Annotated in this window: 92 protein-coding genes and 2 riboswitches (2 of these 94 cut by a window edge); of the genes, 4 read left to right on the forward strand and 88 right to left on the reverse strand. The window is 45.8% G+C overall.

What is annotated here, in order from left to right; translation table 11 throughout:
- From AC0THY_RS17350 to AC0THY_RS17515, 34 genes are all read right to left on the reverse strand, one after another.
- Nucleotides 1–150, reverse strand: the 5' portion of a protein-coding gene (locus tag AC0THY_RS17350) for a BMC domain-containing protein (protein ID WP_489991850.1). The gene continues 150 nt to the left of window position 1, outside the view; 150 of the gene's 300 nt are visible here — the first part of the coding sequence; it begins with the start codon at nucleotides 148–150; the stop codon falls past the left edge of the window.
- Nucleotides 151–217: 67 nt separating this feature from the next.
- Nucleotides 218–493, reverse strand: a complete 276-nt coding sequence (locus tag AC0THY_RS17355) for a BMC domain-containing protein (protein WP_489991851.1) — start codon at nucleotides 491–493, stop codon at nucleotides 218–220.
- Nucleotides 494–569: 76 nt separating this feature from the next.
- Complete coding sequence (locus AC0THY_RS17360; RefSeq protein ID WP_489991852.1) at nucleotides 570–875, reverse strand: BMC domain-containing protein; 306 nt, start codon at nucleotides 873–875, stop codon at nucleotides 570–572.
- Between the two features lie 20 nt (nucleotides 876–895).
- Entirely contained in the window at nucleotides 896–2107 is a 1212-nt protein-coding gene (locus tag AC0THY_RS17365; protein WP_489994215.1) for a zinc-binding dehydrogenase, read from the reverse strand.
- Nucleotides 2108–2124: 17 nt separating this feature from the next.
- Nucleotides 2125–3540, reverse strand: coding sequence for an aldehyde dehydrogenase family protein (locus tag AC0THY_RS17370; protein WP_489991853.1), 1416 nt, complete (start codon nucleotides 3538–3540; stop codon nucleotides 2125–2127).
- Between the two features lie 15 nt (nucleotides 3541–3555).
- The gene (locus tag AC0THY_RS17375; RefSeq protein ID WP_489991854.1) at nucleotides 3556–4365 is read right to left on the reverse strand and encodes a class II aldolase/adducin family protein; all 810 of its coding nucleotides are present in this window, start codon (nucleotides 4363–4365) and stop codon (nucleotides 3556–3558) included.
- Between the two features lie 240 nt (nucleotides 4366–4605).
- The gene (locus AC0THY_RS17380) at nucleotides 4606–5097 is read right to left on the reverse strand and encodes a flavin reductase family protein (protein ID WP_489991855.1); all 492 of its coding nucleotides are present in this window, start codon (nucleotides 5095–5097) and stop codon (nucleotides 4606–4608) included.
- An 88-nt stretch (nucleotides 5098–5185) separates the two neighbouring features.
- Nucleotides 5186–5866 carry a hypothetical protein gene (locus tag AC0THY_RS17385; RefSeq protein WP_489991856.1) on the reverse strand — a complete coding sequence of 227 codons (681 nt, stop codon included), beginning with the start codon at nucleotides 5864–5866 and terminating at the stop codon, nucleotides 5186–5188.
- A 21-nt stretch (nucleotides 5867–5887) separates the two neighbouring features.
- Nucleotides 5888–7063: a sugar ABC transporter substrate-binding protein gene (locus AC0THY_RS17390; protein ID WP_489991857.1), complete on the reverse strand. Its 1176-nt coding sequence runs from the start codon at nucleotides 7061–7063 to the stop codon at nucleotides 5888–5890.
- Nucleotides 7064–7130: 67 nt separating this feature from the next.
- Nucleotides 7131–7853: a PIG-L deacetylase family protein gene (locus AC0THY_RS17395; RefSeq protein WP_489991858.1), complete on the reverse strand. Its 723-nt coding sequence runs from the start codon at nucleotides 7851–7853 to the stop codon at nucleotides 7131–7133.
- 15 nt (nucleotides 7854–7868) lie between these two features.
- Entirely contained in the window at nucleotides 7869–9170 is a 1302-nt protein-coding gene (locus tag AC0THY_RS17400; protein WP_489991859.1) for a sugar ABC transporter substrate-binding protein, read from the reverse strand.
- Nucleotides 9171–9193: 23 nt separating this feature from the next.
- The gene (locus AC0THY_RS17405; protein ID WP_489991860.1) at nucleotides 9194–10204 is read right to left on the reverse strand and encodes an ABC transporter permease; all 1011 of its coding nucleotides are present in this window, start codon (nucleotides 10202–10204) and stop codon (nucleotides 9194–9196) included.
- 12 nt (nucleotides 10205–10216) lie between these two features.
- Entirely contained in the window at nucleotides 10217–11713 is a 1497-nt protein-coding gene (locus AC0THY_RS17410) for a sugar ABC transporter ATP-binding protein (RefSeq protein ID WP_489991861.1), read from the reverse strand.
- Between the two features lie 13 nt (nucleotides 11714–11726).
- Nucleotides 11727–13241: an FGGY-family carbohydrate kinase gene (locus AC0THY_RS17415; RefSeq protein ID WP_489991862.1), complete on the reverse strand. Its 1515-nt coding sequence runs from the start codon at nucleotides 13239–13241 to the stop codon at nucleotides 11727–11729.
- Nucleotides 13242–13271: 30 nt separating this feature from the next.
- The gene (locus AC0THY_RS17420) at nucleotides 13272–14258 is read right to left on the reverse strand and encodes a class II fructose-bisphosphate aldolase (RefSeq protein ID WP_489991863.1); all 987 of its coding nucleotides are present in this window, start codon (nucleotides 14256–14258) and stop codon (nucleotides 13272–13274) included.
- 5 nt (nucleotides 14259–14263) lie between these two features.
- Nucleotides 14264–15307 (reverse strand): NAD(P)-dependent oxidoreductase, encoded by a 1044-nt coding sequence (locus AC0THY_RS17425; protein WP_489991864.1) that lies wholly within the window; start codon nucleotides 15305–15307, stop codon nucleotides 14264–14266.
- 19 nt (nucleotides 15308–15326) lie between these two features.
- Nucleotides 15327–16388 carry an alcohol dehydrogenase catalytic domain-containing protein gene (locus AC0THY_RS17430; RefSeq protein WP_489991865.1) on the reverse strand — a complete coding sequence of 354 codons (1062 nt, stop codon included), beginning with the start codon at nucleotides 16386–16388 and terminating at the stop codon, nucleotides 15327–15329.
- 4 nt (nucleotides 16389–16392) lie between these two features.
- The gene (locus AC0THY_RS17435; protein ID WP_489991866.1) at nucleotides 16393–17103 is read right to left on the reverse strand and encodes a GntR family transcriptional regulator; all 711 of its coding nucleotides are present in this window, start codon (nucleotides 17101–17103) and stop codon (nucleotides 16393–16395) included.
- A gap of 33 nt (nucleotides 17104–17136) precedes the next feature.
- The gene (locus AC0THY_RS17440) at nucleotides 17137–17829 is read right to left on the reverse strand and encodes a hypothetical protein (RefSeq protein ID WP_489991867.1); all 693 of its coding nucleotides are present in this window, start codon (nucleotides 17827–17829) and stop codon (nucleotides 17137–17139) included.
- A gap of 53 nt (nucleotides 17830–17882) precedes the next feature.
- Complete coding sequence (locus AC0THY_RS17445; RefSeq protein ID WP_489991868.1) at nucleotides 17883–18146, reverse strand: EutN/CcmL family microcompartment protein; 264 nt, start codon at nucleotides 18144–18146, stop codon at nucleotides 17883–17885.
- A 34-nt stretch (nucleotides 18147–18180) separates the two neighbouring features.
- Nucleotides 18181–18474 carry a EutN/CcmL family microcompartment protein gene (locus AC0THY_RS17450; protein ID WP_489991869.1) on the reverse strand — a complete coding sequence of 98 codons (294 nt, stop codon included), beginning with the start codon at nucleotides 18472–18474 and terminating at the stop codon, nucleotides 18181–18183.
- A gap of 3 nt (nucleotides 18475–18477) precedes the next feature.
- Nucleotides 18478–18786 (reverse strand): EutN/CcmL family microcompartment protein, encoded by a 309-nt coding sequence (locus tag AC0THY_RS17455; protein WP_489991870.1) that lies wholly within the window; start codon nucleotides 18784–18786, stop codon nucleotides 18478–18480.
- 242 nt (nucleotides 18787–19028) lie between these two features.
- Nucleotides 19029–19742, reverse strand: coding sequence for a GntR family transcriptional regulator (locus AC0THY_RS17460; protein WP_489991871.1), 714 nt, complete (start codon nucleotides 19740–19742; stop codon nucleotides 19029–19031).
- Between the two features lie 89 nt (nucleotides 19743–19831).
- Nucleotides 19832–20626, reverse strand: coding sequence for a tryptophan synthase subunit alpha (trpA, locus tag AC0THY_RS17465; RefSeq protein ID WP_489991872.1), 795 nt, complete (start codon nucleotides 20624–20626; stop codon nucleotides 19832–19834).
- Between the two features lie 20 nt (nucleotides 20627–20646).
- Nucleotides 20647–21828: a tryptophan synthase subunit beta gene (gene trpB / locus AC0THY_RS17470; RefSeq protein WP_489991873.1), complete on the reverse strand. Its 1182-nt coding sequence runs from the start codon at nucleotides 21826–21828 to the stop codon at nucleotides 20647–20649.
- Nucleotides 21821–22426 (reverse strand): phosphoribosylanthranilate isomerase, encoded by a 606-nt coding sequence (locus AC0THY_RS17475; RefSeq protein WP_489991874.1) that lies wholly within the window; start codon nucleotides 22424–22426, stop codon nucleotides 21821–21823. The genes trpB and AC0THY_RS17475 overlap by 8 nt, the downstream gene beginning before the upstream one ends.
- Nucleotides 22423–23217, reverse strand: a complete 795-nt coding sequence (gene trpC, locus AC0THY_RS17480) for an indole-3-glycerol phosphate synthase TrpC (RefSeq protein ID WP_489991875.1) — start codon at nucleotides 23215–23217, stop codon at nucleotides 22423–22425. The genes AC0THY_RS17475 and trpC overlap by 4 nt, the downstream gene beginning before the upstream one ends.
- A gap of 144 nt (nucleotides 23218–23361) precedes the next feature.
- Nucleotides 23362–23931, reverse strand: a complete 570-nt coding sequence (locus tag AC0THY_RS17485; RefSeq protein ID WP_489991876.1) for an anthranilate synthase component II — start codon at nucleotides 23929–23931, stop codon at nucleotides 23362–23364.
- Nucleotides 23928–25337 carry an anthranilate synthase component I gene (gene trpE, locus AC0THY_RS17490; RefSeq protein WP_489991877.1) on the reverse strand — a complete coding sequence of 470 codons (1410 nt, stop codon included), beginning with the start codon at nucleotides 25335–25337 and terminating at the stop codon, nucleotides 23928–23930. Before trpE ends, AC0THY_RS17485 begins: the two co-directional genes overlap by 4 nt.
- A gap of 785 nt (nucleotides 25338–26122) precedes the next feature.
- Nucleotides 26123–27673 carry a tyrosine-protein kinase domain-containing protein gene (locus tag AC0THY_RS17495; protein ID WP_489991878.1) on the reverse strand — a complete coding sequence of 517 codons (1551 nt, stop codon included), beginning with the start codon at nucleotides 27671–27673 and terminating at the stop codon, nucleotides 26123–26125.
- Nucleotides 27663–29096 (reverse strand): polysaccharide biosynthesis tyrosine autokinase, encoded by a 1434-nt coding sequence (locus tag AC0THY_RS17500; protein WP_489991879.1) that lies wholly within the window; start codon nucleotides 29094–29096, stop codon nucleotides 27663–27665. Before AC0THY_RS17500 ends, AC0THY_RS17495 begins: the two co-directional genes overlap by 11 nt.
- The gene (locus tag AC0THY_RS17505; protein WP_489991880.1) at nucleotides 29083–30003 is read right to left on the reverse strand and encodes an immunoglobulin-like domain-containing protein; all 921 of its coding nucleotides are present in this window, start codon (nucleotides 30001–30003) and stop codon (nucleotides 29083–29085) included. Before AC0THY_RS17505 ends, AC0THY_RS17500 begins: the two co-directional genes overlap by 14 nt.
- A 12-nt stretch (nucleotides 30004–30015) precedes the next feature.
- Nucleotides 30016–30792, reverse strand: a complete 777-nt coding sequence (locus AC0THY_RS17510; RefSeq protein ID WP_489991881.1) for a tyrosine-protein phosphatase — start codon at nucleotides 30790–30792, stop codon at nucleotides 30016–30018.
- A 14-nt stretch (nucleotides 30793–30806) separates the two neighbouring features.
- Nucleotides 30807–32558, reverse strand: coding sequence for an ABC transporter ATP-binding protein (locus tag AC0THY_RS17515; protein ID WP_489991882.1), 1752 nt, complete (start codon nucleotides 32556–32558; stop codon nucleotides 30807–30809).
- Nucleotides 32559–32747: 189 nt separating this feature from the next.
- On the opposite strand from AC0THY_RS17515, the gene AC0THY_RS17520 reads away from it, so the two are divergent.
- The gene (locus tag AC0THY_RS17520; protein ID WP_489991883.1) at nucleotides 32748–33527 is read left to right on the forward strand and encodes an immunoglobulin-like domain-containing protein; all 780 of its coding nucleotides are present in this window, start codon (nucleotides 32748–32750) and stop codon (nucleotides 33525–33527) included.
- Nucleotides 33528–33530: 3 nt separating this feature from the next.
- Here the strand turns inward: AC0THY_RS17520 and AC0THY_RS17525 are convergent, their stop codons facing one another.
- The 35 genes from AC0THY_RS17525 to AC0THY_RS17695 form a co-directional block, all read right to left on the reverse strand.
- Nucleotides 33531–34745: a nucleotidyltransferase domain-containing protein gene (locus AC0THY_RS17525; protein ID WP_489991884.1), complete on the reverse strand. Its 1215-nt coding sequence runs from the start codon at nucleotides 34743–34745 to the stop codon at nucleotides 33531–33533.
- Nucleotides 34746–34804: 59 nt separating this feature from the next.
- Nucleotides 34805–35191 carry a hypothetical protein gene (locus tag AC0THY_RS17530; RefSeq protein WP_489991885.1) on the reverse strand — a complete coding sequence of 129 codons (387 nt, stop codon included), beginning with the start codon at nucleotides 35189–35191 and terminating at the stop codon, nucleotides 34805–34807.
- 33 nt (nucleotides 35192–35224) lie between these two features.
- Nucleotides 35225–36445 carry an LCP family protein gene (locus AC0THY_RS17535; RefSeq protein ID WP_489991886.1) on the reverse strand — a complete coding sequence of 407 codons (1221 nt, stop codon included), beginning with the start codon at nucleotides 36443–36445 and terminating at the stop codon, nucleotides 35225–35227.
- Nucleotides 36429–37295: a class B sortase gene (srtB, locus tag AC0THY_RS17540; RefSeq protein WP_489991887.1), complete on the reverse strand. Its 867-nt coding sequence runs from the start codon at nucleotides 37293–37295 to the stop codon at nucleotides 36429–36431. The genes AC0THY_RS17535 and srtB overlap by 17 nt, the downstream gene beginning before the upstream one ends.
- A 120-nt stretch (nucleotides 37296–37415) precedes the next feature.
- Complete coding sequence (locus AC0THY_RS17545; protein ID WP_489991888.1) at nucleotides 37416–37880, reverse strand: S24/S26 family peptidase; 465 nt, start codon at nucleotides 37878–37880, stop codon at nucleotides 37416–37418.
- A complete protein-coding gene (locus AC0THY_RS17550) occupies nucleotides 37877–38140 on the reverse strand; it encodes a PqqD family protein (RefSeq protein ID WP_489991889.1) in 264 nt (87 codons plus the stop codon). Before AC0THY_RS17550 ends, AC0THY_RS17545 begins: the two co-directional genes overlap by 4 nt.
- Nucleotides 38130–39287 (reverse strand): radical SAM protein, encoded by a 1158-nt coding sequence (locus AC0THY_RS17555; RefSeq protein WP_489991890.1) that lies wholly within the window; start codon nucleotides 39285–39287, stop codon nucleotides 38130–38132. The genes AC0THY_RS17550 and AC0THY_RS17555 overlap by 11 nt, the downstream gene beginning before the upstream one ends.
- Complete coding sequence (locus AC0THY_RS17560) at nucleotides 39287–40087, reverse strand: hypothetical protein (protein WP_489991891.1); 801 nt, start codon at nucleotides 40085–40087, stop codon at nucleotides 39287–39289. The genes AC0THY_RS17555 and AC0THY_RS17560 overlap by 1 nt, the downstream gene beginning before the upstream one ends.
- A gap of 152 nt (nucleotides 40088–40239) precedes the next feature.
- Nucleotides 40240–40488 (reverse strand): hypothetical protein, encoded by a 249-nt coding sequence (locus tag AC0THY_RS17565; RefSeq protein ID WP_489991892.1) that lies wholly within the window; start codon nucleotides 40486–40488, stop codon nucleotides 40240–40242.
- Between the two features lie 21 nt (nucleotides 40489–40509).
- Complete coding sequence (locus AC0THY_RS17570; protein WP_489991893.1) at nucleotides 40510–45861, reverse strand: InlB B-repeat-containing protein; 5352 nt, start codon at nucleotides 45859–45861, stop codon at nucleotides 40510–40512.
- Nucleotides 45862–45926: 65 nt separating this feature from the next.
- Nucleotides 45927–46856 (reverse strand): hypothetical protein, encoded by a 930-nt coding sequence (locus tag AC0THY_RS17575; RefSeq protein ID WP_489991894.1) that lies wholly within the window; start codon nucleotides 46854–46856, stop codon nucleotides 45927–45929.
- Between the two features lie 176 nt (nucleotides 46857–47032).
- Nucleotides 47033–47959 carry a metallophosphoesterase gene (locus AC0THY_RS17580; RefSeq protein ID WP_489991895.1) on the reverse strand — a complete coding sequence of 309 codons (927 nt, stop codon included), beginning with the start codon at nucleotides 47957–47959 and terminating at the stop codon, nucleotides 47033–47035.
- A gap of 5 nt (nucleotides 47960–47964) precedes the next feature.
- Nucleotides 47965–49164: a phosphodiester glycosidase family protein gene (locus AC0THY_RS17585; protein WP_489991896.1), complete on the reverse strand. Its 1200-nt coding sequence runs from the start codon at nucleotides 49162–49164 to the stop codon at nucleotides 47965–47967.
- A gap of 214 nt (nucleotides 49165–49378) precedes the next feature.
- Nucleotides 49379–50911, reverse strand: a complete 1533-nt coding sequence (locus AC0THY_RS17590; protein ID WP_489991897.1) for a lipopolysaccharide biosynthesis protein — start codon at nucleotides 50909–50911, stop codon at nucleotides 49379–49381.
- Between the two features lie 5 nt (nucleotides 50912–50916).
- Nucleotides 50917–52044 (reverse strand): glycoside hydrolase family 88 protein, encoded by a 1128-nt coding sequence (locus tag AC0THY_RS17595; protein WP_489991898.1) that lies wholly within the window; start codon nucleotides 52042–52044, stop codon nucleotides 50917–50919.
- A gap of 7 nt (nucleotides 52045–52051) precedes the next feature.
- Nucleotides 52052–53209, reverse strand: a complete 1158-nt coding sequence (locus AC0THY_RS17600) for a polysaccharide pyruvyl transferase family protein (RefSeq protein ID WP_489991899.1) — start codon at nucleotides 53207–53209, stop codon at nucleotides 52052–52054.
- 24 nt (nucleotides 53210–53233) lie between these two features.
- A complete protein-coding gene (locus AC0THY_RS17605) occupies nucleotides 53234–53437 on the reverse strand; it encodes a hypothetical protein (RefSeq protein WP_489991900.1) in 204 nt (67 codons plus the stop codon).
- Nucleotides 53427–54422: a glycosyltransferase family 2 protein gene (locus tag AC0THY_RS17610; RefSeq protein WP_489994216.1), complete on the reverse strand. Its 996-nt coding sequence runs from the start codon at nucleotides 54420–54422 to the stop codon at nucleotides 53427–53429. The genes AC0THY_RS17605 and AC0THY_RS17610 overlap by 11 nt, the downstream gene beginning before the upstream one ends.
- Nucleotides 54415–55566, reverse strand: a complete 1152-nt coding sequence (locus AC0THY_RS17615) for a glycosyltransferase (protein WP_489991901.1) — start codon at nucleotides 55564–55566, stop codon at nucleotides 54415–54417. The genes AC0THY_RS17610 and AC0THY_RS17615 overlap by 8 nt, the downstream gene beginning before the upstream one ends.
- Entirely contained in the window at nucleotides 55559–56698 is a 1140-nt protein-coding gene (locus tag AC0THY_RS17620; RefSeq protein WP_489991902.1) for a glycosyltransferase, read from the reverse strand. The genes AC0THY_RS17615 and AC0THY_RS17620 overlap by 8 nt, the downstream gene beginning before the upstream one ends.
- Nucleotides 56695–57429 carry a glycosyltransferase family 32 protein gene (locus AC0THY_RS17625; protein WP_489991903.1) on the reverse strand — a complete coding sequence of 245 codons (735 nt, stop codon included), beginning with the start codon at nucleotides 57427–57429 and terminating at the stop codon, nucleotides 56695–56697. Before AC0THY_RS17625 ends, AC0THY_RS17620 begins: the two co-directional genes overlap by 4 nt.
- Before the next feature lies 1 nt (nucleotide 57430).
- A complete protein-coding gene (locus tag AC0THY_RS17630; protein ID WP_489991904.1) occupies nucleotides 57431–58627 on the reverse strand; it encodes a glycosyltransferase in 1197 nt (398 codons plus the stop codon).
- A gap of 9 nt (nucleotides 58628–58636) precedes the next feature.
- Nucleotides 58637–59746 carry an EpsG family protein gene (locus tag AC0THY_RS17635; protein ID WP_489991905.1) on the reverse strand — a complete coding sequence of 370 codons (1110 nt, stop codon included), beginning with the start codon at nucleotides 59744–59746 and terminating at the stop codon, nucleotides 58637–58639.
- A gap of 14 nt (nucleotides 59747–59760) precedes the next feature.
- Entirely contained in the window at nucleotides 59761–60663 is a 903-nt protein-coding gene (locus AC0THY_RS17640) for a glycosyltransferase family 2 protein (protein ID WP_489991906.1), read from the reverse strand.
- Nucleotides 60647–61753: a glycosyltransferase family 1 protein gene (locus AC0THY_RS17645; protein WP_489994217.1), complete on the reverse strand. Its 1107-nt coding sequence runs from the start codon at nucleotides 61751–61753 to the stop codon at nucleotides 60647–60649. The genes AC0THY_RS17640 and AC0THY_RS17645 overlap by 17 nt, the downstream gene beginning before the upstream one ends.
- 66 nt (nucleotides 61754–61819) lie before the next feature.
- On the reverse strand, nucleotides 61820–62806 hold the full coding sequence (locus AC0THY_RS17650; RefSeq protein ID WP_489991907.1) for a glycosyltransferase family 2 protein: 987 nt from the start codon (nucleotides 62804–62806) through the stop codon (nucleotides 61820–61822).
- A 46-nt stretch (nucleotides 62807–62852) separates the two neighbouring features.
- A complete protein-coding gene (locus tag AC0THY_RS17655) occupies nucleotides 62853–63899 on the reverse strand; it encodes a glycosyltransferase family 2 protein (protein ID WP_489991908.1) in 1047 nt (348 codons plus the stop codon).
- Between the two features lie 22 nt (nucleotides 63900–63921).
- Nucleotides 63922–65052 (reverse strand): glycosyltransferase, encoded by a 1131-nt coding sequence (locus AC0THY_RS17660; RefSeq protein WP_489991909.1) that lies wholly within the window; start codon nucleotides 65050–65052, stop codon nucleotides 63922–63924.
- Nucleotides 65053–65073: 21 nt separating this feature from the next.
- The gene (locus AC0THY_RS17665; protein ID WP_489991910.1) at nucleotides 65074–66042 is read right to left on the reverse strand and encodes a glycosyltransferase family 2 protein; all 969 of its coding nucleotides are present in this window, start codon (nucleotides 66040–66042) and stop codon (nucleotides 65074–65076) included.
- A gap of 59 nt (nucleotides 66043–66101) precedes the next feature.
- Entirely contained in the window at nucleotides 66102–67196 is a 1095-nt protein-coding gene (locus AC0THY_RS17670) for a glycosyltransferase family 4 protein (protein WP_489991911.1), read from the reverse strand.
- A 63-nt stretch (nucleotides 67197–67259) separates the two neighbouring features.
- A complete protein-coding gene (locus AC0THY_RS17675) occupies nucleotides 67260–67883 on the reverse strand; it encodes an acetyltransferase (protein ID WP_489991912.1) in 624 nt (207 codons plus the stop codon).
- Nucleotides 67873–70119, reverse strand: coding sequence for a sugar transferase (locus AC0THY_RS17680; RefSeq protein WP_489991913.1), 2247 nt, complete (start codon nucleotides 70117–70119; stop codon nucleotides 67873–67875). Before AC0THY_RS17680 ends, AC0THY_RS17675 begins: the two co-directional genes overlap by 11 nt.
- A gap of 38 nt (nucleotides 70120–70157) precedes the next feature.
- Nucleotides 70158–71294 (reverse strand): DegT/DnrJ/EryC1/StrS family aminotransferase, encoded by a 1137-nt coding sequence (locus tag AC0THY_RS17685; RefSeq protein WP_489991914.1) that lies wholly within the window; start codon nucleotides 71292–71294, stop codon nucleotides 70158–70160.
- Nucleotides 71295–71313: 19 nt separating this feature from the next.
- Nucleotides 71314–73176 (reverse strand): polysaccharide biosynthesis protein, encoded by a 1863-nt coding sequence (locus tag AC0THY_RS17690; RefSeq protein WP_489991915.1) that lies wholly within the window; start codon nucleotides 73174–73176, stop codon nucleotides 71314–71316.
- Between the two features lie 166 nt (nucleotides 73177–73342).
- On the reverse strand, nucleotides 73343–74209 hold the full coding sequence (locus AC0THY_RS17695) for an anthrax toxin lethal factor-related metalloendopeptidase (protein ID WP_489991916.1): 867 nt from the start codon (nucleotides 74207–74209) through the stop codon (nucleotides 73343–73345).
- Between the two features lie 149 nt (nucleotides 74210–74358).
- Nucleotides 74359–74443: riboswitch (cyclic di-GMP riboswitch) on the reverse strand.
- Between the two features lie 178 nt (nucleotides 74444–74621).
- Nucleotides 74622–74705, reverse strand: a riboswitch (cyclic di-GMP riboswitch).
- 706 nt (nucleotides 74706–75411) lie between these two features.
- On the opposite strand from AC0THY_RS17695, the gene AC0THY_RS17700 reads away from it, so the two are divergent.
- Nucleotides 75412–77049 (forward strand): ABC-F family ATP-binding cassette domain-containing protein, encoded by a 1638-nt coding sequence (locus AC0THY_RS17700; protein WP_489991917.1) that lies wholly within the window; start codon nucleotides 75412–75414, stop codon nucleotides 77047–77049.
- Between the two features lie 260 nt (nucleotides 77050–77309).
- On the opposite strand, the gene AC0THY_RS17705 is transcribed toward AC0THY_RS17700, so the two are convergent.
- The 7 genes from AC0THY_RS17705 to AC0THY_RS17735 all read right to left on the reverse strand — a co-directional run bounded on the left by AC0THY_RS17705 (nucleotide 77310) and on the right by AC0THY_RS17735 (nucleotide 84475).
- Entirely contained in the window at nucleotides 77310–77924 is a 615-nt protein-coding gene (locus AC0THY_RS17705; protein WP_489991918.1) for a hypothetical protein, read from the reverse strand.
- Between the two features lie 114 nt (nucleotides 77925–78038).
- Nucleotides 78039–79055: a UDP-glucose 4-epimerase GalE gene (galE, locus tag AC0THY_RS17710; protein WP_489991919.1), complete on the reverse strand. Its 1017-nt coding sequence runs from the start codon at nucleotides 79053–79055 to the stop codon at nucleotides 78039–78041.
- A 67-nt stretch (nucleotides 79056–79122) separates the two neighbouring features.
- The gene (locus AC0THY_RS17715; RefSeq protein WP_489991920.1) at nucleotides 79123–80238 is read right to left on the reverse strand and encodes a phosphotransferase enzyme family protein; all 1116 of its coding nucleotides are present in this window, start codon (nucleotides 80236–80238) and stop codon (nucleotides 79123–79125) included.
- On the reverse strand, nucleotides 80238–81164 hold the full coding sequence (locus AC0THY_RS17720) for a nucleotidyltransferase family protein (protein ID WP_489994218.1): 927 nt from the start codon (nucleotides 81162–81164) through the stop codon (nucleotides 80238–80240). Before AC0THY_RS17720 ends, AC0THY_RS17715 begins: the two co-directional genes overlap by 1 nt.
- Before the next feature lie 13 nt (nucleotides 81165–81177).
- Nucleotides 81178–82062 carry a carbohydrate ABC transporter permease gene (locus AC0THY_RS17725; RefSeq protein ID WP_489991921.1) on the reverse strand — a complete coding sequence of 295 codons (885 nt, stop codon included), beginning with the start codon at nucleotides 82060–82062 and terminating at the stop codon, nucleotides 81178–81180.
- A 15-nt stretch (nucleotides 82063–82077) separates the two neighbouring features.
- Nucleotides 82078–82980, reverse strand: a complete 903-nt coding sequence (locus tag AC0THY_RS17730) for a carbohydrate ABC transporter permease (protein ID WP_489991922.1) — start codon at nucleotides 82978–82980, stop codon at nucleotides 82078–82080.
- Between the two features lie 115 nt (nucleotides 82981–83095).
- Nucleotides 83096–84475 carry an ABC transporter substrate-binding protein gene (locus AC0THY_RS17735; RefSeq protein ID WP_489991923.1) on the reverse strand — a complete coding sequence of 460 codons (1380 nt, stop codon included), beginning with the start codon at nucleotides 84473–84475 and terminating at the stop codon, nucleotides 83096–83098.
- 330 nt (nucleotides 84476–84805) lie between these two features.
- Here AC0THY_RS17735 and AC0THY_RS17740 point away from each other — a divergent pair, with 330 nt between their 5' ends.
- Nucleotides 84806–85729, forward strand: coding sequence for an AraC family transcriptional regulator (locus AC0THY_RS17740; RefSeq protein ID WP_489991924.1), 924 nt, complete (start codon nucleotides 84806–84808; stop codon nucleotides 85727–85729).
- Here the strand turns inward: AC0THY_RS17740 and AC0THY_RS17745 are convergent.
- The 5 genes from AC0THY_RS17745 to AC0THY_RS17765 all read right to left on the reverse strand — a co-directional run bounded on the left by AC0THY_RS17745 (nucleotide 85726) and on the right by AC0THY_RS17765 (nucleotide 105783).
- On the reverse strand, nucleotides 85726–87624 hold the full coding sequence (locus AC0THY_RS17745) for a beta-N-acetylhexosaminidase (RefSeq protein WP_489991925.1): 1899 nt from the start codon (nucleotides 87622–87624) through the stop codon (nucleotides 85726–85728). The genes AC0THY_RS17740 and AC0THY_RS17745 overlap by 4 nt on opposite strands.
- Before the next feature lie 2 nt (nucleotides 87625–87626).
- Nucleotides 87627–89789 carry a 1,3-beta-galactosyl-N-acetylhexosamine phosphorylase gene (gnpA, locus tag AC0THY_RS17750; RefSeq protein WP_489991926.1) on the reverse strand — a complete coding sequence of 721 codons (2163 nt, stop codon included), beginning with the start codon at nucleotides 89787–89789 and terminating at the stop codon, nucleotides 87627–87629.
- 125 nt (nucleotides 89790–89914) lie between these two features.
- The gene (locus AC0THY_RS17755; protein WP_489991927.1) at nucleotides 89915–94960 is read right to left on the reverse strand and encodes a beta-N-acetylglucosaminidase domain-containing protein; all 5046 of its coding nucleotides are present in this window, start codon (nucleotides 94958–94960) and stop codon (nucleotides 89915–89917) included.
- Nucleotides 94961–95454: 494 nt separating this feature from the next.
- Nucleotides 95455–96624, reverse strand: a complete 1170-nt coding sequence (gene ftsZ, locus AC0THY_RS17760) for a cell division protein FtsZ (RefSeq protein WP_489991928.1) — start codon at nucleotides 96622–96624, stop codon at nucleotides 95455–95457.
- Nucleotides 96625–96819: 195 nt separating this feature from the next.
- Nucleotides 96820–105783 carry a glycosyl hydrolase family 95 catalytic domain-containing protein gene (locus tag AC0THY_RS17765; protein WP_489991929.1) on the reverse strand — a complete coding sequence of 2988 codons (8964 nt, stop codon included), beginning with the start codon at nucleotides 105781–105783 and terminating at the stop codon, nucleotides 96820–96822.
- A gap of 278 nt (nucleotides 105784–106061) precedes the next feature.
- Here AC0THY_RS17765 and AC0THY_RS17770 point away from each other — a divergent pair, with 278 nt between their 5' ends.
- Nucleotides 106062–106931, forward strand: a complete 870-nt coding sequence (locus tag AC0THY_RS17770) for a helix-turn-helix transcriptional regulator (RefSeq protein ID WP_489991930.1) — start codon at nucleotides 106062–106064, stop codon at nucleotides 106929–106931.
- A gap of 47 nt (nucleotides 106932–106978) precedes the next feature.
- Here the strand turns inward: AC0THY_RS17770 and AC0THY_RS17775 are convergent, their stop codons facing one another.
- The 7 genes from AC0THY_RS17775 to AC0THY_RS17805 form a co-directional block, all read right to left on the reverse strand.
- On the reverse strand, nucleotides 106979–108052 hold the full coding sequence (locus AC0THY_RS17775) for a uroporphyrinogen decarboxylase family protein (RefSeq protein WP_489991931.1): 1074 nt from the start codon (nucleotides 108050–108052) through the stop codon (nucleotides 106979–106981).
- 161 nt (nucleotides 108053–108213) lie between these two features.
- The gene (locus AC0THY_RS17780) at nucleotides 108214–109257 is read right to left on the reverse strand and encodes a cell division protein FtsQ/DivIB (protein WP_489991932.1); all 1044 of its coding nucleotides are present in this window, start codon (nucleotides 109255–109257) and stop codon (nucleotides 108214–108216) included.
- Between the two features lie 42 nt (nucleotides 109258–109299).
- Nucleotides 109300–110553, reverse strand: coding sequence for a UDP-N-acetylglucosamine 1-carboxyvinyltransferase (gene murA, locus AC0THY_RS17785; RefSeq protein ID WP_489991933.1), 1254 nt, complete (start codon nucleotides 110551–110553; stop codon nucleotides 109300–109302).
- Between the two features lie 50 nt (nucleotides 110554–110603).
- Entirely contained in the window at nucleotides 110604–111686 is a 1083-nt protein-coding gene (locus tag AC0THY_RS17790; protein ID WP_489991934.1) for an FtsW/RodA/SpoVE family cell cycle protein, read from the reverse strand.
- Nucleotides 111687–111707: 21 nt separating this feature from the next.
- Nucleotides 111708–113063, reverse strand: coding sequence for a UDP-N-acetylmuramoyl-L-alanine--D-glutamate ligase (murD, locus tag AC0THY_RS17795; RefSeq protein WP_489991935.1), 1356 nt, complete (start codon nucleotides 113061–113063; stop codon nucleotides 111708–111710).
- Nucleotides 113064–113089: 26 nt separating this feature from the next.
- Nucleotides 113090–114055, reverse strand: a complete 966-nt coding sequence (gene mraY / locus AC0THY_RS17800; RefSeq protein ID WP_489991936.1) for a phospho-N-acetylmuramoyl-pentapeptide-transferase — start codon at nucleotides 114053–114055, stop codon at nucleotides 113090–113092.
- A gap of 70 nt (nucleotides 114056–114125) precedes the next feature.
- Nucleotides 114126–115343, reverse strand: partial view of a peptidoglycan D,D-transpeptidase FtsI family protein gene (locus AC0THY_RS17805; RefSeq protein WP_489991937.1) — the 3' portion only. The gene runs 531 nt beyond the window's last position; 1218 of the gene's 1749 nt are visible here — the last part of the coding sequence; the start codon falls outside the window, past its right edge; its stop codon occupies nucleotides 114126–114128.

Below are 115343 nucleotides of genomic sequence, written 5' to 3' on the forward strand. Positions count from 1 at the left end.
AGTACCCTGAACGATTATTGTCACCAATCTTCCGCCCAACTTCTTCTCCCACGTCAGGAACTTTACATCTGCTGTCTTCAGCATCACATCCAGCGCCTGGATAGCATCTGTGCAGTTAGGCAATTCAATTAATCCTAATGATGTTCCCATATTCTTTTCCTTTTAATAATAAATTAAATAGATGTTGGGGTCAAAAAGTATTTTGACCCTGGCATCATTAGATGGTGGGTAAGATCTTCTCTACATCGTTGTGCGGTCTTGGGATAACATGAACAGCTACCAGCTCGCCCAGTCTGCCTGCTGCTGCTCCGCCAACCTCTGTGGCTGCTTTGACAGCTCCAACATCTCCGCGTACCATAACGGTTACCAGTCCGGAACCGATCTTCTCTGTTCCGATTAATGTAACGTCAGCTGCTTTTACCATCTGATCAGATGCCTCGATTGCTGCAACTAAACCTCTTGTCTCTACCATTCCTAATGCTTCCTGTGTCATTATAGATATCCTCCTTAAAATTCCTCAACAATTTAACTAATTTTATCATGGTTCGCGCTATTTGTACAGTTTTTCACTAGATAGCGCTTATTCTTAACATTTTTTCGCAATCCTCTGATGGTGCCGGTATGATATGCCTTGTGATAACACCGGTAATCCCTTCCGCTGCCTGTGCGGCCGCGTCCATGGCCGCCTCGACGGCTGCCACGCTTCCCCTGATTTTCAAACAGGTGATAAGGGGTACTGGCAACGCATCCGCATTGGCAGGCTTATTCTTATCGATTGCTTCGATCCGGACATCCGCTGCCTTGGCCGCTGCATCCGCTGCCACAAAAGCCGCCACACACCCGAACACTTCTAAAATCCCTGCTGCTTCATGCATCGCTCTTTACTCCTTCCGAATTATTCGTTGATGATGGCAATCTTCAGACCTGTCATTGCCAGGTTCTTCTGGTGTGCTTCATTGATCTGCTCCAGAGGATACTTGTCTGTGATCAGATCTTTCATAGGAAGTCCAATTGCCTGTGCTCTCTTCAGGAAATCAAAAGTGGTCACATAATCTCTCAGTGTGTATACCCAGGAACCAACCAGGTTGATTTCCTTGGAGCACAGATCAAAGTGAGGATTAATCTGTGCATCTCCGCCGTTGATAAAGAATCCCAGCTCACAAAGTCCGCCGCCATTGCGGATGAACTTGTAGATGTTGGAGTGTGCCTTTGGATTTCCTGTACACTGGAATGCAAAATCTGCCAGATGTCCGTCAAATGCTTCCTTCACACCCTCTGCTAAGGCTTCTACGCCTTTGTAGTTCATGAAGTTTACAGATTTCTCTGCGCCCATCTTCTTTGCAAACTCAAGTCTCTGCTCATTTCCGTCAACCGCTACGATATTTTCAATACCCATGGTGCGCAGCACTGCGATACAGATCAGGCCGATCGGTCCGCATCCCTGTACAGCAACACGGCTGTTGAAACGGAGGATACCTGTTGATTTTGCTCGCTCTACTGCATGAATCAGAACTGCACACGGCTCGATCAGGATACGGGACTCCAGATCCAGATCACTTACATTGAAGAAAGTAGCTCCAAAGCTGCCGCCTCTGATGAAGATGTAGTCTGAGAACCATCCGTTCAGATGAATGTCATCATCCGGGAGCAGTCCGTACACATCCGCGCCGCCCACGTTTTTCTTGTTCAGGTCAAACATGGTGATTTCAGGATCATCCTTGAAAATCATGCAGGTAACAACCTTATCGCCAACCTTAACCGGTTTGCCGGCTGTGTCAACCTTTACGTTTTTGCCCATAGCCACAATTTCACCGGTACCTTCATGTCCCAGAGCTACCGGAATCAGGCTGAACGGATCTCTCTTAAACTCATGTGCATCCGTGCCGCAGATACCACAGCCTTCCACCTTGACCAGAATATCGTCATCTCCCAGAGGGGGAATCGGAAACTCTTTAATGTCATAGTTTTCCAGAGCTGTCAGCATAGCAACCTTCGCTGTTTTCGGAATAGCTCCGGCCGGTTTCGCAGACGCAGGTGCCACGGCCGGTGCGGCTGGCTTTCCCTGCATTTCTGAAAGCACCTGTTTTACGATTTCTTCTATATTCATATCCACGTCTATCACTCCTATCTGATGCAAAGTGCATCGCCCATGACACATCTTCTGCTCTTTGTAAAGCTCTTCGTCGAAGTCAGGCCCTCACCGGTACGGCTGCAGATGGTAAAGGTTGGATATCCTTCTCCTCCGAATCCCAATGCCGCATAGGATGGAGCATTCTTCACAAAGATCGCTGTGTCGATTGCTTTTCCAAACTTGGTCAGATTGTTTACATTGGTTGAATGCATATGAGCAGAATGTCTGTTTCCGTGCTCCAGCTCCACTGCAACCTCAATTCCCTCGTCCACATTCTTTACACGCACAACGCCCAGAATCGGCATCATCAGTTCTTCCCAGATCAGCGGATTTGTCTTTTCGCCTTCAAAGATAATGCAGCGGATCTCATCGCCCACCGTGACACCTATCTTGCCCAAAAGCACTTTCGCGCTTCTTCCCACGCACTGTCTGTTCAGGGTTCTCTTACCGTTCTTTGTAATAAATACGGTATCGATCAGCTTCTGTACTTCTTCAGCGTTGGCATGGTAGCATCCCGCCTGCTCCATGTGGTAGATCAGCTCGTCCACAATCATGTCCACAGCCACCACTTCTTTTTCTGCAATACATGGCAGGTTGTTGTCAAATGTACATCCGTTGATGATGTCCTCTGCCGCCTTGGGGATATTCGCTGTCTCGTCAACCAGTACAGGCGGATTTCCTGCACCGGCTCCCATTGCTCTCTTTCCTGAGGAAAGCACGCTGGTTACCACTCCCGGGCCCCCTGTCGCTACCAACAGGCCGACATCTTTATGTTTAAATACAATATTGCTGACTTCCATGGTGGGCTCTTTCACCGCAACTACGATGTTCTCAGGGCCTCCCACTTCCACGCTGGCTCTGTTTACCATGTCAATGGCCAGATTGGAAACTTTTTTAGCTGACGGATGAGGCATAAACACTACGGTGTTTCCTGCCGCGATCATTCCGATGCTGTTGCAGATAACCGTTTCCGTAGGATTGGTGGAGGGGCAAACCGCTCCGATCACACCCCAGGGACCCTGCTCGATCAGCGTCAGTCCTCTGTCACCCGACCATGCAACTGTGGAGAGGTCTTCCGTTCCCGGGGTCTTCTCCGCAACCAGCTGATGTTTCAGGATCTTGTGTCCCACATTTCCCATTCCGGTCTCTTCTACTCCAAGTTCAGCAAACATCTTGGCGTTTTCCAGTGTTTTTTTACGGATATTTGCAATAATCTTCTCGCGGAACTCCAAAGGCATCGGCTGAATCTCTTTCTGTGCCGCCTTGGCTGCTGCGATTGCATCCTCAATATCCTCAAAGACACCCAAAAGCTTTTTGTCAGCCTGAGCAGGTTTCTCCGCTTCCGCTGTCCCCATGCCTTTTAAAACGCTTCGAACAATGTTTTGAATTTCTTGTTCGTTCATAGCCATTATATTGGTGCCTCCTTATTTCATCTGAGCAAGGATCTTTTTGGTCACTTCTGCCACAATTGCTTCTACATCGGTATCATTTTTGGAAGCCCCGCCGCAGCTGCAAGCGCCATCGCATGAATGACATCCTTTGCCTGCACCATTTAACTCAGCACAGATATTAGCCGGATGTTTTCCTGGCAGTCCCATCTGTCTTCTGATCTCGTACAGTTTTGCGATCTGATCTTTGTCAAATTCCTTAGGTCCGCCCAGCATTTTGGATTTGTAAAGCAGCTCAGCGTAGAACTCAACAGATTCCATCTTCATATAAGCTGCGTTCAGATCTGTGCTCCAGGTAAGTGCTCCGTGGCTCTCTAACAGAACTGCATCATAATATGGAAGATATTTTTCCAGGTTGTCCGGAATTTCCATAGTGGAAGGTGTGCCGTACTCAGCGATGGGCACGCATCCCAGAGCGATAACAGCTTCCGGCATGATCGGCTGTGTAAGAGGAATGCCGGCAATGGCGAAAGAAGTAGCGAAATTCGGATGAGCATGTACAACAGATCCAACATCCGGTCTCTTCTCATACACTCTCATGTGCATCTTGATCTCAGATGACGGTCTGAAGTTGCCGTTTGCCTGGATGCAGTTACCCTTTGCATCTACTTTACATATGTACTCCGGGGTCATGAAGCCCTTGGAAACACCAGTCGGTGTGCACAGGAACTCATTGTCATTCAGTTTTACGGAAATGTTGCCATCATTAGCGGCAACCATGTTTCTGTCGTAGATTCTCTTGCCGATCTCACAGATTTGTTTTTTGATTTCATACTCGTTAGCCATGAAAAAATATCCTCCTTGTATGTTTGTTTGTGTTGTTTTATTTTTGGTTTAATTTATTTTATCACGTATTCCAATAAAAATCAACATCTTTCTCAAGTTTTTTCAAAGCAAGGAAACCCCTTGAATTTGCGGGCTTTTCAGTATTTCCGCCACTTTTTCCCCCGGGCTTTCCAGGACCCAACACAAAACCAACAAAACCCAATTTTGTCGGATATGGCCTGCTGACCACTCTATTTTCGCTTACGCAGGCCCCAACGTGGCATATCCGTCAAGGGCATACAGGTGACGGTATTCCGGCTTCATACGTACAGCCGCTACCTGTGCGACAAATAGAATATGGTCCCCTGCCTCCATCTCCTCAACCACTCTGCACTCCATGGCCGCCTCACTTTCTGCCACCAGGTCAGCGGATATCTCCTCCGCCTTTTCCATCCGTATTCCATAGGATGCTGCCTTATCCAGTTCCCTGCCGGATATCCTCCCGCATTTCACCGCCTCCGCCGCCAGGGATACATCGGGCAGGCACAGTCCAAATTCACCGCTTCTGCGGATCAGGTCTTTTGTGTACCCTCTGCCGCTTAAGCAAACTGCAACCGTAGCGGGATGGTTTGACACGTAAGTCCACCAGGACAGCGCCATAATGTTTGTACTTCCGTCTTCCTTTTGGCTGGTAATCAGGCAAAAGGGGTTGGGTGAAGTAAGCCTTTGAATTTTTGTGATTTCTATGCTCATTCTATATTCCTCCATTTTTTATTCTACCACAGAACGCGAACTGCGCCCACAGGAAAAATCTTCTCCTTGCCGGCGCAGTCCTGCCTCATCATGATCGGCTCATATAATCTATTACTGTCTTAATCTGCCCGCCAAAGGAGGTGTCCCCGAATTTCTTCTCAAAAAATGCTCCTCCGATGGTAAATGCCCAGGCTTTCGTTTTTCTCACCTCATCCAAGCGTTCAAAACTGGCTATACTTCCGGCCAGGCATACGTCCCCCCGAACCTGCCTGACAAATTCCGCATTCAGTTTTGCGGCATCACCGGTGTATCGGTACCCCAGAAGATCGATACCGGCAACCCCTCTTTGTTCAATGAGCTGGTTGGCCTCGTCAATCATTTCCTTCGCGGTGCCCTCCAGCACGCTGGGACGGCCGTTTATCTTTCCCACAAAAGGCATATAGCGCATTCCCGCACTCTCGGCCTCCCTCTGGACAGACTCAAAATACAGTGTCCCCATCAGCACGTCAAATCCGCATCTGGCGCCGATTTTGGCCCCCTCCAGGCACTCATCCTCCGTATAGGCCACCACCTCCAGGAAGGTTGTCTTGCCTGCCTCTTTCATTTTCTTTACCAGCAGCTTCATCTCCTCCTCCGGCAGTCCGACTTCCTTAAATCCCCAATACCTGGCAGGTGCGTCCTTTGCCTCTTCAAACACCTGAATGGCATTTTCCACAGTCCGGTCGTGGTGCGTGAGCATCACAATCAATTCCGGTGCGCGTTCTCCCATAATAATACCTTCTCCTTTGCTTTATTTTCCGGCCATAAAATCAGCCAGTGTTGCCCCATTGTAATACTCTTCAAACATCTGCCCCACATTTTCATCCGTAACCATGGTGTTCGTCTGATACACAATCCCCGGCACATTTACCCCGTCCAGCAGATTGATCATCTGCATCATTCCCAGTCTGGACCCCTCGATGGCGCTGTAACATGCGGACCCCAGTACCTCACCGTTGTAAATCCCTTCCAGAATCACCCGGTCATTGTCAATTGAGGTCAGCAATATCTCTTTTCCGGATGCCTTGATTGCATTCATCATGCCGTAGGTGGCGGAGGAGTACAGCCCCCATGCCCCCAACATATCCGGGTCTGCCTGCAGCGCCCCTTCAAATGCCGTATAGTGCTCCTCCGGCGACTCTCCTGTCAGAGCCTTAATCGTAATTTTGTCATATTTTTGAAAAACCTCTTTAAATCCCAGTTCCCGGGTCACTGCATTGGGATGAATAAAGGGCAGCGTGCCATAATAGATAACCCCTTCCATCTTGCTGCCTTTATCCAGAAGGGCCTTTTCCAGCAGTTCACCCGCCATTCTGCCCTGCTCCACACAGTCATACATAATGGCAGAATCAATATTTCCGGCATTTGGAGGCGCATCGATGGTCACCACCGGTATGTGCGCCTGTTCCAGCGAGTCCAGTGCATCCTGCACCCCGTAGAAATCGCAGGGTGTCAAAATCACACCGTCCACACCCTGGAGTATCCACTGTTCGATTGCCTGATTCTGGGCATCCTGGTCGTAGTCCGCATCATTAACCAGGAGTTCTATCCCTGCCTCCTTTGCAGCCTCTTTCATCCCTTCCAGATACATGGCGCCTACCTCATCCACTGTGTAGTACACCGAAAAGCCTATGGTATAAGGCTCTGACGGAACCGGCAGGCTGACCTTTGCTCCACTCCATTTCACATCACCGCCTGTGCTGCGTATGTTCACATTGCACTCCACGCCCAGATCATTGTAATACTGGTTGATGTCGGATGTGGTCCCCTCCGGATGGATGTACTCAAAATCCGCTTTGTTAGAATGCGCTGCATTTGTTTTTTCCCCGTCTGTCTTCTCTGTCTTGGCGTTCCCCCCGGAACATGCGGTCATGCATGTGATGACCGCGATACACAGAATGATACATAATACGCTTCTCCTACTCAATGTTTCTTCCCCCTGCCTTTCGGCAAATCTCCGCTTACACAAGCGGTGGACTTTTTCCTGCAAAATCCTACGGCAACAGCTTGTGCGCGCCTGCAATAATGGGCCATTTCTCACAGATGCAAAATGCTTCCACATACTCCACCCCTGGTGTTCCGCACATGGATGCCCAGTATTTATTCTCATTTTCCAGAATGTCAATGTACGCTACCCCAAAAGCGTCTCTGCACCAATCCCCCTGCTGTGAGTCATGGCACATGAACATATCCACCTTCCCGGAAAAAGTCTCCGTGATATCCACAAAATATTGGGGATGGTATGTGTCCGAGTATCCCATAGGTGTACAGTAAAACATGGGCGGAACACGGTCCATCACCGTATGCTCTGTCTCGATAGCCTTTACAGAAGCCAGCACCCTTGCCTCAAACGCCAGGTACCCTGTGATGTCGTGATCCTGGTTATAGTCCTTAAATGGCGGCGGTGCCAATATCACATCCGGCCTGGCCACCCGCACCGCTTCGATAAATTTCAGGCGTGTTTTTTCATTGTCAAAAAGGAACTCATCCTCCTCGTTCAGCCATAAAAGCTGCGCGCCCAGATAGTCAGCCGAAGCCTGTGCCTCCTTCCTTCGCATGGCAGCGGTCTCTTCCTTGGTGTGCTGATAGGAGCCGATATTTCCATTGGTTGCCACGCACATAAATACTTCATCCCCCCGCTGTTTCATTTTCAGCAGGGTGCCTGCCATCCGAAATTCAATGTCATCCGGGTGAGCTCCAAAAGCCAGTACTCTCATAGGTGAACCTCCTCTCTACTGGATCTCTCCAGCCATGTAATCTTTCAGTTTCTTGCCCCCATAGTAATGTTCAAACATTTCCTCCACATTTTCCTTTGTCACCAGCTGATTCTCATAAAAATATGCGCTGGGGATATCCACCCCATTGAGCAGGTTGATCATACCGCTCATAGCCCAAAATGCAGGAGCTGTAGAACTATAGCAGGCAGATCCCAGAATATTTCCCTCATAAATTCCCTGGAGAATGGGTTTGTCATTGTCAATGGATGTGATGGGTATCCCGCTGCCATTGGCTGCTTTTGCGTTCAGCATACCCACCGTAGCTGCCGAATACAGGCCAAAGGCCCCAATCATATCCGGATAAGCCATCAAAGCGCTCTCAAAGGCTGCATAGTGCTCCTCTATGGAGGTTCCTGTCAGTTCCACGATATCCAGATCCGGACAGTCTGCAAACACGCTCTTAAAGCCGTCCGAACGGGTCGCCGCGTTGGGATGGACAAACGGAAGGCTTTGGTATACAATGGTCCCTTTCAGCTCCGTGCCGTTATCCTCCAGGTACTTGCGCAGCAGTTCACCTGCCATTACACCCTGCTCCTTACACTCTGACATAACCACGGAATCTGCCTCGGACACCAGCGCCGGGTTAAAGGTAATCACCGGAATTCCCGCTTTCTTTAAAGAGTCCAGGGATTCCTTTACTCCGGTGAAATCGCAGGGCGCCAGGATCACACCGTCCACATCCTGGAGAATCCACTGCTCAATCGCCTGATTCTGGGCATCCTGATCATAGTCCGCATCGTTCACCAAAAGCTCAATTCCCGCTTCCTCGGCACATGCCTTCATGGTATCCAGAATCATGGCCCCCACTTCGTCCACTGTATAGTACACGGAAAATCCCACGCTATACTTCTCCTTGGGTACTGGAAGCTCTGTGGTATAGTTATCCGGAACGTTTACCACACCTCCGGTTGATCTGAGCTTAAAGGAGCAGTCCACCCCCAGTTCGTTGTAATAGGAAGCGATGTCAAAGCGCTCCCCTGCGGGCTGTACATATTCATAGTCTGCCGTATTGGGGTCCTCCCCACTGTTCCCCGTACGGCCTGTCTGATCTGCCTGCTCAGTCTCTGCTGCCTCCGTGTCCTTTGTCCCTGAATCCTCCGTTTCCTGATTCCTCTGAGCACTTTCGGTCTGCTGCCCGCCCCCTGTCTGTTTTTCTGTTTCCGGGGCATTCGTGCCCTCTTTTCCCGGGGAGCATCCGGATACGGATACCGCCAGAACCGCGCACATGACCGCTGCAATTGCTTTTTTCCTCTTCATGTTTTCCTCCTTTGCTGTGACGTTTACGGTTGCCTTTCTTTTGCTGTCTGTGCATTACTGCCTGATTCATCCTGTTTTACCGTGGTCTTCGACTTCAACACATTGTCCATAAACACCGCTATAATAATGACACAGCCCTTTACCAGCATTTGGTGCTGGGACTGTGCTCCCAGCAGGGAGAGTCCTCCGTTTAGGATTGCCATGATCATACAGCCTCCCACTGTCCCCCACATGCTGCCGATTCCTCCCGAGATGGCTGTGCCGCCCAGCACCGCCGCTGAGATGGCATCCATGGATAAGTCCGTGCCCAAGTCTGACATGCCGGCATTCATGAGAGCCGCCAGGATCAAACCGGAAATACCTGCCAAAAAGCCGCTGAATGTGTACGTCCAGATCTTGACAGCTCTCACATTAATCCCTGCAACCTTGGCGGCTTCTGTGTTTCCCCCAATGCATTTTACATAGAATCCAAATTTTGTTTTTCGGTACAGGAAAAGACAGAGTATAAAAAACAGGACCATAATGATAATGGGTGTGGGCAGGATTCCCGCCACTGTCCCATTTCCGAATGTATACGCAAAGCCGGATGCCTTAATCGGGATCGTTCTCCCGTTTGAGAGCGTCATTGCAATCCCCCTGAAAATATTCATGGTGGCAAGTGTCACCAGGAAGGGTTCGATCTTTCCATACACGCTGATTACGGCATTAAAAAGCCCTAAGGCTGTTGCCAGCAAAACAACGGCAAGCAGGGATATTCCCAGAGGGATTCCTCTGTTTAAGAGCAGCCCCAGGGCAACGCCCACCAGCGCTGCAACAGATCCACCTGACAAGTCCAGAGCCCCCAATGTGAGGATAAAGGTCATTCCGAAAGCTACCACTGCCGTGTAACTCATCCGCTTCATCATATTCAAGAGATTCATTCCGTGCATAAACACAGGCTTCATGGAAGTAAAAACCACTGCTAATACAATCAAAATCAAGATCGTACGGTATTTAATGCAAAACTGTCCCACCCGGGATCTTTTTGTATCCATTCCCTTTCCTCCTTACTGTGCTGATTTCTGTGCCGCCAGCCCCATTACCTTCTCCTGGGTCACCTCGTCTCTACCCAAAATCCCCTTCATCCTGCCTTCCTGCATAATGAGGATATGGTCAGCCACACTGATCAGTTCCGGCAGTTCTGAAGAAACCATTATTATAGAAGCGCCTCTCTTTACCAGCCTGCCCATAATTTTATAGATTTCTGACTTTGCTCCAATGTCAATTCCTCTGGTGGGTTCATCAAAAAGTATGATCTGTGGGTCCATATCCAGCCATTTTCCCAGCGCAGCCTTCTGCTGGTTTCCCCCTGAAAGGGTCTGTACAGGCAGATTGATGTTCGAGACCCTGATGTTGAGGGACTCTTTGTACTTCCTGGCAATGTCCCTCAGCTTTTTCCAATCCAGCCATCCGGTCCTTCCGTTCCGCTGCGCATTGAGCATGTTCAAGTTTTCCATCACTGACATACACAGGACCAGTCCGGTCTTTTTCCGGTCCTCAGTGACAAAAGCCATTCCCTCTTTTATGGCCCGCCTTGGTCCGGCCGGAGTATATTCCTTTCCCCTGATCCAAATCCGGCCTCCGGTAATTGGCCTGAGGCCGAAGAGGGTTTCCAGGACATCCGTCCTCTTGGAGCCTACAAGTCCTCCGAAGCCAAAGATTTCACCCCTGTGTACCTCAAAGGACAGGTCAGAAAACGTGTTCCCGGATAGGTGCTCTGCCTTTAGAATCACTTCGCCCAGTTTTACCTCTTCCTTGGCATATACATCCTGTATTTCCCGTCCTACCATCATGCTGATCAGGTCCTGTTCCCGGACCTGCCGGTTCTCAACGGTATCCACATAGCTCCCATCCCTCAGGATGGTGATCCGGTCCGCAATCTGCTCAATCTCCTGAAGTCTGTGAGAGATATAGACTATGGTAACTCCCTCACGGCTTAAAGCTTTCACGATCTCAAGAAGCTTTTGAGAATCTTTTTGTGAGATAGAAGAGGTCGGCTCATCCATGAGAATCACCTTGGCATTGGCGCTGATGGCTTTCGCAATCTCTACAATCTGCTGCTCCGCTATGGAAAGGTTTCTGACCAGCATATTGGGAGACAGCTGTGATCCCAGACGCTTCAGCACCTCTGCAGCTGTCCGCTGAAATTCCTTTTCCCGCAGCAGAATCCCTCTGTATTTGTCCTGCTTATCCATTACTATATTTTCCGCTACCGTCATATCCCTGCACAGAGTCAGTTCCTGATAGATGGTATGTATGCCTGCCTCCTTTGGCTGTTTCGGGTTTCTGAACTCCGCCTGTCTTCCATCCACCCAGATCTCTCCACCCCTGTCCGGAAGGTGATAGCCGCTGATAATTTTTATCAGAGTGGACTTTCCCGCGCCGTTCTCTCCCAGCAGCACATGCACTTCGCCTTTCTTTAGCTGAAGATTGATTCCCCGCAGTACATTGACACCTGAAAATGTCTTTCCAATATTTTTTAGTTCCAGAATACAGTTCTCCAAGCCTCTCCCTCCTTTACTGTGCAGGTTCCTGCTGCTCCAGCAGATGAATGGCATAGGACAGTCTCCGGTAAGTCCCATACGCCTTCGCAAATCTCTTCTCACTGTCCTTTTCCGGGAAAAATATCTTCTCCTCCTGTCTTATGTATTCCTGTGCCTGTGCGGGATGCCCCAAGGCCCCGGCAGCTATGGCCGCATACACTGCAGCTCCCATGGCAGATGCCTCTGTCACGCTGCATTTCACAATGATTTTTCCCGTGACATTGGCTTTCAGCTGAAGCTGCCGGTCAATAGAGGAACCTCCTCCCACTGCTCTGAGCACACGAATCTGTATCCCTGCCTTTTCATAAGCCTCCAGCTGCATCCTCAGCTCATAGGCCAGTCCTTCTACGACTGCCCTTCCCAGATCTACTCTGTCCGTTTCCAGAGTGAGTCCGTAGACTGCCCCTTTTGCTTTTGCGTCGAAAAATGGATTGCCGCTGCCGGAAAAATGCGGAATCAGATATACGCTGCCCGGCCTGCCCACATCCACCCCTCTCTGCATAAATTCATAGAAGTTCCCGCCATTTTCCCTGCAAGACCTGTACTCGTCCGCTGCCAGCTCATCCCGGTACCAGCGGACCACACACCCTGCGGTAAGGTTTACAGCGAAAGTGACATAACCTCTCAATCCCACGTAGCACGGGAAAAAGCGTCTGCACATCTCCATGGAAGTGTTAGGCTTTGCCAGAGGAACCACGATTCCCTCTATGGTTCCCGCAATATCCACCGCTGTGCCTGGTTCCCGCTCATCGATCCCCGCCCCCACTGCAGCGCAAACCATATCATGTCCCCCCGCTGCCGCAAGCACTTCACCTGAAAAGCCCAGCTGATCTCTTATATATCCCGGTACCGTTCCAACCAAGGTTCCGGATTCCGCAGCAGAGGGAAGCCTTCCCCGTTTTAGCCCTGCTGCCTTCAGGATCTGTGCAGACCAGTCACGATTTCGGATATCAAACAGCATGGTTCTGGATGCCTCCGAATAGCTGGCCACAGGTGGCAGCCCCATTTTCTGCAGTATAAAATCTTCAAAGGTGGCCCACCTGGCTGTCTTCTCAAAGAGGCAGGGTTCTTGTTTCTGAATCCAGAGGATCTTAGCCAGACTCCCCAGATAGACGGGAGGCATACCCGTAATTTGATAAAATCTCTCCAGTCCGAACTGCTCTGTAAACTCCTTTATCTCCTCCTCTCCGCGGAAGTCAAAGTCTACAATGGCATTGCGCAGACTGTTTCCATTTTGGTCCACCGGAATAATGATATCTCCCACCGCGGATATGGCAAGCGCGGTGACGGGTTCATCTGTCACTTCATTCGCCCGCCTAATGACCCGGGCAATCTTTTCCCACACCAGCTCCCCGTCCAGTTCCAGCATATTTTCCCCGGGCATATACATCCCGTACTCCTCGTATGCCTGGCAGACCACCCCCCATTTTTCATCAAAGACCACAGCCTTGCACCCGGAAGTCCCCATGTCTATTCCCATAAAACGCATACTGCCAACTCCTTCCCCATCCGGCTGGTTTTAAAGATTTTGATCCCAATAAACGCCATTCCCCTGAAATCCGGGATTTTCAGCCGGAAGTGAGGGGTACTCTGGCCCGGCCTCCAGGTTTGGAGGCGTCTTTTCTCCGGTGCTGCTCCCTAACCCTCCCGCTCTTTTTCCGGTGCTCATAAACATCTTTGCACAGTCCTCAAGGGAATTGGCGTACCCCTCCATCATGGCTGCGAGCATATCCGGAATGTCCAGGTTTCCCGTGTACCGGGGATGAGCGTTCAGATAGGACTGTATCCCTTTCTTCCCCTCATGGCACATCTCCGTGTAAATACAGATTTTCACAATTCCCAGCTGAATGCTTCTGCGGATGTGATCCCCCGGAATTCCGGTTCCCCCGTGCAGTGTCAGGTAACATCCATAAGGCATCAGCGCGCGCCTTATCTCTCCCAGCCTCTCAAAGTCCAGCTGAGGCGTGCCCTTATAAAATCCATGGGCATTTCCAATGGATACCGCCAAAATATCCACACCGGTTCTCATCACAAAGTCCCTGGCCAGTTCAGGGTCAGTCATACTCTCCCGAATGTCCGCAAAGCTGGAACCCAGGGCGCCTAACTCCCCTTCCACCGCACATCCAAACCGGTGCCCCATCTCCACTGCTATCCTTGTGGTCTTCACATTCTCCTCATAGGACAGCTTTGAGCCGTCGTACATTACGGACGTGAACCCTGCCCTGCACGCACGCTCTGTCTGCTCCAGATCAAGACCATGGCTTAAATGGATTCCCACCGGGACACTGGCTTTTTTGGCAGCCCTGGCAGTCACCAGCGCGAAATCTTCAAAGTCCACATAGGGCTCCATCACGCCAGGCTCCACAATCAGCACCGGCGAGCCCAGTTTTTCTGCCCGTTTGATCAGATACCCTGGCTGGTCAAGGCCGTTAATATTGAACGCTCCCACCGCGTAGCCTTCCCGTTCACATTTGCTGAGTATATCCAGCGTTTTACAAAGCGGCATGTTTGTTACCTCCTTATTTTCTGAAATACTTCCGGGTTCGCCACTGGTTTTGGTATACCTCCCGCAAAGTACAGCATCAAGTCATTTACCAGCATCACAGACTGCAGGTAGATCACGTCTCGTCCTGCCCCTGCAATATGGGGTGTGAGCACTACATTGGGATACTGAAAATACTCGTCATCCCTCTTGATGGGTTCCTGGTGAAATACATCCAGAGCCAGACCTCCCAGCTTCCCTCTGCGCAAAGCCTCCCTGAGCGCCTCCTCCTGGATCAAACCTGCCCTGGCATTGTTTACCAGATAGACTCCATCTTTCATCCTTTGAAACTCTTCTCTGCCAATCATTCCCCGGTTCTGGTCCGTCACCTTTGCATGAAAGGTAATGATATCAGAGGCCTCTAAAAGCCCTGTCAACTCCACCTTTGTACACCCGGCTTTTAGAATCATCTCTTCCTTTTGATAGGGATCATAGACAATGACATGCATCCCAAACCCCTGGGCTCTCCTGGCTACCTGCTGCCCCACAGTTCCAAATCCCACCAAACCGATGGTTTTCCCCTCCAGCTCAATACCTTTCCGGGACTGCCAGGGTCCCTCCGCATTCATATCCCAGATCACGTCCCTGTCGCTGCCAAACTCCCCTGCCGGGGCCGTGAACACGCCTCTGTGCAGCTCAGCATCCGCCCTCACAATCTTCCTGGTGATCGCCAGAATCTGCCCCATTGTAAAGTCCGCCACCGGCAGCGCTTCTCTTCCAAATGTAAAGAATACGGGGATCCCTCTCCTGGTGGCATAGTCCACGTCAATATTGGCCTTTGGGCCTCCCCTTATGGAAGAAATCACCTGCAGGTGCGTGCTGTCTATCACCCTTTTGTTCACCTCTTCATATCCCACAACCAGTACCTGTGCACTGCCAATCTCCCGGATCAACTCTTCCTCCTCCAGGATCTTCCCGGTAAACCCCCAGCCTCCGGTCCGCACCGTGTGCCCAGCGGCCCGCAGGGTTTCTATCCCATCCTGGGAAAAATCCGCGCATATATAGATTTCCAAGCTTTTCGCCTCCTTGTACTTATTCCTCCGGATACAGTATAATTTTAATGCTTTCCTTTCTCCGCACCATGTCAAAGGCCTCCCGGAACTGGGAGATTTGCATCCTGTGTGAGATCATTCCCTCCATGTCCCATTTCCCCGCCTCAACCAAATTCATCACATTCCTCCACGAGAGCCAGTTGTAGCCAAAGTGGCCTTTCAGGGAGATTGCCTTGTCTATAATAGGGTCCAGAGAGGTGTTATAGGGATTGCGGTCATAACCAATCTTTACAATCGTCCCGGCCGGCCTGGTGATCTCAATGGCCTGGCGCACAACCAAAGCTGCCCCGGCACAGTCCGCGGTCACTGCAACACCCTCGTTTTTTGTGATTCTCATCACTGCTTTTAAGCAGTCCTCCTCATCACTGCGTATCACATGTGTGGCGCCGTTTTTCACGGCTAAATCAAACCGTTTATCATCCGCTTTCAGACCTATGGCCAGTATCTTTGCAGCGCCTGCCGCTCTCGCCGCCTGTATGCAGAACTGCCCTAAGGCGCCTACGCCAAAAACCGCAATGTACTCCCCTGGCATCAGTTTCGCTTCCTGCACCACTGCCATATAGGCATTGCAGGCAGGGTCCAGTATGGCAGCCTCCTCAAAACTCATACATTCCGGAATTTTCATAAGGCTGTTAGGAAATACTGCCAGGGTCTTTCCCAGGATCTTCACATATTTGGTAAAGCCGCCGTCCATCCCATACCCAATGCCCAGCCGTTCCGTGCAGGACAGGTAATCCGCTGTACTGCATGCATAGCAGGTCCCGCAGGCCGTACCTGTGTTGTCGGATACCACCCTGTCTCCCACCTTCCACGCAGTCACATTCTTTCCTACCTTTGCCACCACTCCGGCAAATTCATGCCCCAGCACAACAGGAGGCCTTAAAATGTTTTCATGTTCCCCGTTGTCAAAAGCAATGTCTGAACCGCAGACACCTGCCGCTTTTACCTCTATAAGCAGGTCATCCTCTCCGATCAGGGGTATGGGAACTTCCCGCAGTTCTGTTTCATGTCTTCCGAATCCGTATTTTACTACTGCCTTCATCTCCTTATCTCCTCCTGTTTATAATAAATTTAAACTTGTCCGCCCTCAGATACTCCACCGCGTAGATAATCGGCTGACCGTAAAGATCCTTGACAGACACAATAAACTTCAGCAGCGGTGTCCCCTGCGCCACGGTCAGCTTTTTCGCCAGCTCCCCCTCAGCCGTTACGGGAACAATCTCCGTAATACATTGTCCGATTCCAATCCCACAGGTTTTTTCAATAAAGTTGTACAGAGAAATATTTTCGTCCGTAACCCCCAGAAAATCGCTTGCAAGCTTTGGTGCTAAGAAGTCGATTGAAAACACCACCGGAATCCCGTCCGCCAGACGAATGCGCTCACACATCAGCACGTCTGTATTCTCACAGACCCCCAGTTCTTTTGCCGCTGCACCGTCCGCCTTTACAATCTTCTTCTCAAACAGAGAGGTTGTACAGGTACAACCGCTGGCTTCGATCATCTCCGTAATGCTGTCATTCATATTTAAAGAATCCGCGATATAGTCGTAACTGCATGAGACAAAGGTTCCCTTTCCCTGGATGGAATAGATCATCCCCTCCTGCTTGAGCACATTCATTGCTTCCCTGAGTGTCAGCCGGCTGATGTTAAGAATCTGTGCCAGCTCTGTCTCCGTGGGCAGCCTGTCCCCCTGTTTCAGCTTTTTTTCTTCAATATATTGCAGTACCCTCTTACTCGCATTCATATATGCCGGCATCTCATTCTCCTCCGTCCCTATGCGGAGATCGGGCTAACGGTATACGGCTGTCACCCAGTCGGCTCCCGCCTGGCAAAATTCCTCCAGCCGCCCCGGCTGGGAGGTACCTCCATATACGCCAACACGTATCCCCCTCTCCTTTAATTTTCTCACTGAATCCAACCTCACGCTGCCGCCTGTCACACAGGAAAGCATTACAAGATCCGCTCCCCCGCCAATGCACGCCTCAGCCATTTCCTCAATTCTGCCCATGCTCAGATCTTTAACCTCCAGGAGAGCCGCTGTGCTTGCCTTTCCCTTTGCGGCTGTCAGACACTGCGCCAGATCCTTTCTGGCCTCCGGTACCATTCCCCGTGTGCAAAACTCCATATTCACAGGGACAAACACGGCTTTTGCCCCTTCTTTTACCGCCTGTTTGATCTCAGCGTACTTGGCTGGTGTGGACGTCCCGCCTCCCGGCAATCCCACCACGGTTGCTGTCATCAGGTTTGTCCCCTCAAGCTCTTCTTTTGCCTTGCCCACAAACCATTGGGGAAGGCATACCCCATACTTTTTCTGTCTCTTTGCAATTGCGCAGAGGCGCTCAACTTCCTGCACACGCATATCTGGATTCATATTTACCATGAAAATGCAGCCCTGATGCAGCGTGGGATCAGATTCCCCCTGTTCCTGCAGTTGCCGGTACACCTCCCTGGTAATTGCCTCAATCAGCACTTCCCTGTTCATAGTTCTTCACCCGCTTTCTGTTTATCGTTTCATTGTTCCTTTCCTTTCTGTCATCATCTATCTATCACGCCGACGATCACCCCGTCCAACACGCACACGGAGCCTTCCAGCGCAAAGACCATGCCTGCCGCTCCCCCGTCCTCACATACCAGGACCAGATCCCCGATTCCAGCCTGTGCCGCATCCGCGAACACGGCCTCGGCGTCTTCCTCCTGCCCTTCTGCATTCACAAAACGAACCGTCAGGAACTTGTACCCCTCATGGGAGGGATCATGGATCACGGACGTCATATTACCAGTCACGCGCCCTATGCGCATATTGTTCACCTGATTTCATTCTGAAACCCTTCTTTCAAATTAGATTGCTCTGCTGCCCGGCCTGACTGTGATTGCCGTAATGTTCTACCAACCCCACCACCGACAGGTCCACCGGCACCTTTCCCCTGCGCATGGCATCTGCCGCCTCACTTCCGTCAATCAGGTATACCAGAGCTCCCTCCGACGCAGCCTGTACTGCATCCGCCGCAACGACGATCCTGCTATTTTCTCCTTCTGGTGGGATCTGCACCAGACAAAGCCTCAATCCCCCCATAGACTCCTGCTTCACAGTACACACTGTCTTTCCCACAATCCTGCCAATGTCCACCTCTCATTCCTCCCCCTTTGTATACTTGCAGTAACAAGTCTCTTCACCCAGGTCTACCTGGTCTACAATTCCTACTACTGCCAGATCCACGGGTTTGCCTTCTGTCCTGCAGGTTTGTCTGGCAGAGCTCCCTGAGACACAAAGGACCAATTCCTCAATACCGGCACCCACGGTATCGACAGCTACCTTCACAAGAGAACCTGGTTTACCTGTCTTCACATCCCACTCCTGCACCACCAGAAGTTTACTTCCCTTAAGCCTCTCTGTTTTATTGGTGCTTACAACCGTTCCCCGGACAAACGCTAAAATCATATCCCCCTCCTTATCATCATATCTATTTTCATATCGTTATATATTATTCACTAAGTCATCTGATGACTTGATTATATCATATTACAACTAACTTTCAACTACAATTTTTATTTTCAGGAATACTACTCAAAACACACTCGGATTTTCATAAAAAGTGCACAAAATAGAATCCCGCGAGCAGGATTTCCATATCCTATGACACAAAAAAAGACTGCTCTCTCAAGCAGTCTCCGTCTTTCACACTATTTCCGTTTACGCATTACCACAAATTTAAATTTATCTGTCCGAAAAAACTCCACGGCATAGATCAATGGCTCTCCATAGATATCTTTCAGACACACCCTAAATCCCATGAGCAGGGTTCCCTCCGGAACTTCCAGTGCGTCCGCCACTTCCGCGTCCGCACTGACCGGAATCATTTCCGTACGGCAGGTTCCAATAGACAGCCCGCAATCTTTTTCGATAAAATCATACAGGGAAACATTCTCATCCATGCTTCCTAAAAATTTCTGTGCAATTTTTGCAGACATGTGATCCTTGGTCAATGCCACCGGTACGTCATCTGCCAGACGCACTCTTGAGCACATCAGGACATCAATCCCTTCCGGCACCCCAAGGCCATCCGCTATGGATTTATCGGCCCGGACCAGTCTTTTGCTGAACTTGCCCACCCCGGGCTGAAATCCATTGGCCCGGATCATCTCCGTAACTCCCAGATTGTTATTCAGAAGATTCTCGATATTTTCCGTCTCCCAGGAGACAAAGGTGCCTTTGCCCTGAATGGCATAAATCTTTCCCTCACTTTTCAGTGAATTCATCGCCTCACGCAGCGTAAGCCGGCTGACTCCCAGCACCTTTGACAATTCTGTCTCAGAAGGCAGCCTGTCCCCCTCCTTCATCTGGTTTTCCTTAATATATTCTACAATCCTCTCTCTTGCTGCTACATAGTTTAACATTTTACCGTTCCTCAACACCTATTTTAGCTAAATTATAGCCTATCACGGCAAATAAAACAAGAAAGCAGTAAAATTTTTCCAGCAGCAGTTTAAGCGTTCAGCTCCCGCTTAAAGGTGCTGCAGTACTCCTTTACCGCCTCCGTACTGTACCCGCTCTCCTCCATCAGGCTGATAAAATGGGTCCCCACAATGGCTCCGTCTATGATTTCCTTCATGGGTTCCACATCTTTGGCTGTTCGGATGCCAAAGCCCATCATCACAGGGATCTTGGATGCGCTTTTTACCTGGCTTAAATATTCCAGAACATCCCTGTGGAAGGTTCCCTCCTGTCCGGTCACGCCCATGGAGGATACACAGTAGACAAATCCTCTGGCATGCTCCAGGATCTTTGGTATCCTCTGCTTTGACACCGGGGCTACCAGCTGGATGATCAGAGGCCCTCCCTCTGTCTGCTCCAAAGCCTCCCGAAGCTCTCCCTGCTCCTCAAAGGGCAGATCCGGCACAATCAGGCCGTCCACGCCCGCGTCTGCACAGTCCTTCGCAAACGATTGGATACCGTAGTGGAGAATGGTATTAAAGTACATCATAAAGACAATGGGAATGCGGCTGCCCTCCCGGCGTACCTCCCCCACTGCCGTTAGCACCTTGCGGATATTTGTCCCCTGCAAAATGGACTTGTAGGAGGCTGCCTGGATTACGGGTCCGTCAGCCACTGGGTCAGAGAAGGGAATTCCCAGCTCTATAATGTCCGTCCCAGCCTCCTCCTGGGCATGTATGATCCGTTTTGTGCCCTCCATATCGGGCAGCCCCGCTGTCATATACGTTATAAAGGCCTTTTCGCCCTTTTCATTTAGTCTCTGAAACGTTTCTTCTATCCTGTTCATCTTCGCACCTCCCGCTTTCTCTAATACAAGTATCCCTTGCCTGCCAGATAATCCGCTATGGTATTCACATCCTTATCCCCTCTTCCGGAAAGACAGATGATCATCGTCTGGTTTTTGCCCATGGTCTTTGCCTTTTGAAACGCGTAGGCGCAGGCGTGGGCGCTCTCGATGGCCGGAATAATGCCTTCCAGCCTGCACAGCTCCATCAGGGCATCCATAGCTTCCTTGTCCGTTATAGAAACATAGCTGGCCCGCCCGCTGTCCTTTAAGTATGCGTGTTCCGGTCCCACGCCGGGATAATCCAGTCCTGCTGAGATAGAATGGGCCAGCTGCACATTTCCGTCCTCATCCTGGAGAAGATAGGACTTCATGCCGTGCAGCGTACCCGGCTGTCCCAGAGCCATGGCGCTTGCGTGCTTGCCCGTCTCAATGCCCAGGCCCGCTGCCTCCACGCCGATCAGTTCCACTTCCCTCTCATCAATAAAGTCCGCAAACATGCCGATAGAATTGGAGCCTCCGCCCACACACGCGATCACCGTGTCCGGAAGGCGGCCCTCCTTTTCCAGGATCTGCTCTTTGGCCTCCCGGCTGATCACACTCTGAAACTCCTTCACCATCCTGGGGTAAGGGTGGGGACCCACTGCGGAACCGATCACATAGAAGGTGTCCTCCGCAGTCTTTGCCCAGGTACGGATAGCCTCGTTGGTGGCGTCCTTCAGGGTATTGCTCCCTGAGGTGACGCTGACCACCTTAGCGCCCAGCATCTCCATACGCATCACATTTAAGGCCTGGCGCTGTATATCCTCCGCTCCCATATAAACCGTGCACTCCATGTCAAACAGGGCTGCGCCCGTAGCCGTGGCTACCCCGTGCTGACCGGCTCCGGTCTCCGCGATCACTTTTTTCTTGCCCATACGCTTTGCCAGCAGGATCTGTCCGATCACATTGTTGATCTTGTGGGCTCCAGTGTGGTTCAGATCCTCCCTCTTCAGATAAATCTTCGGGCCATATTTCTCCGTCAGCCGCTCCGCCAGATACAGGGGCGTCTCCCTTCCCACGTATTCCTTTAGATAATAGTGGTACTCCTCCATAAAAGAGGGATCCACAACTGCCTCCTCAAAGGCCTTCTCCAGCTCATCCAATGTATTCATCAGGGACTCTGACACATACTGTCCCCCGAATGCTCCATAGTACTTATCCATGTCTTCTCACCTTTCCGATAAATTCCTTAATCTTCACTGCATCCTTGCCGTCCTGGCCCTCCACGCCTGAGCTGACATCCACCACATCCGGCCTCAGTATCTCCATCGCTCTTTCCACATTCCCGGCATGCAGCCCGCCTGCCAAAATCAGCGTTTTATCTCCCCTCTGGAAGTTCCCAAGCGCCTCCCAGTCAAAGGCTTCCCCGCTCCCCGGCTTCGCGCCGTCCAGCACATAACCGCAGATCTTGGGATTGCTGACCTCCTCCGGGTTCATCTCATCCTGGATATTGTAAGCCCGCCATACCGGCAGTTTAATCTCTCCCAGCACCTCATCTGAAAGCTTTCCGTGCACCTGAATGATGTGAAAATCCATCTGCTCAATCATCTTCACCTGCTCCAGTGTGGGGGAAACCACTACAGCCACACGCTTAATATTCCGGTCCAGGTATCTTAGCACCTGCCAGGCATTCTGTACTGTGTTATTCCGCCTGCTCTTTTCATAAAACAGGACAAACCCTGCGTAATCGGCCCTGCTGCTGTTCAGCATCCTGGCCTCCTCCGGCCTTGTCAGGCCGCAGATCTTAATCTCTGTACTCATGAAACGCCTTTCTCACGAAAAACCCTCTTCCACCGCTCTGCCAGCGCCCTGGGGTTTTCGGATTCCATAAAAGCCCTGCCTATCAGCAGCGCGTTTACCTTGCAGCTCTTTAGAAAAGCAATGTCCTCGTCCCGCGTCACACCGCTCTCGGATACAAATACCTTTCCCGCGGGAAGCATCCTGCACAGACGGCGGGTATTTTCCAGGCTGATGGTAAAATCCTTCAGATTCCGGTTATTCACCCCAATAATCTGTGCGTCCAGTTTCAAAGCCCTCTCCATTTCCCTCTCATCGTGGACCTCCACCAGCACATCCAGCCCCAGCTCGCAAGCCAGCTGGTAAAGCCGGTGCATCAGGTCATCCTCCAGAATCGCTGCTATGAGCAGCACCGCGTCTGCTCCGATCACCTTTGCCTCATACACCTGATACGCTTGGATCACAAAGTCCTTTCTCAGGATAGGCAGAGGGGATATGGCCCGTATCTCCTTTAAATAGTCCACATTTCCGTGGAAGTGGTCCTCCTCCGTCAGGCAGGAGATGGCATCCACGGACTCATTGTACTGGTCAATGCGGTCTGTCAGCTTAAGTTTATTGTCAATCACTCCCATGCTGGGAGATGCCTTTTTAAACTCTCCTATGATGGACAGCCCTTCGGATGCCAGCGCGTCGTAGAAGCTGACGCTCTTCCGGTTCGATTCAAGAGCCAGGCGGCGCATCTCGTCCTCTGAAATTCTCTGCTTGTGCTCCGCCAGCCTCTTTATCTTATCTGCTACAATCTCATCTAAAATCATCTCTGCTCACCAGCCTTTCTGTATAAGCTCTCGCTTCCGTAACTGTTCAGCAACGTTCGGTCCATAAATGCACAGACCTGCTGAATCGTTACTCTCTTCCTTTATTCTGCGTAACTCTTCAGTACCTTCACAGTTACCATTCTGCTATATTACACCGTTTACAAAGTTCTCTACAATACGCTTTCCATGTTCCGTGTATATGGATTCCGGGTGAAACTGAAGCCCTACCACAGGGTACTCCCTGTGGCGCATAGCCATGATTTCCCCATCTCCGGTACAGGCCAGCACTCTCAGGCAGTCCGGCAGATCCTCCCTCTGCACAGCCAGGGAATGGTATCTGGCCACCTTGATAGGTGAGTCAATCCCGGAAAACACGCTGCTGCCGTCATGCTCAATCTTAGACTGCTTCCCGTGAAACAGAGCCTTTGCGTACGTCACCGTACCGCCCAAGGCCTCCCCGATGCACTGGTGCCCCAGACAAATCCCCATGATGGGCAGCTTATCGTAAAACTGTTTCACCACCTCCAGACAAATCCCCGCCTCCCTTGGGCTTTTGGGGCCGGGGGAGAGAACAATCTTCTCCGGCGCCACCTTGCGTATCTCATCCAAAGTAATCTGATCATTGCGCACCACCTGGATGTCATCTGTAAAGGTTCCCATATACTGATATAAATTATAAGTAAAAGAATCATAATTATCAATCATTAAAATCATAAATCTTCCTCCTTCACCAGGGTTTTTGCCAGCGCCATCACCTTATTGCAGCACTCCTGGTACTCATTTTCCGGCACAGAGTCCGCTACGATGCCTGCTCCAGCCTGCAGATACACCTTCTTCCCCTGCTTGATCATGGTGCGGATCGTGATACAGAGATCCATATTTCCGTTAAAGTCAATATATCCTGTAGCACCCCCATAGAGTCCTCTGCGCACACTCTCCAGCTCGTCAATAATCTCCATGGCCCGGATCTTCGGCGCTCCGCTCAAGGTTCCCGCCGGAAGGAAGGAGGCTGCCAGATCAATGGGATGATACTTATCCTTCTTCTTTCCCTCCACCAAAGACACAATGTGCATCACATGGGAATAATTTTGTACCTGCATAAACTGAGTCACCTTCACGGTTCCGAACTCTGCAATCCGACCCATGTCGTTTCTGGCCAGATCCACCAGCATCACATGCTCCGCCCGCTCTTTCTCATCCTGCAGCAGATCATCCTTGAGAAGCTGATCCTCCTCAGGGTCCGCGCCCCTCCTGCGGGTACCCGCTATGGGACAGGTGTACACCTTATTGTCCGTCTGTTTCACCAGCATTTCCGGGGAACTGCCGATAATCTCAAAGTCTCCGAAATGAAAGTAGTACAGGTAAGGGGACGGATTCAGCTCCCGCAGCTCCTTGTACAGCTCAAAACCGTCCTGCCCGGTCTCAATGGTCCAGCGCTGGGAAAGCACGGTCTGAAATATATGCCCTTCCCGGATATACTCTCTGATCCTCTCTACTTTCTCCCCGTACTGCTGGGTGTCATCTGATTTCTTTACAATCTTCCCATCCTGGCAGAACACGGTTTTAAAATCCTTCATGTTTTTCCTGGCCTTCTCAATCAGCCTGGCCGCCTCTGCCACACCCCGCTCCCTGCCCTGAGAAGTGTCCTCCTCCAGGCAGACGCCAGTCAAAGTCTCCGCCACATGGTCGATCACAATATACTTTGTGGTAAGCATCATCTGTATGGTCTCAATCCCGATCTCATCCGGATTCTCATCGGGCAGCTTTTCCGTATAGCGGACAAAGTCATAGGCCAGACTGCCCACCAGCCCTCCGGTGAAGGCCAGTTCCCCATCGTCCTTATAGACCGTGAACTCACTGTAGTACTGCTTCAAAAGCTCTGCGGGATTTCCCTCCCGCACTTCCTCCTGGCCGTTCCTTCCCCGGATGACAAGGCTCTGTCCCCTGGAGGTGACTATCTGCTCCGGGTCTGTACCAAAAAAGGAATATCTTCCGTTGTTCTTGTCATAGCTCTCCAGGAGGAATCCCTTCCCACCCTGGGCCAGCCCCGCATAGAGTCCTGTGGCTGTCTCATTTACAATACTGACTGTTTTTTTGTAAGCTCTCAATACTCTTTTCATAAAATACCTCCATTCCTGAAATAAAAAAAGCCCCAGATCATCTCTGACCTGGGACGTAATGAACGTGGTGCCACCCATTTTTACAAGACCTTTTAACATGTACAGCTGCGAAACAGCTTTCCCCTGCGCACTGTGTGCATTCTGCCCGGACACATATACACTTAACGAGATGTTCCAGGTTGTGTAATAGCTCGGCACAGCAGGGCTTTTTGTTACATCTGGAAGTCCAAAGGACTTGCGTCTGCGGTGGTGTCCGCATCAGCGGATAAACCGTTTCTTTTGTAACAAAAAAGCGCTCCCCGAAATTGGAAAGCGCCACCATTTCTGTCTTGACTTTTTTACAATACAGAAGAGCTTCCTCTTCGATATCTCACCCCTGTAACGTGAGGACACGGCTCCGGCTACTGTAATTCACCTGGCATCTCCCAAACCCATTCCTGACAGCTCTCCATGCCGGTTTCCACCACTCCCGGCTCTCTGGGATGTACCTTCTGTCAGTACTCTCTTTGTTCTCAGACTTTGTTTCTTTAATTGGATAAATTATAATACAGACTTTTGGTTCTGTCAAGACTTCCGTGTTTTATTTTTCCTCAGGGTAATGTGCATCGCCGCCAGGACGTCACCCGGGCGGTGGCAGCATTCTGGAACCGCGAGCTTCTCTAAAGCTTGTTTGCAAATCACGTGGGTGGTACGATCTTCCGCGTATGGGAAACAGCTTCCTCCGCCACTGCCGTTAATCTTGTTTTAGGTGATTCCTCTCGCCACCTAAAGAGGTAGTAGAATCCTCACTTACTCTTGTTGAAATTGGCTTTGGGCTTTGCTCTTTCCTTAAGCTCCGGCTTTTGCTTCTGTTCCGCTATTTGCTTTTCTTCCTCTTTCACTCCATAGCCATATGTTCCATATTTTCCATACTTCCCATATTTACCGTATCCGTAACGTCCATATCCGTATCCATAACCGTAACCATAGCCGGTAATACCCACAACCGCATCATTCAGCACACAGCCGGAGAGCCGGATTCCCGCCCCGGAGAGCATCTCCACTCCCTCCAGGATCTTGTCGATCTTGGCATAATCCTGGCGCACCACAAAGATTCCGCTCTGCACGTACTGAGCGATGATGGCTGCATCAGATACCACGGCGCTGGGGGGTGTATCGATAATCAGGATATCCGCCTGGTTTTTCAGCTTCTCCATAACCTCCGCCGCATCCTTGCCGTTGAGCACCCTGGAGGTATTGATCACCGGGGAGCTGCCCGGAATAATCTTCAGCTTTCCACCTTTGTAGGTGTGTGTCACTTCCTCCAAAGAGGCCTTTCCAACCAGCAGGTCATAGAACCCCTTTTCCCTTTTCTCAAGGCCCATGTTTTTAGCAACTGCAGGCTTCCTGAGATCCCCGTCCACCAGCAGAACAGAATACCCCCTCTGGGTGAGGGAGAGGGCCAGATTCGACGCAATGGTGGTCTTACCCTCTCCGGCGACAGCGCTGGTGACCAAAAAGGACCTGATCTCATCCTCCCGCATAGCCCGCTCCACCCGGGTGCGCATGGTGCGTACAGCCTCCACAAACATATGCGGAATGCCATTGTAGTCTAAGAGTACAAGGGGTTCCTTTACCTTTGCCCTTCTCTTAAATTTCGCCCTGGGAATTGCTCCCAGGCAGGTGATATTCAGGATTCTCTTTAAGTCATCCTCCTTGCGGATCGTTCTCCTGGTGAGGGCATAGAGAGCCAGGATGACAATGGATATGAGAGCACCGCCGGCTGCTCCCTTGGCCGCTGCATTTTTGAAGGCAGGCATGTTTGTTGGAAACATGGGAACCCCCGTCTCGTCCATCAGATTTAACTTCACATCCCCGATTACATATTCACTGACCTGTGGGTAATTCTTCAGGACAGACTGGAGGATATTGTAGGCCATTTGGGGATCGGATGCGTTCACCTGTATGGTTACCAGATTGGTGTCCTCCATGGCCGAGGCACTGACGGTGCCGGGAACGCTGTCCAGGCCCAGATCTTCGGCAACAATTCTGTTTAAAACTTCGCTGGTGAGAAGGTATGGGAAAACTTTTCCCATCTGTGCAGCCGCCGTCTGATTGTAGCTGCCTTCACTAAAGTTTACACCAGCGGAAGCATTTACAGTAAACGTTGAGGACGCGGTATAGTAGGGAGCATAGTTCCTTCTTGCATTAAAGTATAAGAGAGAGGCCCCTAAACTGATTAAGACCAAGAATAGCCACCAATACCGTAAAATCCCGTTCCATATATCATCAATTACTGCACTGATGTCCACAAGGTTTCTTCTCTCAGGCACCTTCTCCTTAATCTCATCGCTCATAATGACCTCCATAACCATATCCATAGCCGTAACCATATCTCCCCACTTTTTCCAGGGATTTCACATGTACATCATTGAAAATGCAACCCAACATTCTCGAATTCTCTCCATTCAGCACATCAATGGCATCATTGATATCCTTAGCCTCCACTAAATGCTGTTTCACTACTATTGCAGAGACATCCACCATCCCAGCCAACTCTTCTGCGTCTGCTACCAAGGCTAATGGAGAGGTATCCACAATTATATAGTCCATTTGTTTTCCGAAATACTCAATTGTCCTTTTTAGAAGACCGGAGCAAATCATCTCTGTGGAGTTGGGATATGCCATGGCATTTAAAATACAGTAAAGTTCAGTACCAGGTACCTTTTGAATCAACTCCCGGATATCACTTTTTCCATTCAGCACTTCCCCCAGATTGTCAAACGGTACGTTCTGCATTCCCAACACTTTGAATTGGGAGGGCTTACGAAAATCGCAGTCAATTAAGAGTACTTTTTTAGATTCCTGGGCCAAAGCAAGTGCTAGGTTTGCAACCACAGTGGATTTTCCTTCATTTTCAAGAACACTTGTGATGAGAATACTCTTGGCATCCTTCTCATCCATTCTGTTCTTGACCTTTCTGGTCAGTTTTTTTATAGTCTCCACATACCGAAAGCTCACTGCCGGATTTGTAATCAGAATACTGCTCTTGGACTTTCTGAACCATGCTCCAAACGTCTTATACTTATTTTCATGGGGTATACTGGATAGCAGACCAGTATCCAGCTTCCGCTCAACGTCTTTGTCCGAACGGATGGTGTCCTTTAAGAAAGAAAACAGCGCCAATATAGCCACAAGCACCCCAAATGTATAAATTATAGCTTTCCTAACTGCCGGTTTTGTATTTAGCGCCGTATCCGGATATTGGGGAACTTCAGGTGCTTCTAATATCTCCAAAATCACATTTCCAAGCAAATCCGCAGATACCAGTTCATAATTCTCTAAAATCGCCTGCATTTCCTTAAAGGAGAGCTCCGGTGTCCCTGCCTGTACCTTCAGAACCAATAAATTTGTTTCTTCAATATTTTCTGCAACGGCTGTCCCTGAGAAACCACTCAGTCCAATTTCCTCCGCCACTTTCTTCTTCAAAATATTGCTGTTCAGGATTTGTGTAAATTTCGTTGATGTCTCTTCTGTGCTGAAGAGATTATTATAGATATTATTGTCCGTCCCTCCGTTTGTGACAAAGAGTGTCGTCTGGGTAGTATATACAGGCTGATACCGTTCAGATACCAAGACATGCGTTGCCATTCCCGCTGAGACGACAAGTAGCAGAATTGGGAGCCACGCTCTGCCTATATCCTTTATAATACTGTAGAGATCAAAATTTAACCCAATGTCATTAAATGGCAATTGGTTTATACTTTTATTTTCCTGCATCCTGATCCTCCTTGTGGCTGCTCTTTTCAACAACTACAATCAAACGAACACTTCCCCTGTTTCCACTTTCACCCATCATACTGTAGGTTACCTCATAGGTTCCTGGTTTCTTATAGTCAATGGTGTTATTTATCTTAATTCTGTCATAACTTACCGTACTCTCTCTATTTTTCCCATCTGTATTTTCCTTCCCATAAGTTTCATTCCCTTTTGTCAGACTAAACTCTGTGCCGTTTATGACTACCCCATCCAAATAAGACTCCAAGTCCAGCTTCTCGCCCTCTGTATAAATCAGGTACTCTGACAGCATTATTTGAGGAGTATCCCTCTCGGGCCCCTCATAGATCTCCACCGTCGCCGGCAGATATACCACATCGCCTGCACTGTTTGCCACCTGAAAAGTGGCTTTGTATTCCCCGGCTGCATCTACAGTGACAGAAGAGTCTGGAGTCAGTTTAATCTTTCTTGTGATATCCCCATCCAGACAGTCCTCTGCTTTCATGTACTCTACAAAGTTAGTGGTCCCCTTTGGGAACCTAAGAGGCTCTTCCAATATAAATCTGGGAGATATATAGTCTGTGTAAATGATCTCTCTGGTGGCCTTGCTGACATGTAAATCCGAGTCAAAAGCTGCATATGTTACCAGCCTTCGTCCCTTTTCTAAAAAGGTTGACATCCCTTCAATAACAATCGAGCTTGTCACATCCCCATCCTTTGTGTCATTTGCAGTGACTCCGGACAAAAGGGTTTGCGTATCATCTTTCGTGCTTACCTCCATAACCTTATTGTCAATAGAAATCAGAGGCGCTAACTTATCGACATTCTTAATGCCCTTAAACTGATAATATCCAAATCCTGCTGCCGTCAGAATAAATATTATAATACATATCGCTTTCAGTCTTTTCATCCTTGTCTCCTATCACTCTCTCCAAAAATGCTTTTTCCCGATCTCTCGCGCGGTTCCTCTCATCTCCACCCTGATGTTGCGAACAATTTTTTGAGGATTATTTACCAATAGCAATTGAGCATATGCACTGGAATATTCCTGTTTCAAAAATTCCCAAGCTTGTATCATATGAGGCGTCCTGGAATATGGGGTGTGCGCATCACTTCCCACACATGCAATGAGATTGTGTTCCGCCATATCCATGCATGCTTGAAAGGCCAAATGTCCAAATTTCCCAGCCAGGCTTGCTTTGTTTATCTGTGTAAGGCAGCCCCTGCGTATCCAATTGTAAGTAATTTCCGGGTGCGCCTGAACGCAAAAGTATCTCTCCGGATGCGCGATCACCGGCACCACCCCTTTTACTTCCTGCATGCGTTCCAGAATGTAGTCCACCCAGCCAGTGGAGGTATCGAAGGGAAATTCTATCAAATAGTATCTGGAACCATTTAAACTGATAAGCTTCCCTTCCACAATCTTTTCAGCGATGTCTTCCGAAGCATATATTTCCATGCCTGGCATAACCTCTACCTGATAACCTGCCTCCGCAATTCTCCTATTCAATGTATTCAGACCATCTGCAAGCATATTTAAACTATACTCCTCAGTATGCCCTTCAATATTACAATGCGGGGTAGCTACCATGGCCAATGTTCCACTGCTCTGTGCTAAACGAATCATCTCCAATGAGTCTTCCATATTATCAGAGCCATCGTCCAGTCCAGGGATAATATGGCTATGTATATCAATCATTTTACTGAAACCTCCTAAAAATCCATTGCCATCCTGGCAGATTCCTCTTCCGTCAATTCCACCAAACGTGTATCCATAATGCGATACACCCTCTGACACATATTCAGTACACTGGGACGGTGGGTTGTCACTATACATATCTTGTTTGGAGCCTTCTCTACAATATTTTTCAATACTTTTCTCTCTGTGGCAACATCCAGCGCAGAGGTCGCTTCATCCAACAGCAGCACCGGGGCATCCCTAAGCACTGCCCTTGCTATTGATATGCGCTGTGCCTGTCCTTCTGAGACACCATGCCCCTGCTCTCCAAGCATTCCATAGATACCCCCCGGCAGCTTTGATACAAATTCATACGCGCAGGCAGTCTTCAGGGCCTCCACTATATCCTCATCCGTTGCATCTTCCTTTACCATCCTCAGATTCTCAGCCACACTTCCTGAAAAAAGTGTGTTTCCTTGTGGTACATAAGAAAAACATGCTCTTGTAGAAATTCCCATTGGAATCTCATTTTGATCGTTATCAATCAGGAGAGCCTGTCCCCTCTGAGGCTGAATCAGTCCCAGAAGCATACGTATGATGGTGGTTTTTCCCTCCCCTGAAGGTCCAACAAGAGCGATAATCTCATTTGAATTTGCTGTCATTTCGGATCTTTGGAGCACCGGATGATCCGGTACATAAGCAAAATCAACCTCTTTAAGCCGTATATGCAAAAGACTTTCATTTTTTGTAAATGACTCCGGTAAATTCCCGCGCCGTCTCTCTTTCGGAAGCTTCAGCAGTTCCATAATGCGCCCTGCTGAGACAGTGGCCCCGAGTGTAGATGGTACAATAGAAACAAGTGAATTAAAGGTTGCAGATAGTTTTCCAGCTTGTCCCAAAAATAATGTCATTTCTCCAAATGTGATTCTGCCCGTCCAAAGGCGGTAAATCCCCCAGCCAAAGCAAGAGTACTCCACTACCATCCCAAGGCCTGACAGAACCATATTTGTAAAAATTGAAAAACGATTATATCTCTGATTTGTTTCGTAGTAATGCTCCTGTACTTTCAAAAGACGCCTTTTAAAAAGACCGCTTAAGTCAAAAGACTTTATAGAGTCCACATTGTAAAAGGCCTCCTCCTGAAATTCAACCATCTCACTGTCTGCCTTCTTTACTTCCTGTGTATGCTTCCTTAAATGCCCTAAAAGAAATCTGGACGCAAACATCATTACCGGCGCATTTACCAAGGCGATCAGCGCCATAGTGGGATCATAATACAAGATAAGCGCCAGAGACCCCAAAAAGCTGAATACACCTGTCACAAGCTGCGGAAGCCACCCCATGGCACTGGATGCAACGGTTTTTATATCATTTCCAAACCGGTTAAGGATATCTCCGCTGTGGTAATGTGTGAGATGCTGCCAGTCAACATCCATAATCTGTTCAAATACCCCGGCCTGGATATCATTCTGAATCTTTAAATTTACCTTAAACGCGATTCTTGAGGACACCGAATTCAAAAGTATTCCAGCCAAAGCCATTCCGACCATCAGAATTGCCATAGGAATAATTCTAGACACTTGAAAACCTGTTACAATATCAATCAAATTCTTAGAAGCCACACTACTCACCAGTCCCATTACAATGCCAAGCACTGAGAGGGAAAGATATCCGCTTATCGTTAAAGCATATTTTTTTGTATAGCTGTAGATCCATTTCCACTCCAGCCATATCTCTTTCATACTTCCGTCTTTTATTTTTCGGCGAATTTTACTCACATATCCCATTTTCTACTCCAGGCCCATTTATATCATTTGTTTTAATTATCTATTATACAATAAAATTCTTGTAACTTAAACTTTTTTTATGGTATATTTATCTTAACCCTAATTTTTATTGATACTGTACATTCCTGGCTTGGGAACACATGTCCAATCAGAAATCAAAATTTTATTGTTTAGACAGGAGAATTACATATGAAACGAAAACTATCAGGCATCTTTGCCGGCAAAAGCCGTGTAGTTGTCAAAATATTCAAGGTTCTGTTGGCCTGTATTGCTGTCGCCAACCTTATCTGGCTTTTCCTTTTCAACTACGGGCTTGCCGACCTGCCTTCGTCAACCGAACCCAAATTTCCGGAAACTGCATTCTTGTACGAGGAATCTGAAACTTTGGAGTCCATTGCCGATACCCCAACAGAAATAATATCAACCGAATCAGAACCTTTACGAAACACTGACTCTGCCTCCTACGCTGACTATGAGGGGCCTGTTATCTCACTATCAGATGAACTTCCCCAGATAAACCAATCTGATCTGACACGATTGGTGCGCGTGCTCTCTGACAGGGAGCTGCTTTTGGCGGAGGATGGTTTTGGAAACGATATTACCTCCTCGGTTGAAGTTTCTTATAAGGCAGACCCTGACAATGCCCGGAGTCTTCTCGTCACATTTTCTGTTGAAAACAGCCGCGGCGACACAGCCTCTGAGGAGACCAGCATCCCGGTTAAGCTTTCGAAGCCCCTCCTGTTCTTAACGAAGTCCTCCGTGAACATCGAACGGGGTGAGAGCTTTAACTCAATCCTCTATATTCAGACAGCCATTGACCAGGACGGCAGCAGCTTATCTGACAGTGTTATTGTTACGGGAGAAGTAGATACCTCTACCCCTGGTACTTATACACTCACATACACGATAAACAGTAAAATAGAAAAACAGTCATCAGCCAATGAAACTTTAACTGTGACTGTCAAATAGATTCTATTTAATTACCCTATACTTTTTCAGCAGGCGCACGCGCTCTGATCCAATGGCGATGCTCTCGCCGGGTGAATTACTGCCGCGCCTGTTTTTTATTACCTCTATTCCATAGGAAAGCAGTCGGCTGACCCACGCTATGGGCAATAACCAGGGGCATCTTTTCAAATACGGATATCTTTTTTCCAGGCTCTTGGCCTCTGGAAAAATAATATGAAGTTTACTCCCATTGCCTTCCACTGCGCCCAAAGTAATTGTACTGCTATGAAGCCTGCTGACGCTGCTGGAACCATAAATCCCTGCCTTAAGCAAGTCGACCATAAGTGCTTCCGGCTCTGCTTTCGCAAGCATGGTTTCCGGATACCCCACCTTATCTCTTTCCATATGAAAATACTGGATACCTATCTCTATCACATTTGCGCAGAGCAAACCATATTTCTGGCCACACATTTTTTCTGCTATTACTTCCCAATCTATGGACTCTCCCCATTTGTTTATAAACTTAGAAATATCACATATCTGCCTTATGCCGATCCCCGGCCCTACAAAATGTTTGATCCAATGCGCAAACAAATACAAAAGATGATATGTCGGTTCCATGGTAATAATGGAATGTCCATCTGTTTCCACCATCTCACTCATTTTAAAAGCATTTTCAAACCAAGTATTAAAATAACTGCCGACACTATCTGTTTCCTCAAAGAGGCTTTTGTGCACTTCAATCTGAAGTCCTGTACTGACATCCATGTATTTTAATACATTGCCATCGGAGTCAGAAGCTCGTTTTAGTCCCATCTCTTTTAATACCAAATGACACTTTTTAAGATCTTCCTTTCTGACTAGCAGATCTTCATCACCTGAAGGCCTGGCATATGGTTTTGAATATAGAAAACGGCAGACAACCCCTTTTAGAACCAGAGGCTGCACCCCTGCGCCTGTAAGTGTTTCATAAATATCCCAAAAACGTTCTACCTTTCCCACTTCAAAGAGATACCTTCTTTTCACCAGCGTTTTCCACTCTTCTCTCAGTTGCTTTTCCGCCGCTTCAAAGGAAGGTGTGTTGTACACACTTTCGTAAACCGCACATTCCAATTTCTGTTGGGATGATATTTCGAAAAGTGTCTGCCAATCACTACAGGAAAAATCCCCTATTGGTTTACAGCAATCCCCTGTAAAATTTCCTACAATTGTAAAAAATTGCTCATAAATTTTCTTCAAATCATCTCTCCATAATCCAGCGGCAAAAATCCCTCGTTTGATAACGAGGGATGCCTTGTTTACTCTTCTGTCGTCAAACGGTTCTTGGCAATAAATGCTGTACCGCCGCAAGCTAAAGCTGCCAATACCAGATACATAATGTCTGTAACCTCTCCGGTTTTCGGTGAAGTATCTGATTTGTTTACTTTGATATCCGTCGTACCACCGCCGTTTCCGTTGCCGCCATTACTATTTCCACTGTTAGGCTCTGTCTGATACGGTTGCTTTGGCGGAAACTTCACTGTGTTGCTCTCTGTCTCCGTTTCTGTCTCTGTTGGCTCTTCCGTATTATCTTCGTACGGCTGTGTATCGGGCCACTCGGGACTCTCTGCCGCGATAGCTGTCACTGACATTGCCACCATCAGACACATTGCACATATAAATACGAACCATTTCACTCTTTTCATTTTCACTACCTCCTGACTTCCATTCGCTTTATTTTACTCTTCCTTAACATAAAAAGTTTCTAATATCAATTCATACAGGGCTTTTTGGTCCACACGGTACTCTGCATACCTCTCTCCCATGCTGGCCTTACCCGGTACGGAAAGTATATCTGTCTCTGAAAAGCCATGCTCAACGATTAGCGAGGCCAGATATGCAACTTTAGGTGCTGTGACATCCGTAACCATATAATTTGAAGCGACATTAAAAAGTGTAATGGGTACGGTAATATCCTGTTTTGTTTGGGAAATTGTTTTACCTATAAAAGAGGTTATATACTGTTTCTGCCGTTCCATACGTTTGCTGTTCGACTCTGCTGCCTCATCCCCCGTTGTATGGCTTCGATCCCTTGTTCTTACATAGGTCTCCGCCTGCTGCCCTAACAGCTTAACCCTCTCTCCTAATTTGAGTCCCGGATCTGTCTGTGACAAGTCTTCGATTACTTCCACCTCAACTCCGCCAATCGCATCATTCAGTATACCAATTGCTGTCAAATCAATGGCTGCGTACGCATTCACCGGTACACCATATAGCAATCTGGAAACAGAACGCGCTGTATTTTCACAGCTGAGAGCTTTTCCATCTCCTGTGGCATATGCCAAACAAATCTGCATGTTGTCTGTTTTCACATATTCCCCCTTTGGCGTATAGACATTTACATCCACCATCGAATCCCGGGAAATGCTGAGCAGTTTGGTCTTCCCCGTTGTTGTATCCATTGTAATCAAAAATAGTGTATCTGCCTGCCCGCTGTCACCGGCTGCTATGGAATCTGCTTCGTTAAAAATCTCTTTATCGATACCCATACATAGAATATTGATTATATTCTCATTATATTGGTACTTCTGTCCCTTATATACAACGCCTCCGGTCTCATCCACGGCTACTTCTTTTTTTAATTTTTCGGGAGCCGAAAACGCTACACCAGACTGAGGTTTCGACAAGAGTGAGCTTTTCCCCATAAATCTCATCACAAAAAATGTTGCTATTGCTATCGTAAGCAGGATTAGAATACCGATTAGAATACCCACCAGGATTTTTAAAGGATGTATCTTCTTTCTCTTCGAGTCCTCATCCTCTCTGGCATCAATTCCATGAAACTTCTCATTTTTTTCATTCTGATACTCGGAAAGTTCCTGTATCAATCCATCCTGAAGCTTCTTTAATTCGTTATCTGCCTGAAGCACTGGTTTCTTTTTTTTATTTCGTTTGGTCATCTTCCTGCAACACCGCCTGAACTAAGTATCTTGAATTTGTCTTACCTCCTATGCATGTGCTGAGTGTAAGAATCTTATCCTCTGCGGTTACTTCCACATCGGACCGGATATTTCCGCTAACCTGGTAGGCAGAAAAAACATCCTCTATGTATTTTCCGAACACATCTTTGTCTTTAAAATTAAAAGAGTTCAAAATATGCCGGTCATCATATTCATGTGATGCAAAAATGCGATACACAAATCTATGTCCCGGAGTATAAATATAAACATACTCATTCTTTTCAAAAAAATCCTTATCCGCAAAGAGATGCAGATTCTGGAACATAGAACCGTTTCTCATGTTATGTCCATACATTACTGTCATTGGATCCGAGAAGTCTTTGCTGTTTTTCGCCTCTGTATAAATACATCCCGCAAATTCAGGCTCCCCGTACATATTATGGGACAGATAGTAACTGTCATCACTGTTACTCTGGGCCACTGGATAGTCAATTTTTGTATTTGGAATCTCAATCCATGCATAGATCTCCGAGTTGATTTCCTGCAGCTTCATAAAATTGATAGGATTTTCTTCCAATTCTGTTTTGGCCCCTTCTGGTAATTCAGGTTCTTCACCGTCGGTCCAGCCATCAAACTCCGCTGCCTGTATCTCTTCCAGTGTTGGTTTACTTTCGTTCTCTGTTTCAGTCTGTGAAACCTCGGACTTTAAATTTTCATATTCGTCCCCTGCGGTACTCTGTTTCCATACATACCAGCCTATTGCAGCAACACAGATAATACATGCTGTCAATGCTATACAGAGAACTACTAACCATATTGTCTTTTTGCTACTCTTGTTATTGTTTGCCATAATTTTCTTCCTATAGATACATAATAAACTTCTCTAATCACATCCGTGTCACATAACCCCTTTTTTCTATAGAATAATAACGATTTTATAGAAAATAAGAAGTTTAATTCAAGTCTGAACTCATTTCATCCGTTTACTTTTTATATATGCGGTCTTCCTCATCAGTCTCAGAAGCGGCCCTCTTATATGCCATAATTTACGCCAAATCCATGAGAATATACGCCATGAAAAACTTCTGCAGTCAATTTGTCTGCCCTTTCTTTTGACAGATACCACTAATGCAATGATCTGATCCGGATCAATAGCTGTGTCCCAGAAATCGTTTCCATCTCCCATAGTCTGACATTTATCCCGATCCTTCCGATAGATTCGATGCAAAATGTAGTTACCTTCTTTGGTATAAAACAAGATAACATCACCTTTTCTGAGAAGTGTATAGTCCCTCTTTTCGACAGTCACATAGTCCCTGTATCCCCCCAGAAAGGGCAGCATACTTGAACCTGTCACCTGGAAGGTAGACTGCTGGCCATTATCAACGGCTTCCTTGACTAACAGAAACAGTTCCTTTGCCGGTACCTTTTTCATGAAATCAGATCGGCAGAGCGCAGATTCTCCAAGAACTCTCTTACATCCTTTGCTGCTGTCTCCCTGTCCGTCTCGTACTCCTCCAAAAACATATCTACCAGTGCCGACTCCGAAACCTCTTCGGAAAGTTTACCCCATAAAAAAGCGCCTGCCTCGTTTAATGACACCAAGCCATTAAAGCTTAAAGCGGTATCCCCTTTAGGTACTAATACAAAATCGTCCCCAATTTTCCTTACAACAAAAGCTTTATTAATCTTCATTTATCTCATCTCCATCTTGATATAACTGATCATATAACATTTCTGCCTGTTCTGCAACCATTTCCGTCATTTTACAGACATATTCTGGTTCGTTTAAAAATCCCCCTGTCTCAGCCTGGACAGAAGCACCACATACATGACATAGGAATCGGTTTTTACAGGTAGTACATTTCGCAGGCATCCTGATTTTTTCCGTCTCCACGGTTATCTTTCGAAATGCAGGGAGCATTCCCTCTTCGAATGGTTCCGCCGTAGGACTGTTCATAAGTCCGCAGGGCGTCATGATTCCATCCCAGTTAATCCAACAAGTGCTTCTGCCGGCCCTGCACCACAGAGGTTCCACCTGATCACGGAGGCACTCCTCATCTCTGTCCCGATTGGCGCATATGCCCTCATGGATTCCACGCACGTACTCTTTATAGCTTTCTTTATCCATCCTAAGCTGGTCCACGAAAACAGCATATTCCGCTGCCTCCTGCGCAGTAAACCGGTCTCCATATCCAAACAAGCTTTCATCCTTGCGGATCGGTGGAAACATGTAGGTATTTGCTTGGATATATAAGTTCTCTCTTTTAGCAATGTCATACATTTCCCTCAAATCCTGTATATTATATGGAGTAAGGCTGGCATTTAATTTGATCGAAAGACCGACGTCTTTAAGAAGATGGATTCCATTCATCACCTGGTCAAATCCTTTTGTATTGTTACACAAACGGGCATACGTTTCATTAGATGAACCATACAGCGTCACATTCATACGATAAGGCGGATATTCTCTCAGCCATTTTGTAATCTTTTCGTCTATCATTGTGGCATTTGAGTTGATGCTGAGCATGAATCCCATCTCATGCAGGGCAATATAAATCTCTTTGAAATCCGGTCGCAGAAAGGGTTCCCCTCCTGTCAGCAGAATAAAGAGAGTTCCTGCATCCCGGCACTGACTTCCAAGATCGATCCACTCCTGCGCGGTCCGCTCTCTCTTCCCCGTAGAAGAAATTTCTTTTTCTGTCTTTCTTATATAGCACATTTTACAGTTCATGTTACAGCGTGGGGTCAATTCAAAGTTGCAGCTTACCGGAAATTTCTTTTTTGTTGCAACACCATGTAAATAATTCAAAATCTTAGGTTCCCCTGCATTTATCTCCATTACCAATCCGCCTCCAAATAATTTTTCAGGCACTCCGTAGCTGAGCTTTCCGGAGTACAGGACAATTGTAACACACTGCTTTGTTCCAGCAAACCTGTAACCTGATCCAGAAGTAGATTTTTATCACGCAAATTCCACGATGAAATAACAGCCTCACTCATGACAGCCTTGCATGCATCCATACCCTTTAGCTCTGTGATTTGATTATATTCTGCCTGTTTTAGGTACACTAATGCGCCCAGCTTTGCCTTTTTATTTTTACAGATATCAGAAGAACCACACCAGGAAATCCCATAGGAATTATAATGTTCCTGTTCTTTCTGAATCAATGTCCGATCGCCGTTTATAATCTCTGCATGCTCATAATGCTCCCACAGCCTGGCCTGGGTGCTTTTTCCTATCCCGGAAGGTCCAAAGAACAGTATGCTTTTCCCTTTCCAAATCACATTTGCTGCGTGGAGTATAAATGCTCCATTTCTGATTAAAACGGAGTCTAATAGTAATAGCGGCTGCAGATGAAACGTTGATGGAAAATATTTTTCTTTTCCGGGCATAATATAACATGCAATCTCATTCTTTCCCGCATCTTTTACAACCGCATAATCCTCTGATTCCCCCAGATAACGAAAAACACGCCACGTACATCCAGACTTTTCCAGAACCCTCATATCTTCATCCCGCCATACTACTTTGGCCGAATCCGGCACTATAAATTTCTCCAGCTTCACTCGATACTGTACAGAATGAAACGCTTTCTTTTTATCAACCGGGTGGGCAAATAAAGCCATCTTATCTGACATGAAACCCTGAAAAAAGTCAGCATTCACATGTAAGTGTACTTTACCAAAGTAAAGATCAAAGTCCATATTTTCACCTGTTATCTTTCTATTTAGCAAATATGACCATGCACAGAGGCATGGCCATATCTACCGTTTTGATACCCTCTCTTCCTCTAGGAAGAAAAGAAATTATTGGAACCGCTTGGTCCGTGATAGCATACACCATTGAATGCATCATTTTGATCCACTGAAAACGCACATTCACTTAGGGAGTTTGTAAATAAGTTTATACCACTATAGTTGAAGGTACAGCCTCCCATCCCTTCTCTAAAGTTTACACGTGATTCACATGAATTCTTGGCAATAAACTCAGACACGGAGTAATCTTCAATTATTACCATTGGCTTTTCATATTTTTTCATATTTTTACTCCTTTCTGAATTCTATTTCTTTACTGTAACTGTTTTTGCTTTGCTGTCTTTACCATACACCTTTTTACCTGTTGAATCCAGTTTGTAAGCTTTTACTCTTACATAATATTTCTTCCCCTTCTTCAACTTCCCGATCGTCTTTTTAACCGTTGATTTGCTGGTTGCCTTTACTGAAGTCCTCTTAGTTGTTTTCTTCGTAAACTTTTTGCTTGTTGAATACTCAATATAATACCCATCTGCTCCGGAAGCCTTCTTTACAGTCACAGCCATTTTCCTGCCTTTGACGTTTGAGACCTTCTTCACCACAGCTCTTGAAACCTTTACTTTCTTCCAACGGGCATATACAGTAGTGTTCGAGTCATTTCCAAAGGTTGTATCCGCACTGATCTGGCTGCCTCCGGATGCCTTTGTATACCATCCTTCAAAGGTATATCCTTTTCTGGAAGCTTTCGGTAATGTTCCGCATTTAGAGCCATAGATTACCGTCTTAGCTCCGCCGGACACTTTTCCTCCATTTCCGTTGAAACTCAAAGTATACTTACCTGCAGTCCATACTGCATTGACTGTAAGGTCTGAGGTGACATTGGTAAATGCCTTATCCCATGAGAGTACATATCCTTTTTTGCTCAAAACAGGGGCAGTTGCCGCCTTTCCTTGAGAAACCTTTTCCGTCCTGACTACAGCGCCGTCTTCTTTAAAGGTAACCGTGTACTCTTTTACTGGCATATCAATTGCGGTCCACACGGCGTTAATAATTAAATTTGAGGTGACATGATCAAAGGCTTTATCCCAGCTCAGTGTATAGCCTTCCTTCGTCCAGTTTGGCGCAACTGCGGCCTCACCGCTTGGTACCGTCTGTATTTCTTCTCTCGCTCCATCTTTAAATGTCACAGTAAAGGATTCTTCTGCATCTCCCCCATTTAGCCTCATTTCAGTTAATTCCAGCGCTCTGCTTACAAGGTTTGGAGACACACTGAAGCGTACATCGTTGATGGGTTGCTCCGTATTATTATAAGTCACTTTTAGATTCGTTATCGAAACAATTCCACCGGAAGTATTTGTGATTACAATTTTGGCACTTCCTCTGCTCAAAGATACATAATTTGTGATATCGTAATACATATCCACGCCGCTTCTCAGAGAAATTCTCTTTGATTTATAATTCTGACTTCCAACGGTTATCTCTGCATTCTTCCCATCTGCAATTCTGGCACCAATCTGTATGGTTTGGGGATTTGCATCTGCGCTCATCTCAAACGCAATGCTCTGACCAGCCGCCAAATAAAGCTCATTGTTGGGACCTTCAAATAAGTAGTCAGAAACTTTCGCCGTCTCTCCTTTAACATCCACAAATAAGGCTCCATCAACCTTTGCCTCTGAATCCTCCGGGTTTTCCCCGGGAATTTCACTTGCACTCAGAATAAGATTCCGCACCTCTGTAATGACCGCATTGGCTTCTTTATCCTCATTGTACTTTTTATCTGCGACTGTGAAATCCTCGCCGCCATCCTTCTCATTGGTTCCTAAAGGATTGTAGATTCGAATCCCATCCAGATAAAAGGTACCCTTTGTATCTTGGATATTCATCACATTAATTTCTACTGTATAAGTGCCATATTCCAAATCGCTTACCCGAATCAATGGAATCTGGTACAAGCATCCTGATTGGTAAACAGCATTGACAAAAGGCTTCTTAACTACCTCTCCTTTTTCATTTTTCACCCTGATACCGACTGTACAGCTCTCTGTATCTGTTCTGCTGATCAGATCAAATCCGGTTCCTTTAAAGGTAAAGACCGCATCTACACCCTCGGTATCTGTATCCTTGCCGCTGAGTGTCAGAACCTTTGCAGAACCGCCGCTCAATTTCGCATCCTCAGTGTAGCTGCTGTCATATCCGTACGGATGTTCATCTTTTGCTACCGTGCCGTTATCCTGAGTACTTCCGGTTGAAGATCCTTCCCTTTTTGTTTCCCAATTTCCATTAAAAACGATACCGGCTGTTTGATCTTTATTGTTTTCTCCTGCAAAGCTGTCCTCATAGTATACTGTCGTAGCAGGTATTACCTTTACCTTCTGATATCTGTAGTAGGTTGTAGGTACGGAAATAGTATCAACTACCTTGTTGCCCTCAATTGAAGATGCATAGTAAAAGGTATCAATACTATTCATCATCTTGGTCGGTATATACTGAATCACTTTCTTATTTTCGAGCTGAACAACAGCCCCTGTTCCATTTGTTAAGTCCGCGTTTGCAGCAAAACTATTCTCCTTATGCTCATAACTTTCTGTTCCAAGTACTGCTGTATCTGAGATAACTTTAGAAATAGAATCCAGTTGAGCACCGATCATGCTGTCATTGGCTGTAACGTCGATGTTTACTTTCTTTCCATAATCCAGGACGACCGTATCCTCTACAATCTTCGGGTCATATACTACTGCAAATGCCACTCCTGTGTTTACGCAGGCAGCGTCTGCCTTGTAAACGTAGGTCGTTCTGCCTGTAGTCTGATAGCTTCCAGTACCGGAGCTTACCGCCTGCACTGTATAAGATGCGCTTTCTTCAAATAGCTCATATCCATCAGGTACATCATTTCTTGCATAGATTGTTCCTTCAGCTATGTTATTATTCCATGGGATCTTATATTGCTTCGTATCTCCCACATGATATCTGAATGTGGGCGGAACTACTTCCCCTGCCGGGTTTACCGGTTCACCGCTCTCATTCACCAGATAGTACTGATAGTTTACAACAGCAGTTCCCCATGGCATCTTGGGTTTTTCAAATGTCTGCTTGCACGGATGGTCTAAATAATTTTTATACTCCAATACGGCATTCTTGTTTGTATCGTATAAGCCTTCAACCGGACGCTCGCTGTCTGGAACATTTTCACGTATTGAATTTTTGAGATATACATAATAACTGAGCACTATCTCTTTTTCCGTAATGGTGCCGATATTCCAGGTAAAGGTGGACGTTGCCTTATTATACGTAAAGTATTCCGCGTTAATATTTCCATAACCGTCCATTACAGAACCTTTGATATCAGAAGTTGCACGGGTTCCTGATGCATTAAAGGTAACTGTTTCTAAAACTGTGTAAGTTCCCTTATGCATACCAACTTCCTTCTCTGTAATCACTGTCCCATCCGGCATTGTCGATCCGATATCATTACGGGTATAAGTGTCATACTGAGTAAGTTTAATAGTAGGTAAATAAGTGCCTGCTCCCGGTGTTTTAGAAGTCACCTCAGAGGTTTGGAGTGTAAAATCCTCTCCTAAAGTATCCGAAACTACAGCTTCTGTGGCAGACTTCCGTACCTGGTCTGCAATTCTGTTAAATGCATTTTGGAGATCTGTATCATTTTCAGCATCCACATGCTTGCCGGGAGATGCTACATTATCACGCAGAATCTTTGTACACTCAGCCCCTTCAAAGCCAACAACTCCTTGCAAAGGACTGTTTCCCTGAGACATCCCGAACCCTATAGTATAAACCGAAGTATTTTTCATTGCTTTTACACTGTCTGCATTTTTCAGTGTATAATTTAATACATTTTTCTTATAAGCATTCGTTAAATAACCTTGGTATGACTGAGCCTCATATCCATTATACTTCCATGGTGCACCGTCTGTCATAAATACTACCATTTTATCACGTTCTTCATCTGCATCGCTTAATACAAATTCTGCCTGACTAAAAGCCTCATCGTAATTTGTTCCGCCACTTGCTTTTAGTTTATTAATTGAATTAACCAAGTAGCTTTGACCATTGGCATTCTTTAAACCATATATTCTCTCCCCAAAATCACCAAAGGTCACAAGGCCAACTCTATTGTTGGATCTAGAGCCATCCGGGTTGTTTTCAAACACCTTTTTAACAAATGTTTCCGCTGCTGATTTTGCGCTTGCAAGTTTCGTTATCCTTGTACCAGAGATATTTTCATTCATACTGTTAGAAGTATCAAATACAATTACTATATCAACGCCCTTTTTAATTGGAACACCAGTTACACCCAAAGCAACTTCTGCAACACCGCTGCCATTAAAATCGTCCCCCGACGCTGTCTTACTAATGTTTACAGATCCTTGTTCTGGATAGTTCGGATAATCATTTGTACCGGAAGTATCATCCGGGTACAGTTTTTCATCCGCTTCCTTATTATTGTTGCTCATATTAATATAGTAAAATTGAACCTTCGAATCTTTGGATATTGTAACTGAAAAATCCTCTCTTGTAGTTGTATTACCATTTAATACCCGTTTACTAAACACCATATTCTTTACGGTATCCGGCGCAGTGACCTTGTATGCAACACCACTATATACTTCTACGTCCTTAGGATATCCAGAAATCATCTTATCGTCCTGATAAAATTCTATGGTAAGACTCCGTTTCTCAGGAGCTTTGAAATAATAATTTATTACTGTATCACCTGAAATGTTTATAAGAGTCTGTTTACTCGTATACTCAGTTCCATTGATACTCATCTTCTGGAATTCCATAGAACTTAATTCATTAGGTATGGATATCCTGTAATTTTCTTGAGCAGGAACTGTCTCTGAGTTTGTACTGTAGACTTCTCCATCAACATAATAATTATAAGTTATTTTGGCCTCTCGTGCGTAAAAAGAAATGATTCCGTTTGAGGTATTAAACTTCCAAGTTTTTCTGTTGTTATCATATTGCAGATATTTAGAACTACCATACTCACCATCCACTTGAATGTTTTGACTATTGTTATAACTTTGTATACGTCTTAAATATCCATAATTGTATCCAGGATTTGACGTCAAATCGTAATTTGATTTACCTTTTAGCACCCTGTCATCAAAACAACTGGTTATATTGCCATTGTTAATATTCCTGAACAGAATTTTATCACCTAACTCTGCATCTACTTTTAGTGTTCCGTTACTGCCAGGCGACACCTCTATCCCCGTGTATTTGTTTCCATCCCAGCAAAGCGCCCAGCTTCTATTACTATAATTTGTATAAACTATCATGTACTTCACTGTATTACTAAAACCATTCGTTATTTTAGTATAAGTATTTAGTTCACCAGCTCTGGCCTGCGCCCTGGTTCCTATATCTTCTGTATCATTGGATAACAGTTCTTCCTGTTGTTCCTCCGTCAAAGCCTCTTCTGACACATCCGTTGTCTCTGATTCTTCCGAGTCGGTAATCAGCTCCTCAGACTCTCCCTCAGACACATCTTCGGTACTTTTTTCTCCCTCTTCCTCCAAAATTGTCTCGGCTTGGTCCGTCACATCAACTTCCGCCGCCAGCGCATTCATTGGTATAGCTGTAAAAATCATTGCCAACGCCAGAAACATCGCTAAAAATTTTTTGCTTCTGTTCATTTTGACTCCTCCTATCTTCTTTCCTATTCTACATTCTCTATGTTCCAACTAATCTAATTACTCTCTCACTCTTCCTGAACATATCCAACCATCAGTATTTTACTGGTGTCAGCTGAATAGTGCGGCGCATCCTTTTCTACTACTGCGTTTGGCCCCACGCTATCAAACTTTGTTTCATATGTAATTCCACCTTGATAAGTTCCATCCGTAAAAAAGTATTTATACCTTACATAAACCATACCAAGATTTTCTTCCGTAAGATTCTCCACTGCCAGTATACCATTCTTGCCTGTTACTTTTATCTTATCTTCCAGCAGATCAGGAGAATCCATTTCAACATAGGCTACCTCTTGAAAATCATATGTGTCAGATTCACTGTACGGCCTTTTGTTTTTCTCCATCACTAGTACGCTGGCTCCTGCTGGAATCGTTGACAATGTAAACTCCGCTGTCTCTGAAGCGTTTACCTTAAAGACAATCTCAGCATACTGGGTATCCTTCCCGGAATTATTCTTTACCAGTATAGCTGTGACGGCAGTCTGAGGTTCATCACTCCCATCCTCCAGAAACGGGCCGCTGTATTTGCCTATCTGTTGAATCTCCAATAAGGTGTCCGGTATGGAATATGGTATCTGAAGCCCGTTCTCTACTTCATTTGATTCCCCGGCTAGTATTGTCTCTGCTTCTGTTATGGCCTCTGTTTGAGTCGTCTCATCCGGCAATGAATCATTTGTATCCGGTTCACTGTAGCCTCCCTGGTCTTCTTCCGATGTCTGAAAACCTGGTATACTTCCAGTTTCCACATCCGTGCTCGGTCCATTATATTCATTTTCAGCTACAATTGTTTTAGAATCTGACGCTTTTTCTGTTTCCTGCTCTTTTGGAGGTGTCCGTAAAAATATAAAAGCAAGAATCCCCAAAATAACCGCTAGAACGATTAGGGCCATTACTAAAAACCTTTTATCTGGTTTTTTGTTTTGTTTTACATTTTTCATGTCATTCTGCCTCGTTACATGTTAAAATTCCTACACTACTGATGTGTATAGTATAACTATACCAAGTCACGCGTCTGTCACAACTTTTTCCATTTTTTCAAATTTTCTTATTTTTGTAAGTACAATACTGTATTTCTTGCTCTTTTAGAAAAAATCTTATTCCATTGCCATAATCATCACTGTAAATCCACAACCATAATCTCTGGTATATTGTTAAACCTTGGCAATGCTTCCCTTCCGGAACCGAGCCCTCTGGTAATAAATAGATCGGTATCTTCCAGACGGTATCTCCCGTAAGTATATTCAGGAAACCATCCAAGCTCTGCGCCATAGATTCCGCCTACAAACGGCAAGACTACCTGTCCACCGTGTATATGCGCAGAAACTACCATATCCGGTTTCCAAAGTTTTGAAGCATTTCCCAGCACAAAGCTTTCCGGGCGGTGGAATAGTAGAATCTGATAATTATCTGTATTTGTAAAATCCTTAAGAAATTCAAATCTTTCTTCATCTCCCAACCCCATTGCTCCCTCTTCTGTCTGAAATGCATAACCATACATTCCGCCAATACGCAGAGTAGAAGATCCAACCTGTATATCCTGATAACTTTTTTCCAGCACAAATCCTCCTGCTTTCTCCAAATGAGAGAGGAAGTCTTTATGCTCTTTCATAAATTCTATTTCCTGATTGCCAAGCGCAAAGCAGACTGGCGCTACACTACTCAACGTCTCTACTAAATTTACTGCTGCAGAGTCATCCTCTGCCTCTGCATCCAGGATATCTCCAACCATTAAAACCAAATCAGGCTTTTGTTCTCTCACTCTTTTTATCAGTTTTTGATTATTTTTTCCGAACTCATGGTTATGTAAGTCAGCCAGAACAACCAGACGAATAGGTTTGGCAATTTTGTAAGAGTCTATCTGGAAATATGTTTCTTTTAGACATGTATAAGAACATATTACAGATGTTATCGTTCCGGTCAAAACCGCCGCTATACATATACCAAGAATACTCCAAGCTTTTTTTGCTATGACTGAACTTCCTCCTTCTGATCGTAAACGGACATATCTGCTAACGTGGACACCTTCATATATGAAAGTCATTTCTGTTATCTGGCTACATAAATAATATCACTGATTGCGCGCTGAGACCCATCTGAAGGTTTATTCAGCACCATCCCATCAAAATAGATCGTGGAGCTTCCGCCGCCGTCCAGTTCATACGCAGTCACTGCTCCGTAGCGCTGCATCAGACGCGCCATTCCAGTGTAAGTCACACCCTCACTGCCATTGCTTCCGCGCCCATCGACCACAATAAAAAGAAAGTGATTCTTGTCCTTTTGTCCGATAGCTGTATAGGGTGCTTTCTCCAGACTTCCCTCCACTTCTATCAAGCTGTTCGGGATCTCACCATTTTTCAAAAGAGTGCAGTCAAACCACCAGGTATCCGTCACCCCTGCATCAATCATCTCCTGTGCACTTCCCAATTCACCGGGCCGGAAAATCACCAGCTCGCCATCCTTTTTCAGCGCACACATCTCTCCAATATCCCTCTCATCCTCATGATACAGAATGCCGTTTCTTATAATAATGGGATTTTCAAATTCACTCCCGCTCTTTCTGGCCCCGGCAGAATCGCCGTTAACCGCAAAAATAGCATTGTTATCATAAGCCAACTGGCTTGTCTTATTTCTCTGATTATAGGAGGCCTCATAGCTGCCGCCAGCCCAGGCGGTGTTGAGGTCCTTTTCCGGATTCTCCGTATAGACATCCGCTACCCAATACACAAGGTTATCCTCAGCATACTTATTAATCTGGATTTCCAAGCCCGTACGGGAGTATTCCCAGTATGTTTGTGATTCATCCACCTCTTTAAGAATCTCTTGTGAGAGCTGGTACATGGGAACATAACCGTACTCTCCTCCATTCATACGGATTTTGCCCCAGGCATTATTTTCTACCTCCTCCATGACCCGGACTGGCTCGTGGAGGTAGAGCGTACCGATGATCTCGCCTTCTGGATTAGGGGATGCGAAGATTTCCGCTTCGGTGTTTGCGTAGTAGACGGGGTATTCTGCCAGTTCTGTGGATTCTGGTGGGGTGGTTTGGTTCGTGTCTGTGGATGGATTTGTATCATCTAAAGTTTCTGATGGTTCTTCGATATTGGATGACTCATTTAGGTGGGAACTTTGGGGGTTATATTTTTGTACCATTTGGATCAGAGTGTAACCGCCGACTAATATTGCTATGAGTAAAATTATAAGTATAATTGTATGTAAAATATTTCGGTTCTTTTCTTTATGATCCATTAACTCACCTCAATTAGTTTCGTTTTCAACAATAATTTTGTCCAGACTATTTATTCCTTGATTCTATAATAAAAGGATTCTTTATTTATCATCAAATATTCAACCATCGTCTAAAAAGTAAGCGCTTACTTGTAATAGCTATATTCAGCGCTTCCAGTAATCATTTGCTAAATCTTTTTCTATCTTCTAGCAGCCAAAGCTATAAATCTACTTTTTATATTTTCCGAGTAATTATGTTTTTTACTTTTTGGCGTATATAATTAAACTCCTTACTTTTTCTAAATAAAATAGCCAGCATAAAATTAGGAATACATATACATATAATTAATTTTATTATAAACGTAATGATACCTTCTCCCGGAGCAATGGAACACGCTCCCCAGGTTAATACCAGCATTCCTGCAGCAATAAATAAATACTTTAAATACTTTTTCAAATATCTAATAGGAGAAATAAATAAACCGTGTTTATATACTGCATATGGATCATACCAAAGATTTGTTAAGGCTCTTGAGACTAGAGTGGCAAATAGAATCCCAAACAAGCCCCATCTCTTTCCAAATAAAATAGACAATAAAATATTAAGAATTCCGGTCACAAGAACCATAAATTTCCCATACTTGTAAAGGCCCATGGTATTTTTATACGTCCATACAGTATTTTGCATTCCTACCGTATAGTAGTTTAATGCTATAATAACTGACAATGAAGGGGGAAGCACATATGAGTCCCCGAAACAAATTTTCACTATATCTCCTGCCAAAATAATAAATGTAACAGCACTCCAGCTATACATCCAAAAATTAAAGAGATTTAAAATATTAAACATTTCAATCTTTCTTTCAATTTTTTCAGTTGCATTTAAATTACCAACACTTGCAGTAATGCCACTAAATATCTGGTTAAGTATAGAGTTTAAGGTATTCGTTAACAATGTATAGTTAGAATTGATACCTGTGGTAGCTAGTCCACTGATTGCTGATATTATAATATTATCTGTACTGTTTACTAAAACTCCACTTAATTTTATTATTATCAAAGCTCTTATATTTTCCAAAAGACCTTTTTTTGTCGTATTATCTAAAGGCTTCGGGGATTTTTTTCGAATATATGGATAACGTTTATCAGCTATCCAAGAAATAATAAAATTGTAAGTTAGCCCAAACAAAATCTGACATAATAAGTATAATAAATAATTCCTGGTATTAAGTAGTATTATAATTTGCGCAACGGTTTGTATAACGGTAACTATATAGCTTGTACCAACAACTATATAATTTTTCTGATCTGCATTTAATATTGAAGTCTTATATGTAAAAAAATATGAAGATGCTGTGTTGAATAAGTAAAGGCAATAAATAACAACAAGACTCTCCTGTATATCAGGTGGGTCAGCAATAAAAAATTTTAAGAATGGGATTAAACATAAGCCAAATACAGCCACAATAATTCCTATACTTCGATAAGCTATAGAATATACATGCATCAATGATGCTAATTTTTCTTCATCCTTATCCGCTAACGGTTTATAAAGTGCATATACAATAGCTGTTCCTATCCCTAATTCCGCTAACGACAGCATAGAAAGAATGTTGGTAAATAAACCATTTACTCCTAAATAGTCTTGTGAAAGGCAACGTACGAATACCATACGACTAACAAACCCCAAAAGCATTTGTACTGCTTGTCCCGTAAAACCTGTAATAATATTTTTTATTGAGTTTGCTGTTCTGGAATCATCTTGCATTTTATCTATCTGCTCCTTAATGCCATCCCCTGTGTAAATGGCAAAATATCAAATACCTCTGAATATATCCCGATACCTTTTGTATCTCCTTGTGAAAAGTCTATCTTACCGGATCTTCTAGTATTTTTCATCAATGCAATGCAGCAATTATGGGAAATATTTTTATATTCTGTGTTATCAAAAATTTCCCCACACTTTTTATAAAAATAAGCAGCCACTGCAGTAATAGAACTATCAATTCTTGAAATTGTACCAAATCTGGAAAAATAATTTCCATCTGTGTTCTGGTACAATTTCATTTTATCCGCAAAATCCTTTATCATAAGACATATATTCTGATATTCAGAATGACCTATATCCAGTTCTTTCCACATATCTAAAATCCCTAACATAAACCAGGCAACGCCTCTTCCCCATCCATAAATTCCCAAAGGGAAATTCAGCTCAATACTAATTGCATGTGCGGGCACTAATGTTTCATTATGTAAGCCTTTTTTATAGTACTCCTTTATTTGATGGATTGCCAGATCCACAGCTTCTGGCCTGTCATAAGTTTTCCCATAAAGCGCAAGAAAGGGACATATAAAACCTATTGTATCTACGAAACGCAACTGAGGGACATATTCTCGGTACTGGACACACCCGTCTTCTTTTGCTTTTCTCTTACAAATCAATTGATACATCCGATCCATTGCAGGACGTACTCTTTTAATATCTGTTGTGCTTCTTAGAATTCCATATGCCAGAATCCCCTGGTCAATCTCCTCCGGTTCCTTTGTCCACATGCCATTTTCATTAATAAAAAGCTTTTCATATTTCTGCACATTATCCGCATTTGCCTCTGTCAAGCCAAGATACAAACCTCCTATCTGCCATGACTGTATCGTATTGCTTTTATAGTTACGTCTCATCATATCTATTAAAACATATCTGTTTTGATCTGTTTTTTTTACAATAGGGGTACGATTAATCCATTTCTCTGCAATCTTCTCAACTGCATTAAACCACTTTTCTGATTCATTCCAACGACCAATTTTGATTCTAGCTACCCATGTTTTTATGTTCATCCAGAGATCTATAGCAAAAACTATATAAGCTATAATTCCTAATACAACTAGAATAATTCTTAACATTTTCTATTTACACCAACTTTCTGACTCCTTCTACAGCTAAAGAAATTCTTTTACAGTATTCTGGTATAGTCGCTTCCAAATGAGAACGAATTTCTTTTTCTCTATCTAGGACCCACTTAAAATGATCTATTAACTCATCACTTCTTGATAAACTTTGAACAGGACATACATAATTCTCTTCTGTCCCAAAAAGATCCCTTGCAATCCCCCGGGCTTTTACTGAATAGCCTACGACCAGGGTTGGTACGCACGATGAATAGGCGGCAATCGTTGCATGAGTCCGCGCTCCCACAAAAAAACGGCAACGCGCAATGAACCCTTTCATTTCCATACAATTATGCTCGTCAAGAATCACTACTCTCCCTGTGTCCTTGTATCTTTCATAAAGAATGTTAAGAGGTTTCCTATCGTCATTATATTGCCAACACACATGAGGGATTAAAGTGACTCCCATTTTTGTGTTATCTAAAATGTAATCAATCAGTTGAAAATAATTTTCGAGTGTTATACCCTTCGTCTTTTCTTTTTTTATTATTAGAGGGCTTATATTAATACCAACCATATTATTTTCTATAAAATTCTTGGGCAACGGCAAATTTATTCTATCTAAAAAGAATGCTGGGTCCGGACATAGTATCGTATTACTATTCACATCTTTCAGTGCGTGATACGTAATTGACTCTCTTGCAACAATCAATTGATATTTTCTTAGATCCTCTGCCATCTCCCTATCTATCGCAGTTGGTTCCACCGAACATCCCCATAATACAAGCTTAGCGTTTTGTTTATATATGTATTTATTCATAAAGTAGATATGCTTTGGAACTCCATAGCAATAGTTGTCTCCCCCTATGGAAAGCGCAACTGATCCTTTAGCTAAGGAAAATATTTTTCTATATGCAACTCTATCATATGATTCCATATCTTTAAATACATAACGCTTAATAACAGCCATGAAATATCCTAAAGATGCTTTTTTGATAGGTTCTGTCTGTTTACATATTTTGCATATCTTATCAATTTCCCATTGTTCATCTTCCTCAACAGATGATGAGAAAAGATACTTTTCATCGAAAAAATTTAATATTTTCAAGGTTCCACGAATAATCGCCTCGCATCCATGATTGCCACTCCCACCATGAGGATACATTATCAATCTTCCCATTTGTATGTCCTCCATGCAAATACTTTATTTGATAAACCCAGTCCTTCTCTTCAGCATTTGTTTCATCTCTTCCTTTTTCTTTTTATCAATATTTCCTATTCTATAACTTTCATCAAATATATTACTTTTGCCAAATAATATTTTTTTCTCTTCCAGAAAATCATCATAACTTTTAACAATCTTAGCCAGATTGCCAACAAATTCAGTTATTACTATTTTAATTGCCAATATGATTACTTTTCACATAATATAGTCTTATATAAACAATAAGAATGAAAATATATCTTCTTTTCATCAACCATATTACTTTAGAAGAATAAGCTCCACATTTATATTTCGCCAGTGCATTTATTGTTAAACTATCCCCTAATACTTTCTTTATTTCAGAATACTTTTTTTTCACTATTCCCCAATAAAGAACCTGATTATATGCCACATCTAGAATACGATCGCTTAAATAGTTTTCTGCTTCCAGCGATAACATTTGCCTTTCCTGTAAAAACCTAAAAATTATTTTGTTAATTCTTTTTTCGTTTTCAAAAGCGTCATCTCTAAATACACTGGATAAAGATTTCTCATTTTGCTTTATGTAGAAATAATTTGTGTTGTCAGTGTAGGATATCTTCTCTATATGACTTAAATACTGAAAATTAAACAACAGATCTTCCCCATAAGAAGTTGTAACATCAAACAAAATATGATTACTTTTAATAACGGTTGTTTTATATATTTTATTGCAAGGACCATACAAAAGATAAGACTTATTTAGCTCTAAAAACTCCTCAATATAGTTCTTATTTAATTTTATTTCTTTAAATCTGCTTTTTAGATCTGCTGCATGCTTTCCTTTTACTTCCACACCACATATAGATAAATCACTTTTTTTGAAAACCAAATCTCGATAAAGTTCTTCAATATAATTATTCTTTATTGTATCATCGCTATCTACAAAACAGATATATTGTCCTTTACAAATCTGTATCCCCAAGTTTCTGGCGTTTGATACACCACCATTTGAAATATGACATACTTTAATCCTGGAGTCCTGCTTTTCATACAATTCGCAAATCCCACCACTTTTATCTGTGGACCCATCATTTATTATAATAATTTCTATATTACTGTATGTTTGCATAATTACGGAATCCAGACACTTTTCCAAATATTTTTCCGAGTTATACACCGGAATAATTATACTAATTAATTCACTCATCAAATATTTTAATTACCTCCTTCATACGGTTCTCCAATTTAAAATAGGATGCCCGCATAATCGCCTCCTTCTTAAAGCTAATTAATATTTCAGGATTATTGATAACATATTTCAAAGTTCTAAGTAACGCATGTATATTATTATCACATATAATTCCACATTGTTTGTCTCCAAACAATTCCCTCATACCAGCACATTCTGTAGTAATTACCGGAAGTCCTAATATAATAGCCTCTGTAGCCACAGTACTGAATCCTTCTGCTCTTGAAGAACAAATAAAGGCATCCGCCTTTTTCATAAACTTATAAGGGTTATCTTGAAAGCCTAGCAGTTTAACATTTTGCTCTAAATCATTCTCCTGAATGTAATCTTCCATTCTCTGCTGTTCTTGTCCTTTTCCCAAAATCCAGATTTCAAACCTATCGTGTGTTTTCCTAAGTTCCAGAGCAATCTCCAACAGTCTGTCATACCCCTTTTGTTTTTCCAGACGTCCAACTGTTACAAATAATATATTTCCTTTTTTAGGGTTCCATTTGCATGCATCCTTAGATCTTTCTAATATTTCACTATCATCTACAGGATTATATTGTATATGTGCCTTTAGACTGCTTCCATACTTTTTAACAAAGGATTCTTTTACACTGCATGAAACACACTCAATTTTATCATATCTATCATAACATCCCCTTTCCTCCTCACTGTTTTTAAAAGCAATTGAAGTCCAAGGGTTAGCCTCTAAATCAATATGAATCCACGCTACTTTCTTACTATATTGATTGCTGGAGCCTGCAACGATCCGTGTTGCATATCCTTCAATAAATGCTACTTCTACATCATACTTTCCTCTAATCATAAGCTTATAGAAACAACTTGATGAACCCATCTTATAAATCCAATTAATCCATCTATTACGCATTTTCAGAAGTATTTTCGATAACAACTTTTTTTCTTCCACATTGCTATAAATATAACAATAATGAAAGTTTGAATAATATATCTTTTTATCTATCTTTTCCTCATGTAAAGAATAGACCGTTACATCATAAAACTCTGTTGGCAGATGATTCATTAGTGTCTGGAAAACCTTTTCAGCCCCTCCACCATACAAACCGTTTACAATAAAAAGTATTTTTTTCTTAGGCATCCAATAAGTCCTCTATTTCCCTCATTCTTTTCTCAATTGAAAAATCTTTTGCCCTGTTTTGGGCACCTATCTTATATTTTTGTATTAATTCAGGTTTTCTTATAATTGCTTCAAGGGCATCCCGAATCCCCTCTTTCGTGTTAGGCACTATCATTCCACAGTTACTTTCTCCGAATAGATCTCTCATGCCTGCACACTCAGTTGTGATGACAGGTGTATCTAAAATCAGAGCCTCTGTCGCAACTGTGCTGAAGCCCTCGGCTCTTGAAGAACAAACAAATATATCTGCCCTCTTCATAAAACAATATGGATTGCTCTGAAAGCCCAAAACTTTCACATATGTCTCAAGCTTATTATCAATAATATATTTCTCTAACTCTTTTCTCTCAGATCCTTTGCCCAAAATCCATAGTTCTAATTCACATTGCTGATCTCTCACTAAATCCCGAATTGCTTCCAGTAATCGATCATATCCCTTTTCTTTCTCTAATCGGCCGCACGTAATCAATCTGGGAGATAAATTGTATTGATAATCACAAGCTTGCTTTGCCATTTTATTAATCTCTTTAGAATCAACAGGATTGTACTGTACTTCTACTGTATATTCATTCCCAAATTTATTTTTAAATGCATCTGACACTTGTTTGGAAACCGTAAATATATTATGGTAAGTACGATATGCTTGTTTTTGTTCATCCATAGAGGCATAAACTCTGTCTGCATGTGGATTACAGATCATATCAGTATGCACCCACGCATACTTTTTTGAACTTTGATTTGGAGAGGCTGCAATCAATTTTGTCGCAAATCCTTCAATAAACGCAATTTCCACATCGTATATTTCTTTAATAAATTTAGCATATACCGTCTTGATATCTTTCGAATAAATTCTTCTATAATTCAACTTATATCTTAGTTTCGAAAATCCATCACTTAATAAATTGTAATCAGGCAGCATTGAAATAATCCGGGAGTATTTTTTTATATCTTCTAAAAAAAAACCTGACTCTACGACCGTCAAAACGGTTATCTCATACTTTTCGTGATCTAGATTTCTTACGATAGTAGTAAGAATCTTCTCCGCTCCTCCCCCTGCTAAACTTTCAACAGCAAATAGTATCTTTTTTTTCATCGCATGAACCTCTCTCGAAAATGATTCATCCTATCCGGCCCAATGGTTTTTACAGCTATTTTTTTTATGTTCTTTTTTAGCTTTGTTCCCCACGGCATCCATGATACAAAAAAATGATGAACACAAAAGCTGTTTTCTGTAATTTTATAGTAGCAATTTATGTAATCGTATGGAGAAAAATACTCCTGTGGAAAAACGGTTATCCCACCTCTCAGAACCTGCATTTGATTATCACACTTTAATCCTTGCTTCTTTAGCATTTCCGTTAATTTTTTTACATTTGTTTCCGTATTTATGTTTCCATCTTCATCTATGAAACGCAAACCTTTATAAATATCGGCAAATTCTTTAAATAAGGGATGCTCCTTTACCGCCCCCATCAAACTGGTAGCCACAAAATTTTTCTCCTCAAAACCCAGAATGCATTCATGTTCTAAAAGAGGTTCAAAATCTTTTAACACTTCTACATCTGTATCCATATAGATTCCACCAAATTTTAGTAATCCTTGTATCCGCGCAACATCACTTACAAAAGCATATTTTTTAGCTGCATACGCTTCTTTTGAATATGGAATCGCAGCAAATTCAAAATTATCTTCATTCCATTCTATAAACTGATAACCAGGTAGTTTTTCTTTCCAGGATTGTATGCATTTTTTTACATTATCAGGCTTTTCTTTTCCCCCAAACCAACAATAGTGAATAATCTTTGGTATCACTTTATCTTGCATGCTACTCCTCCATTAACCTGTACAATTTTTCTATCTCCTTAGAATTTGTATAATCTTCTCTTTTTGTATTTTCAACAAATACTTTTTGTTTATCTTTATTTAATATAAATTCAGCTAGTTTCTCCGCGCATTGTTCTAAATCCATTGGTACGATCAGACCATCATATCCATCCTTTAATTGACTGTTAGCGGTTGAAAAATCAGTAATTACAACTGGTTTATTTAGAATCTGTGCCTCTCTTACAGTAACCGCTTTACCTTCATATCTTGACGGTTGAACATAAATATCACATTTTTTTATATAAGGATAAGGGTTTTCCTTTTTTCCAAGAACGAAAACGGTTTCTTCCATCTCCGTTTCTTTAATACTCTCTCTTATTATCTTTTCATCGGTACCAAAACCAATTAGTATCCACTTAATTTGAATGCCTTTTTTCGTTATTCTCTTTGCAATCTTAGGCACATTATCAAAATTTTTAGCTTCGCAGAACCTTCCAACAGAGCATAAAATCACTTCTCCATCATTCCTCTCAGGCATATCAATCACTTCCTGAACAGCCTGATTTATAATAAAATTTGCTGATAAAATATTCTCAATACAATTGCTTTTATTTTTCAGTTGGGGATAAAACTTATCAAAAACCACTTTACATTCTTCTGACACATTAACAATTTTATCAATTTGAGCATATGTCTTTAAATCTAATTGTTTAATGGGTTTTTGAATCATATAATCCGTATGAATCCAACCTGCTTTACACTTTGCATTTATTTTTTTTCCCAGCACATCATGGATTCCAATAAAGTTAATTGCCAAATCATATTTTCCTTCAATATTCGGCAAAAATGGAGTTATATATTTCGAAATCACCTGCATTTGAGGCCACACAGGCATTTCTTGTTTTTTTATTTTACTCCGAAACGTTATTTCTGTCTTGGCTAAAAGTCTCAACACACCATAAAACCATAATTTACTTTTTAGTATGTCTTTAATCGGCCTGTCAAAAGTCGTATATTTATCTACAAGGGGTAACAGTTCCACATCTTCCGGAATGTAGTGTAAAAATTCTCCTTCATGTCTATATAGAAAAAGATCGACAGTATACTCTCGGTAATCGATACTGTTTAACAAACCTATTAAACTTCTCTCCGCTCCACCGATAAACATTGCCGACATTGTTATCAAAATTTTCTTCATAAATACTCCTTAATTCCAGAACGTCAGATAACGGCTTGTATAGTTCTGACCCAAACTAATCGCCATCTCATACCAATAATATAAACCATACAAACTAAGGCACATTATATAAATAATTTTCGTATTTCTCTCATCAAACAAGTACTTAACACACCATATTATTAAAAGAATCATATACAGGGAGAAATACATATTAAATCTGGCATATATCCAGTAGCGTGTAGCCAGAAGAATTGCGAAAAAATTGATAATAGACATATTTACAATTATATTGTAATATTTCTCTTTCCCTTCCAACATATCACGTCCGAAATAAGCCATAATCAAAGGAACTGCCATAACAGCCACTCTCACAAAATTAGCTCCTGCTCCTGTACTGGTAAGTAAATTCTCATAATCACTATACTGTGATTCCTGAAGAATATTTGCTATCAGTGGACCACTTACAGGATATGTGATGAACAAAATCATACCGGTAAGAATCAGAAGCTTTGTTACTCTTCCCCATGCAGGACAATTAACAATAAAGTACAATGGTATAAAAATCAACGCGCTGCCATGCATAGTTGAAACAATTATAACCAATGGAAGATACAAATACCACTTCTTCTGCTTAATCCATGGAAATGCACAAAAAAGAATCGCTGAAACCAAATACTGCCTTATTCCATTCATTGTTACCAGATAACATCCCGTGGTAATAAACAAAAATATGGCAAGATCTATCATTTCTGTATTTCTATAAAAGCTAATAAATATCAAAGTTAGCGTAATCATTGACAATATAAAAATATAAACCTGAGAATTATCACTGATAAAAGTCTTTATCAGCATAGCAAGCGCGTAAAACCCTTTGTCCTTGCTTTCCCCATGTTTGATAAATTCCCAAACGCCTCTCAAAGTATCCGGGTACTCCTCAAAACCTGCCACATACGCTGGAGTGTCCCCTATACCGCTTCTCAAACCAGCCACTAAAATTAAGATCAGGCAGGCCAAAGACGCATAGACTACATTATTCTTATACTTTAATTTTCCATTTGTATACACTGGCCTGGCTGTCTGCCTTGCGATAAGCCCTAAAATATATGTTGATAATAGCGTAAGCCACCATACTGTCATAATTTATAACCGCCTTATTCTCTGCTCTTTAATTTAATGTAGCACGTCAATGCCCATCCAAAAGGCACTGCTAAGATTGTCATAAGCTTTTTCGGTGATTCTTTAACAAATCTCTTATTCTTTCCTATCATACTGCTAGAGACATAGTGAACACAAGTCATAAATTTTCTTTTTAAAGTCTTATCATACTTCATATCCACTTTGCGTATAAATGCAAAGCCGTTAGGATTTCGCATATACTGCTTCAACATATTTTTGCTTGATCCATCCGCCTGGTACTCTACATAACACAATACCTTATCTAAGGTCAATAATTCATAATCCTGATCGCAAAGTAAATATTTATAGCCTAAGGATACATACTTTTCTCCTTTAAAGACTGGGTACGGGGGATATTTTTTCATTACTTCTGTGCGATATACCAACTTTTTATCTCCCGCTCCTCCTCTGGAATAGTATCCGCTTAGAGTCGTCTTTTCCATTCCGTCTGGGAATCCCTTACCAATTATTTCTCCTCCAAAGTCCGCATCTAATCCGATGATTCCAGCCAGTTTATCGCTGCCTTTTTCATTCCAGCACTTTAAAATGCTTTCCACCGCATCATCAGCCATAAAGTCATCTGAATCAATACACACATTTAGCTCTGTGTCAATTAACTCATATGCCCGGTTATGAGCTGTATGCATCCCACCATTCTTTTTGTAGTTATAAACAATATCAAATCCATTTTGTTCATTTCTCCAAGTGTCAACCAATATTCTTGTATTATCGGATGAACCATCATCTATAATCAGCCATTTAAAATCCTGACAGCTCTGACGCACCAAACTATTGTAAAGTCTGGGGAGAGTATGTGCTCTATTATATGTAGGGGTAAAGACAGTAAGCTTTACATTATTTCTATTCGACTTTTTCATAAAACGTCTCCAGCCATATAGCATTATCGTTTATATCATAACCATTCTTTGCTATTAGATCATAGGTATCTTCTTTTTTGTATCCCTTTGTGCTTCGCAATATATCCTCAGCCCAGCTATCAGCACTACTTTTTAAATCCAAGTACTCTAACAGAGAAGTCACTTTTGCTTCTTTAGGTACAACGTCTTTGCTTGTATAGCACCTTACACCTGCTGCTTGTGCCTCAATTAATACAATACCAAGGCCTTCAAATAAGGAAGGAAAGACGAAAGCATCTAAGCATTGCATAATTCTATCTATATCTGAACGCACTCCCAAAAACTTTATATGATTCCTAATGCCTTTTCTTACAGCTTCTTTTTCTACCTCTTCTTTTAATTCCCCATCACCAATCAAAATCAAGATAGATTCCGGCCTTCTTTTTAATATAGCTTGAAAAATCTCCAACAGAAACTTATGATTTTTCTGGGAATAAAACCTGCCCACATGTCCAATTACAAACTTTTTTTCTATACCAAGCTCTATTCTCAGTTCTTTTTCTATTTTGGGGGAGTACCGAAATCTCTCCGCATCAATCGCATTATTCATCTGCACAAACCTATCCCTGTTCTCACTGCCAAAGAGCCAGTCTCCGGATTCCTCACCACAGACAAACATGTGCGTAATATAGGGCATCATTCTGCGCTTAAAGTAGTTCCGCATGACCATCTTCAGATCCCAACCGTGGGGGGCATTGTGTGCATGGCAGATTCTGACAGGAACCCCCTGCGCTTTGGCTTCACGGAATGCAAAATACCCCAGCTCCGACATGTGCGAGTGGATAATCCGGTACTCCCTGTGTTGTGTGAAGAATTCTCTCAGCATCTTCTTGTATTTTCCAAAATTCTGAGGATAGATGGGAATCATCCGGTATATTCTTCCGCCCATGGCTTCGATCTCATCTTCATAGGCGCCGCGTTCCTCACGGTGTACCAGAAAATCAAATTGGATCTTGCTTTTATCCAGCCTACGATAATAATTCATTACCATAGTTTCGGCGCCACCTCGATTCATGATCGTAAACATATTCAGTACACGTATTGGTTCCATTTGATCTCTCCTGTTCTCCACATTATTTAAGTGCCAACGTCCGCCAACTTGTCTACTGTCTAGGCTTTACTTGGATTTTGCACGAATCTCTAACAGATTGAGGAATACATAATAAATCCCGGGACAATAGGTGCATATATACAGATACATTTTTTGAGTAATTTTTACTTTTTCATGTTTCATTAATCTGAGCACTATCATTTTTCTATATTTTCTGAAGGATACTTTTGTGTCCCTTTCATATGCTGTACCTCTCGAATTGTACAAATTACTCAATAATATTTTTGCATTGATCACGATCATCTCTCCCACGGCATCCTGACACACTTTTTCCATATACGTCAACATGATCATATAAGAATCCACTAAGTTCATATTCCACTGCGAATAATGTCTGTGAGTAATCGACTCGGCATGCTGCACCCAATTATATACTTGACAATGTACCTTAATAATTTTCTGTATTTTGGAACAAAACTGGCTGATAATTACTCCATCCTCTGAAGACGTGTATAAGAATCGTTGTTCTCCTATCATTGTTTTTTTATAAAGTTTATTCCATATGCTTATCCATTGCCAAATTCCATTCTTATTTGCAAACATGTTTAGATAAAACTGCTCTAGTGTTAATTGATATATTTCTAATTTTTCTTTTTCTATAAGCTCCTTCTTTATCTCACTATTTGAATAAACTTTTTTAGCATCTCCCATTACTAGATCTGCATTATATTTGTTTGCATTCTCATACAATATCTCATACATTTGGTGATGGATCACATCATCACTGTCTACAAATCCAATAAATTCGCCTTTAACAATATCTAATCCTGCATTTCTTGCTATAGCATGACCTGCATTCTCCTGACTGATAACCACTATCCTGTGATCTATTTCCTCATAATGCCTACAGATATTTTCACTGGAATCTGTACTTCCGTCGTTAACCAGAATAATCTCTATTTCCTGCAAAGTCTGACTGCGAATACTTTCTATACACTTTTCGAGGTATTTCTCACTATTATATACTAAAACAATAATAGAAACTTTAATCATCGTTTTTCACCCTAATCCATTTAATTAAAATATAGCTTTGCTCCTTTTACCCAATCAACTTTTTTACACATATCAGCAAAGCATATACTCCGATGGTAATTCCATACTTAGCAAACCCATAAAAAAGTTTCCAGTGAACGGAAAAATATTTAAGTGAAAACTGTTTATACGCTTCTCTGTATCGAGGGCACCTTATGATTTCCTTTAATTTATGATATTTCTCCCAAAATCCTTCCCTGGATTCCAAAAGATTCAATCCCTGCCCAAGTACGCTGAGACAAATCCTGTTATTTAAGGCCACCCTATACTCATCTGGCAGTTTTTTTTCACTGATATATAACTCCATCCGATTAAACAGACGGAGCCATTGTGTGAATAGCCCCTCTTTATATTGAGATGTAATAGAGGATACATTATTTTTTCTGTAATGATAGAAATACTCCTGCATATATGTAACTTTTTTTGCATAATAGAAAGTTTCCAGATTAAACATTCCATCTTCATAAGTGCCGATTTCCCGAATGTCTATAAAACTAATTTGATGATCTTGCAATAGTTGTCTTTTATACAATTTTCCCCATACCGGACACAGCGCATCTGCATTCTCCACGTATTTCAATTCTTCCTTCAATAAACCTATGAATCGCCTGTGTAATTTTTGCCTCACCTGCTCTTCATCATAACAAAAATAAGTTTCTTCAAAAATCTTCTTCGGCTGGGAAGAATCTGCAAATTCTCTCACATAAGACCACATCACTACATCTGCGTCTGTCTTTTTTATTTCCTTCATTGCCTTTTCACAGCTATGTTCATCAATCCAGTCATCTGCATCTACAAACATGACATAATCGCCGATTGCTTTTGAAAGTCCACAGTTTCTGGATAAGGAAACTCCTTCATTGCACTTCTGTATCACGATGATCCTCTTGTCTTTTACTGCATATCTTCTTAAAATATCTACACTATGATCTTCTGAACCACCATCTATACAGATTATCTCTATATTAGAATATGTCTGTGCAATAAGACTGTCCAGACACTTTTCGATATACAACTGCGCATTATAAACAGGTACGATAATAGATATCTTCATCTTTCCTCCGCTCTGCACATTCTCAGCTATAGTATTTTTCCAGCATTCGCACAGTCTGATTAATACTGCATCTTTCCAGTCGTTCTTTAGAAACTTCTGCTTCTAGTCTTAATACAAGTATCTGCAGAATTTTCTCAGCCCACTCTTTTGCCGACTTATCCAAACTAATAAAATGACATAAGCCACAGTCCACATCTCTAGTAATCCTGTCTGAGCAAAAACACTTCAATTCTGCTGCCTGAGCTTCTATCGTAACCAATGCAAATCCTTCAAAAAGCGATGGAAGTAAAAATCCCTCATGACACTTCATAATTTCAGGCACATCCTTTCTATTCCCTAAAAAATGAATGTGATCCTGCATATTTTCTTTTTGGGCACGTTCCTCAATTTTGTTTCTCAAATCACCATTTCCAATCCAGGAAAATTGAATTCTAGGTTCCAGATGAACCATTTCTTTTACAATCTCATACAAAAATATCGGATTCTTTTGCTCATTAAATCTTCCCACTGTCATCAGATAGATTCCATCTCTCTCCGGTATATTCAGCTCTTTTCGATATTTTTCTCTATCTACTTTGCAATCTTGAAATCGCTCCAGATCAATTCCATTATAGAGTACATGACATTTATTGCTGTTTCTCCACCTTTTCCCATATAAATAGTCATTTGCTTCCTCTGCACACCCCAGCATTATCGTTGCATTATGCCAAATAAGGGATTTCATAACGAAACGATAACAACTCACTAATACTTTTTTTAAAGAATTTACTGCATATTGACTTTTTGAATTGTGTGAATGACAGATCCGTACCTTTATCCCTGTCCGTTTTGCCGCCAACAAATTCACTGCATTAAGCAAGTCCATGTTTCCATGAACAACATCGTAAGGACCTGTTTCCTTTAAAATCTGTTTTAGTTTTTTATAATGTAGTCGGATCTTTCCAAGGCTTCCTAAATCACAGGTGCGGTAAATATGTACGCCAAGAGCTTCTGCCTCATCCTCTCGAAATTGTCTTGAATTACCATCATCATCCAGCGCTAGAATAAAAGTAATGTCATACTTTCTTCGATCTAGTTTTTTTACCACATTCAACACAAACCCTTCTGTTCCCCCAGCAGCCAATCCATGCAAAATGTATGCTATCTTTCTCATTTGCATTACTCCATTCTTTTGCTAATTTCTCTCCTGTCTACGTCTGAACCAATCATACAAACCTTCCACATAAATAGCCAGAAATACAAATCCTTTTTCTTTTATCTCAATTTTTGAATTTTTTATAAGCAGTCCTTTTCTTCTCTTTAACTGTCTTGACATTTCTTTTGCATCCTGCCGATATTCCTCATATTTCTTTGCTTCATACCGTATATTCAGTGCAGTGCGGAACCACTTCCGCAAACCATAATCTTTCATTTCAGGCGCATTATCTGCTAAATAGGTATACATATACCAGTATATTTCACCAATTTCAATTCTGGACTGATCAAACTTCTTATGGGAAAAAGATACTGGATTTTGCCTCCAGTAATAAAACCTTTGCTCACATCCTACAATCCTCTGAGCCCGGTGAAAAACCTGACAGTTGAGTTGACCATCTTCAATTCGTCCTGGTTGAAATTGTACTCCCTTGCAGATCTCCCTTTTATACATCTTTCCCCATACCGATAGGTACTGCCAGTCAATTTCACTTCTTGCAAATAGTTTATCATACATTTCATCTTTTTGATAGATACGCCACAAAAGACTCTCTCCCTGCTGTACAATATCTAAACTGGCTTTATCCTTTGTTGCTAAACATTTTACAATGTCCGCATCATATTTAACTGCTGCTTTCATCCACTGATCAAACATATCCTTTGCCAGACAGTCATCACTATCCACAAATGTAATATATTCTCCTCTAGCTTTTTCTAAGCCCGCATTTCGTGCCGCTGATATTCCTCTATTTTCCTGATGAATCACCTTAAACCTTGAATCCTCTGCCACATATCTATCGCAAATTATTCCGCTCCCATCCTTACTTCCATCATCCACAAGAATAACTTCAAAATCTCTATATTTTTGACTTATAATACTCTCAATACACTCTCCTATGTACTTTTCTGCATTATATATCGAAATAATTACTGATATTTTAGGCATCATTTATTCTCCCACGTTAAATTTTTTCCACTTTTACTCACTCTGATACGAATTTTTATTTATCATCTCAATCTCATCATAGTCTCTTCTACCACGAATCTCTTATCAAACTCTTTCGCTACTTTCTTCCGGGAAAACTCGCCCATTTTCTGTTTTTCTTGATAGGGCATCAAGAGAAATTTTTCCAGCATTCCCCTCAAATGCTCCGCATGTTTTGGTTTGATTAGAAATCCATTTTTGCCATCTTCGATGGCTTCTCTGCACCCAGCCACGTCACTGGCAATCAGAGGTCTTCCCATGGCCCCTGCTTCCAGAAGTGTATTCGCCATACCTTCATGGTAAGAAGGGAGGACAAAACAATGACTATTGCCAATAAAAGGCCGCACATCCTCCTGATATCCACAATATCGGATCACACCCTTTTTTTCCAGTTTTTCTACTAATTCTCTATAATTATCCTCATAGGGACCTACCACATCCAGCTCCGCCTGAGGGTATATGCTCTTTAATTTTTCGAAGGCGCTAAATAATTCGTCCACACCTTTTTCTTTCATCACTCGGCCGATAAATAGAAACCTCGTTTTTTCCTTTTCCTCCGGGTATGCAGTGAAACGATAATCTTCCAGATTTACTCCTGCTCCGTTTAATCTAAAGGTCTGTTCTTCTTTGACAATTTTATACTTTAAGAAGGTTTGTCTGTTTTCTTCATTTTCAAAAAATACGACACTGGCTTTCCTACATGCTAATCGATACATGAGAGTGACTATCTTGCGCATCATGCCATCCTGCAAAAAGGCTGTTCCTAATCCAGTGATATTGACCACATAAGGCGTTCCAGTCAGCCATGCCGCCATGCCGCCGTATATATTAGGCTTGATGGTATAAGTAATTACCTGATCCGGACGAACCTTTCTCATCATGTTCCAGTACCGTAGAAAAAGTTTTCCGTCTTTCACCGGATTCATACCTCTTCGGTCTACACAGGTATTGAAAAACTGACATCCTTTTTCTTTGAACCGTTCCACATAGTTTCCTTCCCCATAGGGAAGAGACAGATAGACCTCGCCCCCTTCCTTTTGCAACTCTTGGATTAATTCTTTGCGAAACTTATATAATCCGATATCCAGATTTGCCAGTATTAAGATCTTCTTTCTCATGTCTCTTCCTCCGATGTAACTTACTGTTTATCCGTTGAAACTCTTTGCAGAATTTCATTTAAACTATATTTTTTTCGCCGGAACTCCTGCGTATACCCCTGAGTCTGTAAGATCCTTCACCACTACAGATCCTGCTCCCACTGTTATCTGACTGCTGACTGTGATATTGTTCTTGAGCACTGCCCCAGCTCCGATATGGCACATCTCACCTATTTTCACAGTCCCAGCCACCACTGCCCCAGGAGAAATATGGGTATACTCCCTAATCCGACAGTCATGTTCAACAATAGCTCCTGTGTTGATAATGCAATGCTGTTCGACTTTCGCGTCTGCATTTATAACAGCTCCCGCCATCACCACTGTACCTGCCCCTACGCATACACCTTTTCCCAGTACCGCTGCCGGATGTACCAAAGTCGCAAATTGAAGCTTTCTATATCTCTGGGCAATTTTCCTGCGAATGGCATTATCCCCTATCGCAATCACAAACTCACACGTCTGCCAATCCTTCTCTGTGTTCCGCTCTTCAGCAAGACGCACCTCCCCCAACACCGGATACCCAAAATGCTCCTCAATATCCGCATTGTCATCCAAAAACCCCTTCACCTTATACCCACACTTCTCCGCCAGATCCGCCACCACTTTCCCATGGCCGCTGGCGCCTATTATAATCAATTCAATTTCCATCCAGACTGTCCTCATTTATTAACCAATAGCAATGCATCCCCAATTTGTTCGGTGCTATAAAGTCCGTGTTTTTGTCGTCTCCCACCCAGGCCGTGTTACGGCAGGGGACATCCAGTCTCCGCTTCATAATCAGGTAGGCCAGATCGTTGGGTCTTCGAAATGCCTTCACATCTCCGTTTCCGGCTAGCTCGTCTGTGATCAGAATCTCATCTACCAGTGAGCGCAACCCCAGGCTGTCGATCTTTCCATTCTGCACTTTAGGATCGCCGTCTGTGATAATTCCTATGACTTTTTTCTGCATGTGCAGCTCCCTGAAAACTTCTTCCACTCCGTCGTAGAGCCGGATCGCCGGCTTGTGATCGCGGATGGCATTTAAACACTTGTCCCGCAGCTCATCCGTATAGATTCCCTCCTCGTGGAGAACGGTCTCCACCGGAAGCTGGCCCTTTTCGAATGCTACACACATCTTGTTGAACGCATTCTTAACCTGGGGGAGCAACTCTGCCACCGCGTGATAGCCGCTGCGCAGATACTCCTTTTTGGAGTACAGGGTGTCGTCTAAGTCAAACAGATAGGCGTCCACTCCGTTGTCCATGTGGAGCAGTTCCTTTAAATCGTGGATCTCATAGAGCCTTCCGGTGTCTTTGTTCAGACACACGCTCTGCTCAAAACGGCTGAACACCACATCATTGTCCGCCGCATTTTCCCGGTAAGAAAGCGGGTTTCCCAAAAGTAAGTCTATCACTGCTCTGGGCGTGTCCGCGCCGGCCCGGATGGTCACCGGAGCTGCCTCGTCAAATCTGGGCTCCAGGCGTATGTAATAGTTTACTCCCGTCTTCTCCTGCTTTGTGAGCTTGATGGTGAGAGGTCCGCAGGGCTTAAAGGCCTCAAGTATTCTCTTGGTTTCCTCAATCATCTCCTGATCGTGCACTACTCTGAACTTTGAAACCTCGTTGTTGTTTGCCTCCTCCATGGCCCTTGGGGTGATGTAGACCGGGTTTCCGTCCATATCACAGAAGGTGTCGATGACATAGACCTTTCCCTCCACATAAGGACGTAACAGATAGTTGCTGCATTTGGATGTACAGTAACGCGCGTCATCCTGGCTGTGGGCTAACATCGTCTGTTGGATATTGTCGTTCTCATCCAGCACTTCCACCAGGCACGGATATCCGCTGTCATAATGCTCCAGATTGTCAACCGCCTCGGTATACCGGACTTTGCAGCTGCCGAAAAATTTTCTCGTCCATTTCTTGTTGCTGCAAAGGTTTACAATCTCCTCCCTGCTGACCAAGACCTTGGTTCCTATTTTGTCAAATTCCTGGTGATAGTGGGAGAACAGCAGAAGCTCTCTCTCCTGAAAAGGGATTACCATATCAATCTTCTCTTTTTTGCACAAACTCAGTATCTCCCGAATATACTCAGGATTGTCCAGCTCTGAGGTCTTCAGTACCTTATGACAGTAGAGCAGCCCCGGATCTGTCTCTGTGCTGGAAGAACCGTAAATCTGAAGACCCACGCCCAGATTGTCCGCTGCATACAGAAAGGTCTGTATCAGCTCTACTCTTTTTCCCACACTGGAAAAAAGGATGTTTATTCTCTTTCGTTGGCTGGTAAAGCTTCCCCGCTGCCGCTTTGTCCCCTGAAATACCTCCACAGTGGCTGAGGTGTAGGCGCTGATCCCCACCCTCGCCAGTACCTTTACAAGAGTTAGAAAAAAAATCTTCAGATCCATCAAAAAGCTGATGTTCTCCACATACTCCAGGTCGTACTCAAACTTCTCCTCCCAGCTTATGGCATTGCGCCCATTTACCTGGGCCCATCCGGTCAGCCCGGGCAGGACTTCGTGCCGCCGTCTCTGCCTGGCGCTGTATAGGTTAATATAGCGCTCCAGAAGCGGCCTGGGACCGATAAAGCTCATATGGCCAAACAAAATATTAAAGAATTCCGGTATCTCATCCAGGCTTGAAGAACGAAGAAATTTACCGAATTTCGTAAGCCTCTCCCCGTCCGGCAACAGATTGCCGCTGCTGTCTTTTTCGTCTGTCATAGTCCTGAATTTATACAACATAAATATCCTGCCGCGGTAACCCGGACGTTCCTGCTTAAATATCACAGGGCTGCCCAACTTGACTCTGACCAGTATCCCCACAACCAGGTAAATTGGACTGCATATAATTATTAAAAGGAGAGAAAAAATAATATCCAGTATTCTCTTCACATATCTCTGATACATTGGGCTGTCTCCTCTTTCCTTTTCTCTTTTTACGTGTCCTATTTAAACAGACCTCTTATGATCCCCACAATCTTCTCCATATCTTCCCCCGTATTCTTAATATCACTGGGCAGGCATACGCCTCTCTCGAAGATGTCTTCCGAAACCGGCCTGTCCTCCCCGGTACGATGGGAGTAAAATTTACATTCCGCAAAAACCGGCTGCATATGCATGGGTTTCCACACGGGCCTGCACTCAATATTCTCCTCCTCCAAAGCTTTCATCACATCCAGCGGTTTCACTTTGGACTCCGGCGCTATGGTCATGCATGAGAGCCAGAAATTCGGTGTGCTGGATTTGGCGTCATAGGGATTCATGGCAATCTCCTGAATATCCCCAAAGGCTTCCGTGTAATTTTCATAAATCCAGCGTTTTTTCGCGATATGCTCATCCAGATGCTTAAGCTGTCCTCTGCCCATTCCCGCCAGCACATTGGACATGCGGTAATTGTACCCGATCTCTCTGTGCTCATAATGTCTCGCCGGCTCCCTGGCCTGGGTAGCCAGGAACCGGGACTTCTCTGTGAGCTTGGGATCACTGCACGCCAGCATTCCTCCCCCTGAGGTGGTGATGATTTTATTTCCATTAAAAGAATAGATACCTATAGACCCAAAGGTTCCGGTCTGCTGGCCTTTATAGACCGCTCCCAGACTCTCCGCCGCGTCTTCTATGACCGGCACCTTATAATGACTGCAGATATCCCTGATTTCATCCATTTTTGCCGGAGTCCCGTACAGATGCACAAGGATCACTGCCTTTGCCTCCGGATGTGCCTCAAGTGCGCGGTTTAAAGCCTCCGGCGACATGTTCCAGGTTTCCGGTTCCGAATCTACAAATACAAGCTTTCCCTTTTCGTAGGCAACCGGATTGGCGGACGCGGAAAAGGTAAGGCTGGAGCAGATCACTGTGTCCCCCTGGCGGATTCCCAGCAGCTTGACTGCCAGATGCAGGGCCGCTGTGCCAGAGCTTAAGGCAGCGCAGTCTGCTATTCCCACATACTGCGCCAATTCCCTCTCAAAAGCATTGACATGAGGCCCCAGAGGAGCCAGCCAGTTGGTATCAAATGCCTCTTTTATGTATAACTGCTCCTCCCCGTGCATAGTTGGGGAGGCCATATAAATCCTCTTTTTTTCCATAACTATCTCCTCGCTCTCGTCACTGCTGTATGGTATACTCCGGAACCAGTTCCTTTACCATATCCCTGATCCGGCTGTCGCCCTGGTACGCGGCCTGCCTCAGCCTCTCGATTTCTTTAAACAGGACTTTAGCGTCCAGCATGGACGGATGACCGATAAAAATACGGTTATTCAGGGTCTTCTCCTTATTGTCATCGTCAATCAGCAGCTCTTCATATAGCTTTTCTCCGGGACGCAGACCCACAACCTTGATGTCTATATCTTCATATGGCTTGTGGCCTGAAAGCTTGATCATATTTTCTGCCAAATCCATAATTTTTACAGGCTCACCCATATCCAGGATAAAGATCTCTCCTCCCTTTGCATAAGCCCCTGCCTGCAGCACCAGGCTGACCGCCTCAGGTATGGTCATAAAATACCGGATGATCCTGGAGTCTGTCACTGTGACCGGTCCCCCCTCCTGGATCTGTTTTCGGAACAGGGGAATCACGCTTCCGTTGCTCCCCAGCACATTGCCAAAGCGCACTGCCACGTACTCCGTCTCTGAGTGGGTGTCAAAAGCCTGAACAATGAGCTCGCAGATCCGCTTTGAGGCCCCCATAATATTGGTGGGCCGCACCGCCTTGTCTGTGGAGATCATGACCATGCGTTTCACATGGCTCCTGGCTGCCGCCTCCGCTACATTGAAGGTGCCGCAGACATTGTTCTTGATGGCTTCACAGGGACTTTCCTCCATCAGAGGAACATGCTTGTGGGCCGCTGCATGATAGACCAGGTCGGGTCTGCAGGTTTCAAATATGGTATGTATTCTTTCCCTGTCCTGCACAGTGGCAATCAAGACCTCCAGCTCTAGCTGCGGATATCGCTTCTGCAGCTCCAGTTGAAGCATGTATACGTTGTTTTCGTAGTTGTCTATGATGACCAGCTTTCTTGGGCTGTACTTGGCAATCTGCCGGCAGAGCTCGCTTCCGATGGAGCCGCCTCCTCCGGTCACCAGCACCACCCGGTCTTTCACGTAATCCATGATGGACTTCAGGTCCACCTTCACCGGGTCGCGTCCCAAGAGGTCCTCAATCTGCACTTCCCGAAACGTGGAAATATTGACCTCCTGGTTGATCAACTGGTATACACCTGGCATTATACTCAGTTTACAGCCGGTGTTTTTGCAGATCTCCAGGATCTTTCTCTGTTCAATCCCTTTTAAGCTGGGTATTGCAATAAAGATCTCCTGAATCTTATATTTTGTGACTGCGCTGGTGATCTTCTCCCTGCCGCCAATGATGGGAACGCCGTTTAAAAAGCTACCCTTTTTGGCCGGATCATCGTCAATGATGCAGGGAATTTTGCGGTTTACATGCTTGCTCTCCAAAGCTTCCTTCAAGATAATGCTTCCCGCACTTCCTGCGCCGATCAGCAGGGTGTTTATCTTCTTCTCCGGCTCCGGTCCCCCCGTTTCTCTGAAGGGCTTTAGAAGCTTGGGAGCAAAGCGCACCAAAAGGGTCATTGCAGCCAGAAAAATAAAGTACAGGATGAAATAGCTTCTGGGAATATACAGTTTAAAGATAAAATGCATACCCAGCATCTGCAGCACCGAGCAGTCCACACACGCCATAAGAATATTTCCGAACTCCACGATCCCCGCGTATTCCCACACGCTGGTATAGAGCCTGAAAAAACCAAATACAAGGAAGGTACAAATCACATTTATCGGAGTATATATAACAAGCGTCCTCCAAAAGCTGGGATCAATACTTTGAAAAGAACAATCGAACCGGACAAAGAGCGAAAAAAAGGAAGTGAGGACAATCACTACCAAGTCAATCACCAAAAGAGTGATCTCACGCTCTGTTCCATTCCATAAGCTTCTTACTAACTTTCTCATCAGGGCACCTCAATATCCATAGTCTTCCATAGCAGTGCCGTATTACAGTACTGTTTATTGGTGCTATCCTATCACACAAGCGTCATACCGATGTCACGCAAGTGGGCTGCAAGAGTCTTCTTGCAGCCCACTTCTTAATTTCTGTCATTTTTTATCTTGCTTTGGTTTACTGTCCGTAGTAAACAGAATTTACATAGTCGATTCTCGCATCTGTGATCAGTGAAATACAATCTTTCACGTATTTATATGTTTCCGGGCGGCTGCTTTTCAGAGCGGAGGGAGATGTGTAGTAATCTCTTACAGACTCTGCAAAATATTCACTGTTGTTCTTTGTGACATATGCCTTGTTGCTACCGGAATAATTTCCTGCTTCTTTTTTGTAGATGCTGACAAACTCTGGTGTGGAGTCTTTCAGTCCAGCTACGAAAGATACAAAGTGTCCTAATTCATGTAATAAATAACCTTTGTTTGCAACTTTTAAAGTAACCTGCTGATTTCTTGCATCAAACAGTCCTGCGTACTTTGCGTTGGAATCCATCACTATTTTGAAGTTCAGCTCTTTAAATGCTTTTACGATCATGGGGCTTACGGTTCCGGACATGCTGTCGATGGAAATGTCGCCTTCGTCATCAGAAGCATCCTCATGTAACTCACCGCTTGCATCTTTTAAATCCTGATTTGCGGTTCTCTCACTCTTTGTTGTTTTAACGGTTGTCTTAACCGTTGTCTTAATGGTTTTTTTCTTAGCTGCAAACTTTGTAACGGTAGTAGTTTTTACTGTGGTAACTTTTGTTACATTGCAATTATCTTCTGTGTACTTTTTTGTATTCTTTTTGGTTTTAACTTTCTTAGTTGTTTTTGCTTTTGCTGTTTTTTTCAGCTTTACAACCTTTGTACTCTTCTTTGTGGAAGTGGTTGTGGTTGTCTTTTTATTGGATGCTGCCTGTGCGTCCATTGTGTTTGTATAGAATACTCCACTGCATAAAAACATTGCTGCCAGTGTAATAATAAAAGCCTTTACAAATTTTTTCATGATTGCTGCCTCCCTTTAAATTTCTTGGAAGACACAACCCACAGGATTTAAAAAACCGCCTGCAGAACCTTCTTCTGCTGGCGGTTGCCTTTTCTTGCATTAAAAGAGAATACCTCTTTCCCTGCAATGAACACATGAAATAAATTTCACGCGGCAACCGGCTGTCATAATCTTTCGATCTTAGACCCTATGGCTTTGTGTCCCTGCCTTTCGACAGGTTTACCAAACATTATTTATTGTTATTGAATCGTCATCAGTTTATTACTAACTTACCGTAATATGATGTAGGATATCAATTAACAACTACAGGGAAGTGTATTATGATATAAAAAACCATCTATAGAAACTATAGACAGTTGCTTGCACTTTACACTATAATAGATATTAATGATATATCCATACACATAAAATATGCGGCAACCGGCTGTCATAGTCTTGCGACCTTAGACCCTTAGCTTTGCGTCCCATCCTTTCGGAAGGTTTGCCTTTATTGAATATGACTTTTTTGTTACCTTTATAATACTCCTGCATTACCTATTTGTCAATAGTTTTTCGGTATTTCTTTCATAAATTTTATAACCATTTTACTGTTCAAACGTGTCCCGTCTGCTACTTGCGTTACCACCCGAGCGACTGCTTTCTCCAGAACCTACTGGAACATAAAACTTCCCCAAAGCACCGTTTAGAAATCGTCTGACTAGCACCATCTCCCGCCTATGGGAAACAGCATCCTCCGGTGCGGGGCTATGCTTCGGGGACAATTGGCGTGCGTTTTTAATGAAGATGAAATCTTCTGCTTACGGAAACTTAGGGACGAAGGTTCTCCTGAGTCTCTTAGTTGTAGTTTGCAGAAAGTTCATCGGAATGCTGCACGCGTCCACAAAGCATAGCCCCGCGCCGGAGGATGCGTCCGCTTATAGACGAACCTCCCCGGCTGAACTGTTACACATTTTTAGCAAATTTCGGCAGATATCCCTTGCATTTTTAGGATTATCAGTTACAATAGAAAGGACGTAACTATTCAGCAGGTCTGCGCATTTACTGCGCAGACCGTGAGAAAATGATTCAGGAGTGCAAAAATCTCATCACCGACGGTGATTTAAATGGAGTTTTGCATGTAACTGTGAAGGTACTGAACAGTTACAAAGGGACGATGCAAATCGGTAGAGATAGAATGAAGAAAGAATAAATGAGGTTTAAAAATGATTAGTGCTAACAATGTAACACTGCGTATTGGAAAAAAGGCATTATTTGAAGACGTGAATATCAAGTTTACGGAGGGGAACTGCTACGGTCTTATCGGCGCCAACGGCGCTGGCAAATCTACCTTTTTAAAGATTCTCTCCGGCAAACTGGATACTACAAACGGTAGCGTTGCCATCACTCCCGGCCAGCGTCTTTCCGTTTTGGAGCAGGATCACTTTAAATATGATACTTATACGGTTCTGGATACTGTAATTATGGGAAACCAGCGCCTCTATGACATTATGAAGGAAAAAGAAGCCATCTATTCCAAGGAGGATTTCACCGACGAGGACGGTATCCGTGCCAGCGAACTGGAAGGTGAGTTTGCAGAGATGAATGGATGGGAGGCGGAATCCGATGCCGCTACGCTCCTGAACGGCCTGGGTATTGACACCGAGCTGCACTATTCCCTGATGGGAGATTTAAACGGCAATGAGAAGGTTAAGGTGCTTTTGGCCAGAGCCCTGTTCGGCAACCCGGATATCCTGCTTCTGGATGAGCCTACCAACCACCTGGATCTGGATGCCATTGAATGGCTGGAGGAATTTTTGATTAACTTTGAGAATACCGTGATCGTCGTTTCCCATGACCGTTACTTCTTAAATAAAGTGTGTACCCACACAGCAGATATTGACTATGGAAAGATTCAGCTCTATGCCGGCAACTATGACTTCTGGTATGAGTCCAGCCAGCTGCTGATCCGCCAGATGAAGGAAGCCAACAAGAAGAAAGAGGAAAAGATCAAAGAGCTGCAGGAGTTCATCTCTCGTTTCAGCGCCAATGCATCCAAATCCAAGCAGGCTACCTCCAGGAAGAAGGCCCTGGAGAAAATCCAGCTGGACGAAATCCGTCCCTCCAGCCGAAAATATCCCTACATTGATTTCAGACCCAACCGCGAGATCGGAAATGAGGTTCTGATGGTTGAGAATCTCTCCAAGACTATCGATGGAGTAAAAGTGCTGGATGACCTTACATTCACACTGGGCCACAACGATAAGGTGGCTTTTGTGGGGGGAAATGAGCAGGCTAAGACTGTGTTCTTCAAAATTCTCATGGGGGAGATGGAGCCGGATGAGGGAACCCTGAAATGGGGTGTCACCACCTCACAGGCATACTTTCCAAAGGACAGTACAGAGGAATTTAACAATGATTTAACCATCGTAGACTGGCTGACCCAGTTTTCAGAGATCAAGGATGTCACCTATGTCCGTGGCTTTTTGGGGCGAATGCTCTTTGCCGGGGATGATGGTGTGAAAAAGGTAAAGGTGCTCTCCGGTGGGGAAAAGGTCCGCTGCCTGCTCTCCAAAATGATGATTTCCGGAGCAAATGTGCTGATCCTGGATGAACCTACCAACCATCTGGACATGGAATCCATCACTGCGCTGAACAACGGGCTGATCAAATTCCCTGGGGTGCTGCTGTTCGCCTCCCATGACCACCAGATTGTGCAGACCACTGCAAACCGGATCATGGAGATTTTGCCGAACGGTAAGATGATTGATAAGATCACCACCTATGACGAGTACCTGGCCAGTGATGAGATGGCGAGAAAACGCCAGGTGTACACAACGGATGGAAATCCGGAGGACAATTGATTTAGTAGTTTTTTACAAAGTATGACCGCTATGACATATATGATTGCATGGTACCAATCTGCCGCGTAATGAAGGGGCTGTCGCAAAATGTAAAATTTCAACAAGATATGGTTTCTGGCTAAAATCCAGCAACAACATCTTGAATGAGAAATTCATTTTGCGACAGCCCCTTAAACCTTCATTCGTGAAACTGTTGGCTAATCATAAAAAATAAAGTTTGTGTAGATACAAATGTTTGCTCATCAAAATAGTACAACGAATTACTTAAATTCTTTGTAATCGAAATAAGGCTTATAAGATGACGTATAATGAACATGTCCCTCCAGCTCATAGGGTAAATCCATATACTGGTACTTATCAAACTCCTCCGCTGGGATCTGGCGCAGCCCTATCCGCTTTGTTCTAATTTTAGATTTTTTCATTGTTACAAGGCGAATGCTCTCCACTCCCATGTGCGTTGACCGGACTATAAATCCGTTTGCTTTTGGATAGGCATAGACGGTTACATGGCTCTCTCGCACGGTCCCCACTTTAACTGCCCTACCCATTTTATAAGTATAGACCAGTATTCTCATGTCCGCCTCACACGATCCGTACTGAATCAGAAGTTCTGCAGTCCTGTCCTTATTTACATCCGTCAAATAGTAGTTCCACATATATGGCTTATTTACACCCGTCCACGTCTTTTGCATTGACTTTACTTTTTTTAAATATACTTTTTTCACCTTTGTCGGCATCTTCTTTACACATTTCTCAGACGCTTTCCCAGGCAGACGGCGGCTCATTGTCCTCGCTTCCAAATATTTTCCCGCTTTATAGAGATTCAGTACCTGACGAACGCTTGCTTTAACAGCAGCCTCTGATTTCAGTACCATATTGAGCGGAACTGCTGTAGGAGAAAAAAGGCTGCTGTAGCAGCCATATATACACTGGAGAAGTAAGCCGGAATACCACAAACCGGAGTATGTCTCCATACTCCGGCCCGTTATTTATTCATTATATCCATTAGGATTCTGGCTCTGCCATCTCCAGGAGTCCTCGCACATCTCTTCGATTCCATACTCTGCCTCCCAGCCCAGTTCTTGTTTCGCCTTGGACGGGTCCGCATAGCAGGTAGCGATATCGCCGGGACGGCGATCTTTGATCTGGTACTTAATCTCTTTGCCGCAGGCTTTCTCAAACGCTTTCACTACATCCAGTACACTGTAGCCAGTGCCGGTTCCCAGATTATAGATATAAACGTCCGGTTTGTCCCCGAATTTCTTGAGTGCCTTTACATGGCCTCTCGCCAGGTCTACTACGTGAATGTAGTCTCTCACTCCGGTGCCATCATGGGTATTGTAATCGTTTCCGAATACGCCCAGGCACTCCAGCTTGCCCACTGCCACCTGTGCAATGTAAGGAACCAGATTGTTAGGAATTCCCTTGGGGTCCTCACCGATCAGACCGCTCTTATGCGCTCCGATAGGGTTGAAGTAGCGCAGCAACACTACATTCCACTCCGGGTCTGAGATGTGCAGGTCTGTAAGTACCTGCTCTAACATTCCCTTTGTCTGCCCATAAGGATTTGTGATCTGTCCCTTAGGACACTCTTCTGTTATTGGAATAAAGGCAGGATCTCCGTAAACGGTGGCGGAAGAACTGAAGATAATGTTCTTTACCCCATGTTTCCTCATCACATCACAGAGATTGAAGGTACCTGTCATATTGTTATGGTAATATTCCAAAGGTTTCGCCACAGATTCTCCCACTGCTTTCAGGCCTGCGAAATGAATGACGGAATCAATCTCTTCCTTATCAAATATTTCGTTCATTGCCTCTTTGTCCAGAATATCTGCCTTGTAGAACTTTACTTTCTTGCCCGTAATCTGCTCTACACGCTCTAAAGCCTTCTCACTGGAATTGTACAGGTTATCCACCACCACAATCTCGTATCCTTCGTTTAACAACTCAATACATGTGTGGCTGCCGATATAACCCGCGCCGCCCGTAACTAAAATTGCCATCTGAGCTCCTCCTTTAAAACAACTTTTTTGTATGTATACAATATTTCCGTTTTTAATTATAACGCAACTACTGATACTTGGCAACTATTTCTTTCATCTTATCCCACTTGGCCTCCATGTCTGACACCAGCTTGAACTGAGTGCGGGCACGGTCCAGGTTGTGATGATCCCTGTGGGTCTTGAAGTATACATCCCCCTCCAGGTAGTCCGTCAAAAAGCGCATGCCGCATTCATAGGTCATCACTTTTGCACCCATGGGCATCATCTCGATCTCCTTAGCCGTCAGGCTGCCGCCGCATCCTTTGATAAAGCCCTTGGTATAACATTCAAACAGATCCAGGCTGCAGCTTACCTTGGAGAGATCTACCTCGTCCTCCGCCCCGGTATTTGCGCCAAAACGGATGCTGTCTCCAAAGTCGTGGATCGCCAAACCAGGCATAACCGTATCTAAGTCAATCACGCAAAGTCCTTTGCCGCTGGTCTTGTCCAGCATAATGTTGTTCAGCTTTGTATCATTGTGCGTTACTCGAAGAGGCAGTTCGCCGGCTGCAAGCATATCACCCAGCACATTTGCTGTCCCTTCCCGATTCAGGACAAACCGGATCTCCTCCTGTACGGAGGCAGCCCTTCCCTTTATATCTGCAGCCACCACTTCTTTGAATCTGGACAGTCTGGCCTTTGTATCATGGAATCCTGCGATGGTCTCGTGGAGTGTCTCTGCGGGATAATCAGCAAGCAGCCTCTGGAAATTTCCAAATGCCACCGCGCTTGCGTAAAAGTCCTCCGGTTTCTCTACAGAATCGTAGCTGAACGCATCCTCGATAAACGCGTAAGCTCTCCAGTATTCCCCGAAGGAATCCACAAAGTACATCTTGCCTGTCTTTGTGGGTATGAGATTTAAGGTTTCACGCTCCGGATCTCCGCCTTGCTCTATAATCCTTTTTCGCAGATAGGAGGTAACTCCAATGATATTCTCCATCAGCTCTTCAGGCTTTGTGAAGATTTCCTTGTTCATATGCTGGAGAATATAACGCCGGCTGCTGCCATCCTCCTGCCTGTAAATCAAGCAGAAAGTATCATTGATATGGCCGCTTCCATAGGGACCCTTCTCAATCAGCTCCCCTTCAAATGCGATTTGCGCCACAGCCTCGTCCATGCCGCGGCAGTTTTCTTCTCTGCCCATTATTTTTCCTCCCACAAATGCTGTGGATACAAGCCGCTGTCTTTCAAAGCCTTAATGGCATTCACAACATATTCTTTGTCCTCTTTATACGTAACACCATACCATTTGTCCAGGGATTTCAAAACCTCCACGGTAGCCTTCTGCTCAGCCAGCAGTTCGTTTACTACGGACGGAAGGAAATACTCACACTTCAACGGATTCTTTTCCAGATTTTCATCCAGGAATTTCGGGAAGCGGTCCTTCAGCTCCTGCAGAATGCTCTTGCTGAATCCCCACATGTTCATGGACACTGTGCTTCCCTCCGGTATCTCTGTCCAGGTAGCTCCATCATCCTCCGTATAGGCAGCCTTGCCGTCTCTGCGCTCGATGTGAGTCCTCTCATTGATCCCGGTCAAATAGTTATTTTCATCTGTGACGCACACCCCTCTGGCCACATGGCCGTTCTCAGTGAGGGTGTTCTCCAGCACATAACCAACCATAGTGTAACGGTATTTGTCATCATCCTCATGGGTAGAGAGATAGTCATAGATCATCTCATAGGCATGTTTGCCGTAGTAGTCATCCGCGTTGATCACTGCAAACGGTCCGTCAATGGCGTCCATGCAGCTCAGAATCGCATGTCCGGTTCCAAACGGCTTTACTCTTCCCTCCGGCACGGAATATCCCTCCGGAAGATCATTCAGATCCTGGTAAACATACTCTACCCCAATCCTTTTTTCCATACGATCGCCAATGCAGGCTTTAAAATCCGCCTCATTCTCTTTTTTGATAATAAATACAACTTTCTCAAAACCGGCCCTGATTGCGTCATAGATGGAAAAATCGATAATGATATGTCCTTCCTCATCAATGGGGTCGATTTGCTTTAACCCACCATAACGGCTGCCCATTCCAGCAGCCATAATTACTAATACTGGTTTCATAATAAATAACCTCCTATTAACCTTTCACTCCGCCTCCAGTTACACCTGCGATAATCTTCTCCGAAAGGAAAATATACAGCAGGAAGGTAGGCAGGAATACGATAATCACGGCTGCGAAAAGTGCACCGTAATCTCCGTTCTGCTTCATTGCAGAAATGATGGTAAACAATCCCACACCAACAGACCGTTTGGAGTCTGTGCTGGCGAATACCAGGGACATAAAATACTCATTCCATACAGCCAGGAAGTTGAAGATGGTAACCGTAATGATACCTGGCTGTGCCAATGGAAACATGATCTTCCAGAAGGTCTTTATGGGAGAACAGCCGTCGATGGCAGCCGCTTCCTCATAGGATCTGGACAAGGTCGCAAAAAAGTTGATCAGGAATGTAGTTGTATACGGTATGTTGATCGCCACATATAAGAAAATCAGTAAAAACCTGGTTCCGTTTAGATGCATTTTTGTGGTGATATTCAAAAGCGGAAGAATAATCATGATAGCCGGAAGACTCATAGCCATTACAAAACCACTTTTGATCGGTTTGTTTCCAATGAATGTAAATCTCGCAAGCACATAAGCTGCCGGAGAACAGATCAGGATCAACAGTATACAAGAAACTGTTGAATACAGCAGAGAGTTCATAAAATAGGTAGATACATTCTGGATCGTCCATGCCGTAGCATAGTTCTCCCAGTGAAATCCGCTAGCAAATTTAAGGGTATCGCCGCGGAAAATCTCTCTGGATGTAGAAAAACTTGCCGCTACAATCCAGCCAATCAGAACAAAGGTAAAAACAACCCAGATAACCAGAAATATATATCCTGGCAGCAGGTGGAGTTCTTTTTTCAGGTTAAATGGCTCCATCTGTTTCTTCTCTTTTTTCTTTCCGAATAATGCCATATGAATCCCTCCTCCCTAATATTCCAGATCATCATCTTTAACCAAATGGTTAATGATAAAGAATACAACCATAACTGCCAGTGCCAATACACAACCAATCGCAGCTCCTGCGCCTGCGTCTGTTACCCTCACAGTCTTGTCGCCAAACACCAAAGAGTACATGTAGGTCATTGGCACCACCGTACTACTCTCCATGTTCACTGGCGAGAACATCTTGGTCCAGACGAAAAACGCCACCGCATTGATACTCCAGAAGGTCAAATTCATTTTAAAAGTTCCCTTGAGCAGCGGAACCGTGATATTGGTAAACTGTCTGAAACGGTTTGCACCGTCAATGGTGGCTGCCTCAAACAGATCCTCCGGAATCTTCTCGATTCCGCTGATCCAAATCAGCATGTAATACCCCACAGCACCAAAGCAGAAGGCGATGAGCAGTGCCCAGAACTTGGTATCACCACTCAGCCACTTGATCTTTGCCAGGGAGTCCAGTCCTAACGCGCTGAAGAAGTTGTGGAATAAACCATATCTCTCATTGAATGCATAGTACATCCACATTGCCGCCAGTGCTACTGCGCTGACTACGTTGGGCATATAAATGATTGCCCTGAAAAAGCTCTTTCCCCGGACACCACTGGTCAGAATCACTGCTAACAGCAATGAAAGCACCATTACAATCACGCCGCCGATGGCCCAGATCTTTAAGATATTCATCATAGAAATCTGGAACATATTGGAACCGAAAATATTTTGATAGTTGGCAACACCGTTGAACACCCATTCGCCAAGAGACGCACTTGGCCTCTCAACTGCGAAAAAACTCATAAGGATGGTTCGGATTACCGGGTAGACATAGACGATGGCAAACATCAGCAGGGCTGGTGTAAGAAATACCGCCATCATTTTTTTGTTTTTCTTCATAGATGCCCCTCCTTTTCTCTACTTTCCCATGCGGAAGACTGCCTTCTTGAAAGAAAAGGCGGCAGTTAATATCTGCCGCCCTGTGTAAGTCGCCCGCAGGCGTCATGCCGTATGCTTATTTGCTGGCTGCCTCAAGTCCATCAACAAATTCCTGTGCTGTGCACTCACCGGTGAATAACTTTGTACCCCAGTCAGAAATAACTGTCTTCATATCCTGGTTGTCGTCAATACCGCAATCCCACTCATAGTTCTTGGTTGCTGCACTGAAAGCGTCCTGGCAGTTCTTGATCAGTTCCGGCCACTCTGTGTTGTTCGGGTCTGCAGGAATAGCGTCAGATGCTGCGGAGAGCTTTGCATCGCCTTCGCCTGTTACGATCTCGAGAGCCAGCTCGAAAGCTGCCTGTGCATTCTTGGAATCTTTGCTGACAGAGATACCCTGTCCGCCTACCATCATAGCTTCTGTTCCGTCAACACCACCCTCAACTGCCGGGTATGAGAACATGCCCCACTCAAACTCGCAAGCTGTGTTGTTGATGATCTCAGAAGGTACCCAGGTAGCGTTCACTACCATTGCAGTCTCTTCATAACCAACCTCGTTCTCTCCTGCAGGATAAGCAGCGGGAGCGTACTCGGAAAGGTAACCGGCTTTTACGAACTCTTCCATATCCTGAGCCATCTTCAGAACGCCCTCGTTCTCAGCCCAGTTTCCGTTGTTAACTACATCTTTAACAGCATCCTGACCGATATATCTTGCCAGGTGGTAACCCAGGTTCAGGTTAATATATGCGTCATCCAGAGCAAGCGGTGTATATCCGGCATCTTTGATCGCCTTGCAGACATCTAAAAACTCTGCCCATGTGGTCGGCTCAGATACTCCAACCTCATCAAAGATGGCTTTGTTGTAGAACACACCTGATCCGTATGGCTGGTAGGGAAGGCAAACAAGAGATCCTGCCCATCCGGTAACAGCGCTTGTCAAAGCTTTGTTGGACTTAGCCTCATATCCGGCTGCTGCTGCCATGTCATCCAGAGGCAGTGCATAGGTGGAGAACTGTTGGGAAAGTCTCTGGAAATCATCCTCGTAGAGGTCAATCGTCTCTCCGGCATCCAAAGATGCAGCGATCAGAGTCTGGATATCACGGCCCTTGAACTCTACCTTTACAGTGTTTCCTGACTTCGCTTCATAGTCTGCAATGATCTCTTCGATTGCAGTCGCCTGAGTGGAGCCTGCGTCCCACATGGACCAGTATACAATGTCGCCGTCTGCTTTCGTGTAAGATCCGTCTGCTGCTGCCGGCTCAGTCTCACCATCGGGTGCCTCCGTTGCCTGAGCATCTGTATCGGGAGCCTCTGTATCAGGAGCTTCTGTTTTCTGAGCTTCTGTTGCAGCAGGGGTGGTTGCCTCTGTCTCAGCTTTCTTGTCGCTGCCGCATCCTGCGGTCATAGCAGCTACCATAGATACACACAATAATACACTGACTAATTTCCTTTTCATACTTTTTCCTCCTAAATGTTTTATAAATGTTCTGTAATCTGCAAAGTTTTGATTTATGTATTTCCCTTTGCTCTGATGTATTTATTATATCACTTATGTCCAAAATTTCTTTATATTATTCATCCAATTCTTTGTACTTTTGCATCTTTCGTTTTAAATTTGCATAATTAAGTATGGTCAATTTATCTCTTTTTATCTATTTTCTCCATTATTTTGCACAATAATTTCCATTTTTTTTAGCACTACCGCCCAAAGAATTTTCTTTTTCTATTGCTTTTTTCCTGAAATCGATTATCATAATAGTATGCATAAAGAGAAGGAGGGCTTGCTATGCAGTATGAAAGCGTTACCCTAAAAAAACCGGTCATCATTGACAAAGTCTACACAGTACACTACTTTGAATATATGAGTGATTTTACTTTTTCCGGGGAGTCACATGACTTCTGGGAGTTTCTCTGCGTGGACAAGGGTGCGGTAAACGTCATGGCTGACGGACGGCAGTATCATTTGGAGAAGGATGATATTATCTTCCATAAACCCAACGAATTTCACGCGCTGAACGCCATTGACAAAATTGCTCCCAATCTGGTGGTGATTTCTTTTGAATGCAACTCTCCCTGTATGGAGATTTTCAACAACCGTATTACCACCATCCAGGAGCACGAACGCAACCTGCTCGCCCACATAATCCTGGAGGCACAAAACGCGTTTTCTTCTCCCCTGAACGATCCCCTGCTCTCGCACCTGGTGCGCAGGGATGATCCGCTCTTTGCCTGTGAACAGATGCTCAAGCTGAATCTGGAAATGTTTCTGATCGGCCTGATCCGCCGCCTGGCACATCCTACTCTGGGCATTGCGGAGGAGACCAAATCCCTGAAGAAGAAGAATGACACCGAAATTTACCAAAGAGTAATCGCCTATCTGGAGCAAAACATACATAACAAACTCTCTATTGACCAGATAGCCCACGACAATCTGGTTGGGCGTTCCCAGCTGCAGAAGCTTTTCCGTCAAAAACACGGCTGTGGTATCATTGAATACTTCTGTCAGCTGAAGATCGATGCCGCAAAGCGGCTAATCCGCGCCAATCACATGAATTTTACACAGATTTCTGACTACTTAGGCTATACATCCATACACTATTTTTCAAGACAGTTCAAACAATTTACAGGTATGACGCCCTCAGAGTACTCTTCTTCCATTAAAGTGCTTTCTGAAAAACTGGTCGTCAACCACAACAGTAAATCTGATTAAACGCCCGTCACATTGCCCGGTGCGGCAATGTGCTCCCACAGGGGGCAGGTACAGCCACCCCTTGCTGTCTCCGGTTCATAGGGAAGGGGGGATTCCTCCAACTCAGGCAGCTCATTGTATTTCCCCCCGCACCAGCCTGACAGTCTGCTGGCTGCTGACTCCAGCCTAGCCTTTATACCGCCCATGCGTATGTCCAACACCTCATATCCAAAAATCTTATTTTCCCGCTCCCAGACTCTTCTTCTTCTCTCCCTAAGCCTCTCCAGACATTCTATGCAGACAGGAATCACCTCTCCGGCCAATATCCCGGCCTGACGTCGGTCGCCTCTTCGGTAAGCATTGCGTATCCGTATTCCCAAATCTGCCTTTTGCTCCAGAAACAGCGCAAGCCCGTGATAGTATTCGAACAAATCTCGCCATTCAGAAGCACGCTCACAGGCCTTTGCCAGCTTTTTGGACAGGACTTTATAGTATATACCCAGCTCTGCCCTTGCATTTCCGCCGTCAAACAATCCCAGGAGAGGATCTTCATAGCAGAGATATTTTGACGGGTTGCACTCTTTCCAGTTAACTGCCCTGTCCAGGCAGACCAAGTCGGGCTCCTCCAATAGCATTACGTCCTCAAGTCCGCTGCCGCACAGAAAGGTCAGCCACTGATCCAGCTCCTGGTCCGGGATCTCATGTCCAAACCCGGCCTCCGCAAACGAGACTACTCCGGGAAGTCCGGATACTGCCGGTGTCTCAGCCCCATTGTCCTGCCAAAGGGTGCAGACCACCTGCCTCACTTTCATACTCCGGCATGCTTTCATGGCGGCGTTTGTGGTGGCAGCAGCCTTGGAGTAATTTGGCGCCAGGCCGTTCCAGGTCCATGCGCCCCCGGCAAACCACACATCCCCGGACAAGGTCTGATGGATCTTCAAATACTCTTCGTAGGTCTGGGGCTCGCTGTGATAGTAGTCCCAGTACACCATAGCCAATCCCCCCGGTGGTTTCAATTCGTCTGTAAAAGCTTCCATCCGCGGGGCTCCATAGTACTCTCCCCCGCACACACTTCTCAGATACATGTCGCTCCAAATCATAGGCTCTACATCATATCTTCCGCAGATTTCCATCACTCGGTCCATGTGTTCTCTCATCAGTTCTAGCCTGTCCCGGTAACCGTGTTTCTGAAAATAGGTTCCCTGTCCCATCCCCATGGCCTCGTCCATTCCGATATGAAACCTCCTGGTGCTCAGACATTGAGTGAGGGTGCGTATCATAGTTTCTATCAGTTCGTAGGTTTCCTCCTTCCCCACCAGCAGCACATCCGAAGTATCCCGGAATGCTTTCATTGCCGGATATTTGAGAGGTGTGCGCAGATGTCCCAAGGTCTGTATGCAAGGGATCACTTCTATGCCCAGCAGTCCGGCCCACTGGTCAATCTGCCGCAGTTCTTCCTTGGTATACCTCCCCCTTAAAGTCCCGAAATAGGGGTATCCTTCTAACTCATAGGTATCCTCCATATAGAGGAATAAACAGTTCATTCCCAGACTGGCCAGGACAGTCAGCCAATTTTTGAGATTGTCCATATTTGGCACTGCATTTCTGGAGCAATCCAGCATCACTCCATTGGACGAAAAATGGACGTTTTCCTCAAACGTCCATTCTTCGGAAGTAATGTGCTGGAGAAGCTTTGCTGTCCCACGGTAAAAATGAGCCTTTTCCCTGTAAAAAATCACTGCCTCCCGGCCATGCTTTTCCACCCGCAATGCCTGCCTATCCCACTTTCGGGGAAGAAGGATGAGTTTTTCCTCTGTACAGATCCCTCTTTCCCTCTCCCAAAAAGTCAATCCAGCCGCAAGCTCCTCATTTTCACCCCTCAGTTCCAGCTGCAGTCCGCCTCCCGCTCTCACCATACTTACATCTCTTTCCAGATAATTTCTGCCGGTTTCATCTGATATGTCAGGGTATTTCCCTCTCCGTCATATACCACCGTATTCTGGGGTACATTGGAGTTGTTCAGGATCGCATACATCCCTGCCTCCGGATAAGCGTGCACCTCACAGTAGATATTGTCCGCAAACCATTTTTTCAGGCTGTCCTCCTTTGCTGCAGCATAGTAGAGGCTGCGCAGAAGCAGACGGGTGTTTTCATAGCTGTAGGGAAGGCCTGCAATGTAGACGCCTCTTCCCTTTCCGTAGGCATGTGCCGCGATATGCACCTCATTGTTGGAATACTCTACAATCTCCGTGTCCGCATCCAGAGCGTACACATTCTTCATGCTCTCACCAAAATCAAAGGCAGCTTCTCTGTCCTCTTTCAGGAAATGCTGGTCAAGCTGTGCAGTAAAGTATTTGTCGGTGGAGAGGGTAAAGCCCAGTTCCTTGTCCACACCCAGCACATCAGCCAGCTGGAAGAACCTTCCTCCCTTGTGGTAAGCGGACGGCTCGCCCACTCCCACAAATCCACCGCCATTGTACACCCACTCGCGGATCATGGCTAACATTTTCTCATCTTCCCACTCTTTTCCGCCGGAGAATGCAGTTTCCGCATCGCCTGCATTGATGATGACATCAATGTCCTTTGGAATTCCGTTCTCACGGATATCGTCAAAACTGATAAACTGTACATCCACCGCAGCGCCGCTCAGTGATTCCAGGATTCCCAGATAGGAGTAGATCTGCTTGTACCAGAGTGCATGGGCCACCATGTAGGTCTGCCAGGAGCGGAGCGCTCCCCAGCAGTTTAAGATTGCCACTTTCAATCCGCAGTAGGGCTTTCCGGCACTGGCCCGGTCATAGATCATACGGAACTCATCTGCAATATTCTCAATGCAGTCCACGAATTTGGGGAACTTATATGCCAGGCTTAAATATCCGCCGTAACCGATGCGCTCCACAGGCTTACGCATGATGGCTCTTCTGGCGCAGATCCAGTTTTCCACTGCCTCCACACAGGGATCATTTCCCTCGTAGAAGGTATCCGGAAAGAAGTAGGGAAGGAAACGTCCCTCCGTATACTTTACATGGGGGATATCTGAGATCAGCCTCAAGGTAGCTCCGCCTCCAACGCTTCCCACCACGGCATCCAGCCCGATCTCCTCAAAGTACTTTCCGTAGGGCTCGGTTCCGATCCAGTTGTCTCCCAGGAACATCATCGCCTCCCGGCCTGCCTCGTGAACGATATCCACAAGCCTCTTGGCCTTCCCTGCAACGAATTTCTGTATAAACTCCATGTAGTCCCGGTACTGCTTTGTGGGTACCCGGAATGTGGAGTTGTAGTATCCGTTGTCCACAATGTCCTCAGGACGCAGCGCGTAGCCGTATTCCTCCTCGAACTCCTCCAGGGCCTTCACGGAAACCGTCGCGCCGTAACCGAACCAGTCCACAAACTTCTCCTTGGCATCCTGGTTGAATACCAGTGTAAAGTGATAGAAGAATGTGGTAAAACGAACCACGTCCGTTTCCGGATTGTCGATGAGCCACTGCTTTAGATAGTCCTCTGCAAACACTCCGCTGGCAGCCTGGCGCACGTCAAAGGGAATATCATGTGGCTTGTCTCCCCAGTTATTTGTGATGTGATTGTACATCTGTGTGGGGTCCCAGATGGCATATACCAGGAATGAAACTGTGTATTCATGAAATTTTGCAGCCTTCTGAATGCAAACCGTATGATTCTCTTTGTCCAGGGTCCAGGCATCCGTGGGAACCACTTCCCCGGTGGTGCGGTCAATCACTTCCCACCAGCGGTTCTCATCGTGGATGTAATCCGGAATCACCTGCTCCTGATAGTATCCGTCCATAAAGTGAATGGTGAGTGTCCCCTCCACCGCTGTGTTTCTCTTAGACATGAGGTAGAGCTGCTGGCACTCTTCCATGTGCTCCTCTGCAAACTCATTGTGTCCTCTTGCTACAAAGTATGTGGTATAAATCTTGGCATCCAAGGCCTTCACTTCATCATCCAGCTTTGTTCCGTCACTGTCCCGCAGCGCGTCGGCTCCCCAGCGGTCCAAGATCTCCTGAGTCTCTTTTACAAAATTTGATTCACTTGGAAGGGTTACTCTTCCTTTTGTCTTTGCCATAACAATTCCTCCTGTACTTTCCCATGTATTTGTTACCAAAATCATAGTACTTTATATAAATATAAACGAAACGAACTAGAATCACAAGAGCATTATTGTGTCTTTTTTTTGCATTTCTATAACTTTTATTTTATTCTTATTGTGATCTTTCCAATTGTCATGCTGCCGTCCAGGGCCTGTGCCGTAATCTTCACTTTCTTTCCTTTTCCGGCTTTTTTCGTCCTGACCGTTCCGTTGGAGGATACCACAGCATACTTTGTATTGCCTGACTTCCATTTCAGTTTTTTGTAAACATTTTTTGCCGGGGTCACAGAGCCTCTCACCTTCAGCTTCCCTCCTGCTTTCACGGTCTTTGTTTTCGGGAGAAGCTTGATTTTCCTAACCGCATTTTTATATATCCGGATCTTGACCGAAGCCTTTTTCCCGCTTCCGTCTGATGCCGCTGCAGTGATGGTAACTGTTTTGCCCGCTCCTGCCTTCTTTGCGGTGACTACCCCCTTGGCATTTACTGTGGCATATTTCTTGTTGCTGCTGCTGTAAATCACTTTCTTTTCAGAGGCATTGGCCGGAGCCACGGTTGTCTTCACAGTCGCCTTCTTCCCTGCTGCCAGATTCTTTGTGTCCACAGCGATTTTCAGGCCAGATACCTTTATTTTATCCGGCTGGGGCGGCGTCGGTTTTGGATCTTCCGGCTTCTGCGTGTTTACCGGCAGGAGAGCTTCCCTGGCCGCTCTAAGCTCGCCCAGTATTTTGTCAGCCTCTCCCTGGGTGCAGTCACCCGCCTTTTCCAGAAGACTCACCGCCAGACTTTGGATGCGGAAATATGCATTCCAGGTATCCTTCGTATAGTCCTCCGCTTTCAGCTCTTCCGCTTTTCTGAGCTCAAGCTCTAAGGCGCTCAAATCTGCCCTCCTCTCCAGGCTTTCAAAAGCTTCCCGCAATAACCTGATTGCTCTTGTCACATCTCCCCATGAGGCTTCCTGGTCTTTTATAACTGCATCTGCATGTTCAAGTGCATCCCTGAGGGACCTGAGCGTGGATGTTGTATACAGGCTTTCCTCCTGTATCTGTTCCTGAATCTCCTGTACGGTCTCCTCCAGCACTTCCTTGGTAACCTGGTTCAATGTAATGATCTCATAAATCACAGGCGAGACGTTGCCCCACTCCAATTTGAGCTCGTACAGGTAGTCATATCCGGGATTCCATAGGGTTGTCAGGCTTTTATCCAGGACTCCCAGCTCAATCCACTGGCTGTCCTGCCCCGCGTTGCCCACGCGCGCTGTCACCTTGGCGTTGCTGACTGCGTTGCCGCTCTGTGCTATGTTGATCTTTGTCACATTTAATTTTTCCGACAGCCGGTAAACCACAGCGCCCTCTGTGCACCCATTCATGTCTGGTTTAAAGGATGTTGAAAAGTCTCCGTCGGTCATATTTTGAGGCTGTCTGCCTTTAAGTTCTATGGGGTCCGCTGTAAAAGCAGGCGCATTCTCCGTGGGAACATAGGCTCCGTCATTGAGTTCTATCTCAGCCAGCTTCAGAAATCTGGCCGTGTAATCCGCAGTGATGTAGACTCTCAGATACCGGGCCTTTACCGATTCAAAATCTCTGGCCTCCTGATACACATAATTGGGAAGGTTTGTGTCAAAGGTCCAGCCATTGTCCTGTGGTTTTGTATTTTTGTCGCCCGGATCGTTTATCTGTCCGTCCCCGATGGTGAGAATCCTCTCCCAGTTCTCCTTATCCATAGATACCTCTATGGCTGCGTCCCTGGGATAATCGAGCTCACCGCTGGCTACTATCACCCTGACTGCCGAAAGGTCCATATCTCTGCCAAGATCATAGAGTACGTACTGGCCCTTTCTCGGAAAATCGCAGAACTTTGCCTCCGTGGTCACATCTCCGTCAAACCAGTTTCCTGCTGTCCCCGTTGTGCGGGCGTCCTCACCGGCATATGCACCCTGCATTCCAATGGTAGCCTCCTCAAGAGCCGTCTCGTAAACTTCATTAGTAGTGATCTCAAATTTGGTGACTGCAAACACAGCCTCCTCCTCTGAGTGGTTAGCCAGCCTCACATAGCGGGACGTCTGGCAATTGTCTGGTTCTTCCCACTCCACGCCGTTGTCTGATGCCTCCAGTGTGACTGCGGGATTGCTCACCGATACATCTGCCTGTTTGATTTCCCTGATCCTGCCCAGATCCAGTCCCACGAACTCACCCGGCTTAAGGCTTATCTCAGAGGAGGAATTGATTTGGAAGGTATCCTTTCCATACCAGGCCGTCAGCCCCGGCTCATTTACATTTGTATAATTGATCTCCTTTGGGATGAGTGACCCCACGCTAAACTCGGAGAACTGCAGCCATTTTTTGATATCTGCTTTGTTCACCAGACGCACATAGCGGGCCTCCGGTCCATCCAGCTCCAGGTCAATGGAATCGGTCTGCGCATCCGTTCCCGTATAACTTCCAATGGGAACCCACTTTTCATTGTCCACAGAGAGCTGTAGCTCATAGGACCCCCATTTATCATTCCGGTCTCCACCTAAAACGATGTGGATGACACCGATTTTTCGTACTTCTCCGAGATCCAGTCCGATATAGTCCCCCGCCAGGGATGTGTCTTCATTGCCTGGATCGTACCAGACAAAGGTACTGTCATCCCCGTCCGTTACGCTGTTCTCCTCTCCCTGATACACGCTCCACTCATCTGTGCGGATGAGTGTTCCTTTATAATACTCTACCGGCTGCTGGGTCTTGTCGGACATATTGTACTGAATCTCACGTATTGTCAGCCACCTGTCCAGCTTATTCGTATCCGTGCACCTGTAGCGAAAGCCCCTCAGCTCCATGTCAATATTTGATACCGTGATGGTCTTTAGCTCCCTGCCCGCAGGCTGCATGGACTGGTCAAATTCGATCCAGTTTTTCCCGTCTACCGTATACTCCATCACCCCTTCATAAAACAGGTTCTTGGGGCTGTCCTCTTTCCAGAGGTCAATCTGCACCTCCTTTACCTGAACAGGAAGATTAAATGTCATACCCACATAGTCGCCTGCCTGCTGCTCTCTTGTGATCTCTATATAAGTTGACAGATTCCCATCCGTCACCTTCTGCAGATCATATCCTCTGGTGCTGGTGTTGCCGTTGACCGCAAATATTACGGTTTCCTCTAATTTCTGGTTCTCCGGATTCAGATATACATTCAGTTTATCTGAAATCGTCTTTAGCAGCTCTTCGGTAAACGGAAGTATATGCTGGTTTCCCACCTCCGCATACATAACTTCCCCTTTATAGTCAAAGCCGTACTCCTGCGACTGCTCGTAGGCCGCCTGCCCCTCTGAAAAGCGCTCCCAGACCTTCTCTGTATCCCCGCCTAAATCTGCTTTCAAGGCATCTAAAAATGCCAGGTTTGCACTGCTCACATCCCGCATACTGCTGACAAAGGGAGTGATCTGTTTCACCAAACGCTCCTTTCCGCTCTTGAGATAGCACTCTGCAGCATTGTTCAGTTTCACAAACTCCGTCCTCATCTCGTCTATCTCTTCCGGGGTCAGCTCTCCCCCGTTCATCTTATCCCGGAAAGCCTCCAGTTTGGGTGCAAGTTCCACAGATTCTTCCAGGGCTACCACTCTGGAATCCATGGCCTGATTGATCATATGTTTTGACAGTTCTCTGAGGGCAGCGCTCTCCTCACTGTCCTTGGGTGACATGTTTTCAATATACTTAAAGGAATCGTACCAGTTCTGTTCCCCCTCTTCCTTGGTCTCCCAGCAGTTCCAGGCAAAATCCGCGTTCGCAAAGATCGCTACCTTTGACGGTTCCGACTGCTGCATTGGGTTTAGAACCAATCCCGCATATTGGCTTCCGTCTGTGCCAGCCTGAAGAAACTGGTCCTGGCCTCCCATAATCAGATGATTTTTGCTGTTGTCCGTGCAGGGCCAGTTCACCCACATATAAGGCCTGCGTCCTGGATGCCCCTCTGTTGCAATGTTGGCAGACCACCGGGTACCAAAAGTAGGCGTGATCTGACCCCAAATTTTCCCTCCTGTGGCCAGGAGCTGGATATTGCTGTTCCCTGTATTCAGGGTTCTCAGCTCCTGACTAGAGCCATCTCCGTCATATCCAGCCGCGCAATAGAGAAGTTCTCTTCTGATATCCGGGTATTTTTCCTGCTGCTCTGCCAGCCATGTATCCAGATCCTCCAAAAGCCGAAGGGCATTGGATGGGGGAATGGAACCCGCATCGTCCCCCAGCACTCCGATCTGACGCACTCCAGCCTCCAATAGCTGCGTAAATTTTGCTGTAATCGTCTCAAAGTCTGCCTTATAGTTTTCCTCTGTGTCAAACCGAAACGGACTTTTCATAAAACAGTGGATTGTCCAGATAAAGTAACACTTATTCTCATTCCCGGCTTCCGCCATCCGGCGGATCTCGGCCAGCTCATTCTCAGGGTACAGTTCCCTCCAGTTGCTGTTGTGGTATGGGTCGTCTTTGGGTGCAAAAATATACTGGTTTAGCTTCAGCTCACCCCCGAATTTCATCAATTCAATGCGGTCCTCCACAGACCAGGGATTCCCATAGTAGCCCTCTATAAATCCACGGTTTTTTATATCTGAAAAATCCTCCACACGAAGCTTGCGCACCTCTCTGTTCACGGTCTGCCTCAGAATTCTGCGCAGTGTGGTCACGCCGTAAAATACCGCATCGCTGTCTGCGCCGATCACCGTGATTGCGTCCTCTTGAATATCTAATACATAGGCGTCACTTTTTTTATACAGGGCCGCATCCAGCCCATATTTCTGTGCATTCTCCTGAGAATAGACGTCCAGAATAAAATTAGTCCCCCCGTCCGCCGGGCTTTCCGCCTGTGTGACGGTTATTCCGTACTCATCCAAGGTTTCTTCCAGACGCCTTGTGGTATAACCGTCAATTTGGTTCCCTGCCATAAGGCTGACCTGTTCCGTAATCCTCATGTTTTCATCCCCATACTGTACACTCTGCGGTTTTGGGTAGATCTCATATTCAATGTCAGATATCCGCTCATCTGCTATGTTTTCGGCAGGCGCTGCCTTGGCAGCGCTTGTGTTCAACGCTGGTACCGCCGCTGTCACCGCCACCGCTGCGGCTGTAATGACGCTTAAAAACGAATGTACAATTCTCCTGCTCCTTTTCATATCTCAAATCCCCTTTCTATTCTCTGTGGCAAATGCACAGGCCTACTGAATAGTGATTTTCTGTGTACAAAGACATCCCCATTAAAATGTGTCTTTTAATGGGGATGTCTTTGAAGTACAGACACTCTCGGCTTGTAACCGATAGTTATATTATAGCGTGTCATTTTTTTCTTTCAATGCACAATCCGTCCTTTTATGTGCATTATTTACATATTTTTCTCTCATTTCAACATTTCATTATGCATTTATGGTTTATATTTTCTGTTTCCTTCTATCATCTGCACAGATTTTATATATCTGCCTTTCCTTTCGAAATCTATTTAGCGCATATTTACACCAAAGCCCTGTACTCGCCCACATGGTACCAAAACTGGCCGGGTCATTTCCGGAAATGGCCCGGCCAGTTTTGGCAAAAAATCAGGCACCCTAAAACTACAGACTCATGCCTGCACTTATAGGGTACCTGTCCAATTCTTAATAGTTCACAAAGCCTTTTATCTTCTTCTCAAAAAATCCGGTATCTGAATATCTCTCTCCTGCACCTTACTCTCCGGTGTGCGCAATGTCCCGATAGAGGGTTTTAAAGGCTTCACCTGGGGAGTGCTGCCGGATGTTGTATTCCTCTGGAAAATATTCCCCACCGGCGCTTCCTGAGCGGGCGCAGAATTGAATTCCGGAACAATCTTTTTATTTACAGTGGGCTGCGTAGCAGTAGATGCATCCAGACCGGTTGCAATCACTGTGATGCTTGCCTCATCCGCATAAGTATCATCGTACATAGCACCAAAGATGATGTTCGCGTCATCACCGGCCAATTCCTGAACATAGCTGGCCGCATCGTTGGCATCCATGAGGGAGATATCTCCTGAAATATTGATGATAACATGGCTTGCACCCTCGATGGTGGTCTCCAGCAGCGGGCTGGATACAGCCTGCTTCACTGCCTCCAACGCCTTGTCGTCGCCCTTGGCCTGTCCAATACCGATATGTGCAATTCCCTTGCCCGTCATTACTGTCTGTACATCCGCGAAATCCAGGTTGATCAGAGCCGGAAGGTTGATCAGGTCTGTGATGCCCTGTACCGCCTGCTGCAGTACTTCGTCCGCCTTCTTTAATGCCTCTGGCATAGTGGTCCTGCGGTCCACGATTTCCAAAAGCTTATCATTTGGAATCACAATCAGGGTATCCACGTTCTGCTTCAGCTTTTCAATGCCTGTGAGAGCGTTGTTCATGCGTGTCTTTGCCTCAAACCGGAACGGTTTTGTAACAACACCTACAGTCAGAATACCCATCTCTTTGGCAAGCCCTGCAACTACCGGCGCTGCTCCGGTTCCTGTGCCGCCGCCCATACCACAGGTAACAAATACCATGTCAGCCCCCTGCATGGCCTGCTTTAAGTCCTCCGCGCTCTCCTCAGCTGCCTGCTGGCCAACCTGAGGCTGAGCTCCTGCTCCCAGTCCTTTGGTCAGTTTTTCGCCGATCTGAATCGTGGTGGGTGCTTTGCAGAGCGTCAATGCCTGCTTGTCTGTGTTCACACCTACAAACTCCACACCACCAATTGTCTCATCCACCATTCTATTTACAGCATTGTTGCCTGCACCGCCCACACCGATTACAATAATCCGTGCCGCGGATTCAGCTTCATTCGTCATAATCTCTAACAAGGGTATTTCCTCCTTCTCATGTCTGTATCTACCTTACAGTCCGGGCAATCTGCTCCCAGTATTTAACCGTATTTCTTATATAATATAGTTTTTTAGAAAATTAATCAAGTGTATTTTTGAATATTATTATTTTTTTTAAACTTATTTAATATTATGAGAGGCACATACCTCCCAAAAGTATGTGCCCCCCTATAACTATTTCACAATCTTAACGCTCTTTGTCTTGCTGTATGCGCCGTAAACCTTTTTCTTTGCAGAGTCCACTTTATATGCGCGCACCTTCACGTAATATGTCCGGCCCTTCTTCAGCCTTTTTTCAATAAATTTACTCCTGAATACTGTTTTTCTGGTCACCTTTTTTCTGAATTTCCGGTCCGCAGAGTACAATACCTCATACCCCTTTGCACCCTTCACTTTTTTCCAGGACAGCTTCAGGATTCTGGTCTTTGTATTTTTCACTGTTAAAGAAGCCACTTTGCCTGTTTTAATCCTGGTCCACTTTGCATAAAGGGTGTAGTTCCTGTCCGCATTTTGAGGAATACTCTTTACTCTGGTCGCTTTTTTAAACCTGCTGCTGGTATACCATCCTTCAAAGGCATATCCCTTTCTGACAGGTGCTTTTAAGTTTACCTGTTCCCTATAGTAAATGCTGGGATTGGACTGGTTGTTGCGTCCTTTGTTCAGACGGTAACGAATGGAGTATCCAACGGTTACGCTGCAGACATCCGTCTTTTTGCTTCCGTCCTTTGCTGCCGCCGTGATTCTGGCTGTTCCGTAACCCACCGCGGTAATTCTGCCGTTGGCCTCCACCCGGACTGCGGATGGATTGTCTGAGGTCCAGACAATGCTCTTATTCGCTGCATTGGCTGGCCGTACCTCTGCTCTTAGTATCTCCGAATCGCCCTTTTGCATCAGCAGAGAAGCTTTGTTCAGCCGCACTTCTGTGACCTTTACTTCACCCGGCGCAGGCACCCCTTCTTTTTCCAGCGCCTCTTTGCAGGCCCGAAGCTTTTCTGCTGCATCTTCTACCTTTTGCTGGTCTTTCTGGGTAAGCCCGGTGTCAGCCAGCACTGCTTCCGCATCCTTAAGCGCATCCTTAAGCGCTTTCACACTGTCTTTGGTATAACCATTCAGATCCATGCCCTGAATCTCTTTGACCAATTTCTCAAGAAGGCTCTTATCTGCATGGTCCTCATAGATCATTACATCATCCAGGGACAGATAAATATACTCCATTGCGCTGCCTTCCGGCTTTTCCACTGCCGCAGGGGCTTTTTTGATATCTGTCAATGTTTCCACAGATACATAGTAGTCATCCGCGTCCCCAGTGACAAAGGAGGCTTTCACATGGCGTCCTGATTGGTTTAGCTGCGTGGCACTTAACACCTCACTGAAGGCATCCCCTTTGGACTGGCTCTTTACACTGATCCGGTAGGCATCTGCAATGCCTGTCTCATAGGTAAACTCCATCACATAGGCCGTATTGCCTTTAAGCTTCACTTCCTCCTCACTGCGCAGAATTTCTCCAATTCTTCCCGTTTCATTGGTTTTCAGTGAGAAGTTTCCGTTTAACACATAGTCTGTAAACTGCCCCGCTCCATCCCGGTACTCCGCCAGATGGGTGTATATTTCGCTGGGATATGCCAGCTGGAAAGCACCGTAGCCTTGTTCCACATTTTCAAAATCCTCGTATAAAATATAGTCTTCATATGCTCCCTCGCCTGCTGTGGGCGTTCTGGAGATATTTTCCCATACGTTGACGTCATCTAGGGCAATCCTGCCGCCGTCCGCATTCATCTTGCCTGTAATGCTCAGCTTTGCCTCCGTGACCTTTTCCGGCACATCGAAAGTCAGACGCACTTTTTGATAATTTTTTCCTGTAAATTTGCTCTGACCGTAGTAAGTTCGCGAGGTAGGTTTGGCCAATTTTGTGTAAGTCTGGTCTCCTGCCTTCACCTGCAGTTTTAGCTCTGTATCTTTTCCCATCTGGGTAAACAGATATACCGTAGCTGCCTTATCTGGGGTTAAGCCTGTCATGGTCTGGCTTACCGTCACCTCAGCACCCTTATCTCCGGTGAGTTCAAGGTAAGTCTCCAGATTCTCAGCCTGTACCACCTCTGCCTTCCCCTGGTTTTTGGTAATTTCCCAGTCCTTTAAATTAAAGGTACCAAAACCTGGATTCTTCAGATGTGATCCCTCTCCGAAATCCCCTGCGGTTACTGGTGCAGGGCTGCCTGCGGGATAGAGCACATACCCTGTCTTTGGCTCAGCGTTCACTGTGATTTTTCCGTCTGTAACAGGTACGGTTCCCACTTTCTCCTTGCAGTCCACCGTGAGTTTGTATACATCCGCCTCCTTCACATCCTTCCACGCCTTTGGCGCTTTCCACTCAGTGCTCCCTCCTTTGGGATTCCAGTGGTAGATCTTGGCCGCCTCGTCCGGATTTCTCTCGCTGCTATCCTCCCCATACCAGGGTATGAATACAGTAGCCTCCCCTGTTTTGTCGTCAGCCCAGGACTCATCCTCCGGCTGTTCCTTCCACCACTCCCAGGAGGCAATCATCTCGCCATCCTTGTACATGGTCACAAGGTTCTCTTCCTCTCCTTTCACACCGTTCCCGGCTTTCTCCACCCGCACTTTGCCGGTGTAGTCCACAAAATCCTCTCCAATATTCAGTACGTCAAAATGCTGCATATACTTTGTGGGAAGGTTGTGGTTAAAAAAGTCCTCCTGCGCCTCATTGATATCATTTTTGCCTCCCCAGGAGCCAACTCTCGGCATCATGGCCCCATTAAACATGGCATCGCTCACAAAGACATCCAGGTCGTTCTTAAAATACTTCAGAATCGTACTGTTATTTCCATGGTTGGGGTAAGAGTTGTCATGCCCCCAGTGGGTAAAGCTGGCCCCCTGCTCCATGGCTCCCCCGAACTCGGTTCCCACCAGATACCCTCTGTCATTGAGTTCTCTCACCAGGTTGTCCGCCTTCCAGGTGGAGTTACCGTAGATATCCACATACACAAAGTTTAGGTCCGGCAGGTCTTCCTTCAGGGCATCCAGATTCTTTGCCCGGTTTCCCGAGAGAATATCCTGTGTTTCATCCACCCAGTAGGCCTGGTCAAGCCATCCCCAGTTGGCAGACAGCGGTCTGGTCATCACATCCGGATTAAACAGCAGTCCGTCCGGGTTGTGTTCACTTACATTGATATGAATGCCATATTTCATGTTATACTTTTTCCCTGCACGAATCACTTTGTTGAAGTCTTCTTTTCCTCCCTGCCGCACTCCTATGTGGCCGCCGTAGTCACCGTGGGAGTCGTCATGTCCCTCCGCTGCATACCCTTTTTCCATAACCATCTGTCCAAATCCGTCTGTCAGGTTATAGACGATCTTTCCTGTGTCCAGAGATTTTAAAAACGGCTCCTGCACCTGGCTGCCAAAGTTCATGGCAATGTACATCATATTGTCCTTTATACTCTCCATACCCAGGATCTCTTTGCGCACATTTTTATAATTTGCTGCCGCGTCCTTCCAGTTTACGCTTCCGTCCCCATTGTAGTCCTCACAGATTACCACTTTGGACCAGGGCAGGGAACTGGTTCCCTCCTGCACATCCAGGGGCGTCCGGTAAGTGAGAACGCCGTCTCCCAGTGAGCCCGCAAAGCCATTTTCCACTTTGTAAATCTCTGTGTTTAACACATTGGCCGCCTCTATGCTGCTGTTGCGTATGGTAGCCGCCAGTCCGCCTGAGGAGAGCATCCCGTAGCCCCGTCCGGCCTGTCCCAAATCCTGCTCTGTGACCTGGTCCATGGTGTCATAGATGTGGTCTCTCACCTCATACCAGCCTCCGTTGGTCTCCACAGTGGCATAGCTGGCAGATGTGTCCCCGGGGGACGTGGAGACAAGCGCCTGATTGTCAAACTGGATATCCCTGATCACATACCCCTCCTTCTCTTCTATTGAGAGGATGTTCATATCCAGAGTGGTGCCGTTTACTTTATATTGAAGCCTGATCTTTGCATTCAACGTTTTCAGTTCGTATTCCAGGGTATCCTCACCCTTCTTAGTACACGTGACAACGGGTGTGCAGGTGATTCCGTTGAGACTGACATTGTACGTCTTCTTGGGATTTCCCGGCAGGGTCTTTTGCCCTGACTGATAGCCCAAAACCCGCGGGAAATTCTGATCCATTGTCACCTTCATGTCCCTGCTCTGGATGACTGCCGGCCTGTCGGGCTTTTCCAGCACATCCACTTTGACGGTCTCCTGAATCTTCAGGTTATCTAAGAGTACCTCCGCGTTCATAAATTGTTTTCGGATTCCAAAGTACCCTTTCTTCTCCGTCATGCCGTAGGAACCGCCGCCCACCTGTTCTCCGTTGATGTACAGAAGGACCTTTGGCCCCTCCACCTCCATACGGATGTGATAGGGTTTTCCATTCTCTATCTGGCAGTTTGCCTGATAAGCCCCGTAGGAGCTGTTTTTGAGCCAAAACCAATTTTTTGAAACATCATAGAAGACACCCTGATAGTTGTTATTATCCTCTGATCGGAACAGGAATCCCAGACGTCCCAGAGCAGAGCTTGGATTGTGTGTGACATCAAATTCAAAAATGCCGTTGGCAATCCTGGGTGTGTCAATGGCCACTGCATTGTTTACTGCCGATATGGTCAGTTTAAGCTGGCCGTCTTCTGTCTGTGCGGTATCTGCATTGGTCCACTGCCCTAATTTATCCGGATCAGAATAGTCATTAAAGTAACAGAAGATCTCATAGCCCTCATGTACGGAAACACGAACTGTCTCATCCTTGTTACCGGGCTGATAAAGACCGGACTTTCCGGATTGTTCCATCAGATATTCGGACTCTCCCTCTGCCACAAGCGCTCCGTCCACGTACAGTTTATAGACTTTCCCTGCCTGATACAGCTTGATCTGATAGGAGGTGTTTGCCTCCAGCCTGAGACTATCCCGGGCAATGATCTCCTCCCCGCTGCCTTTCAGATAGAAGGTTCCCCTTCCGTCTGTGTAAAAGATATTCGCCGAACCGTTCTCCCGGATATTGACTGCCACACCTAGTTTTCCGTCCCCGTCTGTAGTGATCTGCCAGGTGTAAAATCCATTGACCAGTTCCCTGCTGTTTTCATTGACGGCAATTCCCCCTGCCCGGACAGGGATGGAGAATATGCCTTCTGACACGGTTCCGGCCTCACTCCAGGATGGCGTGTCCCTGCTGTAATCCTCTGCAAAGCGTACTCTGTCATCCTCCTCATTTGGCTCCTCCTCTTCCTTACCCATGTCCAGCATCTCTGTGGTGAATACCACATCGTCCAGCAGGAACGTATCCCCCGCCATGTTTCGGATTCCATAGGTACCGGCGGCAGTAGACTGGCCTGCAATGGATACCTTCCCATATCGGGTTCCATTGACGGAAATTTCTACCTCCTCCCCTGAGAACTGTATCTTAATGTCATTCCACACATTGGTCCGGATTCCTCCCTTTTCCTCAAGCGCCGTGTATTTGGGATACCCGGTGGCATGGCTTCCCTCATTGCAGATAAACCATCCGCCGGATTCCACCAGCTGGTTTCCTTCCCCTGCGTCCGCATCCTCCACCCGGTAGACAAATCCTTCCCGGAAATACGTATCACTCTTAGAGAGTACTTTTACTCTGGCGGAAAAGGTACCATCCGCTATCCCGGGCGCTGAGGCGTCATTTGCCATATGACGTCCTGCTGTTCCCTTAGCCGTATTTTTCAGCTCCAGAACATGATTTCCCGGCTGATCCGGATCTTCAATCACAGCCGCGTCGGCTCCTCTCCAGTCACCTGTGACACCGTCCTCGTAATCTTTTGTATAGACAATATCTTCACTTGCCTCCGGTCCCCCCAGAACCTCAAAGGCATCAAACTCAATCTTGGTTCCCCGGCTCGCTGCGTTCTTCTCTCCGGTTCCCCTCAGCAAAATAGTGTGCTTACCATCCTCCAGACCTTCCTTTTCAAAGACGATCTGCTTCTTTTGATCTCCATCCACATAAAAATCAATGCAATCTGTTTTCTCGTTGTCCAGATACACATCCATCATTCCTCTGTCTCTGTTCCTGGACGCATACACACGGATACCGGTTCCTGAAAATGTGAGTTCAATGGTATCCTCCGGCCCTGTGGACTCCTTATAATGTATCCCGCCTCCGTAATGGGTATTTTCACTCCAAACCTTCCACCCCGGGCTGTAGACCACCCGCTCACTGCCGTCGTCTATCATTCCCCTGGCCGTCAGATCCGTCACCTTTGCAGGTTGGGAGTATAGGCTCTCCGACCCGTCTTCCAGGATTCCTGCGATCTTATATTTCACTTTAGACGGGTCTGCCACTGCTACCATATCCAGATATGTATTCCCTGTCACAGGGCGCTCATTGATCTTTTCGTAGGAGCCTGCGTTTTTGCGATAGATATTGTAGTTGGATATTCCCTCCTGGGCACTTTCCCAGGACAGTTCCATCTGATTTTTGCCCAGGTAGCAGGCACTCACGTTCTTGGGCCCCTCTGGGATTCTTGGAAACTCTGTGATGGCATAACTCTCACCTATTTCGGACTCAAACCGTATCTTATCTCTTCCAAGCACCTGGCGCTCCACAGGATTCCCGCTGCCATCCAGCAGGACTGCCTGGCTGATTCCCGGATACTGAAGGGTACAGGCTCCGCCGCTGCGCGCCCGTATATTGGCCTCCTCTGCCTTTCCCTCGTTCCAGAAGATATCGATCTCAAAATTCCCCCTGGCCACAATTCCTTCCACAGAACCGGAGGACCAGGCGTCCGGAATGGCCGGGAGAAGGTTTATATATCCCGTATTGCTCTGCATCAGCATCTCGTTGATGCCTGAGGTGTATCCAAAGTTTCCATCGATCTGGAAGGGAGGATGGCTGTCCCACAGATTGGGATAAATTCCGGATGCAAACAGAGTGTTGATCAGCTGGTAGGCCTTCTCACCGTCCCCTGTCCTTGCCCAGGCGTTAATGCGCTGTCCCATTCCCCAGCCAGTACTCTCCATTCCGCGCTCCTTTAAGGAAACCAGGGCTGCATCCATGTATTCGTCATTGTTTACAGAAATCAGATCTCCCGGAAACAGCCCCAGCAGGTGGGACATATGCCGGTGTCCCCGGGAACCTACGCTCCCAAGTGTTGTCTCATGGTACCACTCCTTAATCTGTCCGCTATCCCCCACCTCAATGGGTGCCAAACGGGACTGCTTCTGAACCAGTTCTTCTATAAGTGCTTCATCCTCAGGCTTGTTCAGCAGCTTCATTGCCTGTACGGCATCCTCAAACAACTGCCAGATAAGGCTCTGTTCATAGACATTTCCAAGGGTCCTGGGGCCGTGTTCTGGAGAGTATGCCGGACTGGACACCAGTCTGGTGGACCTGCTCCCATCCTCCAATGTAATGGGTATTTTGCTGTCTATGAGCAGGCCTGCATACATCTTTGCCTCTTCTTTCAGCATCGGGTAAATGTTTTGTTCCATATACTCCATATCCCCGGTATACTCAAAGTATTCCCAGCAGTTCTGAAGAGCCCAGGGCAGCGCCGCTGGTGACCAGCCCCAAGAAAATTCCCATCCCGGGGCCGTCCATCCAAAGGGATTGTTTGCCGTATGCACCGTAAATCCGTTTTCCTCCCCCTGGCCGCTGGGAATTCCAAAATAGGTTGCGGCAGTCACACGCCCCGGCTCTCTCAGGGAATTCACATAGTCAATGAACGGTTCGGCACACTCCGCCATGTTGGCAGAATAGGTGGGCCAATAGTTCATCTGCACATTCACGTTGAAATGGTAGTCGCTTGCCCACGGAACCCGGTCGTCATCTCCCACCCGGTTCTGCCATACTCCCTGCAGGTTCGAAGGGAGATCTCCCTGTCTGGAGGATTCTATAGTCAGAAATCTGCCGTATTGGTAAAGAAGCACCTCCAGTTGGGCTCTCTCCTCACTGGATGCTGTCCCGCTGTTGTAGGCTTTTAGCAGTTCATCCGTGGTTTTTTCAGAGTCTCCCTGGCCCAGGTCCAGTTTCACTCTGCTGTAGATATCCCGGTAGTCTTCCACATGCGCTTTCTTTACCGCCTCATAGGAGTCCGCGGCTGCCTGCTCCACCCTCTGGACCACACGCCCGGCCAGCTCCTCCTGGGTTTCCCCGGAACGGTAATCCGGATATACATTGGCATAGTCTGTATCCGCAGCCACAAAGATGACTGCCTCCCTTGTGTTTTGCACATCCAGGGATTCTCCATCCCCATTCTTCTCCACACTGCCGTCCACAGGTATAACCTTCAGCATGGAATTCATCTTCAGCTGGTTGTCCTGCAGCTCACCCTGCATGACAATGGCATCCTCCGTCAGTGTGTACGCTGCATCCTTGCCCAGGTTTCTCTGCGTGACCTGCTCGCCGTTATCTACCGGAAAGCGCACATTAAAATTCATAGTTTGCCCGCCCTCGGCTGTGAGCTTCATGGCAAGTACATTGTGTTTGTAGCTTATGAAGTATTCTCTGTGGTATTTTGTTTCTCCGGCCTGAAAGTCCACATTTGCCACCGCGGTTTCCAGATCCAGGTCCCTGCTGTATCCGCTCACCTTGTCCTCCGGGATTCCTGCAAACTCCAGGTAGATATCTCCCCAGGACTGGTAAGCGCCATAATCGCTGTCCCCCACCAGTTTTTCGCACAGAGCGGAAGCCTCCCCATCCTTTCCCTCCAGAAACAGCTCATTGATCTGGTGGAATATCTCGGACATAGGCTGTCCCTGACTGTCGGCTTCTATATTTCCCCCATTGTAATCCGGCCTGAGCAGGCTGGGTCCCCCGTTCCAGAGTGTCTTGTGATTAAAGGTCAGATGCTCCTTTGAGACCTCCCCATAAACATTTGCCCCCATAAAACTGTTGCCGATGGGCAGGGTTAGCTGCTGCCACTGGTTATCCTCCTCTGTAGTAGCAAAGGCTCCTCCGCTTAAAATCGTCTGCCCTCCGCTGACAGGCTCGTCAAACCAGATGCGCATGGGGGATTTTTCCTCTGTCTCCCGTGCCTTCACAATGCCCCCTGGCATACTCCCAGACGATACTGTCATAACCACTGCCAGCCCCAGGGCCAGTAATCTCTTGCCTCTCCTTTTTTGATCCATATACTAACCTTCTCCCTTCTTTCAGAGTATGCTCCATACTCTTTTGTGATTTAGTAAATGCGCAGACCTGTTGAATAGTTACGTCATTTCTTTTATATCCCCCATTATAAACGCCCTCTTTTTTGTCAACTTTCACAAATCAGAACTCATTTTTTCAAATTTATACTATTTTGTAGAAACCGTCTCCGCCTTTTGATGTTGACACTCAAACTTTAATAACTATATAATTATAGAAAACGGACATGTCCTTTTTTATTCCATGAGAGGAACAGAACAATATGAAGGAGCCCAAGAATTACTACCAGAATATCCTTTTGGCAAGCAGCAGCCAGAAAGTGATTGACAATGCTGTACTCCAGACACTACCAGGGGATTTTCACTTTGGCCCCCACATGCATTCCACGGTGGAACTCTTTATCTGTCTGGAAGGCCAGTGTACCATGACCATCTCCCAGACTCCTGTTGAGCTGAAGAGGGAGGATTACATAGCCATTCTCTCCAACCACCCCCACAGCTGTGACACTCCTTTGGGGGAGGGCTGTGTGATTCTGCAGCTTCATTTTCATCCGGATATTTTTATGAATCTCTTTAGCGATACCCTGAATGAAAATCACCTCTTTTTTCTCATGGATCTGACCCTGGGCCAAAAAAAATATATAAAAGGAATCTGTTCTCAACAGCTTTATAGCTGTCTGCATTTTATTCGGGAAGAACTGGACCAAAGGGGCACTAATTATCAAAAAATGGTGGATCTCTATTTCGCTCAGCTGCTCATCCTGGTTTCCAGGGATATCAGCAACACTGTCAGCAGCAACAGCATCCAGAGCAACCGCCACCTGCTGAGTGCCTTTGAGTACATTAACCAGCACTATGCGGAAAAAATAACTGTAGAAAAGCTGGCAGAGTACTGCGGCATCTCGTCCCGCTTCCTCTCCCAGCTTTTCAATAAACATCTTGGGATGAATATCTCAACTTATATTACCTATTTTCGCATTAACAAATCCATAGAACTCATGTCCGCCGTGGACACCCCCTATCCTCTTACACAGCTTGCGCTGGATGTGGGGTTTGGGAGTCTGCAGCACTATTCAAAGGTTTTTAAGGAGACTATGAATATTTCCCCCACCAAGTATTTTTTCCGCAAATAGTTACTGTTCAGTATCTTCATAGTTACCGCAAATAGATCCTTTCAGTGTCATTGGCCGCCTGCCCCGTATTCCCGGCAAGCTTCCACATAGGCCAGTATATTCTCCCAGGGCACTTCCGGCTCCAGCAGATGGGTGGGCGCAACAAAAAGCCCGCCTCTGCTGCCTGCAATGTCCAGATTCCGCTTCACATTCTCCTTTACTTCCCGGGGCGTACCAAAGGGCATGACTGTCTGGGTGCCGATGGTCCCATGAAAGGAGATACGGTCCCCGTAAATGCGGTAAATCTCCTCAAACTCCATACACTCTGACTGGATGGGATTCAGGACATCCACCCCGGCATCGATCAGATACTTAATAAAAGGCTCCACAAATCCGCAGGAGTGGTAGAATACCAGAATATCAGGCCGGATCTCCTTCACTTTTGTAATGATTCTTTTCAGTCTCGGATAGATCCACTCTGTGTACAATTCCTCACTCATCATAATGCTGTGCTGCATGCCGATGTCATCTCCCAGATAGAGAATATCCACCCCTGCCCTGGCGTAGAGCAGCGCCCTGTCTGTGGACATGCTCTCCACCATGTCAAACACTGCCTCTGCCATCTCTTCATCGCTTAACATGTCCATCATCAGGTTTTCCATGCCTCTTAAATACCATGCCGTCTCCCAGACAGTACACTGCATATTCCCCACAGAGGCCAGCCCCTGCTCCTTTAGCGCTTGGACCCTCTTTGCCACCCACCTATTGTTTTCCTCCGAATACACCGGTATGGGAAATTCAGAGATCTCTTGTGCAGTCTCAGCATGCTCCAGTGGGTGCAGCATTTTTGTCATGTGCATGGAGTTGGGCGAGGACTCGTGACCCACTCCCCACTCATCAAGCTTTACATTCTCTCCCAGCTCTCCATAGTACGGCAAAAACCGGGATATATTCTGATCATCCGGAAGAAGATCCCCCACCCGCCTCCAGGGCATATCAAAATATTCCATATAGTCCGCACACTCCCCCCCAATCTCCCTTTTAAAGTGTGCTTCCAAACTGGGGCAAAGACTAAACTCCAACGGTACTGTCTCATATCCCTGTCTTCTGAGCATTGCCAGAAGGTTCTCTCTTGCTGTCATCTATATCCTCCTCTATTCTCATCTTAATGTTATCATTGTATAACGGAAAGTAAGAACCGTCTTTTATAAATCCGAACAATCCATTCCATATTTATATATTTCGCACAAAAAAGTCCGGATACGGTCAAAGCGCTTGCTTCCCGTTTCCCGGACTTTTCATTCTATTTTATAATATATGCCCCTGTATATGGATCAATATACCCATACCCGTCTGTGATGATATTTCCGCTTTCATCTGTATAATTATACTGCTCCGTATTGGTTGTGGTATTCCCCATAGCGTCTGTGTAAACCCTGTTGCCCTGGTCATCTGTTGAGAATGTCCCGTCTGACTCTGAGTAAGTAGGCCCCCCAGACTCACCGGTCTGAGCTTCCCCGTCCTCTTCCCCGTCACCGGATTCTCCCTGGCCTTCCCCGCCTTTTTCCCCCGATGAGCCATTCTCCACCTTTAGGGACTCCTCTGTCTCCCCCTGCTTAAAGGTGATGGTCTGGGAATCTGTCGTGAAGGTCTCCATATGCAGGGTTCCCTCCATAGAACTGATTTTGTCGTACACGGATTTAAGCGCAGCTACCTTCTCATTCAGATCCTGGTCGCTGCCCATCAGCACTTTTACATTTTCAAAATACAGGGTGATGCTGCCTTTATCATCAAACTTTATCTCCTTGGGCTTTAGCTCATTTTTGCTTAAAAGCTGCGCCAGCTCCACAACGCCATCCCGAAGCTTTTCATCCTCTATAGGAAGCTTCTCATACCGCTGATACTTTCCGAGTGCGACTCCGTTTATAAGCGGTACGCCCTCGTGCACTTCCTTTGAGATCCCCACGATCAGTCCGTCCCGGTCAAAATAGATGTAATCCGTACCGCTTAAAAAGCAGCCGATCTCCGGCTTCTCATAAACCCGTATCTGTACTCTGTATGGGGCCAGCATCTCCACTTCCAGGGAACTTAAAAAGGGAAGGGATTCCTCCACCTTGGAATCATCCTGATATTTCCACAGCAGGTAGAGCGTATTTTTACACAGCCCGTCCTGCATAATCGCTTTTTGAATCTCTGCGGCTGAATAGATTGAATTTCCCGAAATCACCACTTCCTGTACCCGGAAAAGTCCGAAAATCACAAGCGCCGCCAAGGCCAGCAGGCCTACAAGGGCGCCTATGATTATTCCTTTCTTACTTTTTTTCTTCCGATAGGTCACTTCTCTCATTCTTCCACCGTATCCTTTTTGCATTTTATGTCCGCACTGCCGTCAATCCTTCAGCTTAAGTTCTCCCCCCAGCTGTCGGAAGTCCTCGCAGATGTCCTCATATCCTCTCTGAATAAAGCTGTACTTTTCCACCTCGGTCGTTCCCATTGCAGCCAGGCCCGCGATCACCAGAGCAGCTCCGCCCCTAAGCTCCGGAGCCTCCACAACAGCTCCGTTAAGCCCCCGGGTTCCCCGGATTCTGGCCTCCTGCCCCCGGACTTCAATGTGTGCCCCCATTTTGCACAATTGGGGGACTATCTTGAAACGTGCCTCAAAGATCTTCTCCCTGATCAGGCTCTCCCCTTTTGCCAGGCATAGGACCGCCATCACCTGTGACTGGAGATCCGTGGGAAATCCCGGGTAAGGTGTGGTTTCCAGATAAACTGCGTTTCTTCCGGCGTTTCTTCCGTCCACCAGGATGCCCTCCGGCTCCACGCGGATACCGGCTCCCAGCCTCCTGGCTGTGTAGACCACCTGGCCGAGCTGTTCAGAAGGCGCCCTTCGCAGAAAACATTTTCCTCTGGTGGCCATTGCCCCCATCATATAAGTACCCGCCACAATCCTGTCCGGCATCAGGTCAAACTCGCTGTCCGTAAGCGATCTCACTCCCTCAATGGTAATACCGGGTGTCCCGGCCCCATGTATCCTTGCCCCCTTACTGTTGAGAAAACGGCATAGCTCCACAATCTCAGGCTCCATTGCCCCCTTCTCAATCCGGGTAGTTCCCTCGGCCAGCGCCGCGGCCAGGATCACATTCTCCGTTGCCCCCACGCTTGGGAATTTCATTACAATACGTGTTCCCGTAAGTCCCGCTGTCCTGGCATGCAGGACCTCCTGCTCCTCCTCAATGGAGGCTCCCATCCGTGTAAAGGCGTCCACATGCATATCTATGGGTCTTGCACCTATGGTACAGCCTCCGGGATAGGGAATCCATGCCTCTTTCATCCTTCCAAGCAGCGCCCCCATCAGAATGATGGATGAGCGCATCTTATTTCCCAGGTCCGTGGACACCCTTGGTGTCTGCAGGCCTCTGGCATCCAAATACAGGGAATGACCGCTCCAGGCCGTATCACATCCCATCTCCTCCAGTACCTGCACCATGTACATCACGTCCAGTATTTTGGGACAGTGGTGCAGTACCGTAACGCCTTTGTGTAAAACTGCTGCCGCCAGAATTGGCAGCGCCGCATTTTTTGACCCTTGGATATAAACCTGGCCCTCCAGGGGGCGGCCGCCGAAAATCTCTATACAACCCAACTACGACTCCTCCGATATATCAGCCCTATATATCATTATATGCAGAAGTCCTATTTTTGCCACCTGCTGACGGAAAGAGCCAATCCCATCTCCGCCAGCAAAAACAGCACCGAGGTTCCTCCATAGCTGATAAATGGAAGTGTGATTCCCGTGTTTGGTATGGTGTTGGTCACCACCGCGATATTCAGCATTACCTGGATCGCAATATGCCCCATAACGCCCACTGCAATCAGGGAACCGAACAGGTCCGCCGCATGGGTGGCGATCACCATGAAGCGCCAGATCAGGATCATAAACACAATCACCAGGATCACCGCCCCTGCCAGCCCCAGCTCCTCACAGATGATGGAAAAGATCATATCATTCTGGGCCTCAGGTACAAATCCCAGCTTTTGTATACTCTCCCCCAGCCCCTTGCCAAACAGGCCTCCGGACCCAATGGCATAGAGCCCCTGGATGGTCTGATAGCCCTTCTCAAAGTTTTCAGGGTCCCTCCAGATGGCAAGGCGTTCCAGGCGGTAGGATTCCAGGCTCAAAAAGATTGCGATAAATCCCACTCCGATCCCCCCCATCCAGAGGAACTGCACATATCTGGGATTGGATACAAATACCAGGATCACCGCAATGCCCAGGATTATAATGGCAGTGCTCAGATTGTTCGTTCCCACCAGCCCCACAATGGGAAGCACCATACCCAGGACCAGGAACAGATTTAGAATGCTGTTTCGTTTCTGCTTCTGTCTGCTGACCATGCAGGCCAAAAACAGGATTACCGCCAGCTTTGCAAATTCTGAGGGCTGAAAGGATAGGGGCCCCAGAGAAATCCACCTCTTTGATCCATTGTAAGAATCGCCCACCAAGAGTACCAGTCCTGACAGGGCTAAGGAAACGAAATACCCGGGAATGGCTAGTTTCATAAACACATGGTAATCCATGCAGGATATCACATACATAGCTGCCACTCCCAGTGAGGTGGCAAAAAACTGTTTTTTAAAGTAATAGGCAGCATCACCAAATTTGACCTGCCCATTGTACGCGCTTGTACTATAGAGGGTCACCAGCCCAAAACATACCAGGAACAGTACCAGGAACAACAATGTATAGTCCAGCTTCTTTCTGGCTGATTTCTCCATAGCATCACTCCTTAGAGGTTTTTAAAGATTTCTCACATACTCTTTAAACAGCTCTCCCCGCACCTCATAGCTCGGGAACATATCCCAACTGGCACAGGCGGGAGACAAGAGTACCGCATCGCCGCTAACGGCCTTCTCAGCGCAGATCTGCACTGCTTCCTCTAAAGTCTCAGCAAATATAATATTGTGAAAACCGCAGCTTTTTGCAGTCTCGGCTATCTTTTCCCTGGTTGCTCCCAGCAGCACCAGATGCCTTACCTTTCCGTCAAAGGCCCTGATCCATTCCTCATAGGAGGAATCCTTGTCGTACCCTCCGCCGATGAGCAGTGTGGGACGATCCATGGCCTGAATCCCCTTGATGGCCGCATCCGGATTTGTTCCCTTGGAGTCATTGTAATACACCACCCCATTCTTTTCCAGAACGTATTCAATCCTATGCTCCACTGCCGTGAATGCACACACTACAGTGCGGATCTCCTCCAGGGGAACACCGTAAACCAGAGCCATGGCTACGGCAGCCATGACGTTTTCGTGATTGTGCCTTCCCGGAAGCTTCAGCTCCTCTGTAGAACAGATCACCGTCTTTTTCGTCCCGTCACTGTATGTAATCAGGTTTCCATCCAGGTAAATACCCTTATCTAATGTACGCAGACTGCTGAAAAATAATACCTGGCAGGTTAAAGTTTTTCCAAACTCCCGAAGGATCTCATCCTCATAGTTCAGCACACAGGTGTCACTGCCTGTCTGATTTTTGGTGATGGATTCCTTAACACGTATGTACTCTTCCATGGTGTGATGCCGGTTCAGATGATCCGGGGTGATGTTCAGAATTGCGCTGACTTTTGGATGAAAGTTTACAATGGTTTCCAGTTGAAAGCTGCTGACCTCCGCCACAGTCACCGTATCCTGTGTCATGTTCATGACTGCCTCTGTATAGGGCTTTCCGATGTTGCCCACCACATAGGAGGAATCCCTAAAATGCTTCATGATTGCTCCCAGCAGGCTCGTGGTGGTAGTCTTTCCATTTGTCCCGGTGATCGCCAGCACGTCCCCCTTTCCATTGGCATAGGCCAGCTCCACCTCTCCCCAGATGGGGATGTTTTTTTCTCTGAGTTTCTCCACCAAAGGAAGGTCTGTGGGCACTCCCGGGCTTAAAACCACCAGATCCAGACTGTCTGCCAGTGAATCCGGCAATTTTCCGGTCATGATCCGGGCCCTGCTGCCGGGCTCCAGCTTTTTCCGGACATCCTCCTCTTTTCTGTCACTGTTGCTGTCATAGAGTATTGGGTCGGCCTGTACACTTTCCAAAAGCTTTGCAGCCCCGATACCACTCAGCCCTGTGCCGAACACAAGGACTTGTTTCTTGGCTAAATCCATCTCTTATATCCCCCTGAAGTTCTGTTTTAGGAAAGCACCAAAAGCCCCGCCAGACACAGAAGCGCTGTGATCACGGTGAATACGGCAACCACCCGGGTCTCCGACCAGCCGCACAGCTCAAAGTGGTGGTGAATGGGAGCCATTTTAAAGAACCGCTTTCCTCCGGTCTTTTTAAAATAAGTTACCTGAATCATGACGGAGAGCACCTCCACCAGATAGACCAATCCCACAATCAGGATGATCCAGGGCATTTTCAAAATATACGCGGAACCTGCCACGAATCCTCCAAGCGCCAGGGAGCCTGTGTCCCCCATAAACACCTGCGCGGGGTGTACATTGAAGAGCAGAAAGCCCAAAAGCGCCCCTGTCACAGCCGCTGTGATGGGCTGAATCCCCCCTGCGTAGACGATGGAAACCACGGTAAAGAATACAGCCACCATGGTGGTCACGCCTGTGGCAAGCCCGTCCAGTCCGTCCGTAAAGTTCACCCCGTTTACAGTCCCGATCACGGCGATGTACAGAACCGGAATGGTGATCCACTTGCAGTCAAAATAACCGCCGTTTCCAAATGGAATCATCATGGTCAAAAAGCTGTTGTCCACGATCAGAATATACGCCAGGAAAATGGTGGTCACCACGATCTGGCAGGCCATCTTCTGCATAGGCAGAAGACCGTCAGACCGTTTGAGCACCACCTTTAAATAGTCATCCAAAAAACCAATAATGCCAAACCCCAGCGTCAGAAACAGGACGGGGACAATATTGGGGTAGTCTTTGATAAACAGCAGGGAGGTCACCAGGACGCTGATGAGAATAATCAGCCCTCCCATGGTGGGGGTCCCCGCTTTTTTCAGATGGGACTGCACCCCATCCGTGCGCTCCGTCTGCCCCACCTTCAGCTTGCGCAAAAACGGAATCACAAAGGGGCTTAAAGCCACGCTGATTACAAATGCCACTAACAATGGAATAATCACTTCTGTACCTAATATCATCTCGCACCTCTTAGTCTATTTTATACACATTTGGTATTAGTATAATTCTTTTTGCCATATTTATCAACCACTATTCTTCACTTTCCGTCTCTGGCACCTCATCTCTTGGGATTTCCAGATAGGGAAGTATATTCTCGTAAATTCCCTTGAGCACCGGAGCTGCTATGGTTCCTCCGTAGTAGGTTCCCTGGGGATTATTGATCACCACAAGGCCGATCACTTGAGGGTCGGGGGCAGGGGCAAAGCCCAGGAAGGAGGAGATGTACTTGTTGGCGCTTCTGGGGAGGGTTTCCGAGGTGGCTGTCTTACCTCCGATGTGGTATCCGGCAATATAGGCATTTTTGCCTGATCCCCCGTCCACCACCTGCTCCAGAATGTAGCGCATGGTTTCCGAAGTCTCCTCTGACACGATCCTGTCGCCCAGGGGATACTGAAGTGTCTTGTACAGGGTCCCCTCATCATCCCGCACCTCCACGCCGAAGTGAGGCGTCACGCGCCTGCCGCCGTTGATGATGGAGCTGGCTGTAGTAATCAGCTGCATGGGGGTGATCTGGAAGGACTGCCCAAAGGACACGGTGGCCAGCTCCACCAATCCCATGTTCTCCTTCTTATGCATGATGGTGGCCGCCTCACCGGGCAGATCCACCCCTGTCTTTCCCTTAAGGCCAAACTTTTCAAAATAGCTGTAGTAATTGTCAATCCCCAGCCTCAGTCCCACCTCAATGAAAACAGGGTTACAGGAATTCATGGCCCCCTGAAGAAAGGTCTCTCCTCCGTGTCCCGCCACCTTGTGACAGCGTATCCGCCGGTCCTCCACAATCTTGAAGCCCGGACAGGAAAACTGGTCATTGAGACTCACCACACCAGCCTCCAGCCCTGCGGCAGCGGTGATAATCTTGAAGGTAGAACCAGGCTCATAGGTGTCGTTGATGCACCCGTTTCTCCACATTTGGTTTAAGGCATCCTGCTTCTCCTCATCTGTCATGCCGCTGCTGTCCACCGTGAGGGTAAACGGATCATTCAGGTCAAATTCCGGCACATTGACCATTGCCAAAATCTCCCCGTTCTGAGGCCTCATCAGCATAATGGATACACTGTCCGCGCTTTTTTGTTCCATAACCTGGTGTGCTGCCTGCTCCACATACTCCTGAATATTGGCGTCCAGGCTGATGTGCAGGTTTTTCCCATTTACGGGCTCCAGCCTGCTCTCACCTGCATCCGGCAGTTCCACCCCCCTGGCGTCCGTCATGGTCAAAATCTTGCCCGGAGACCCCTGAAGCACATCCTC

It is taken from the genome of Ruminococcus sp. 8Y-12, from assembly GCF_058119865.1.

Coding starts and splice junctions, on each gene's coding strand:
- AC0THY_RS17355 (WP_489991851.1), bottom strand. CDS start 493: ATGACACAGGAAGCATTAGGAATGGTAGAGACAAGAGGTTTAGTTGCA.
- AC0THY_RS17360 (WP_489991852.1), bottom strand. CDS start 875: ATGCATGAAGCAGCAGGGATTTTAGAAGTGTTCGGGTGTGTGGCGGCT.
- AC0THY_RS17365 (WP_489994215.1), bottom strand. CDS start 2,107: ATGAATATAGAAGAAATCGTAAAACAGGTGCTTTCAGAAATGCAGGGA.
- AC0THY_RS17370 (WP_489991853.1), bottom strand. CDS start 3,540: ATGGCTATGAACGAACAAGAAATTCAAAACATTGTTCGAAGCGTTTTA.
- AC0THY_RS17375 (WP_489991854.1), bottom strand. CDS start 4,365: ATGGCTAACGAGTATGAAATCAAAAAACAAATCTGTGAGATCGGCAAG.
- AC0THY_RS17380 (WP_489991855.1), bottom strand. CDS start 5,097: ATGAGCATAGAAATCACAAAAATTCAAAGGCTTACTTCACCCAACCCC.
- AC0THY_RS17385 (WP_489991856.1), bottom strand. CDS start 5,866: ATGGGAGAACGCGCACCGGAATTGATTGTGATGCTCACGCACCACGAC.
- AC0THY_RS17395 (WP_489991858.1), bottom strand. CDS start 7,853: ATGAGAGTACTGGCTTTTGGAGCTCACCCGGATGACATTGAATTTCGG.
- AC0THY_RS17400 (WP_489991859.1), bottom strand. CDS start 9,170: ATGAAGAGGAAAAAAGCAATTGCAGCGGTCATGTGCGCGGTTCTGGCG.
- AC0THY_RS17405 (WP_489991860.1), bottom strand. CDS start 10,204: ATGGATACAAAAAGATCCCGGGTGGGACAGTTTTGCATTAAATACCGT.
- AC0THY_RS17415 (WP_489991862.1), bottom strand. CDS start 13,241: ATGCGTTTTATGGGAATAGACATGGGGACTTCCGGGTGCAAGGCTGTG.
- AC0THY_RS17420 (WP_489991863.1), bottom strand. CDS start 14,258: ATGCCGCTTTGTAAAACGCTGGATATACTCAGCAAATGTGAACGGGAA.
- AC0THY_RS17430 (WP_489991865.1), bottom strand. CDS start 16,388: ATGAAGGCAGTAGTAAAATACGGATTCGGAAGACATGAAACAGAACTG.
- AC0THY_RS17435 (WP_489991866.1), bottom strand. CDS start 17,103: ATGCCGGCATATATGAATGCGAGTAAGAGGGTACTGCAATATATTGAA.
- AC0THY_RS17440 (WP_489991867.1), bottom strand. CDS start 17,829: ATGAACAGGGAAGTGCTGATTGAGGCAATTACCAGGGAGGTGTACCGG.
- AC0THY_RS17445 (WP_489991868.1), bottom strand. CDS start 18,146: ATGCGCATAGGGCGCGTGACTGGTAATATGACGTCCGTGATCCATGAT.
- AC0THY_RS17455 (WP_489991870.1), bottom strand. CDS start 18,786: ATGATTTTAGCGTTTGTCCGGGGAACGGTTGTAAGCACCAATAAAACA.
- AC0THY_RS17460 (WP_489991871.1), bottom strand. CDS start 19,742: ATGTTAAACTATGTAGCAGCAAGAGAGAGGATTGTAGAATATATTAAG.
- trpA (WP_489991872.1), bottom strand. CDS start 20,626: ATGAACAGGATAGAAGAAACGTTTCAGAGACTAAATGAAAAGGGCGAA.
- trpB (WP_489991873.1), bottom strand. CDS start 21,828: ATGGATAAGTACTATGGAGCATTCGGGGGACAGTATGTGTCAGAGTCC.
- AC0THY_RS17475 (WP_489991874.1), bottom strand. CDS start 22,426: ATGAGTACAGAGATTAAGATCTGCGGCCTGACAAGGCCGGAGGAGGCC.
- trpC (WP_489991875.1), bottom strand. CDS start 23,217: ATGATTTTAGATGAGATTGTAGCAGATAAGATAAAGAGGCTGGCGGAG.
- AC0THY_RS17485 (WP_489991876.1), bottom strand. CDS start 23,931: ATGATTTTAATGATTGATAATTATGATTCTTTTACTTATAATTTATAT.
- trpE (WP_489991877.1), bottom strand. CDS start 25,337: ATGAAAAGAGTATTGAGAGCTTACAAAAAAACAGTCAGTATTGTAAAT.
- AC0THY_RS17495 (WP_489991878.1), bottom strand. CDS start 27,673: ATGAGCGATGAGATTAAGGAGAAGGTGCCTGAGAGAAGAAACCTTGTG.
- AC0THY_RS17500 (WP_489991879.1), bottom strand. CDS start 29,096: ATGCAGGAAAATAAAAGTATAAACCAATTGCCATTTAATGACATTGGG.
- AC0THY_RS17505 (WP_489991880.1), bottom strand. CDS start 30,003: ATGAAAAGACTGAAAGCGATATGTATTATAATATTTATTCTGACGGCA.
- AC0THY_RS17510 (WP_489991881.1), bottom strand. CDS start 30,792: ATGATTGATATACATAGCCATATTATCCCTGGACTGGACGATGGCTCT.
- AC0THY_RS17515 (WP_489991882.1), bottom strand. CDS start 32,558: ATGGGATATGTGAGTAAAATTCGCCGAAAAATAAAAGACGGAAGTATG.
- AC0THY_RS17520 (WP_489991883.1), top strand. CDS start 32,748: ATGAAACGAAAACTATCAGGCATCTTTGCCGGCAAAAGCCGTGTAGTT.
- AC0THY_RS17530 (WP_489991885.1), bottom strand. CDS start 35,191: ATGAAAAGAGTGAAATGGTTCGTATTTATATGTGCAATGTGTCTGATG.
- AC0THY_RS17535 (WP_489991886.1), bottom strand. CDS start 36,445: ATGACCAAACGAAATAAAAAAAAGAAACCAGTGCTTCAGGCAGATAAC.
- srtB (WP_489991887.1), bottom strand. CDS start 37,295: ATGGCAAACAATAACAAGAGTAGCAAAAAGACAATATGGTTAGTAGTT.
- AC0THY_RS17545 (WP_489991888.1), bottom strand. CDS start 37,880: ATGAAAAAGGTACCGGCAAAGGAACTGTTTCTGTTAGTCAAGGAAGCC.
- AC0THY_RS17550 (WP_489991889.1), bottom strand. CDS start 38,140: ATGAAGATTAATAAAGCTTTTGTTGTAAGGAAAATTGGGGACGATTTT.
- AC0THY_RS17555 (WP_489991890.1), bottom strand. CDS start 39,287: ATGGAGATAAATGCAGGGGAACCTAAGATTTTGAATTATTTACATGGT.
- AC0THY_RS17560 (WP_489991891.1), bottom strand. CDS start 40,087: ATGTCAGATAAGATGGCTTTATTTGCCCACCCGGTTGATAAAAAGAAA.
- AC0THY_RS17565 (WP_489991892.1), bottom strand. CDS start 40,488: ATGAAAAAATATGAAAAGCCAATGGTAATAATTGAAGATTACTCCGTG.
- AC0THY_RS17570 (WP_489991893.1), bottom strand. CDS start 45,861: ATGAACAGAAGCAAAAAATTTTTAGCGATGTTTCTGGCGTTGGCAATG.
- AC0THY_RS17575 (WP_489991894.1), bottom strand. CDS start 46,856: ATGAAAAATGTAAAACAAAACAAAAAACCAGATAAAAGGTTTTTAGTA.
- AC0THY_RS17580 (WP_489991895.1), bottom strand. CDS start 47,959: ATGACTTTCATATATGAAGGTGTCCACGTTAGCAGATATGTCCGTTTA.
- AC0THY_RS17585 (WP_489991896.1), bottom strand. CDS start 49,164: ATGGATCATAAAGAAAAGAACCGAAATATTTTACATACAATTATACTT.
- AC0THY_RS17590 (WP_489991897.1), bottom strand. CDS start 50,911: ATGCAAGATGATTCCAGAACAGCAAACTCAATAAAAAATATTATTACA.
- AC0THY_RS17595 (WP_489991898.1), bottom strand. CDS start 52,044: ATGTTAAGAATTATTCTAGTTGTATTAGGAATTATAGCTTATATAGTT.
- AC0THY_RS17600 (WP_489991899.1), bottom strand. CDS start 53,209: ATGGGAAGATTGATAATGTATCCTCATGGTGGGAGTGGCAATCATGGA.
- AC0THY_RS17610 (WP_489994216.1), bottom strand. CDS start 54,422: ATGAGTGAATTAATTAGTATAATTATTCCGGTGTATAACTCGGAAAAA.
- AC0THY_RS17615 (WP_489991901.1), bottom strand. CDS start 55,566: ATGCCTAAGAAAAAAATACTTTTTATTGTAAACGGTTTGTATGGTGGA.
- AC0THY_RS17620 (WP_489991902.1), bottom strand. CDS start 56,698: ATGAAAAAAAAGATACTATTTGCTGTTGAAAGTTTAGCAGGGGGAGGA.
- AC0THY_RS17625 (WP_489991903.1), bottom strand. CDS start 57,429: ATGCAAGATAAAGTGATACCAAAGATTATTCACTATTGTTGGTTTGGG.
- AC0THY_RS17630 (WP_489991904.1), bottom strand. CDS start 58,627: ATGAAGAAAATTTTGATAACAATGTCGGCAATGTTTATCGGTGGAGCG.
- AC0THY_RS17635 (WP_489991905.1), bottom strand. CDS start 59,746: ATGACAGTATGGTGGCTTACGCTATTATCAACATATATTTTAGGGCTT.
- AC0THY_RS17640 (WP_489991906.1), bottom strand. CDS start 60,663: ATGAAAAAGTCGAATAGAAATAATGTAAAGCTTACTGTCTTTACCCCT.
- AC0THY_RS17645 (WP_489994217.1), bottom strand. CDS start 61,753: ATGGAACCAATACGTGTACTGAATATGTTTACGATCATGAATCGAGGT.
- AC0THY_RS17650 (WP_489991907.1), bottom strand. CDS start 62,806: ATGATTAAAGTTTCTATTATTGTTTTAGTATATAATAGTGAGAAATAC.
- AC0THY_RS17655 (WP_489991908.1), bottom strand. CDS start 63,899: ATGAAGATATCTATTATCGTACCTGTTTATAATGCGCAGTTGTATATC.
- AC0THY_RS17660 (WP_489991909.1), bottom strand. CDS start 65,052: ATGAGAAAGATAGCATACATTTTGCATGGATTGGCTGCTGGGGGAACA.
- AC0THY_RS17665 (WP_489991910.1), bottom strand. CDS start 66,042: ATGATGCCTAAAATATCAGTAATTATTTCGATATATAATGCAGAAAAG.
- AC0THY_RS17670 (WP_489991911.1), bottom strand. CDS start 67,196: ATGAGAAAGAAGATCTTAATACTGGCAAATCTGGATATCGGATTATAT.
- AC0THY_RS17675 (WP_489991912.1), bottom strand. CDS start 67,883: ATGGAAATTGAATTGATTATAATAGGCGCCAGCGGCCATGGGAAAGTG.
- AC0THY_RS17680 (WP_489991913.1), bottom strand. CDS start 70,119: ATGTATCAGAGATATGTGAAGAGAATACTGGATATTATTTTTTCTCTC.
- AC0THY_RS17685 (WP_489991914.1), bottom strand. CDS start 71,294: ATGGAAAAAAAGAGGATTTATATGGCCTCCCCAACTATGCACGGGGAG.
- AC0THY_RS17690 (WP_489991915.1), bottom strand. CDS start 73,176: ATGAGAAAGTTAGTAAGAAGCTTATGGAATGGAACAGAGCGTGAGATC.
- AC0THY_RS17695 (WP_489991916.1), bottom strand. CDS start 74,209: ATGAAAAAATTTGTAAAGGCTTTTATTATTACACTGGCAGCAATGTTT.
- AC0THY_RS17700 (WP_489991917.1), top strand. CDS start 75,412: ATGATTAGTGCTAACAATGTAACACTGCGTATTGGAAAAAAGGCATTA.
- AC0THY_RS17705 (WP_489991918.1), bottom strand. CDS start 77,924: ATGGTACTGAAATCAGAGGCTGCTGTTAAAGCAAGCGTTCGTCAGGTA.
- galE (WP_489991919.1), bottom strand. CDS start 79,055: ATGGCAATTTTAGTTACGGGCGGCGCGGGTTATATCGGCAGCCACACA.
- AC0THY_RS17715 (WP_489991920.1), bottom strand. CDS start 80,238: ATGGGCAGAGAAGAAAACTGCCGCGGCATGGACGAGGCTGTGGCGCAA.
- AC0THY_RS17725 (WP_489991921.1), bottom strand. CDS start 82,062: ATGGCATTATTCGGAAAGAAAAAAGAGAAGAAACAGATGGAGCCATTT.
- AC0THY_RS17730 (WP_489991922.1), bottom strand. CDS start 82,980: ATGAAGAAAAACAAAAAAATGATGGCGGTATTTCTTACACCAGCCCTG.
- AC0THY_RS17735 (WP_489991923.1), bottom strand. CDS start 84,475: ATGAAAAGGAAATTAGTCAGTGTATTATTGTGTGTATCTATGGTAGCT.
- AC0THY_RS17740 (WP_489991924.1), top strand. CDS start 84,806: ATGCAGTATGAAAGCGTTACCCTAAAAAAACCGGTCATCATTGACAAA.
- AC0THY_RS17745 (WP_489991925.1), bottom strand. CDS start 87,624: ATGGTGAGAGCGGGAGGCGGACTGCAGCTGGAACTGAGGGGTGAAAAT.
- gnpA (WP_489991926.1), bottom strand. CDS start 89,789: ATGGCAAAGACAAAAGGAAGAGTAACCCTTCCAAGTGAATCAAATTTT.
- AC0THY_RS17755 (WP_489991927.1), bottom strand. CDS start 94,960: ATGAAAAGGAGCAGGAGAATTGTACATTCGTTTTTAAGCGTCATTACA.
- AC0THY_RS17765 (WP_489991929.1), bottom strand. CDS start 105,783: ATGGATCAAAAAAGGAGAGGCAAGAGATTACTGGCCCTGGGGCTGGCA.
- AC0THY_RS17770 (WP_489991930.1), top strand. CDS start 106,062: ATGAAGGAGCCCAAGAATTACTACCAGAATATCCTTTTGGCAAGCAGC.
- AC0THY_RS17775 (WP_489991931.1), bottom strand. CDS start 108,052: ATGACAGCAAGAGAGAACCTTCTGGCAATGCTCAGAAGACAGGGATAT.
- AC0THY_RS17780 (WP_489991932.1), bottom strand. CDS start 109,257: ATGAGAGAAGTGACCTATCGGAAGAAAAAAAGTAAGAAAGGAATAATC.
- AC0THY_RS17790 (WP_489991934.1), bottom strand. CDS start 111,686: ATGGAGAAATCAGCCAGAAAGAAGCTGGACTATACATTGTTGTTCCTG.
- murD (WP_489991935.1), bottom strand. CDS start 113,063: ATGGATTTAGCCAAGAAACAAGTCCTTGTGTTCGGCACAGGGCTGAGT.
- mraY (WP_489991936.1), bottom strand. CDS start 114,055: ATGATATTAGGTACAGAAGTGATTATTCCATTGTTAGTGGCATTTGTA.